The organism is Microbacterium hatanonis (assembly GCF_008017415.1).
Taxonomy (GTDB): domain Bacteria; phylum Actinomycetota; class Actinomycetes; order Actinomycetales; family Microbacteriaceae; genus Microbacterium; species Microbacterium hatanonis.
Genome location: NZ_VRSV01000001.1, coordinates 224,503 through 336,729 on the forward strand (window position 1 = coordinate 224,503; position 112,227 = coordinate 336,729).

Sequence of the window (112,227 nt, forward strand, 5' to 3'; positions counted from 1 at the left end):
TCGTCGACGGCAGCGCAGGCGGCTGGGCGAGTGCGACGTCGGAGGGGGACTCGGGGCGCTGGGGCCGGAATCTCATCGGCGCTCCTTCCGTGCGATGGGCGACGACGGCGACGGTGCCGGCGACGGACACCAGTCAACCGCGGAAGTGTCTCCACGGTGTTACGCGGGTGTCACCGCAGAAAGAAGCTCGGTTCTCAGGCCTCCGGCGTCTCGCCGGAGGCGAGGGAATGCAGGAGCCGGGTGAGATGGCGGATGTCGCCGATCGACCAGTCCTCCAGCACGGTGAACAGGCGTCCCTTCTGGGGAGCGCGAGCGACCGCGAGACGCTCCGCGCCCTCGGGAGTGACGGTGATGAGTCGGGATCGTCGATCACCCGGGTCGAGCGTGCGCGCGACGAGCCCGAGGCCCTCGAGCTCCGAGACGCTGCGACTGACCAGTCCCTTGTCGGAGGTCAGGTGCTCGGTGAGGGCCGAGAGCGTGGTCGACCCCGAGCGGGCGATCAGCGACAGCACCTTGAAGGTGCCGGGGAGCATGCCGGGGTGCACCCGGTCGGCCGCCGCCGCGAGGTGGTGGCGGTAGGCCGTCATCAGCTCGGCGAACGACCCCTCGAGCGCCTCGAGCGCGACGAGCCGGTCGTCCCCCGCCGGCGCGTCGACCGGGATCGTCGCGTCGGCGGGGGAATCGGCGATCGTCATGTCAGTCATTCTCGCCGACGGACGAGCGCGTCGTGCGGGCGTCGGCCTCGGGGACGGTCGTGACCGCTCCGGTTCCGGCGAGCACCGACATGCCCTCGGAGGTCGAGACGGTCGCGAGGTCGGCTTCTCCGGCGTGGATCCGCTCGCTCGTGGTCATGCGGTTCAGCGGGTGGTTCGGCAGGAAGATGATCGCGATCAGGCTGATGACGGCGATCGGAACCGCGATGAGGAACGAGCTCGCGATCGACTGGGCGTAGATGTCCTCGACGATCACCCGCACGGCCTCCGGGAGCGCCGACACCTGCGGGATCGTCCCGGACTGCAGCTGCGCCGCCACTGCGGCGCCGTCGGCGCCGAGGCCGGCGATCGCCGTCGCGATGTCGGCTCCGCGGTCGACGAAGAGGCCGGCGGCCGTCGTCGCGAGGGCCGCGCCCATGACCGAGACGCCGACGGTGCCGCCGAGGCTGCGGAAGAACGTCACGCCCGAGCTCGCCGCGCCCATGACCTCCGGGCGCGCGGTGTTCTGCACGATCAGCACGAGGTTCTGCATCGTCATGCCCACGCCGGCACCCAGGAGCGCCATGTAGACGGAGACGAGCGCGAAGTTCGTGTCGTAGTGGATGGTCGACAGGAGGAACGACCCGGCGATCAGCAGCACGCCGCCGACGATGAGGTAGGGCTTCCAGTGGCCGTAGCGCGAGATGAGCGAACCGACGATCACGGACGCGAGGAGCAGACCCGCGATCATCGGGATCGTCATGACGCCGGCCTCGGTCGGGGTCGCCCCGCGGGCCATCTGCATGTACTGGCTGAGGAACACCGCGGTGCCGAACATCGCCAGGCCGGTCGCGATCGAGGCGATCGTGGCGAGCGTGAACGTGCGGTTGCGGAAGAGCGTGAGGGGAACGAGGGGTTCGGACACGCGCAGCTCGACGACGATGAACAGGACGGCCGAGACGATCGCTCCGCCCACCATGAGCACGGTCTCGGTGCTCCACCAGTCGTAGTTCTTACCGGCGTTGGTGACCCAGATGAGGATCAGCGAGACGGCGGTCGCGAGCAGCACGATGCCGAAGTAGTCGATCTTCACCGCGCGCTTCGGTCGGGCCGGGAGGTGCAGGGTGCGCTGCTGGATGAGCAGCGCCGCGACCGCGAAGGGGAGCGCGACGAAGAAGTTGAAGCGCCAGCCGAACGAGTCGGTGATCACGCCGCCGAGGAGCGGACCGCCGACGGTGGCGACGGCCATGACGGCGCCGAACAGACCCATGTAACGGCCGCGCTCGCGGGGGCTGATGATGTCGGCCATGATGACCTGGCTCAGTGCGGCGAGGCCGCCGGCGCCGAGTCCCTGCACCGCGCGGAACGCGATGAGCATCTCGGTGTTCTGCGAGAAGCCCGCGGCCGCCGTCGCGAGCACGAAGATGGCGATGGCGATCTGGATCAGCAGCTTGCGGTTGAACAGATCGGCGAGCTTGCCCCAGATCGGCGTCGAGATCGCGGTCGTCAGCAGGGTCGAGGTGATGACCCAGGTGAAGGCGGCCTGGTCGCCGTTGAGGTCGTGGACGATGACGGGCAGCGACGTCGAGACGACGGTCGATGCGAGCATCGACACGAACATCCCGAGGAGGAGTCCGATGAGCGCGGGCAGCACGCGGCGCGGCGCGGTGCCCGGCTCGGAAGCAGTGGTGGCCATGAGAACCTTTGCGAACGAGGAAGAAGAGTCGCGACACCGTCGACGCGATAGTTGACTTTCATCAACATTACTCCGATTGTTTGACTTTCGTCAACTATCCCCGAACGGGTCGTCGTGCGGCTCAGCCGTCGGCCAGCGCGAGTGCGCGGAACCTCTCCCGTGGGGGTTCGGCGCGCGGGGCCGGCGCTCTCGCCGCCATGGTGCGGCGGTGCAGCTCGTCGATCAGCGCCGTCGCCAGTCGCACCAGGTTGTCGATCTCGCGTTCGTCGCGGTCGACCCACTGGCACTGCGGCTCGTCCCCGACGGGCACGAAGCCGTCGTGCTCCTCCCAGGTGACGAGCGTGCGTTCGGCGCCGAGCACGTGCTGCTGCCACCAGACCTGTCGAAGATAGGTACGCGGGATGCTGCGCCACTTCTTGTTCGTCGTCTTGATCTCGGCGAGGATGACCCGCCCCGCAGCATCCACCGTCACACCGTCGGGCGTCGCGAGGTGCCGCTTCTCGACGACCGCGTGGAACAGTGCCGACGAGGGCTGGATCCCGTGCGTCGCAGCGACCCACGCCGCGATCTCGGGCTCGCGCGCCTTGCCGTGCGCCGTGTAGGCGTTGCCGGAGAACCCCGATCCCAGCAGCTTCGCGTCGGCTGCGCGGGGGATGACCCGGTCGCTCGTCAACGCGGCGACGTCGGTGGCCGTGATGCCCCGCGAGCGCGCGCGCACCCACGCGACGCGGTCGCGCGAGTCGGCCACGATCCGCGCCGCCAGCTCGGGGCTGCGCGCGGACAGTTCGGGGGACATGCGTTCGACCCTAACCCCGCTCCCCACCCTCTCCCACTCGACCCGCCGCCCGCTCGCCATGCGCGTCGAGAGCACGGCATCTCGCCGAGACGACACGTTCTTGGCGCCGGATGCATGGCCGGTCGGCGAGACGGTGGCGGGTCGACGGCTCCTCCCCAACGATCCCGGGGAGCGAGGTTTACACCGTGGTGGTCCAGGCGCTGCGACGAGGGAGGTGCGGGCGCGACGATCGACGCGTGAAAAAGGCGATCCTTGTCGATGATGCGAGGCGGATGCTGCGTTCCCGCGCCGACCTGGTCGATCGGGGATGGTCCGACCGCCGGTTGGGAGTCGCTGTGGACGGCGGTCAGCTGGTCCGCGTCAGAAAAGGATGGTTCGTCCCAGCGGCGGCGTGGCGCGACCTCTGGCCGGAGGGCCGCCACCTGCTCGAAGTCGTGGCCGCGTCGAACGATCTGGCGGGTGGTACCCATGTCTTCTCCCACGTCTCGGCGGCGGTGCTGTGGAAGCTCCCGCTGTTTCGCATCGTTCCTCTGCGTGTGCACGAGACCGGCACGACGCGAAGGCACGCATCGAGTACCCCGGGTGTGCAGCGCCATGAGGACCATCTCACCGAGGCCGACGTCGCCGTCGTGGACGGGATCAGGTGCACCTCGCTGGAGCGGACGGTGCTCGACGTCGGGCGCGTTGCAACGCCGGAGGCGGCGGTCGCCGTCGCGGACGCGGCCCTCACTCTCGGCACAGGTATGGACCATCGCGCCTATGACGAGCGGGCGGCGGAAGAGTGGCGCGTATCGATGAGCGAACGGGTGGCGGGCGCAGGGGCGATCCGAGGCGTCCGTCAGGTGCGGTGGGTGATCGAGTTCGCTGATGGGAGGGCGCAGCTGCCCGGGGAGAGCGTGAGTCGGCTGCAGCTGTCGAGGCTCGGGTTCCGGAAGCTGTCTCTGCAGGTGCCGGTCCCCGCCCCCGACGGCTCGATCTACTGGGTCGACATCGGGATGGACGACGTGCTCTCCTTCGGGGAGTTCGACGGCAAGACGAAGTATCTGGACGCGGCTACGAGACAAGGCCTCAGCGTCGAAGAGATCGTGCTCCGCGAGAAACAGCGGGAGGACTGGATCCGCGGTACGACCCATCGCAGGTTCGCACGATGGGGTGATGAGCACATCGGAACTCCGGAGCTTCTGGGCGCTCGACTGGCATCGTTCGGTATCCGGCCTCGCGGGTGACCCGACCGTCGACTCGACATCCTCTCGCCGACCTCACACCCTTCTGGTGCCGGCCGGATGGCCGCTCGGCGAGACGACATCGTTTCGGCGGGGGAGCGCGGGGGTGTGCTCGGGGATTTGGCGGGGGCGGGGCGGGGGCGTAGCATGGGGGACAAGCCAAAGACCGCCGGTCATCGGGGTGCGCGAAAGCGCAGCACGATCGAAGCAGCTGACGCGAATCCCGAAAGGGATCGTGAACGCAGACCTGCGCAGGTGTACGAACGAATTCCCGATCGGGAACCACGCTCCGTGCCTTGCGCCGGAGCGTTTTTTCATTGCTGGGGAAAGACCGGATGCTGCGGCCCGACGCCCGCTCCCGCGGCGCGTCTCGTACACACAAGGAGTGGCCATGGCGCAGAAGGACGCATCGGTTGCCGAGCTCACGAAGCACTTCGAGGACTCGACCGCCGTTCTGCTGACCGAGTACCGCGGTCTGACGGTTGCCCAGCTCAAGGAGCTGCGCAACAACATCCGTCAGGACGCGGAGTACGCCGTGGTGAAGAACACGCTGACCAAGATCGCCGCGTCCAACGCCGGCGTGACGGGTCTGGACGACGAACTCAAGGGTCCGTCGGCCATCGCCTTCGTGCACGGTGACCCGGTCGCCGTCGCGAAGGGGCTGCGCGCCTTCGCCAAGGCTAATCCTCTTCTCGTGATCAAGGGCGGGTACTTCGACGGTGCCGCCCTGACCGCGGATGAGGTCAACAAGCTCGCCGACCTCGAGAGCCGTGAAGTCCTGCTGGCGAAGCTCGCCGGTGCGATGAAGGCCTCGCTGTTCGGCGCCGCATATCTGTTCAACGCACCGCTGTCGAAGGCCGTTCGCACGGTCGATGCGCTGCGCGACAAGCAGGAGTCCGCAGCCTGACACTGTCAGGCGCGGTACGAATAACCCCGATCAAGGAGAATCATCATGGCAAAGCTCACCACTGACGAGCTGCTCGACGCCTTCAAGGAGCTCACGCTCATCGAGCTCAGCGAGTTCGTCAAGAAGTTCGAGGAGACCTTCGAGGTCACCGCTGCGGCTCCGGTCGCCGTCGCCGCTGCCGGTGCCCCCGCCGGTGGCGCCCCCGCCGAAGAGGAAGAGGTCAAGGACTCCTTCGACGTCATCCTCGACTCGGTCGGCGACAAGAAGATCCAGGTCATCAAGGTCGTCCGCGAGCTCACCTCGCTCGGCCTCGGCGAGGCCAAGGCCGTCGTCGACGGTGCCCCCAAGGCCGTGCTCGAGGGCGCGACCAAGGACGCCGCTGACAAGGCGAAGGCCGCTCTCGAAGAGGCCGGCGCCAGCGTTACCCTCAAGTAACCCTGTGCACGAAGGGCCTCGGATGCTGCGAAGCATCCGGGGCCCTTCGTCGTTCCGGGCCGCCGGTCAGCGGGGTGCTGCCGTGGAGGCCCGCACGACGAGCTGCACCGGGATCGTCGACCGGGCCGGGGCGTCCGCGTTGTCGACCATCCCCAGCAGGATGTCGACCGCCTGCTCGCCCTGTGCGGCGGGGCGCTGCTCCACGGTCGTCAACGCGAACATCTCCGCGTAGTCGTGGCCGTCGACGCCGACCACGCTGAGCTGGGAGGGGACGGCGATCCCCAGCCGGCGGGCGGCCACGATCGCGCCGATCGCGATCTCGTCGCAGGCCGCGACGATCGCGGTGGGCCGGCTCTCGACATCGGCGAGCAGAGCGGCGGCAGCGGCGTAGCCGTCGGTGATCGTGAGTGTCGATTCGTAGACGCCGGTCCGGTCCGACAGCCCCGCGCCCGACATGGCCTGGCGGTAGCCGGCGATGCGGTCGATCACGTCGTGGGCGGTGGGCTCGCCCTTCGGCGTCGCGCCGAGGAACACGATGGCCCGATGGCCGAGCGCGAGCAGGTGCTGGGTGATCATGCGCCCGATGGCGGTGTTGTCGATGCCGAGCGTGGCGATCTCGGCCAGCTCGTTGCCGATGCACACGGTCGGCTTGCCGAACGAGAGCAGCCGGGCGATGTCGGCGTCGTCGGGCTCGAGGGCGACCGCGATGACGCCGTCGAACCTCTTGCGCGCCAGGAAGTGGCTGTACAGGCTCGCCCGGTCCCGGGAGTCGGGCTCTGCGACGTACAGCGTGAGGTCGTAGCCGCGCGGGATGAGCGTGCGCTCGACCCCCTCGATGATCGAACCGAAGTACCAGCGGTTGACGCGCGGCACGATGAGGGCGACCGTGTTCGTGCGGCCGGTCGCGAGGCTGACGGCGCTCGTCGTGGGCACGTAGCCGAGCGACCCCGCAGCATCCTGAACCCGTCGACGGGTCTCGTCGGAGACGTACCCGCCCCCCGTGAGGGCGCGGCTCGCCGTCGACTTCGATACGCCCGCCAGGCGCGCGACGTCGGCGATTCCGCTCACTGGTAGCCCTTCCTGCATCGCGGCATCTCTGCACACGGACGGCGGCCTCGCCGGTCCGGATCACAGAAACCATAATGCAGAGCGCGAAAAAAGAGAACCGGTTCCACACATACGCGGATGCGGCGACCAACGCTTTCACGCGTGGTTATCGATTCGTGATGATTCGCCGTTGTATCCGGTGGGCATCTCGCTTACCTTTGTGTGGAATCGGTTCCCGACGGAACCTGAGCGCAGGTGCAAGTCGCGCCCGCGCCCTCGAAGAGGAGGAATCACATGATCAGTTCGCAGCGACGCCGCGTGATCGCACCGATCGCGTTCATCGGCATCGCGGGGCTTGCTCTTGCAGGCTGCGCAGAGGGTGGCACCTCGGAGGACACGGGCTCCGTGGAGGGCCAGACCGTCCAGATCGCCGGTGGCATCACGGGTGTCGAGGCAGACGACCTGAACGCGTCGTTCGAGCAGTTCACCGCGGACACCGGCATCGAGGTCGTCTACACCGGCGACAAGAGCTTCGAGGGCAACATCGTCACGAAGGTCACGGGCGGCTCCGCCCCCGACATCGCGATCGTGCCCCAGCCCGGTCTCGTCAAGGCGCTCGTCGACACCGGCGAGGTCCAGCCGGCGCCCGAGGCCGTCGAGGCGAACGTCGACGCGAACTGGTCGCCCGACTGGAAGACCTACGGCACCGTCGACGACGTGTTCTACGCCGCTCCCATGCTCGGCAACGTCAAGGGCTACGTCTGGTACTCGCCGAAGCAGTTCGCCGAGTGGGGCGTCGAGATCCCGACGACCTACGACGAGCTCCTCACCCTGACCCAGACCATCCGCGACAAGACGGGTGCCGCGCCCTGGTGCGCCGGCTTCGCCTCCGACGCCGCGTCCGGCTGGCCCGGAACCGACTGGATCGAAGACCTCGTGCTCCGCCAGTCCGGCGCTGACGTCTACGACCAGTGGGTCGCGAACGAGGTCGAGTTCACCGACCCGAAGATCAAGGACGCGTTCGACGCGGTGGGTGAGATCCTCCTCAACCCCGACTACGTCAACGCCGGCTACGGCGACGTGAAGAGCATCAACTCCACGGCGTTCGCCGACGTGGCCGCTGCCGTCTCCGATGGTCGCTGCGCGATGACCCACCAGGCCTCGTTCCTCTCGGCGAACTTCCTCGAGGCGAAGACCGCCGCGGGCGCGACGCCGGAGATCGGCCCCGAGGGCGACGTCTACGCGTTCCTGCTCCCGGGCGTCGAAGCCGACGGTGAGACGTTCGTGGAAGCCGGTGGCGAGTTCGTCACGGCGTTCTCCGACTCCGAGGCCACGCAGAAGGTGCTCGAGTTCATGTCGACGCCCGAGTTCGCCAACGCCCGTGTGGAGCTGGGCGGCGTCATCTCGGCCAACAAGAACGCCGACCCGTCGCTGGCGTCCAGCCAGTTCCTCACCGAAGCCATGGAGCTTCTGCAGGACCCCGCGACCGTCGTCCGCTTCGACGCGTCGGACCTCATGCCGGCCACGGTGGGCAACGGATCCTTCTGGAAGGGCATGGTCAACTGGATCGACGGCCGCCCGACCGACCAGGTCCTGAGCGACATCCAGGCCGGATACGACAACTGATCTCGTAACGAGAGCGCGCCGCGGGGATCCGATGATCCCCGCGGCGCGTACTCTTCTCCGCACTACGCGAAAGGTATGACAATGTCGCATACGCTCACCGCGCCACCTGAAGCTCCGCCGGAACAGCCGCGTGCTGTCGCGTCGCAGCCGGGTCGGCGCGCCGCCACCATCGGCGTGATCATCGCCGCCGTGGTGCTCCTCGTCGCCCTGGTGGCGCTGTTCGCCGCTCCGGCGGTCGAGGATGCGCCCAAGACGACGCTCGGGTTCTCGCTCAACAGCTTCTTCGTCTGGATCGGCAATCTGAACCCGCTCGTGCAGATCCCGATCGCCGTCGTCGCCTTCGGCGCCGTGGTCGCGCTGATCCTGCTCGTCATCGAGTTCGCTCCGCGGGCAGGCCGCGGGTACTTCTGGATGCGACTCGTGATCTGCTTCGCCGTTCCGGTGCTGGCCTTCATGCTCCTGCGGCCCTACCAGAACGCCGTCCTCTACGTCGTGGGGATCGCGCTCGCACTCGGCGCGCTGCTGTTCTTCTTCGACTACCGCTCGCGCGCTGGTGCCGGGTACTTCTTCCAGCTCGTGGTGTTCCTGCTGCCCGCGGCCATCCTGCTGCTGCTCGGCCTCATCTACCCCGCGATCTCGACGATCTACCAGTCGTTCTTCGACAAGAGCGGCGAGACGTTCGTGGGGCTGGAGAACTACATCTGGACCTTCACCAACCCCGAGGGGTTCTGGTCGGTCATCAACACGGTCATCTGGGCGATCTTCGCCCCCACCCTGTCGACGGCGATCGGGCTGGCGTATGCGGCGTTCATCGACCGGGCACGCGGTGAGAAGATCCTGAAGCTCTTCGTCTTCATGCCGTTCGCCATCTCGTTCGTCGGTGCGGGCATCATCTGGAAGTTCGTGTACGACTACCGGCAGGGCGAGCAGATCGGCATCCTGAACGCGATCGTCACGCTGTTCGGGGGTCAGCCCATCGGGTGGCTCGACCAGACGCCGCTCGTGAACACCTTCGCCCTGCTGGCGGTGTTCATCTGGACCCAGACCGGTTTCGCCATGGTGATCCTGTCGGTGGCGATCAAGGCAGTGCCGACCGAGCAGCTCGAAGCCGCGCAGCTCGACGGCACGACGCCGTGGCAGCGATTCATCAACGTGACCGTGCCGGGCATCCGCGCCTCGCTCATCGTGGTGCTGACCACGATCACCATCGCCTCGCTGAAGGTGTACGACATCGTCGCGGTCATGACCGGCGGGCGCGCGAACTCCAGCGTGCTCGGCTTCGAGATGGTCAACCAGCAGCAGCGGTTCCAGAGCTTCGGGCACTCGTCGGCGCTGGCCGTCGTGCTGTTCCTGTTCGTGCTGCCGCTGATCATCTACAACGCGCGTCAGATGCGCAAGCAGAAGGAGATCCGATAATGGCCACGGTGCAGGAGGCCCCCGCCTACGGTGCGCGCGCCGCCCGGAAGACGGCTCGTGAGACCCGTCGCAACGAGGCGCAGGCGCACAAGCGGCTCACCTCGCGGACCGCGACGATCATCGCGATCGTCATCGCGATCTTCTGGACGATCCCGACGTTCGGTCTGTTCGTCACCTCGTTCCGGCCGGGCGCCGACTCGCAGACGTCGGGGTGGTGGACCGTCTTCGTGAACCCCGGTTTCACGCTCGACAACTACTCCGAGGCGCTGACGTCCGGGGGCACGGCACTGACGCTGGGCGACTCGTTCCTCAACTCGCTCGCGATCTCGATCCCGGCGACGATCATCCCGATCTCGATCGCGGCGCTCGCCGCGTACGCGTTCGCGTGGATCGACTTCAAGGGCAAGAACCTGCTGTTCGTCTTCGTCTTCGCCCTGCAGATCGTGCCGATCCAGATGGCGCTGGTGCCCCTGCTGTCGCTGTTCTCGCGCGGCCTCGAGATCAACGGCACGGCCGTCTTCCCGGGCTTCGAGCTGCGAGACGTCGACCACAGCTTCGCCACCGTCTGGATCGCGCACGCGATCTTCGCCCTCCCGCTCGCGATCTTCCTGCTGCACAACTTCATCTCGGAGATCCCGACCGAGGTGATCGAGGCGGCCCGCGTCGACGGTGCCGGCCACGGTCAGATCTTCTTCCGGATGATCCTGCCGCTGGCCATGCCGGCCATCGCCTCGTTCGCGATCTTCCAGTTCCTCTGGGTCTGGAACGATCTGCTCGTGGCGACGATCTTCGCGCCGACGTCGTCTCTCCCTCTGACGCAGACGTTGAACTCGCTCTCCGGTTCGTGGGGTGATCGCTGGTACCTGCAGTCCGCGGGTGCGTTCATCTCGATCATCGTTCCGCTGATCGTGTTCTTCTCGCTGCAGCGCTTCTTCGTCCGGGGCCTCCTCGCCGGCGCGACGAAGGGCTGATCGCTCCCGAGGCGGGAGCATCCATCGACGCCGTCCGGATGGATACAGTGTGCGAATGGATGCTTCCGCCTCCCCTTCTTCTCTCGTCGAGGTCGACGTCGAGACCGGTCTGACGACGGCGCAGGTCGCCGAGAGGGTGTCGGCGGGAAAGACCAACGCCTATCGCGCCGACTCCAGTCGGAGCGTCGGGAGCATCGTCCGCGCGAACGTCCTGACCCTCTTCAACGCCATCGTCGGCGGGTGCTTCCTCGTGCTGCTGCTGCTCGGGCGCTGGCAGGACGCCCTCTTCGGGCTGAGCGCGCTGGCGAACGCGGTGATCGGCTGCGTGCAGGAGTTCCGGGCGAAGGCCGCGCTCGACCGCCTCGCCCTGTTGAACGCGCCGCTCGCCCGGGTGCGTCGTGATGGCGAGGACGCGGAGATCTCGCCCGACGGGATCGTGCTCGACGACGTGCTGGTGCTCCGCGCCGGCGACCAGGTGCCCGCCGATGCCGAGGTGCTCTCCGGGCGAGCCCTGCAGATCGACGAGTCGATGCTCACCGGTGAGTCCGACGCGGTCGACAAGCGCCCCGGCGACGAGGCCCTGTCGGGTTCGATCGTCGTGGCGGGGGAGGGCGCCGCACGCGTCGTGCGCGTCGGCGCGGACTCGTACGCCAACTCGTTCGCCGCCGAGGCCAAGCGCTTCTCCATGGTCTCGAGCGAACTGCGCACGTCGATCAACCGGGTGCTGACCTGGGTCGGCTGGGGGATCGGGCCGATCGGCCTGCTCGTGCTGAACGCGCAGATGGTCGCGGCCGGCGGGTGGGTGCAGGCCTGGGAGAGCGGAGCGTGGACGCAGGCGGTGGTCAACGTGATCGCCGCGTTGACCGCGATGATCCCGCTCGGCCTCGTGCTCATGACGTCGATCGCCTTCGCGGTGGGCGCCGCCAAGCTCGCCGCTCGTCAGGTGCTCGTGAACGAGCTTCCCGCCGTGGAGGGCCTGGCTCGCGTCGACATCATCTGCCTCGACAAGACGGGCACCCTCACGGCGGGCGAGATCCGCTTCGACGGCGCCCATCCCGTGGCCGAGGTCGCCGGATGGCGCGACGCGCTCGCCTGGTACGGCGCCGCACCCGATGCGAACGCGACGGCGAAATGCCTGCGCGACCCGTTCCCCGCGCCTCGACCGCGCGAGGTTCTGGGCACCGTCCCGTTCTCGTCGGCGCGCAAGTGGAGCGCGGTCACGCTCGACGGCGCCGCGGACGAGGGCGGCGGAACATGGGTGCTGGGCGCCCCGGAGATGGTGTTCCCGGATGCGGCGACCGACACCGCGACGCCGCTGGGCTCCCTCGCGGTGCAGCTCTCGTCGTCGGGGATGCGCACGCTCGTGCTCGCCCACTCCCCGGCGGCGCTGTCGGGCGACGACATGGAGGCCGAGCGCCTCCCCGGCGCGGTCGAGCCCGTCGCGGTGCTGACCTTCCGCGAGGAGGTGAGGCCCGATGCCGCCCAGACGCTGGCCTACTTCCGGCGTCAGGGCGTCAGCATCCGGATCATCTCGGGAGACAATCCGCGCACGGTCGCTGCCATCGCGCGCGAGCTGGGTGTCGAGGCCGGCGACGGCGTGGACGCCCGTACGCTTCCCGACGACGAGGCGGCGCTGGGCGACGTGCTGGAGAAGAACATCGTCTTCGGCCGAGTGACCCCCGATCAGAAGAAGCGGATCGTGCTGGCCCTCCAGGCCCGCGGACACACGGTGGCGATGACCGGAGACGGTGTGAACGACGCCCTCGCGATCAAGACCGCCGACATCGGCATCGCGATGAACTCCGGAGCGGCGGCGACGAAGGCCGTCGCCCGCCTCGTGCTGCTGGACAGCCAGTTCTCCCACCTCCCCGACGTCGTCGCCGAGGGGCGGCAGGTGATCGCCAACATCGAGCGCGTATCGATGCTGTTCCTGACGAAGACGGCCTATGCCACGACGCTGGCGATCCTCTGCGGGGCGCTCGTGATGGAGTTCCCGTTCCTCCCGCGTCAGCTGTCGATCACCGACGGACTGACGATCGGCATCCCCGCCTTCTTCCTCGCCCTCATGCCGAACGCGCAGCGCTACGTCCCCGGCTTCCTTCGGCGCTCGCTGACGTTCGCGATCCCCTCCGGTGTGATCATCGCCGTGGCGTTGACCGCCTATGCCCGGCTCGCAGCCGGGATGGGCGTGGCCCAGCCCGAGCTGCGCACCGGCGCGACGATCATCCTCGCGGTGATCGGCATCTGGGTGCTGGCCGTTCTCGCGCGCCCCATCGACCGCTGGAAGGGGCTCGTCATCGGGGCGATGTTCGTCGCGCTCCTCGGGATCTTCACGATCCCGCTGTCGACCGGCTTCTTCCAGTTGATCGATCCGGGCGAGGATGCGGCGTACCTGGTCGCCGGCATCACGGTGCTGACGATCGGCGGGATCGAGATCGTGCGGGCCGTGCACCGCCGGTTCGTGGTGCGGGCGCTGGGCGAGAACCCCTTCGCCGAGCTCAGCGGCGGAACCAGCGACTTCCCGGCGGCGCCCAGAGCGCCGCGACGATGAACACGTCGACCAGGATCTGGACGAGTGTCACCGGATCCCACGACGTCGTCGCGACCGTGACGACGTGCAGCACGAACTGCACCACGAGGTAGACCGACACGGCCAGACGCGCGAGACGTCGCCCCCGGCCCACGGCCGACGCGACGGCCAGCGTCAGCAGGCCGAAGAGGATGATCCCGGCTCCGAGGAGGGAGACGACGAGCACCTCGTCGTCGGGCACCTGGTAACGGCTGAGGAGCACGAGGAGGCCGAGGGCGGCGTTGGACAGTCCGCTGAGGTAGACCAGCACGAGGACGATCGTCACCAGGACGGGACGCCGCGTGCGCGCGGGGGTCGCAGCATCCGTCGTCATGCGATCACTGTAGCGTCGGGCGGACCGATCGCCTCGGACCGGTCAGGCGGTGCAGCCCAGGCGCGTCTGCATCGAGCGCATGGCATCGATCTCGGCGGACTGCCCGGTGATGATCGACTGCGCGACGGTGAGCACCCTCGGCTCCTGCCCCAGTTCGACCACGGCCTGGGCCATCGGGATCGCTCCCTGGTGGTGGCGGATCATCAGCTCGAGGAAGAGGCAGTCGGCCTGGGGGCCGGTGGCCGCTTCGAGCTCGGAGAGCTGCGCGTCGGTCGCCATGCCCATCTCGTCGCGGAGCTCCTGCTCGGTGGCCGTGGCGGGGTCGTGCTGATGCGCCGACGAGTCGGACATCCACGACATGAGGGGGCCGCCCGTCTGCGAGAGGCCCCACTCCACGAGCCACCCGTACATCTCGCCGCGCTGCCCCGCCTGCGCGGTGGCGATGTCGTGCGAGAGGATGCGCAGCTCGTCGTCGGAGGTCTTGCGGTAGATCTCCATCGCCATGCGCACCGCCTGCTCGTGGTGCACCTGCATGTCGCGGGCGAAGCCGGCTTCGGCAGACACCGTCGAGGGGCGTGCGGGCGCGGCGGTCGCCCCGAACGCGGTGAACCGGCCGAGCGCGAAGGCGACGGCCACGATCGCCAGCACCGCGACCGCGACGAGGATCCACCGCGTCGCGGGGCGGGGGATCCTCGCCTCGTCGGTCACGTCAGAGCTTGCCGGGGCCGTCGATCGCGCCCGAGCACACGGCGTTCGGTTCGGGGGCGTTCTGGCTGCGCCAGTACTCGGTGAAGAACTGCTCGATGCGCGGGTCGTCGGCCGAGTCGATCTTGAGCTGGTGGTCCCAGGCGCTCAGGACGATCGGGGAGTCGAGACCCTCGTAGGGGGAGAGGAGCATGTAGGTGGCCGGGAGCTTCGACTTGAGGGTCGTGAGCTCCTCGTCGCTCACCGCGTTGGCGTCGTAGGTCACCCAGACGGCGCCGTGCTCCATCGAGTGGACGGCGTTCTCGTTCGCCTGGGGCTCGGTGTAGACGCCGCAGTTGAGCCAGACGGCGTTGTGCGGGCCGCCGGCGGGCGGGGTCTGCTCGTAGGTGACGGCGCCCTCGACGTGGTTGTTCGGGAGGTCGAAGGTCTCGACGCCGTCGATCTCGGTACCCGTCGCGTTGGCACCCGGGTAGGTCGGGGCGGCCTGCGGGGCGAAGATGAACGACGCGGCGACGAGGGCGATGATCGCAAGGCCAGCGGTGCCGCCGACGACCCACCACAGCAGCTTGCTGCGGCGGCGCTTGGCGAGCTGGCGCTGGTACTCGGCGAGCTTCTCCTGGCGCTTCTGCTCGCGCTGCTGTTTGACCGTCTGGTTGATCTGCGACTGCGTGGCGGGGTTGCCGCTGGTGCGGCGATTCTCGGAAGACATGTGCGTGGTGTGGGCGCTTCTGCTCGGGGGCGAGGACCGTCGGCGGAACTCCGACGGTTTCACCCTATGCGGGAGAATGCGTTCGAGCCTGAGAATGCACTCGAACGGTCATGAATGACACGGTGCGAAGACCGGATCGGTTCGATATCATCGATATCACACGACCGAATCGATTCGATCCTGCGAGATCGAATGCCGTGGTCGCACCGATCCCCCCTCCTTCGCCCGGCGCGTCCGGGTGTTCGCCGACGTCCTGAAACGAAGACTTCTTGCTCGACACCGCCTCCACCCCCGTCGTCCCCGATCGCGCACCGACGGGTGCGCCCGCCACGACCGGCGCCATCCGCACCCTCGGGTCGAATCCGGCGACCGCGCCGATCATGCTGCACCCGGGCGATGCGATCCCGGCGCGCCGACGCATCGTGTTCATCGTGCTGCTCGGGGCGCTGACGGCCCTCGGCCCGTTCACGATCGACATGTACCTGCCGGCCTTCCCGATCCTGCGGGAGGACTTCCAGACGACGGAGGCGGCGATCCAGTTGACGCTGGCCGGGACGATGATCGGCTTCGCCCTGGGCCAGCTGATCGTCGGCCCCCTCAGCGACAAGGTGGGGCGCCGCATCCCGCTCCTCATCGTGACCGGCCTGCACGTCGTCGCGAGCGTGCTCGCCGCCTTCGCCCCGAGCCTCGAGCTGCTGGGTGCCGCGCGGGTGCTGATGGGCATGGGGGCCGCCGCCGGCGGCGTGGTCGCGATGGCCATCGTCCGCGACCTCTTCGGAGGCAAACGGCTCGTGGTCGTGCTCTCGCGCCTCGCGCTCATCACGGGCGTCGCGCCCGTGATCGCGCCGCTGGTCGGCTCGGCCCTGCTCGAGATCATGCCCTGGCGCGGTCTGTTCATCGTTCTCGCCGCGTACGGCGCGCTCATGCTGGTGTGCGCCCTGTTCCTCATCTTCGAGACGCTTCCGCCCGCCCGTCGTCAGGACCGCGGTGCGACCACGGTGATGCAGCGCTACCGGAGCGTCTTCAGCGACCGTGTCTTCGTCGGCGTGCTCGTGATCGGCGGGATGAGCTTCAGCGGGTTGTTCTCGTACCTGTCGGCGTCGTCGTTCCTCTTCCAGGGCACGTACGGGTTCAACGCGCAGATGTACGGCGTGCTCTTCGCGGTCAACTCCGTCGGTCTCGTCATCGGCAATCAGATCGCCGCCCGCCTCGCCGCGCGCTTCGGCCCGCAGTGGGTGCTCGCCTTCTCGACGTCGGTGCTCATCGTGGCCGCGGGGGCGATCATCGTGGCCGACCAGCTGGGCCTCGGACTCTGGGGCACGGTCATCCCGCTGTTCGTCTTCATGACCGCGTGCGGCTTCACCTTCCCGTGCGTGCAGGTGCTCGCGCTCGACCGGCACGGGAAGGCTGCCGGCACCGCCGCATCCGTGCTCGGAGCCGTCAACTTCGGTGTCGCCGGCCTCGTCTCGCCGCTCGTGGGCTGGCTCTCGGGTTCGGCGGGGATCACGGCGACGTCGATGGCGGTCGTGATGTTCGGCTGCGCCCTCATCGGCGCCGCGTCGCTCTGGTTCATCGTGCGACCGAGGAGCGTCGCGCAGCTGACGCCCTGATCCGTCAGCCGAGCGCGTCCGCGCCGGCGAGCTCGGACGCCGCCTCGCGGAGCACCGACAGGTGCCGAGCGGCGACCGAGATGCCCGCGAGGGTCGTGGCGAGCGCCACCGCGCCGAGCGGCTGGTCGCCGGCGCCCTTCACCGGCACCGCGAGGCACCCGGTTCCCGACGACAGGAGCCCGGCCTGCTCGGCGTACCCGCGGGCGGCCACCGCAGCGGTGATGGCCGCGAGGTCGTCGGCGTCGGCGTGCACGCGCCACCGGGTGGCCGACGGCGAGCGAGGGGGACGCCCGGCGAGCCAGAGATGGCCGGCGGCGGAGCGCGTGGGGTCGGACAGGAGCAGCGCACGATCGGTGAGCGGCCGACGAGGATCCTCGTCGATCACCGACATCCCCGTGTCGTGGAACGCGAGCAGGTGCACGGCCTCGCCCAGACTCGCCCGTGCACGGGCGAGGATCTGCTGTCGTGGTGAGATCTTCCGCGCATCGACGATCGCCGCCAGCTCGATGACGCGCGCACCGAGCATGAACCCGGTGAAGTCGGGACGGCGGACGAGGTACTCGTCCTGGACGAGCGCGTTCAGCGTGCGGTAGACGGTCGCCCGGGGGGCGCCCACGAGGCGGGCGATATCGGCTGCGCTCGCGCCGGAGGGGTGGCGAGCGATCTGTTCGAGGAGCTCCAGGGCGAGGCCGACGCCGCCGCCCGACACGCGCGGCGTGCGAGGGAGCTCCGTCGCGCTCACGCGTCGCGCCCGGAGGAGCTCGCGATCGTGTCGCTCGCGACCGCCCAGTCGTGCATCCCCACCCTCTCGGCCAGGCCTGGCCGTCGCAGCAGGCGCACGCCGCCTGCCACGACGAGAGCGCCGAGCACGCCCAGCGCGGTCGCCAGGCCCGGGAGGGCGGCGGCGTCGGTGCCGAGGATGTAGGCGACGAGGATCGTGCTCAGGGCGAGGAGGGGAGCCAGGGCCAGCACCGCCGACCGCAGGGTCAGCTCGCCGATGCGGGCGAGGAAGACGGGAGCGGCGAGGCAGACCAGACCGTAGGCGATGAGGAACCCGACGGTCGATCCGGCGGTGGTGAACAGGCGCAGATCGCCCCGGGTCCCCCCGAGGGCGAGGACGCCGATCGGCACGACGGTGACGACCGCGGTGAGGATCAGGGCGCCCGCGGCCGGCACGCCCTTCGCGGTCGTGCGACCGAAGGCGCGCGGGATGATCCCCTCCCGGCTCAGCGCGAAGGCGACCCGGGTCGCGGCGTTCGTCATCGCCAACGCGCACGCGAGGAACGACACCCCCACGATGAGGTCGGCGAAACCGGCGAGGCCATCGGCTCCCGCGATGCTGCTGGCGCGCGGGTCTTCGGCGACCAGCGACAGCTGCGCGGCGGTGCCCACGAGCATCACGGCCGCGGCCGCGCCGACGCTGAGCAGGACGCCACGGGGCACGGCGGCGAAAGGGCGTCGCGTCTCGGGTCCGAGCCCGGCGCCGCTCTCGAAGCCGACGAAACCGATGAGGGCGAAGGTCACCCCCGCGGTGATCGCCTGGAGGGAGAAGTGCTCGGGGCGCGGTACGAGGAGGCTCAGGTCCCACCCCGTCACGCTCAGGGCGGCGATCGACAGCCCGATGACGGTCACGACGGCGACGGTCTCCAGCACCAGGAGGATGCGGGTCGACACCCGCAGCCCGAGGGCCAGCACGGCCGCGATCACGGTGCCCGCCGCGGCCACGACGGCGATCCTGCTCCACGTGGGGGCGGAGTCCGCGCCGCTGATCAGCCCGGCGATGCGCTCGGATCCGGAGAACAGGGTGCTCAACGCCACCGAGAGGTAGCCGATCGCCAGTGCGCTGCCTCCGACCAGCCCCCAGGCCGGCCCGAGCCCGCGTGCCGTGTACGTGTACAGCGAGCCGGTGCTGGAGACGCGGCGCCCGAAGACGCCGATGACCCCGCCGATGGCCAGCACGATCGCGATGGTCAGCACGATGTCGAGGAAGGCGAACGAGCCGCTTCGCGCGTACAGGGCCGACGGGTGCACAAGGAGGACGCCGGCCGGGGCGATCGCCGCGACGGACTGGGCGACGACGTCGATGGTGCGCGCGTGGCGACGACGGAGCCCTCCGAACGGCGACGTCGTGCCGAGGTCGGTGCGCGGTCGCGCCGACCGGATCGCGTCTGCGAGTGCACTCATGGCGACCCCCTTCGACTCGCGAACGTATCGCGGGTGCTTTTCGTGCAGGAACGCGGGGTGTTTCCGGCTCGTGACACGGGGTGGGAACAGTCGGGGTGCGACGGGCCCGCGCGTCTCAGCCGCGTTCTCAGAGGTGTTCGACGGCACACATCGTCGGGAAACGGCGCGCGGTCAGACTCGCCGACGACGCCGCTTGCGTCCTCGTCCCGCATCCGTCGAAAGGACCTCCGTGACAGAGTCACCGCTTCCCCCTGGGGGAGACCCGCCCCAGCCGCTCCGGCGCCGGTTCCTCACACCGCGCTCGCTCGGCATCGCCTCGGCGGTGTCCGCGGGGGCGGCCGCCGTCGCGCTCGTCTTCGCCACGCAGATGGCCGTGCAGGCCACGGCACCCGAGCCGGGGCCGTCGTCGACCCCCATCGCCGCCGACAGCACCGACGAGAACGCGCCGGAGAAGGCCGAGACCGTGGCCCCGCCGGCGGTCGTGGCCGCCGCCTACGACCAGTTGAGCGGCGCGGAGGTCGAGTACGTCCGCCACCTCGGGGCGCAGGCGCCGGAGTTCGCAGCCGGCGTCGACGTCTTCGGCGAGCCCGGTCTGCAGTTCCTCTCCACCGACGTCGCCGACCCGCAGGCGTACACGGACGGTCAACGCCGGCTGCTGTCGCTCTACTACGACTACGGCACCGACGAGACCGTCAGCATGATCGTCAACGCATCGACGGGCGCGGTCGAGTCCGTCGACCGTGCGAGCGGATCGCAGCCGGCCCCCACCGACGCCGAGACGGAGCTCGCCTGGCGTCTGCTTCTCGAGTCGGATGCCGCATCCGCCCTCTCCGAGCAGTTCGCCACCCTCACGGCGGGGTCGAGTCTCACCCCCGGATCGGCAGAGGTGGAGCTCACCGCCCACTCGTTCGTCTCGGACGCCGCGGCGTTCGGCGCCGAGAGCTGCGGCGCGCAGCGCTGCGTGCAACTGCTGGCTCAGGTGGACGGCGGCTCGTTCCTCACGACCAGCACCTACGTCGTCAACCTGTCCACTCGAACGATCCTGACCGTCGCATGACCGCCCACCGGCCCATCCACAGGGAGAAGAAGAAACCGATGATCACACGTGCACTCAGCACGGTCACCAGCGCGGCCTTGCTCGCGGGAGGACTGCTGTTCCTCGCGCCCGCCGCCGCGTCGGCCCAGACCGTCACCGAGGCCTCCTGCTCGGGGGACTCCCTCGTCTCGGAGGAGCTCGCCTCCGGCTCGTCGTGGCAGATGTGCTGGCGCATCGACACCTACCGGGGGCTCGTCCTCGACAAGGTCGCCTACCAGCCCCGAGACGACGAGGCCCCGATGCTCGTCCTCGACTCCATCGCCCTGGCTCAGCTCAACGTGCCGTACGACTCCGGTGTCACCGAGTACAACGACGTCACCACCTACCAAGTGGGCGGACGCCGCCTCCAGGCGATCACCGCCGTCGACTGCCCGGTCGGCGAGGTGCGTACCTCGTGGGTGGACGCCAATCGCGGTGAGATCCCCGCGCTGTGCGTCGGCGAGGAGGACTCGGGAATCGCGTACCGCTCGAACATCACCAACGACGCCCTGTACGCCGCCCAGGGCACCGATCTCGTGCTGCACACGGTCTCGCGCATCGGCTGGTACGAGTACCAGACCGAGTACCGCTTCCACGACGACGGCGAGATCTCGGTGAACCTCGGCGCCACCGGCGACCTGTCGCCGAACGACTACGTCAACGTGGTCAACCAGGGGTGGCCTCTCGCCCCCGGCCAGGAGGACTTCGCGGTCAACCACTACCACTCCGCGTTCTGGCGCGTGGACTTCGGCATCGACAGCGGCGAGAGCCTCGCCGTCGAGAAGTTCGCGACCACTCCGACGGGCGAGTACGGCACGACCGGCGACACCGGGCGCACCGCGATCCTGAACACGGAGATCACGCCCGTCACGAACGAGACCAAGACCCTCGGGGCGAATCGCGAGGCCTACCGCGTGGTCAACCCCGAGAGCCTCAACGCGGACGGGCACGCCCGGTCGTACGAGATCATCGTTCCGCGCGATCAGGCGTACAACCTCAACCCCGAGACCGACTACGACATCGCGTTCACCAACGCGAAGTCCGACGAGGTGCACGCGAGCTACAACCTGATCCCGAGCAAGTCGGGCCAGATGGTCACCGACTACATTGCCGACGGCGAGACCCTCGACGACCCGGTCGCCTGGGTGAACGTGGGCTTCCACCACATCAACCGCGACGAGGACCAGAGCCCGATGCCGATCCACTGGCAGGGCTTCACTCTCTACCCGCGCGACTTCGCAGCTCAGGCCCCGAACATCCCCGAGGGGCGCAAATGGGTGAACGGCGACATGCGCGGCGTTCCGAACCCCAACATCACGCCCACCCCGACCGCGACGCCGACCCCGACGGCGAGCCCGACCACCGGTCCGACGACGGAGCCCACCACGGCGCCGACGACAGGCCCGACCACGGCGCCGACGACGGGCCCGACGCCCGGGGAGTCCGGAACCCCGACCACCGCGCCGACGGTCGGATCGATCGTCTTCGGAGCTCCGCAGGTCGCACCCGGTGGGCGTCAGACCGCGACGGCCTCGGGGTTCGCCCCGGGTGAGACGGTGAGCGCGGTGCTCCACTCCGAGCCGGTCGACGTCGGCACGTACGTCGCCGACGACTCGGGAACCGTGACGGCCTCGTTCACGGTGCCGTCGGGCACCTCGACGGGCGAGCACCGTCTCGTCCTGACCGGGCAGACCTCGTCGGCGTCGGCGGAGGGCACCTTCACGGTCACCGCGGCCGCGACGGCGTCGATCCTGGGGTCGCTCGCCGACACCGGTTCCGACGCGAACAAGTGGGCGCTCTCGGGGCTTCTCCTCCTCCTCGCCGGTGCGGGGCTGGCGGCGATGTCGCTCCGCCTGCGTCGCTCGACCCACCAGGTCGTGTGACGGTCGCGGGTGGTCCGGACGTGCTCCGGGCCACCCGCCTCCGCTCCGCCCAAGACAGCCCGCACAGAGAGCAGACCCATGACACGCAGCAGGATGGCCGTCGTCGGCGTCACGGTGGCCTCGCTCACCGCCGCCGCCATCGTCGCGGTGAGCGTGCTCGGAATGGCCCCGCCGCTCGAGGGCGCGACCGTCGCGGCCGCGCGCGCGGCGGTCGTGGAGTTCCCCACGGAGGTCGACTACTGCTACGTGGAGGGCATGCGACCCCATCACGAGCAGGCGCTCGAGATGAGCGAGCTGGTGCTCGCCGCCGACGGGGTGAGCGACCGGGTGCGCGCGCTCGCCGAGTTCATCGTCGTCGATCAGACACGCGAGATCGAGCAGATGTCGGCGTGGCGGAAGGCATGGGCCGACGCCCTGGCCGAGTCGTCGGGCGACAGCCCCGCGGCGCACGCGCACGACGCGCCCGCCGAGACGTCACCCGACGACGTGGCGACGGGGTGCGGTCACTCCTCCCACAGCGAGATGGCGGGGATGGCGACCCCCGACCAGCTCGCGGCCCTCGGCGCCGCATCGGGGAGCGACGCGGAGCGTCTGTTCCTCCAGCTCATGATCGTTCATCACGAGGGCGCACTCGTCATGGCCGAGAAGGCCGTGAAGGAGGGGAGGAACGCGTTCATCCGCTCGTCGGGGAAGCATGTGATCGTCGAGCAGAAACGAGAGATCGACGCCATGACGGCGCTTCTGGCGGAGTCGTGACCCCGGTCGCCGTGCGCCGCGTGCGCGCCGGCATCGCGGTCTCGGTGCCGCTGGTCGTCGCCGGTCTCGTGGTGGCGTCGTTCGGATCCGCCCGGGTGGTCAACGACTCCATGACCCCCACGCTCGCGGCGGGCTCCGTCGTGGTCTACGACCGGCTCCTGCCTCCGGCGCGAGGGGACATCGTGCTCTTCGCCGACCCGGGCGGGTGGGCCGATGAGCCCGGCGCGGTGCTCGTGAAGAGGGTGATCGGGATCGCCGGCGACACCGTCGCGTGCTGCGAGGCGGGCACCGGGAACCTGGTCGTGAACGGGCAGCCCCTCGCCGAGACCTACATCGACGCCGCCCGCCCGGGCGGCAGCATCCGCTTCGCCGTCACCGTGTCGCCCGACGGACTCTGGGTCATGGGCGACAACCGCTCGGTGTCGCGCGACTCGCGCTCCGCGCTCGGCGACGACGATCACGGCACCGTGCCGGCCTCGGCCGTTCGCGGGGTCGTGCGCGGCGCTCTCTGACGCGCCTCTCGCGGGGCTACGCTGACCGCATGAGCGACCCGACGGCGGAGGCGGAACTGGCGCGACTGCGGGCGGAGGCGGAGCTCGCGGAGGCACGGTTGCAGGCGGCGCAGGCGCGCGCCGCGCTCGCCGCGGCGGAGGCGGCGCACGCGGTCTCGGCGCCGACACCGGATGCAGCGCCGATCCCCGACGCGGCACCCGCACCGGATGCGGCGCCGACACCGGATGCAGGGACCTCGGGGCCGTCCGCTCCCGCCGCCCCGTCGTCCGGACCGCTGAGCGTCGACGAGGTCGCCGCGCTCACCGATGCCTATGCGTTCGCCGGTCCCGCGCTCGATCTCGGTGCGCTCGTCAACGGCGAGGCGGTCGCGTCGGCGCAGGTGCGCATCCCGCTGGCCATGACGAACCGTCACGGTCTCGTCGCGGGGGCGACCGGCACCGGCAAGACCCGCACGCTGCAGCTGCTCGCCGAGCAGCTCTCGGCGCACGGGGTCGCGGTGTTCGCCGCCGACATCAAGGGCGACCTGTCGGGCGTGGCGACGCCGGGCGAGCCGAACGAGAAGCTCCTCGCTCGCACCGCCGCGATCGGGCAGGACTGGACCGCCGCGGCTTCGCCGACGGAGTACTTCGCCCTCGGCGGGTCGACGGCCGGGTCGGGTGCGAGCCGGGGTGTGCCCATCCGCGCGACCGTGTCGGGCTTCGGGCCGCTGCTCCTGGCGAAGGTGCTCGGACTCAACGCGACGCAGGAGTCGAGCCTCGGTCTGGTCTTCCACTACGCCGACCGCGAGGGACTCGCGCTCGTCGATCTGTCGGACCTCCGCGCGGTGCTGAGCTTTCTCACGAGCGACGAAGGCAAGGCCGAGCTCAAGGAGCTGGGCGGACTCTCGGCGGCGACGGCGGGCGTGATCCTGCGCGAACTCATCACCTTCGCCGACGCCGGGGCCGACGTCTTCTTCGGCGAGCCGGAGTTCGACGTCTCCGATCTCCTGCGCACCGCGCCGGACGGACGCGGAATCATCAGCCTGCTCGAGGTGCCGGGGGTGGCCGATCAGCCGACGCTGTTCTCGACGTTCCTCATGTACCTCCTCGCCGAGCTCTTCGAGGTGCTGCCCGAGGTCGGCGACCTCGACAAGCCGAAGCTCGTCTTCTTCTTCGACGAGGCGCATCTGCTCTTCCGCGACGCCTCGAAGGACTTCATCGCCGCGATCACCCAGACCGTGCGGCTGATCCGCTCCAAGGGCGTCGGCGTGTTCTTCGTCACCCAGACGCCGAAGGACGTGCCGGGCGACGTGCTCGCGCAGCTGGGCTCGCGCGTGCAGCACGCGCTCCGCGCCTTCACGCCCGACGACGCCCGGGCGCTGCGCTCATCGGTCCGCACCTACCCCACGTCGGGCTACGACCTCGAACGGGTGCTGCAGGAGCTCGGAACCGGCGAGGCGATCGTCACGGTCATGGGCGAGAAGGGGGCACCGACCCCCGTCGCCTGGACGCGGCTGCGCGCGCCGCGCGGACTCATGTCGCCGACACCCGCGGCCGCCATCGACGCGGCGGTCGCCGCATCCGTCCTGCTGCCGGCCTACGGCACCTCGATCGATCGGGAGTCGGCCCGAGAGATCCTCACCGCGCGCATGAACGCCGCGCACGAGGCCTTCGCCGCCGAGGAGGCAGCGAAGGAGAAGGCCAAGCTCGACGCGGAGTACGCGAAGCAGCAGGCGGCGATCGACAAGGCCCGCGCGGCGGCCGACAGGAAGGCGCAGCAGGAGTACGACCGGTTGCTGCGGCGGACGGCGGGGTCGACCCGCACGACGTCGCGCCGGGCGCCCAAGACACCGATGGAGCAGATCCTCGGCTCGAAATCGGCCGACACCCTGCTCACGGGGGTCATCCGCGGGCTGTTCGGCACCGGCCGGCGGTAGCGGCTCCCTCGCGCCGAACTCGTCAAGCCCCCGACCGGGAGCGGATGCTGCGGCGTAACGTCCAGGTATGAGCGAGCTGACCGCGCCCACCGGGCGCGAACCCGAACTGCGAGCCGAACCCCGAGACGACGGGACGCCGCCGCGTGCGCTCGTGATCGGCGCCACCGGATACCTGGGCGGGCGCCTGGTGCCCCGCCTGCTCGAGGCGGGCTACACCGTGCGCGTGCTCGCTCGGCATGCGCCGCGCGTGGCCGCGTTCGAGTGGGGCTCGCGTGTCGAGGTCGTCGAAGGCGATGCCGGGGAGACCGAGGCGGTGGCCCGTGCGGTCGCCGACGTCGACGTGCTCTACTACCTGGTCCACTCGATGGCGGCCGGCAAGGACTTCGAGAACACCGACCGCATCGCCGCTCAGACCGTCGCCGATGCGGCGGCGGCAGCATCCGTCGCGCGCATCGTGTACCTCGGCGGACTCCACCCCGACGACGCGCCTCTGTCGGCGCACCTGCGCTCGCGCGTCGAGGTGGGCGAGATCCTGCTCGCCAGTGGCGTGCCGACGCTCGTGCTGCAGGCCGGCGTCGTCATCGGCTCGGGGTCGGCGTCGTTCGAGATGGTGCGTCACCTCACCGACGTGCTGCCCTACATGCCCGCCCCGAAGTGGGTGCGCAACCACATTCAGCCGATCGCGGTGCGCGACGTGCTGCACTACCTCCTGGGTGCCGCCCGGGTCGACGCGACCGTCAACCGCGCCGTCGACATCGGCGGGCCCGACGTGCTGCGCTACGGCCAGATGATGAACGGCTACGCGGTCGAGGCGGGGCTTCACCAGCGCGCGATCGCGGCGCTTCCCGTGCTGACACCGCGGCTGGCCTCGCACTGGGTGAACCTCGTCACGCCGATCCCGAGGGCGACCGCGAGGCCGCTCGTGGAGTCCCTTCAGAACGAGTGCGTCATGAAGGACCACGACGTCGACGCGCTCATCCCGCCGCCCGCCGGGGGACTCACGCCGTACCGCCGAGCGGTCGCGCTCGCGCTCGGGCGCGTGCAGGACGACACGATCGAGACGAGTTGGCAGGACGCGGAGGTCTCGGGAGTGCCGAGCGACCCGCTTCCCAGCGACCCCGAGTGGGCGGGGCGGATGGTGTTCGTCGACGCCCGATCGGTGACGACATCGGCATCGCCCGAGCAGGTCTGGGCCGTGATCGCGGGGATCGGCGGGGCCAACGGCTGGTACTCCTCGAGGCTGCTGTGGTCGATCCGCGGCCTCATGGACCGGGTCGTCGGCGGTGTCGGGCTCGCGCGCGGGCGCCGCAGCCGCGCGGTGCTCACGGCCGGCGACGCGCTGGACTTCTGGCGCGTGGAGGCGATCGAGCCGGGGCACCTCCTGCGCCTGCGCGCCGAGATGAAGGTGCCGGGCCTGGCGTGGCTCGAGATGCGCGTGAGCCCCGACGGCGACGGCGCCCGCTACGAGCAGCGCGCGGTGTTCTTCCCGAAGGGCCTCGCCGGACGCCTCTACTGGCTCGGGGTGCTGCCCTTCCACGGGCTGATCTTCCCCGGGATGGCGGCGCGCATCACCGCCGCCGCGGTGGCGTCGGCCCCGCAGCCCGAGCCCGTCGCGTCATAGGGTGAGCAGCATGCAATGCACCGCCGCCGTGATCACCGTGTCCGACCGATCCGCGGCGGGGGAGCGCGACGACGCCAGCGGACCGGTCGCCGTCGACGCCCTCCGCGCGGCGGGCTTCGCCTGCGACGATGCGGCGATCGTCGCCGACGGCGCGGACAGCGTCGAGGCGGGCCTGCGCGCCGCGCTCGCGGCCGGAGCACGTCTGATCGTCACCACCGGCGGCACCGGCGTCGGGCCGCGCGACCTCACCCCCGAGGGCACGCGCCGGGTCGTGACGCGGGAACTCGCCGGGATCGCCGAGGAACTGCGTCGGCGCAGCACGGCCGAGAAGCCCGCGGGAATGCTCTCGCGCGGCGTCGCCGGTGTCGTCGACGGATCGGGGGCGCTCGTGGTGAACCTTCCGGGCTCGCCCCGCGCCGTGGCCTCCGGCATCCCGGTCATCGTGTCGATCGCGGGGCACGTCATCGACCAGCTCGGCGGATCGGATCACTCGTGAGCGCCGTGCGCCTGGCCGCCCTCTCGGAAGAACCCCTCGACCTCGATGCGCACCTCGCGGCCGTCGACGATGCGACCGCGGGGGCGGTGACGACGTTCATCGGCCGCGTGCGCGATCACGACCCCGATGCCTCGACCGAGGTCGTCGCGCTGGAGTACTCCGCTCACCCCGACGCCGAGGCGACCCTGCACGGCATCGCCGAGCGCGCCGCGGCAGGCACCGACGCGATCGTCGCGGTCAGCCACCGCACCGGCAGGCTCGGCGTGGGCGACGCGGCCGTCGTCATCGCGGTGGCCTCGGGGCACCGCGCCGAGGCGTTCGAGGTGTGCCGCGCGGTGATCGAGGCCATCAAGCTCGAGCTGCCGGTCTGGAAGCGCCAGGTGGAGGCCGACGGCACCACGGCGTGGAAGGGCCTCGGGGGGTAGCCCGCTCGCCGGGCTCAGCCGCCGGCGAACGGCGGCAGCACGTCGACGAGCGTCGCGTCGACGAGCGTCGCGTCGGTGTCGGTGCGCACGCCGTCGACGAGCACCGCGCACCGCGGCAGGATCTCGCCGAGGTCGGGGTGCTCTCCCACGATCGCCGCGCGGAGGGCGGCGAGGGATGCCTCGAAGCGCTCCTCCTCGTCGACGCCCGCGCGCTCGGCGGCCGCGGCGAAGTAACGCACGCGGACGCTCATTCGGGGCGCGTCCAGTCTCCCGAGCGACCGCCGGCCTTCGCCGTGATGCGCACGTTCTCGATGACGGTGGCGCGGTCCATGCCCTTGATCATGTCGACGATCGCGAGGGCCGCGACCGAGACCGCGGTCAGCGCCTCCATCTCGATGCCGGTCCGGTCGGCGGTGCCGACGGTGGCCTCGATCTCGACGCCGTCGTCGGTGACGACGAGATCGACGGATGCCGCGTGCACCCCGATGACGTGGGCGAGGGGCAGGAGGGCGGGAGTCGACTTGGCGGCCTGGATGCCCGCGATGCGGGCCACGGCGAGCACGTCCCCCTTCGGAGCGGATCCGTCGCGGAGCGCGGCGATCACCTCGGGGGAGCAGCGGACGAATCCCCGCGCGGTGGCCGACCGGACGGTCGGCTGCTTCGCGGTGACGTCGACCATGCGGGCGTGGCCGGCGTCGTCGAGGTGGGTGAAGCTCATCCCACCAGTATGACGTCGAGCGGATCGCCCTCGGCGACCTCGGCGACCTCGGCCGGCACGATCGCGAACGCCTGGGCGTGCGCGAGACCCCCCGCCAGATGCGATCCGGAGCCCCCGGCGGTGGCCGGGCGCACGGTGCCCGCGGCGAGGTCGACGACGGCCGGGAGATACTGCCGCCGCGCCGGCGGCGTGCGCCAGCTCTCCGCCGCCCGCAGCCGCACCGAGGGACGGGTGATGTCGGCGCGTCCCTGCAGGTGCAGGAGCGCGGGACGGACGAAGACCTCGAACGACACCGCGACGCTGACGGGGTTGCCGGGCAGGCCGAAGACGAGGGTGCCGCTCGGGAGCGTGCCGAAGGCCTGCGGCTTGCCCGGCTGCATCGCGACCGCGGCGAACTCGATGCCGCCCCGCCCCGCGTCCTCTCCCGCGAAGGCTCCGCGCACGGGCTCGTAGGCGCCGGCACTCACCCCGCCGGTGAACACGATGACATCGGCGCCCGCTGCCTCGGCCTCGCGCGTGACCCGGGTCACCTCGGCCGGATCGTCGCCCACCCGGTGGAGCCCGACGAGCTCGGCGTCGGCCCCGACGAGGAGGGCGGCCAGGAGCGGACCGTTGGAGTCGGGGATGCTGCCGCGTCGCCCGCCCGCGCCGGGGGCGGTCAGTTCGCTGCCCGTCGAGACGACGACGACGCGCGGTGATCGCGAGACACGCACCTCGCCGACGCCGGCGGCGACGGCGGCCGCGATCTGGAAGGCTCCCAGCCGCACTCCCGGGGCCATGACCTCGTCGCCGGTGCGGAGATCGCCGCCGCGGCGTCGGACGAAGAGCCCGGCTTCCCGGGGTGCGCGCTCGATCACCACGTCGTCGAGCCCCGCGGGGAGGCCCCCCGCCGTGTCCTCGAACGGCACGATGACGTCCGCGTCGCCGGGGACCGGCGAGCCCGTCATGATCCGCGCGGCTTCGCCGGGGGCGAGAGAGGGGTCGAGGGACGTGCCGGCGGGGAGGTCGGCGACCACCCGCAGCGTCACCGGCGCGTCGGCCGCCGCATCCGCCACGTCGTCGAAGCGCACGGCGAACCCGTCCATCGCGGAGTTGTCGAAGAGGGGGATGTCGCCCGCGGCGATGACGGGGTCGGCGAGCGTGCGTCCGAACGCCGAGGTGACGGGGAGCACCTCGACCGGAAGGGGACGGACGGCGGCGAGGATGCGGCCCAGCTGCTCCTCGACGCTGCGCAGTCCCGGGCGTGCGCCGCTCACGCCGGCACCGCCGATGCGCGCGCAAGGAGAGGCACTTCTCTCTGGCGTCCTCGGAGCGCGTCGATCACGACGACGCGGCCGAGGAGCGGGTCGCCCGCCCCGGTGATCAGTTTCACGGCCTCGGTGGCGAGGATGCCGCCGATCTGGAGGCAGAGCGACCCCAGCACCCCGACCTGCTCGCACGTGGGCGGCTCGCCCGTGCTGTCGGCCGGGTAGAGGTCGTGCAGCGAGATCGGCGAGACGCCGGCTGGTGGTCGCGACCAGAACACGGTCGCCTGACCGGCGAACTCCTGTACCGCGCCCCAGACGACGGGGATGCCGAGGGCGTCCGCCCCGGAGGCGACCGCCTCGCGCGTGCCGAAGGTGTCGCTCCCGTCGACGACGAGGTGCGCGCCCTCCATCAGGCGCACGGCGTTGTCGGCGTCGAGCCGCTCGGCGCGGGGGATCACGCGGGTCGTCGGTGAGAGGTCGGCCGCGGCGCGGACGGCGGAGTCGACCTTCGGTCGGTCGAGATCGCCCAGCCGGTGCAGCACCTGGCGCTGCAGGTTCGAGCCGTCGACCACGTCGTCGTCGATCACGACGATCTCGCCGACGCCCGCTGCGGCCAGGGCGAGGATCACGGGCGACCCGAGCCCACCGGCGCCGATCACCGCGACACGGGCGGCGGCGAGGCGGCGCTGGCCCTCGTTGCCGATACCCGCGAGCACCGCGTGACGGGCCGTGCGGATGAGTTCGGTGGGGGCGAGGGCGTCGATCGGCTCGACCAGCGGTTGCATGCCCTCAGGCTACGCGGCGTGCGGGACGATCCGCCCGTTCTCTATCCGAAGGGTGCGGTCCACGAGTGAGGGGGGCACGTCGACGTGCGAGATGAGCACGACAGCGCGGTCGGCGGGGACCGCGCTGAGGAGGTCGGCGAGCAGGGCGTCGGATGCGGCGGGGTCGACCCCCGCGGTCGGCTCGTCGAGCACCAGCACGGGGAAGTCGTGGAGGAGCGCGCGCGCGAGTGCGATGCGCTGCGCCTGTCCGCCGGAGACGAGGGAGCCGCGCTCGCCGACCGCGACGTCGAGACCGCCGCGGGCGGCCGACCAGTCGGCGAGTCCGACGCGCTCGAGGACGGCCTCGAGCTCGTCGTCGGTCGCGGTGTCGCGGGCGAAGAGCAGGTTCTGCCTCAGCGACTCGTCGAAGAGGAACGGTTGCTGCTCGACCAGCCCGACGGTCAGGCGCAGATCGTCGCCCGAGAGGTCGCGCGCCTCGACGCCCCCGACACGGTACGAGCCCGTGTAGTCGAGGAAGCGCACCAGCACGTGCGCGAGCGTCGTCTTGCCCGCCCCGCTCGGCCCGGTCACCATGACGCGCTCGCCCGCCTCGACCCGCAGCGTCACGTCGTCGAGGCGGCCGGGGTCGTCGACGCCGGCTCCGCGACGCGGCCACGAGGCGCCGAGGCCGCGCAGTTCGATCCCGCTCCCGTGGGGGCCGACGAGAGGCGCCGGCCGGCCGGTGGCGGCGGGTTCGTCGTGGGGGAGTCCGGCGGGGACCTCGGCGGGAACGGTGTCGGCGATCCGGACGGCCGCCGAACGCACCTGGCGCCAGGACGCCAGGGCGAGGGGCACGGGCCCGAAGACCTCGAACACGGCCATCGGCAGCAGCACGACGATCGCCAGCGCCGGGCCGGTGAGGGTGCCGTCGACCACGCCCGGGGCAGCCACCGCGAGGGCGAGCAGCGATGCGGCACCGGCGAGCAGCGACACCGCGCCGGCGGTGAGGCCCTGCGCGACACCGCGACGCACCACGGCGCGACGCAGGCGCTCGTCGGCCCGTCGCACGCGGTCGTGCGCCGCATCCATCGCTCCGAAGGCGGTGAGCACGTCGATCGAGGTCAGCAGGTCGAGCAGGGCGTCGGAGACCTCCGACCGCAAGGGCGAGATCGCGCGCTCGGCGCGTCCGCCGGCCGCCCATCCGAGCCACACGGCGAGGGCGAACGCCGCGGCGAGGCTCAGCGCGACCACGAGGGCGGCGCTCCACGAGACGAAGGCGAGGAAGACGACGCTGCCGAGGGCGGCGAGCCCCGCGACGGCGAGCGGCTGCACCACGCGCAGCGGAAGGTTCTGCAGCTCGTCGACGTCGTCGACGAGGTTCGACAGCAGCGCACCGCGGCGCGCACGGCCGAGCCCGTCGGGGGCGAGCGGCACGATCTCGCGCACCAGCCCCGCCCGCACGGTGGCGAGCTGATCGAGCGCGGCGTCGTGCCCGGCGAGCCGTTCGAGATAGCGGAAGACGCCCCGCCCGACGGCGAACGCGCGCACGGCGACGACCGCCGCCGAGAGGTAGAGGAGTGCGGGCTGCTCGGCGGCGCGGGCGATCAGCCACGCGCTCGCCGCGAGCAGCGCGATGGCGCTGACGGCGGTGCCGACACCGGCGAGCACGCCCGGGGCGAAACGGCGGGCCGACGGCTGCGCCGCGCGCAGCACGGCTTTCACGCGCCCGTTCACGAGCGCGCCTCCGGCGGCACGTGTTCCGCGGATGCGGCGGGAAGGGCAGCCGTGAGGGTGACCACGTCGTCGGCGATGCGGCGAGCGGAGGTGCGGTGCGAGACCAGCACGACGGCGGTGCCGTCATCGGCGAGGGAACGCAGCCTCGTCCACAGGGCGGTCTCCGTGTCGGAGTCGAGGGCGCTCGAGGGCTCGTCGAGCACGAGAACGCCGACCCCCTGCGTGCGCCGCAACCGGTAGAGAGCACGGGCGACGGCGACGCGCTGGGCCTGGCCGCCGGACAGACCGCCGCCCTGGGAACCCAGCTCGAGGTCGGGGTCGACGTCGTCCGCCTGGGCGTCGGCGAGGCTCGCGCGGACGACCGCCGCGTCGGGCGCCGGATCGCCGAGCGCGACGTTCTGCCCCACGGAGCCGGCGATGAGACCGGGTCGCTGACCCGCCCAGGCGATCGCTCCCCGTGCGTCGGCTGCGGCGACGCCGTCGATCTCGATCGCGCCGTCGTACTCCGCGAACCCCAGGAGGGCGGCGACGAGACTCGACTTGCCCGCGCCGCTCGGTCCGTCGATCAGCACGACGCGTCCGGGGGCGGCGATGAGATCGACCGGCGGCAGCATCCGTTCCCCTCGTCTGACCCGCAGCCCGCGCACCGCGAGGCTCCGCCCGCCGGCATCGGGGCGGGCGGAGCCTTCCCGAGGCGCCTCCTGCTGCGCGCTGTCGAGCACGTCGAAGATCTCGTCGGTCGCGGCCACTCCCTCGGCGGCCGCGTGGAACTGCACGCCGACCTGGCGCAACGGCAGGTACGCCTCGGGGGCGAGCAGCAGCACGAACAGCCCGACCAGGAGGTCCATCTCGCCCGCGAGCAAGCGGAAGCCGATGGTCACCGCGACGATCGCGACCGAGATGGAGGCGAGGAACTCGAGGGCGAACCCGGAGACGAACGAGACCCGCAGCACCGACATCGTCTCGCGCTTGTAGCGGCGTGTGACGGTCTCGATCGTGTCGGCGGCCCGGTGCTGGCGCCCGAAGGCCTTGAGGGTGCCGAGCCCGTTCACGGTGTCGGCGAAGCGGGCGGCGAGGCGCTGGAGCGTGTCGAACTGGCGCCGTTGCACGGCGCGGGTGGCGAGTCCGATCAGCACCATGAAGATCGGGATGAGGGGGATCGTCAGCACGACGATGAGCGCCGAGAGGGGGTCGGCGAGCAGGATCGCGCCGATGACGATCGGCATCGTGAGGGCGGTCGCGACCAGCTGCGGCAGGTAGCGACCGAAGTACGCGTCGAGCGACTCGAGCCCGTGGCCGGCCACGACGGCGAGCGAGGCGGCGTTGCGCGTTCCGAGCCACCGCGGCCCCAGCCTGCCGACGGCCGTCACGAGCGCGTCGCGCAGCTGCAGCGATGCGCGGGCGGCGCCCATCGCCGACACCCGTTCCGAGGCGACGATGAGCAGCGAGCGCACCACGACGAATGCGGCGGCCGCGCCCACCAGCGGCCAGAGCTCGTCGAGAGGACGACCGGCGATGGCGCCGACGAGGGCCGAGGTCAGCGTCCACGCGAAGCCGACGATCACGCCCGTCTGGGCGAGAACGATCGCAGCCGTCACACCGAGGAACGCCCTCGACGCCGTCGCGTAGCGCACGAGCCGGGGGTCGACCGGGCCGCGCACCCGGTCCGCCCGTTTCTCGCTCACCCGGTCCATCCTTCCACCCGAGCGACCGGGGTCGCGGGTCAGTGGGCGGATGCTGCGGCCGTCTCGATCCGCGCCCGCGTCACCCGCTTGCGGAAGATCCAGTAGGTCCAGGCCTGGTATGCGAGAACCAGGGGGACGAAGATGAGCGCGGCCCAGCTCATGATCGTGAGCGTGTAGTCGGTGCTCGAGGCGTTCTCGATCGTGAGGTTGAACGCGGGGTCGGTCGAGGAGGGCATCACGTTCGGGAACAGCGCGAAGAAGAGCATCGCGACGGCGGCGACGATCGTCACCGCGCCGAAGGCGAATGCGCGCCCCTCGCGGTCGCGGGCGTTCGCGAGCACCGACGCGATGAGGCAGACCGCGGCGACCGCGCCGAGGGCGAGCACGGGCAGCGAGAAGTGCGCGCTCACCGTCCAGAGCACGAAGACCGCTGCCACCGCGACGGCGAGCACTCCGGCCCGTGTCGCCAGGCGGCGCGCCTTCTCGTGCACCGGTCCGTCGGTCTTCAGCGCCACGAACGTCACACCGTGCACGAAGAACAGCAGCAGGGTGGTCGCACCTCCCAGGAGCCCGTACGGGTTGAGGAGTGTCAGCAGCGAGCCGGTGAACTCCATGTCGGCGTCGATCGGCACGCCCTGCACGATGTTCGCGAAGGCGACGCCCCAGAGGAAGGCCGGCACGGCCGAGCCGACGACGATCATGGTGTCGAAGCTGCGCTTCCACCGCAGCCCGTCGCGTTGGTGGCGGTACTCGAACGAGACGCCGCGCGCGATGAGCGCGAGCAGGATCAGCAGCAGCGGCAGGTAGAACCCGCTGAACAGGGTCGCGTACCACTCGGGGAATGCTGCGAACAAGCACGCTCCGGCGACGATCAGCCAGGTCTCGTTGAGGTCCCACACCGGGCCGATGGTGTTGATGATCTGCCGGCGGCCGACGTCGTCCTTCGCCAGGAACGGCAACGACATGCCGACACCGAAGTCGAAGCCGTCGAGCACGAAGTACCCGATGAAGAAGAATCCGATGATCCAGAACCAGAGGAATGCGAGGTCCATGTCAGCTCCTAGTAGACCGTCGTCGGGGTGTTCTCGACGGAGTCGGGTTCACGGGGGGCGTTCGGGTCGGGGAGGGGGTCTGGTCCCTTCTGGGCGTACGTGATGATCAGCCCGACCTCGACCACCGCCAGCACGGCGTAGATCGTCGTGAAGGCCACCAGCGAGATGAGGACGTTCCAGCCCGGCACGCTGGGCGAGACGCCGTCCTCGGTCAGCATCAGACCGAACACGATCCAGGGCTGGCGGCCCATCTCGGTGAAGATCCAGCCGACGAGGCTGCCGATCAGCGGGAGCGGAGCGCTCCACACGAGCACGCGCCACATCCAGGGCTTCATCGTGAAGCGCGACTTCTTGCGCGTCAGCCACAGGCCGGCGACGGAGAGCAGCGCTGCCGCACCGCCCAGGCCCATCATCCAGCGGAACGCCCAGTAGGTCACCCAGATGACGGGCGTGTAGTCGCCGGGGCCGAACTGGGCGGTGTACTGCGCCTGCAGATCGTTGATGCCCTCGACGCAGCCGTCGAACGAGTGCGTCGACAGGAGCGACAGCAGCCACGGCACGCGCAGCGACCACACCTCGGCCGAGCCGTCGGGGGTGCCGAGCGAGAAGATCGAGAACGAGGCGTCGGCCCCGCAGGCGGTGTTGTACATCGCCTCGGCGGCGGCCATCTTCATGGGCTGCGTCTGCACCATGACGAGACTCAGCTGGTCGCCCGAGAGAGCGACCCCGGCGAAGGAGATCACCAGGAACCACATGCCGAATCGCAGCGAGGGCCGCATCATCTCCACGTTGCGACCGCGGGCGAGATGCCAGGCGGAGACCGCGATGACGACGGCGCCGGCGAACATCCACGCCGAGGTGATCGTGTGGGGGAAGGCGGCGAGGGCTACGGGATTCGTCAGCATCGCCCAGAAGTCCACGAGTTCGGCACGCGAACCGTCCGCGGCCATCTCGTAGCCGACCGGGTTCTGCATGAACGCGTTCGCGGCGAGGATGAAGTAGGCCGACAGGGTGGCGCCCAGCACCGCCATCCAGATGCTCGCGAGGTGAGCGAGACGCGGAAGCTTGTCCCACCCGAAGATCCACAACCCGATGAACGTGGCTTCGAGGAAGAAGGCCAGCAGTCCCTCGAAGGCGAGGGGGGCGCCGAAGACGTCGCCGACGAAGCGCGAGTACGCCGACCAGTTCATGCCGAACTGGAACTCCTGCACGATGCCGGTCACCACTCCCATGGCGAAGTTGATGAGGAAGATCTTGCCGAAGAAGCGCGTCAGGTGAAGCCATTTCACGGATCCGGTGCGGTACCAGACCGTCTGGAAGATCGCGACCACGAGTCCCATGCCGAGCGTCAGGGGCACGAAGAGGTAGTGGTAGAGCGTCGTCAGGCCGAACTGCCAGCGAGCGAGAAGCAGAGGGTCGAGCCACTCCACGGTTGCCTCCTAGTGAGCACTCATATGTGGTCTGACCACAGAGTATCGCGCGGGATTCCGCGGCTTGCGGAGTTGTCTCGCCGTCGAGCGATCAGCCCGCCCGGCGTGAGCACGGAGCCCCGTGTCGATTCCGCGGGTAGCCTCGGAAGATGACCCCGCAGGAGCCGCGCTCGTGACCGCCGTACCGGTGGCGCTGCGACGTCGCTCCGACGTCCAGGCGGCGGACGCCGCATCCGGGCCGCTCGTCGACACGCACGGACGCGTGCACCGCGACCTGCGCATCTCGCTCACCGACCGCTGCTCGCTGCGCTGCACGTACTGCATGCCCGAGCAGGGCAACGAGTGGTTGGCCCGCAACAGCATCCTCACCCTCGACGAGATCGTCGAGATCGCGGAGGTCGCCGCGGCCGCCGGCGTGCACACCTTCCGGCTCACGGGCGGTGAGCCGCTGCTGCGCCGCGACATCGTCGAGATCGTGCGGCGCCTCGCCGTGATCGAAGGTCCGGAAGGGCCCGTCGAGATCGCCATGACGACGAACGGCATCCGGCTCCCCGACGTGCTCGACGACCTGGTCGATGCGGGCCTCGCGCGGCTCAACATCAGCATCGACACCATTCAGCGCGAGAAGTTCGCCTCACTCACGCGACGCGATCGTCTCCCCGAGGTGCTCGAGGGGATCGCGGCGGCCGCAGCATCCCCCCTCCGCCCCCTCAAGCTCAACGCGGTGGCGATGCGCGGGGTCAACGACGACGAGATCATCGACCTCGTGCAGTTCGCGGTGGACTCCGGTGCGCAGATGCGGTTCATCGAGCAGATGCCGCTCGACGCCGGCCACACGTGGGACCGCGAACAGATGGTCACGCGCGAAGAGATCGTCGCGACCCTCTCGTCGCGCTGGGACCTCACGCCTGTGCCGGGGCGCGGGGGTGCGCCCGCCGAGAAGTGGGTGCTCGAGGGCGTCGAGAACGGCGGCGGTCCCCATGAGGTCGGCGTGATCGCGTCGGTGACCGCGCCCTTCTGCGGCGACTGCGACCGCCTGCGGCTCACCGCCGACGGCCAGGTGCGCAACTGCCTCTTCTCCATCGCCGAGTACGACCTCGTTCCGGTGCTGCGCGGGGGAGCGCCCGACCGCGCCGCGGCGATCGATGCCGTCCTGCGAGCGAGCGTGCGCGGCAAGCTCCCGGGGCACGCGATCAACGATCCGTCGTTCCTGCAGCCGCCGCGCGGGATGAACGCCATCGGCGGCTGAGTCGGCTTTCGTATACTCGGTACGTACATACCCGATATACCGTTCGGAGGCCGCATGTCGGTGCGTCACGCGCTGCTCGCGATCCTCGATCAGGGGCCCTGCTACGGCTATCAGCTGAGAGCGGAGTACTCGCGCCGCGCCGGGGCCGCGGTGAACGTCGGGCAGATCTACACGACCCTCGAGCGTCTCGAGCGCGACGGCTTCGTCGACCACCGCGGCGCCGACGAACGCGGACACGTCTACTGGGGTATCACCGATGCCGGCCGGGCGCTCGCCGCGCGGTGGGTGGCCGAGCCGGATGAGCCGGGCGGCCGCGGCGAGCTCGCGCGCAAGATCGCCCTTGTCGCGACCTTGCCCGGCATCGACGCGGCCGCGGCGATCGCGGCACAGCGCGACGCCGCGGTGCTGCGCCTGGCCGAGGTCGAGTCGGCACCGAGCGACAGTGGTGCGTCGTCGGACGACGGGGTCTCGTCCGTCATCCTGCGGGCCGCGGAGTCGGCTCACGCGCGTGCCGAGATCGAGTGGCTGGATGCGGCGGCCGCGGCGGTCGCGAAGGATCCGGTCGGACGCACCTTCCCGCTGTCGGTGGAGCGACCCCGGAGAGGGCGTCCGCGCACCGGTACCTAGGCACGGTGGACGGGTAGGACAAAGTCGCGATTTCGTCAAGCCCGACCGCCCCGTGGGCCCCGAGAGGCACAGTGGGATCAGCGGATGGAAGAAGGAGCTGCCATGGTCATGGAAGCGCGGCATATCGACCAGGAAGAGGCTCACGCCCAGTCCGAGGTTCCCTGGAACCGCATCGATCTCGAGCTGTACGAGATCGCCCGCGACGGCGTCGTCGTCGGGTTCATCGAGGTGGCGGGACCGGTGTTCGTCGCCCTCTGCGGCGCCCGGTACGACCGTGCGGTCGAGGTGAGCCAGGAGCTCACGTTCCACGCGGCCGTGGCGGCCGTCCAGCGCTGGCGCTGACCGCGCCGGCCCAGAGAGGCGTCAGACGAGCCGGTATCCGGCTTCGTCGATCGCGGCACGCACTGTGTCGTCGGTGACGGGCGCCGAGGTGCGGATGCGCACGCGCGACGATCCGCCCGCGACGAGGTCGACCTCCACGCCGTCCACGCCGTCGAGGGCGCTGAGCTCTTCGGTCACCGCGCGCACGCAGTGATCGCATGTCATCCCCTCGACGAGGAGTTCGCTCTCATCGCGCGTCGCCGGTTCGGGCGTCGGCGCGGAAGCGACGCCGCAGCTGCCACCGCCGCAGCACGAGCCGGACGGTGCGATCGTCGCCGCATCGCCGATCGAGGTGAGGGAAATCGGCTGGATCGTCACGGGAATCTCCTGTCGGAACGGGACGAGCGTGTCATGAACGGACGAGACGAGCGATTGCCTCGTTTGCTTCGCGGATCTTCTCCTGAGCGACCGGACCGCCCTGAGCCGTCGCCTCCGCCACGCAGTGGCCGAGGTGATCGCTCAGCAGCGACAGCGCCACGGTTTCGAGCGCCTTCGTGGCCGCCGAGACCTGGGTGAGGATGTCGATGCAGTACTTATCGTCTTCGACCATACGCGCGATTCCGCGCACCTGGCCCTCCGCCCGGCGCAGACGCTTCAGCAGGTCGTCTTTGTTGTCCTCGTATCCGTGCACGCCTCGATGATACCCCCGGGAGGTATCGGCGGGGCTCTCAGACCGACGTTCGCAGGTCGGTCGGTCCGTCGTCGTCGAGACCCGCTCCGACCTCGTCCTCGGCGGCGAGATCGCCCTGTCCGTCCTCGCCGAGGGCTGCCTCCACTGGCGAGTCGCCCTGCGTGACCGGCTGGTCGGCGTCGGTGAGGTGGAGGTCGGACGCGGGCACGTCCTCGCGGCGCTCGGGAACCGACTCGTCGTCGACCTCATCGCTGTCGAAGGCCGCGGCGCGCACGGCCGCGTCGTTCATCGTCGGGTCATCCAGGGTGGTGTCGTCCTGCGTCGCGGCGAGGGCTGCGTCGTCGCCCGTGGTCGTGTCGAGGGAGTCGGATTCGTCGAAGGGGATGCTCATGGCGGGTCCTGTCTGTCGTGTTCTTCCACGGTGCCTGTCGTCGCGGCGCGGCGCCCCCGGGTTGACGGCGTCGGCGGGGCGCGTTATCCGGGTCTGCGCAACCCCCGCGCCGACGGGCGTCTCGGACGGTCGGAGGCATTACGGTCGTCGTATGGCTTCCGCGGACCGCGACGACGAGGTGGACCTCCTCATCGACGCCTGGTCGCGTCGGCTCCCCGACGTCGACCTCACCCCTCTCGACGTCATGTCGAGACTGCGGCGCGTCTCGCACCGGCTCACCCGACTGCGGGCCAGCGCCTTCAACGGCGCCGGGCTCGCGAGCTGGGAGTTCGACGTGCTGGCGGCTCTGCGACGCACCGAGCCGCCCCACGAGCTGAGTCCTGCGCAGCTGATCGGCGCGACGATGATCGGCTCGGCGGCCATGTCGAACCGCCTCGACAAGCTCTCCGGCCGAGGTCTCATCCAACGCCGTCCCAATGACATCGACCGTCGTAGCGTGATCGTGCAGTTGACCGACGACGGCGCTGCACGTGTCGACGCGGCGATGAGCGAGCTCGTTCGTCGCGAGGCGATCGAGCTGCGCGAGGTGAGTGTCGCCGACCAGGCGCACCTGGCCCGCATCCTTCGTCAGATGCTCGACACCGAGAACTGACGCCCCGACGAGGAGACCGAATGATCCGGATCGCGACGATCGGTTCCGGCGCCATCGCGACCCTGTTCGCCGAGGCCGTCGCACGCACGGCCGGCATCCGCATCGAGGCGGTGTTCTCGCGCGACATCGCGAAGGCCCATGACATCGCGGAGGGCTGGGGCGCGTCGGCGGCGTATTCCGACCTCGACGAGATGCTCGCGTCGCCCGACGTCGACGCGGTCTACATCGCCAGCCCGAACAGCGTCCACGCCGAGCAGGTGCGGGCGGCTCTGCGAGCCGGACGTCACGTGCTCGTGGAGAAGCCCGCCGTCCTCAGCGCCGATGAATGGGTCGAGCTCGTCGGCGAGGCGGATGCCGCGGGAGTGGTGCTCCTCGAAGCCTTCCGCACCGATTACGATCCCGGCTTCGCCGCCCTCGTCGACCTGCTCCCCGAACTGGGTACGCTCCGTCGGGCGTCGCTGCGCTTCGAGGGTCTGTCGTCGCGTTACGCGAAGGTGCTCGCCGGCGAGCGCGTGAACATCTTCGACCCCGCGATGGGCGGAGGCGCGCTGCTCGACCTGGGCGTCTACGGGCTGCACACGATGGTGACCCTGTTCGGCGCGCCGGATCGGGTCGTGGGCGAGGCCGTGACCATTCCCACGGGAGTGGAGGGGGCAGGCGCGGTCATCGCGGCCTATCCCGGCCTGGTCGTCGACGTCTCGTACTCGAAGATCACCCGCTCGTCGCTCCCGAGCGAGATCCAGGGCGAGCACGCGTCGGTCGAGATCGATCACATCGCCAGCCCCCGTCGCCTCACGGTCACCGGAGCCGACGGCACCCGCACCGTGACGGTCGAGGGCGAGCAGCACGCGCTCGACGGCGAGGTGGCGCGGTTCGTCGAGCTGGTGACCGCCGCAGCATCCGCCACCGCCGATCACGAGCGCACGACCGAGACGCTCCGCATCCTCGACGCCCTGCGCGCCCGGTAGGGCCGCGTGACCGCACCGGCACGGGTACCGCACGACCTCTGCCTCAGCCGTCGCGCCGGGGAGATCTGCACGCGGGAGCGCGGGCACCGCGGTCTGCACCACCGGCGCGGCACCGGGCTCCTGTGGACCGAGCTCGACGCCGACCCGCCGACCTGCCCGGGCGGGGGTCTCGCCGCGACCGCGGCGCCCGCGCTCGCCGACGGTTTTCCCGACGGCCGTGCGCTGTGCCCGGTGTGCACGAGATTCGTCGCCGTGCGTCGCGACGGCACGCTGCCCCGGCACCGCAGCTGGCGCGGGGCCGCGTCGCGGGGCGAAGAGGCGCGACGCCGGGAGTGGTTCAACGCCTTCGGCTGGTGAGCGAGCCATAGAATCGGCCCCGTGAACGCCGACCGTCCGAGCCGCGGGCGCCGCATCGCGGTCGCGGGCTTCGTCATCAGCACGGTGCTGCAGGCCGTGCTGGTCGTGCTGGGTCTCGCGTACATCCTGACCCCGGGCCGCACGACGTCGCTGACGCTGCTGCTCACGTGGTGCGGCATCGGCACGGCGTATGCGATCGGGATACTGCTGGTGCTGCGGACCGCGAGTCGGTCGGCGGAGTCGGACGAGCCGCCCATGCTGCTCGAACTCGGCCTCGTGCCCCGCGCCATCTCGCTCGTCGCGACGATCCTCGTCAGCTTCGTCGGCGTCACGGCCACGGTCCAGCACATCCTCCTCGAGCCCCGCGACGAGGTCGACGTCGCGCTCGACGTCATCGGCATCTGGGCGATGATCCTCGCATGGGTGCTGTTCCACTGGGGGTTCGCACAGCTCTACCTGCAGCTGTACTACCGGGAGACCGATCCGCCGCTGCGCTTCCCCTCGGCGGCGGCTCCCGGCATCCTCGAGTTCGCATACTTCTCGTACACGCTGGCCGTGAGTCTCGCCGTCTCCGACGTGGATGTGCTCGATCGACGGATGCGATGGCGCGTGCTCGTGCACTCGGTGCTGAGCTTCTTCTTCAACGGTCTGATCATCGTCACCGCGCTCGGGGCGATCTCCGAGATCGGCAACGGCGTGCTGTGAGCCCGATCACGTGCGCGGCGCCGGGTAGATGCGGCGCAGCACGAGGCGCTGCCCGAGGGTCCACGTCACCGTGACGACGAGGTAGAGCCCCGCCGCGAGCGGCACGAACGCGGCGACGACGGCGGTGACGAACTGCAGTGCTCCGATGAGTCCTCCGGCAGCGGCGGGCAACGCGACGTCGCCCGCGACGGGGCTCACCCGGAACGCGCGACGGGTGATCTCGCCCACGAGGGCGATGATGACGACGATCGCCGCGCACACCAGAACCCCGGCCGTGTCGCCGCGCGACAGCGAGGCGAGGAGCGTGGAGCCGAGCGGCACGCCGAGCAGCGTCTCGTCGAGGAGCGCGTTCGGGTGGCCGGCGATCGTGGTGTGGAGGAACAGGGTGTAGAGCACGCCGACGACGGGCGCCTGGATGAGCACGGGCAGACACCCGGCGAGCGGCGAGGTGTTCTCGTCGCGGTACAGCTGCATGGTCTCGCGCTGCAGGCGCTCGCGGTCGTTCTTGTGCCGCTTCTGCAGCTCGCGCAGGCGTGGTGCGAGCCGTGCCCGCGTCTGTTCGGCCTTCGCCTGGGCGATACCGGTCGGGATGAGGGCGGCGCGCACGAGCAGGGTCACGAGCACGACGGCGAGGGCGGCGGATGCGGCGGTGAGCGGTGCGAGCGTCGTGCTGAGCAGCATGAGCCCGGCGTAGGCGGCGTCGAGGAGGGCGGCGAGGGGAGGGAAGGCGAAAAGGTCCACGGAGAGGTCCGTTCTTCGAGAGCGATCGATGGCGGGTTCGATCGGCCGCGAAGGGACGCCGGTGCGCCACGACGTCGACGGACGTGCGGGCGCGGCGGTCTACGCGGCCGAGGCCGCGGACTGCGGTGCTCTCGGGCGCGGGTGGCCCGAAGCATCCGGATCGCTCTGTGCGAGCGGGGTGGAGATATCGATCGCGCGCCGCGGATGCGGGGCGCTGACGTCGCCGGAATCGGGCAGGGCGACCGCGACGGCCGCGAGCACGAGGAGGCCGATCGCGGCGACCGCGACGGCGACGCCGATCGCGGCGGGGTCGGGGGTGGCGACGAGGCCCAGCACGGTCGCCAGCAGGTGGAAGGCGGCGACGACGGAGGCGAACATGCGCGCCTCCTTCCGGTTTCGTGGCGACACGATCACGCTAACACCGTGCGGGAGGCTGCGTGGGCTCGGCCCTGTCAAGCCCCGGGGCGGCGTGCGCGGACGGGCCTACCGTCGTACATATGTCTGATACATCGAACACGCTCGGATCGTCGGAGCCCACGGGCGACAGTGCCGAGAAGAACCCCGAGGAATGGGTCACCGGTGACGAACCGATGACCGGCCCGCAGCGGTCGTACCTCGACACCCTCGCGCGGGAGGCCGGCGAGGAGCTCTCGGCCGACCTCACCAAGGCCGAGGCGTCGGAGCACATCGACCGTCTGCAGCAGAAGACGGGCCGCGGCGCGAGCTGACGGGGGTTCGGGCGGGTTCCCTCGAGTAGGCGCGGTCTAATCGGGGGTGCCGTCCATGACGACGACCGACGAGCCCTCGAGCTCGAAGCGCAGGGCGGTCCCGTCGGGGAAGTGGTCTCGAAACTCGGACGGGACTCCGTAGTCGTCCGACACGATGAACTGCACGCTCGATGAGAACGAACCCGCCTCGCAATTCATGCCTCCGACGCTGGACCATCCGTTGGCGACGGTGTCGAGCCCCGCGGTCGGTGTGAGTACCAGGCACCGCCCCGGCGCCTCGCCCCACCCGGGGATGACGATCGGGGTGAGCCCGAAGAAGTCGTCGTACGCCACGCTGGCCACCGTCGAATCGCTGAACCCGCCGAAAGCCTGGCCCAATTCGGTCGACGGGTCCACCCGGAGAGTGGCGATGTTTCGTGGATCGGCCTGCACCTTGCGCACGACGGCTGCGGTGACGGCGGCCGTCACGACGACCGCGACCACCAGGCACGCCGCGGCCACGGTGACCCAGCCGCGTCGCGTCGCCGGCACGAACCGGCGCCACCCCGACGGCCGTTCAGCGATCGCAGACTCGGGTTCGTCCGCGTCCGGCTCTTCACCCTCCCGCTCGGTCTCCGCGGCGACGGTCGTCGGCTCGGCTGTCTCGACCTCGGGGGCGTCGGGCTCGTCGGCGATGAACGCCCGCTCCTCCAACTCGCGCAGTCGATCGAGTGCGGCGGCATCGTCGTGGATGTCGGCGTCCGGCCCGTAGGCCCTCGCACGCAGCATCCGCAGTTCGTCGGCCTGCATCGCGCCCCCGCTGCTCACCATGCTTCGAGCGTACGGGGCGCCCCGATCCCGGCCGAGTCGCGCGCGTGAAAGGGTAGAGCGTGCCTGAATCCCTGCTCGAACGCGTGCCCCGCGGTGCCGACTCGGATGCCGCCTACACCGGCTTCGTCGAATGGGCGACCGATCGCGGCCTCTCGCTGTACCCCGCGCAGGACGAGGCGGTCATCGAGCTGGTCTCGGGCGCGAACGTGGTGCTGTCGACGCCGACGGGTACGGGCAAGTCGCTCGTCGCCATCGCCGCCCACGCCGCGTGCCTCGCGGCCGGTGGGCGCACCTACTACACGGCGCCGATCAAAGCGCTGGTCAGCGAGAAGTTCTTCGCCCTCGTCGACATCTTCGGCGCGGAGAACGTCGGCATGGTCACGGGCGACTCCTCGGTCAACCCCGACGCCCCGATCATCTGCTGCACCGCAGAGATCCTCGCGAACCTCGCGCTGCGGCAGGGGCCCGACGCCGTCGTCGACCAGGTCGTGATGGACGAGTTCCACTACTACGGCGACCCCGATCGCGGATGGGCATGGCAGGTGCCCCTCCTACTGCTGCCGCGCGCGCAGTTTCTGCTGATGTCGGCCACCCTCGGCGACGTCACCGATCTCGCCGCCGATCTCACCCGGCGCACCGGACGCCCGACCGCGCTCGTCACGGGCGTGGAGCGCCCCGTGCCCCTGCACTTCTCGTACGCCCGCACGCCCGTGCACGAGACGGTGCAGGAACTGCTCGACACGCGCCAGGCGCCGGTCTACATCGTCCATTTCTCGCAGGCCGCCGCGATGGAGCGGGCGCAGGCCCTGTCGAGCATCAAGATCATCACGCGCGAGCAGCGCGACGAGATCGCCGAGGAGATCGGCGGCTTCCGCTTCAACACCGCCTTCGGACGCATGCTGTCGCGGTTCGTGCGCGCGGGGATCGGTGTGCACCACGCCGGGATGCTGCCGCGCTACCGCCGGCTCGTGGAGACCCTCGCCCAGCGCGGACTCCTCCGGGTCATCTGCGGCACCGACACGCTCGGGGTCGGGATCAACGTGCCGATCCGCACGGTGCTGATCACCGCGCTGACGAAGTACGACGGCCAGAAGATGAGGCAGCTGAGCGCCCGCGAGTTCCACCAGATCGCCGGTCGCGCCGGTCGCGCGGGATACGACACGGCCGGGACCGTGGTGGTCATGGCGCCCGACCACGAGATCGAGAACGCGGCGCAGATCATCAGGGCGGGCGACGACCTAAAGAAGCAGAAGAAGATCGTGCGCAAGAAGGCGCCGCAGGGGTTCGTCAACTGGACAGAGCAGAGCTACGACCGCCTGGTCGCCGCCGAGCCCGAGCCGCTGGTCGCCCAGATGCAGCTCACGGCCGCGATGCTCATCAACGTCATCGCCCGCGGCGGCGACGTCTTCGCGAACGTTCGCTCGCTCGTCTTCGACAATCACGAGCCACGATCGAGGAAGTACGAGCTCGCCCGTCGGGCCATCGACATCTTCCGCACGCTCCGCGCCGCGGGCGTCGTCGAGGTGGTCGACGGCAGCATCCGCCTCACCGTCGATCTGCAGCCGAACTTCGCCCTGAACCAGCCCCTCTCGCCCTTCGCGCTCGCCGCGATCGAGCTGCTGGACCCCGCAGACCCCCGCGATGTCCCGAACGCGCCGGAAAAGGATGCGGCATTCCCGGCGCAATCGGGACACGGCGGCGTCGGCACCGGGCACTACGCCCTCGACGTGGTGAGCATCATCGAGGCGACCCTCGACGATCCGCGCCCGGTGCTCTCCCAGCAGCAGTTCCTCGCCCGCGGAGAGGCGGTCGCGCAGATGAAGCGCGACGGCATCGAGTACGACGAGCGCATGGAGGCCCTCGAGCAGGTGACATGGCCGAAGCCGCTGGAAGAGCTGCTCGCGCAGTCGTTCGAGGTGTTCGCGACCAGTCAGCCCTGGATCCGCGATTTCGAGCTCTCGCCGAAATCGGTGGTGCGCGACATGTTCGAACGGGCGCTCTCGTTCGGCGAACTCATCTCGGTGTACCAGCTCGCCCGCAGCGAGGGACTCGTGCTGCGCTACCTCAGCGACGCCTATCGCGCGATCCGGCAGACGGTGCCGTCGGAGGCGCAGACGCCCGACCTCCTCGATCTCATCGCCTGGCTCGGCGAGCTCGTGCGGCAGGTGGACTCCAGCCTCGTCGACGAATGGGAGGCGATGACGAACCCGCAGGACCTCGATCCCGCCGCTCCCGTCGTTCCGCCGGCTCCGCCGTCGGTGCTGACGAACCGGCGTGCGTTCAACGTGCTGGTTCGCAACGAGCTCTTCCGTCGCGTGCAGCTCGCGGCGCTGCAGCGCGACGACGAACTCGAGACGCTCGACCCGGAGGTCGACTGGCCCGGCGTGCTCGACCGTTACTTCGCGGAGCACGACGAGATCCTCACCGGGGGCGCGGCGAGATCGTCGGCGCTCGTGAGCATCGACGAGGCGGATGCTGCCGCAACCGGCGTCTGGAAGGTCGAGCAGACCATCGACGACCCGGCGGGCGATCACGACTGGCGCATTCGCGGCGAGATCGACCTCGCCGCGTCCGAGGAGGCCGGCACCGCGGTGCTGCGCATCACCGAGGTGCTGCGGCTCTGACGGTCAAGCTCCGCCCCACCGGCGTCGTGCGTCCCTAGACTCGCGATGTAGGGGCGAGACCGCCGTGGTCTCGGTCGCGGGGAGAGGGAGTTCGATATGCAGATGGCCATGGTGGGTCTCGGACGCATGGGCGGCAACATCGTCCGACGGCTGATGAACGACGGGCACGACGCCGTCGTCTACGACGTGAACCCCGACACGGTGACGGCGCTCGCCGAGGAGGGCGCGACCGGTGCGTCGTCGTACGCCGACCTGGCGGCGAAGCTGCAGGCCCCGCGCGTCGTGTGGCTCATGATCCCCGCCGGCCTCACCGGGCAGGTCGTCGACCAGATCGCCGAGGTGCTCGAGCCCGGCGACATCATCATCGACGGCGGCAACTCGAACTACAGAGACGACGTTCGTCGCGCAGCCGCTCTCACCGACAAGGGCATCCGGTACGTCGACGTGGGAACGAGCGGCGGTGTCTTCGGCCTCGAGCGCGGGTACTGCCTCATGGTGGGCGGGCCCGACGACGCCGTCGCCACGATCGAGCCCATCCTCCGCACGATCGCCCCCGGCGTCGGCGACATCGAACGCACCCCCGGCCGCACGGGAGAGATCGCACCCGAGGAGCAGGGCTGGCTGCACTGCGGGCCGTCGGGCGCCGGGCACTTCGTGAAGATGGTGCACAACGGCATCGAGTACGGCATCATGGCCGCGCTCGCCGAGGGCCTCAACATCCTCCACAACGCCGATGCGGGCAAGCGCGAGGCCGAGCATTCGGCCGAGATCGCGCCGCTCGAAGAGCCCGAGTTCTACCAGTTCACGATCGACACCCCGAAGGTCGCCGAGCTGTGGCGTCGTGGGTCGGTCATCTCGTCGTGGCTGCTCGATCTCACCGCGGCCGCGCTGGAGCAGAACCCCACCCTCGACGGTCTCGCGGGCCGCGTCTCCGACTCGGGCGAGGGCCGGTGGACCGTGAAGGCCGCGGTCGACACCGGCGTTCCTGCTCCCGTGCTCGCCGCATCGCTGTTCGAGCGTTTCGCCTCGCGCGGCGAGGACCACTACGCGAACCAGATCCTCTCGGCGATGCGTCTGCAGTTCGGCGGGCACCAGGAGCTCCCCGCCGGCGACGTGTTCGAGGCGGGCGCACGCAAGGCCGATCAGGGATGACGTTCGTCAACGCGGGCACCCTCGGCGCCGAGCCGGGCAAGCGCGACGAGCTCGTCGCGCACCTGACACGGCGCAGTCCCGCGCTCGCCGACGTCGGATGCCTCGCCTATGAGGTGGGCGTCAACGACGACGAGCCCGACACGGTGTTCGTCGTCGAGATCTGGACGGATGCTGCGGCGCACCGCGCCTCGCTGGAGCTGCCCGACGTGCAGGCCTCGATCGCCGCGGCCCGGCCGTTGCTGTCGGGGGAGTTCGGCGGGTTCCGGTTCGACGCGGTCGGGTCGCCCCTGCGCGACTGACCGAGGTGGACGAGGGATCATGGACGATCGGACGAACGCGGAGCTGACGTCGCTGCGCGCGCGGGCGTATGGTCCGGGTGCCGGTCTCGTCGACGATCGCGAGGCGCTCGACCGGTTGGCCGAGCTGGAGGAGCTCTCGCTCGCCGAGCGGGCACCCACGCCGCCCCGAAGCGAGGAGACGTCCGCGCCCGACGCGGCGGGGGAACCCGTGCGTGGCACCGATCCGGAGGTGTCGATCGACGGCGTTCTCCTCGGCGTCGACGCGGAGGAGGACCCGCCCGAGCCTCGGGCGCCCCTCATCTGGTGGACGCGTCGGCGGATCGCTGCCGTCGGGGCCTTCGGGCTGATCGCTGTCATCGTCGCGGTCGCGGCCATCTCGGCGGCCTTCACGTACCGGCTCCAGGCCGACCCCCGCGAGATCGCGGTGCTGCAGATCGACCCGGGCGTCGAGTGGCCGGAGATGATGGGGAACCGTCCGGAGGGGAGCGAGATCTTCGAGGAGTTCTACGGCCTCCGCGCGCTGGTACAGACCCAGACGCCGGGGTTCTCCGCCGTCGACGCGTGCATTTCGGTCATCAGAGCATCGGTGGTCACGGGGAGGAGCTCCTACAGCAACTTCTACCTGGGTTCGTGCGGGGTGGGGGAGTTCCCCGCGACGGTCTCGATGGTCGTGAACGCCGTGGCCCCCGATGAGCTCAAGGAACGCTTCCCGGTCGGGACGTCGCTGCAGTTCACGCTGCGTGGCGACGAGGTGGTGGTGCTGAGCGCCCCGCCCGCGCCCGACTCCGTCGACGAGGCCGTCGACGAGGGCTGAGTCCGTCAGGCCACGTAGGCGACGACGTTCTCGGAGAGGCGGACGGGGTCGCCGACGGCGGTGCCCTGCACGTCGCCCACGTAGACGGTCAAGCCTCCCACCCCGCTGAAACCGACGCTTCCGCGGCCCGTGGGGTTCTCCGAGCAGCCCGCACCAGAGAGCACGTCGGAGCCCGCGACCCGCACGAAGACGCAGACGCCGGCCACGTCGGCCGGTCGCGCGAGGAAGACGTCGTATCCGTTCAGTCGGGCGATGAACCGGGTGGACGACAGATCGATCGAGTCGGCCACGGAATCCTCGGGCGCCGCGGTGATGACGTCCTCCTCGGTCTGCGGCAGCAGGAGCTCGGAGAAGTCGTCGGGGGCGGCGGGAGTGGCGACGACGAGGCCGGCGGCGAAGGCGGCGCCGCCCACCACCGCGGCTGCGACCGTGGCCGAGACCACGGTGCGCCAGCGCGAGCGGTGCGGTGAGTGCTCGGCCGACGCCGGGGGTGTCGGCTCGGAGCCGGACGTGTCGTAGACGTGCTCGTCGCGCACGCCCCGAGTCGTCCGGCTGGACTGGCTGGACTCCGGGTCGGCGGGAACGGATGCGGCGTCGCTCAGCTCCCCCGGGTGGCCCTGGAATGCCGCTTCGAGCTCGTGCAGGCGTGCGATGTCGGCGTCGCTCGGGTGACCGCCGGTGCCGTAGACGCGCTCCCGCAGCCGTTGGAGTTCGTCGTCAGGCGTCATGCGACCAGTCTCGCGCAGCATCCGCTCTCGCGACCACACGGGTTCGGCACCAGCGCACGGCCTGCGCACGGGCCGCGGCCGTGTGCTCGGGCACAAGCCGTGTGCTGGACGATGGGCGCCCGACCACCGCGATCCCCACCCCGCGACCGCGACTACGCTGGTGCAGTGACCCGAGCGATCGTCGTGCTGCCGTGGCGCCCCGCGCCCTCCCGCATCCCCGCCTACGAGCGCGTGCGCGACTGGTACGCGATGCAGCTGCCGGAGCTCGAGGTCACCACGATCGACACCGACGACCATCCGTTCGTGCTCGCCGCCTGCCGCAACAAGGCGATGCGCGACGCAGCCGACGACACCGTCGTCGTCATCGGCGACGCCGACACCCTGCCCGAACCCGCCCCGCTGCGCGCCGCGATCGCGGCCGCACGGCACAGCGACCGCGTGCACCTGCCCTACGACGAGTACCGCTGGCTGGGCCGCCCGGGCTCCGCGCAGTTCGACGCCGGGGTGCCGCTCATCGACTGCGAGTACGAGCTGGTCCTCGGTGCCTGCTCGGGCGTCTACGTCGCGACCCCGCGCACGTGGGCCGCGCACGGCGGGCAGGACGAGAACTTCCGCGGGTGGGGATTCGAGGACGCCGCATGGTTCCTCGCGCACGAGACACTCCTCGGCGGTCCCCCCGTGCGGCACTCGGGCCGTGTCTACGCCCTCCACCACACCGGCGAGGTGCGCGCCGGGGCGCAGTACGACCTGAACGCCGCCCGCATGGAGCGATACCGCCAGGCGGCGGGCGACCCGACGGCGATGGCTCAGCTGGTCGCCGAGGTGCCGGTCAGCGCCGCATAGGCGATCGCAGGACCCGGCTGCTCGCGCTGCGCGCGTGCGATGTCGGCGAGGCTCGAAGATCCCGACCGCAGCACAGCGTCGATCGCCGCCGCGAGGTCGGCGGCATCCGCCCGGTTCGGGTCGAGGGCACGCCCGAGGCCGGTGCGCTCGATCGCCGCGGCGCCGGCGAACTGGTCGGTCGAGAAGGGCAGCACCACGAGCGGCACGCCCTGCCCGACGGCTTCGGTCACGGAGTTGTTGCCGCCGTGCGTGACTGCTGCCGCAGCGCGCCCCAGCAATCGCACCTGGGGGAGGAACCCGCGCACGAGCCAGTCCGAGGGGATCGGGCCCAGTGCCGCCGGCTCGGTGGCGCCCGTCGCGATCGCCGCGCGCAGCCCGAGGGTGCGCAGCGCCTCGGCCACCCGCGCGAGCACGTCGTCGCGCACCGACAGGAAGCTGCCGAAACTCACGTAGACGAACGGCTCGTCGTCGGCGAGCCAGCGCTCGACCTCGGGGTCGGCGGCTTCGTCGCGCCGCGTCGAGCCGAGGAAGGCGTGGGCCGGCAGCGCGCGTCCGTCGCCGTCCGCGAGCTCGGCGGGGTAGTTGTAGAGCACGAGGTCGCCGTGCGAGGCGAAGGCGTCGGGGATGTCGGATGCTGAGGGGTCGAGCTCTCTCGCCGCGGCATTCCACTGGTCGGTGAAGCGCCGCGAGACCTCGGTGCACAGCATCCGCAGGTCTTCGAGCTCGGAGGCGTCCGGCGCGAACGCGGTCGGCCAGGCGGGCGGGAAGCCGTAGACCTCGCCCGCGACCGGGAGGGCGCTCGGGTGCCCCAGCACCACGTCGGCGTACGCGATTCCCGCCGTCTGCAGCGCGAGACGCGCGCTGAAGGCCAGATGGTCGACGACGATCGCATCGGGGGCGACCTCGTCGATGACCTCGAGCGTGCGACGGGCGCGCCCGACGGGGTCCCACATCAGGTCGGTCAACCGCTCGCGGGCCTGGTAGGCGAGGGTGGGGACCATCCCGCGCCGGGTCGCGTCGAAGAATCCCTGGAGCGAGGCCGCTTCGTCCTTGGGCTGCTCGCCGGGGCGCATCACTCCGGCGTTCGAGCCGCGTCCGAGCGGCAGGTCGACGCGGCGCAGTCCGAACTCGTGCACGATCGGCTCGGTCGCGGGGCCGGTCGCCACGACCACGTCGTCGCCGGCGTCGCGCCAGGCCGTGCCGATCGTCGCGAGCGGCAGCAGGTGCGAGGCGTAGTCGGGCGTGATGACCAGAAGCGTCATGCGACCGGACCCGCGGCGCGCAGCAGCTCCGCCTCGGAGGCGGCGACGCTCCGGTAGACGGGGCCGAGGGCGGCGGCCATGCCCTGGATCGTGAAGCGCGCGGCGACCATGTCGTGGGCGCGCCGGGCGAGGCCGCCGTCGCCGCGGGCGGCGAGGTCGAGCGCGGCGGAGATCGCCGCGGTCAGCATCGCCGGATCCCAGGTCGCCGTGAGCACCCCGGTGAGCCCGTCCTCGACGTAGGTGGCGGGCCCGCCGGCGTCGGGGGCCACGACCGTGAGTCCGGTCGCCATGGCCTCCAGCAGCGCGATGCCGAACTCCTCCTTGAGGCTCGCGCAGACGTACACCCCGCGCGGCGCGATGATCTCGGGGATGCCGAACCGCACGGCCGCCAGCCAGCGGGCGGCGACGTCGTTCGGCTGGTGGCCGGCGAGCAGCAGGCCGGCCTCGGCGCGACGGTCGGGAGAGACGACGGCGTCGATGCGCTCGAGCTGCTCCCGCTCGTCGAGCGAGGGGTGCTCGAGGTCGCCGCCGATCACCAGCAGGTTCGCGCGCTCGGCCAGGGCGCTCGTCGCCCACGCCTCGACGAGCGTGGCCATGCCCTTCACGCGATGCAGACGCCCCACGGTCGCGATGATCGGCAGCCCCCGACGGTGCGCGGGGAGGGCCTCGATCAGGGCGTGCAGGTCGGCGAACCGATCGTCGCCCGCCGGGGCGACGGCGTGAGCGGATGCGTCGACCACCGCGCGATCGACGACCTCCAGGTCGACGCCCTCGGCGACGATGGTGTGCCGCTCCGGGTAGGAGGAGATGTCGATCCCGACGAGTTCGCGCATGTCGCGGGCGAGCTCGGGCCGGGGGAAGAGCACCGTGTGGGCGGCGTTCGCGGCGAGGTTCTGCACCAACCGGGTGCGGAACCAGAAGTGCTCGCGCAGATCTGTCCGACCGAACGTCGTGCGGGTGAGGTCACCCGAACGGTCGAGCGCCTGGATGATCGAGTGCGGGTCGGGCGCGACGGTGAACACCACCGGGATGCCGAGCTCGCGGGCGACGTCGACCGCGGCGAGGCTGCCGACATCGGCCATGCGCAGGTGCAGCACGTCGACGCGACCGGCGGCGCGCAGGAGTCGCCGGATGCCGCGACGCGCGGTGACCCGCAGCGGCCAGGCGGCGGCCGACGGAACCGCCGACGGTGCCAGCGGCACGTGCCCGTAGACATGGCCGGTGTCGCCGCCGACGGAGAGCAGGTCGGCCGCCGCGCGCGGCACGGCGCCGCGAGAGAGCGTGAGCACGCGATCGACGTGCGCGGCGGGATCGGCCACCAGCGCATCGCCGAGACGGACGAGCAGGGTGGCGATGCCGCCGTTGTCTCCGGCGCCGGCCGACGACAGGGTCGGGTCGATGTCGGCGTGGAGGAAGAGCTGCGCGACGGTGAGCGCGCCCTCCGTCTCGATGTTGCGCTGAGGCACCACCTGCAGGTCGATCACGGAGAGCCGTGCGACCTCGGCGAGGCGCCCCTCGCGCTCGATGAGATGCTCCAGGCGGTCGGCGATGTACCGAGCCCCTGTGCGCTGACCGAGGGCGGCCACCGCCGCGACACGGACGTCTTCGTGCTCGGCCTCGTCGAGTGCGATCTCGAGCAGTTGGCGCTCGGCGATCGACTGGCGGACGAGGCCGAGCGTCTCGACGAGACGCGTGCGCGCGGGGACGTCGGCCACGCCGAGGAGGGCGCTCTCGATCGCGACGGCGAGGGTCTCGCCGATGGCGCCCGACCAGTTCTCGAGCGTGGTCTGCGCGAGCATGCCGGTGAATCCGCCGTCGGCCACGAGCCCGAGAAGGCGCCCGACCGCGTCATAGCGGGGCAGGGTCTCGGCCAGGGCCCACGCGGCGTGCTCGCGGATGAACGGACGGTCGTCGGAGAGGAGGTTGCTCAGGCTCTTCGACGCCTGCTCGTCGAAGACGGCCGCCAGTGCATGGACGGCGGCGATCGCGACGACCTGGTCGTCGCCGGCCACGGCCCCGAGCAGGATGCGAAGCGTGCGCACTCCCGGATCTCGGCGCGCCTCGAAAGCGAGATCGTCGGCGAGGCGAATCGCGTCGATGATGCGAGGAGCGCCGGCGACGGCGTCGAGCGTGGTCTGGATGCCCATGTGCGGCTTCTTCTGTAGAGAGTGCCGCGATCGCGGTCGTTCGAATGGTAACCGGCGAACCTGACGCGCAAGTAGCGTGGAGAGGTTCTTCACATAGACCCGGAGGTTGTTGTATGTCCGTCATCGTCATCGGAGACATCGGCGTGATCGATGGGATGATGCACATCGGCGACGAGGCGATGTTCGAGGCTGCTGCGGCCGAGCTCGCCGCCCGGGGCGTCGACGTCGTCGGAGTGTCGTCCGTGCCCGACGAATCGGCCGAGCGGTACGGGGTGGGCACCGTTCCCCGCCTGGGCTTCGCCGGTCTCGATCGCGACGCTGCCGCCGCACGGTCGGAGCTGCTGGTGGCCGCCGCATCCGGTCGCGCCGCCCTGGCGGCCGACGACCCGGCGACCGCCGTCGTCGAGGCCGTGAGGGCGGCCAGCGGCGTGCTCGTGGCCGGCGGGGGCAACCTCGCCTCGCGGTGGCCGGTGCACATCCACGAGCGCGGCACCCTCGCCGCGATGGCGCGGAGCCTCGGTCTGCCGGTGGTCGTGAGCGGCCAGACGCTCGGCCCCGATCTCATCGAGACCGACGCCGCGGCGGTGCGCGAACTCTTGGGCACCGCGGCGCTCGCCGCCGTGCGCGAGCCGACCTCGGCCGCGCTGGCCGCGTCGTGGGGCGTGCCGGTGCGCCTGGGTGTCGACGATGCGTCGTTCCTCGGCGGCGACGGACCCGACGAGCGGTCGGGCATCGTGGTGAGCGTCTCGGGCTGGTTCGACCATCGTCCGCCGGCCGAGGTCGAAGCATCCCTCGCCCGTCTCATCGACCACGCCGCGGGCGTCGTCGGGGGTCCCGTGCGCTTCCACGCCCACTTCGGTCCGCTCGATCCGGCCGCCGAGCCGCGCGGCGACGCAGCCCTGCACGAGCGCATCCGCGCGCACCTCACTGTGCCGAGCGAGGTGGTGCCGACCGGCGACTCGCTGCACTCCGCCGCGCTCGCCCGCAGCGCCGCGCTCGTGATCACGAGCCGGTACCACCCGGCCGTCTTCGCCGCGCCGGCCGGCGTGCCGACGCTCGGTCTCGTCGCCGACGCCTACACGCAGATCAAGCTCAGCGGTGTGCTGGGCCACTGGGGCGAGCCCGCCACGGCCACGCTCGACGAACTCGACGCCCGCGCGCGCACCCTCGTCGACGATCTGGATGCTGCGCGTTCACGCATCCGCGACGAGACGGATGCACGGCGCCCCGCCCACCGCGCCGCGTACACGGCCTGGTGGGACGACGTCGCCGCCGTGCTCGCCCGCTGACTCCGTGGCGCCCTGAGCCCGAGCGCCCCACCCCTGGCGAACGGTCGTACGATGGCTGACAATCGCAGTTCGAGCGCGACGGGAGGCACCATGGTTCAGGTCAGGGTGATCGGCGTCGCGCGCGACACCGAGCAGCAGCACGTGATCCTGCTCAAACCCGTCGACGAAGCCGCCGCGGAGGGCCGCATGCTTCCGGTCTGGATCGGCGAGCAGGAGGCCACCGCGATCCTCGTGGCCGTGCAGGGTTCGATCACCCCCCGCCCCCTCGCGCACGATCTGATGGCGAGCATGCTGCATGAGCTCGAGGCCGAGGTCGAGCGCGTGGAGGTCACTCGCATCGAAGACGGCACGTACTTCGCCGAGATCACGCTGTTCACCCCTCACGGGCTCCGGGTGATCGACGCCCGGCCGTCCGATGCGATCGCGCTCGCGTCGCGCACGCACACGTCCATCTGGGTGGCCGACGAGGTGCTCGACGTCGCGGGCGTCGAAGACACGGTGTCGGAGCCGGCTGCCGACGAGCACGAGGTCGACGAGTTCCGCCGGTTCCTCGAGGGCGTCGACCCGGAGGACTTCAGCGACTGACGCGCTGTTCGTGCGGTGACGAGTCGGCCCGGAGAGGTGCGACGAGCCCCGCCTCGGGTTTCATCGCGCCGAGGCGCGGCGAAGGAAGGCGTACTGGCCGGCGACCGCCAATGCGATGGCGACGACCGCGGCCACCGCGAGCCACCACGGCTGGAACGCGTCGAAGACGGGTACGACCACGATGGCGACGATCCCCAGGGCGATGACGGCGGCGGCGGCGAGCACGGTGGGTCCGAGAGCGCCGAAACGCACCCAGGCGGCCGCCATGGCGCCGCCGACGGAGAGCACCAGCAGCGTGCCGAGGAACGCGGTGACGCTCAGCTGGAACGGGTCGCCCGAGCCGAGCACCACCACATCGGTCACGTAGATGTGGAAGAACCAGTGGCCCGTCGCCAGCTCCAGGCCCAGCAGCAGGAGCAGCAGCACCGTGACGTAGAGCGAGAGAGCGATGTGAGTCAGCACCGTCCCGGCGACGAAGGCCCGTCGCGTGCTGCCGAGGGACAGCGCGAGCGGGAAGGTCAGCGAGACGGTCTGCACGCCGATCCAGCCGAAGAATCCCGGGAGCGCCCAGATGGCGGCGGGGTTGTTGCGGCTGTTCGCGACCCATTCGGCGCTGCCGGGCTCGGAGCCGAGACGCCAGAAGACGACCGCGATGATCGCGGTGATCACGAAGACCACGAGCATGATGCCCGGAGGGGTGAGCAACAGCATGGCCCGCTGGACGAAGTGCAGTCGGAACACGTCGACAGGGCCGGAAGCGCGGGAGGGGGCGAGGGCGGTGGCGGTCATGCGTGCGTTCCTTCCAGGGATTCGGCCTCGACGCCGTAGGCCGCGACGAGGTCTTGCAGGGTCGCGGGGGAGACCTGCGCACCAGCGCGGGTCGCACGTTCCGTGATGGTGTCGGCGTCGGTCGCCTCGATGACCACCGAGCTGAGTCCGCCGACGGTCCGGCGCTGCAGCACACGATGCCCGGTGGCGAGGTCGTCGACGGCGGCGGTCAACCCGCTCAGGGTGATCGCGCTGCCGCGGAGCTCATCGGCGGCGGCTTCGCGCACCAGCCGGCCGCCGTCGACGATCACGACGTGCTCGAGCAGCGGTTCCATCTCATCGATCAGGTGGGTCGACACGATGATCGTGCGGGGGTGGTCGATGTAGTCCTGCATGAGGGCGTCGTAGAAGAAGCGGCGGGCCGTGGCATCCAACCCCAGGTACGGTTCGTCGAAGATCGTCACCGGGGCGCGGGACGCGAGCCCGAGCACGATGCCGAGCGACGACGTCTGACCTCGTGACATCTTCTTGACGGTGGTCTTGCGAGACAACCGGAACCCCGCGACGAGCTTCTCGGCGACGTCGGCGTCCCAGCCGGCGTGGAAGAGGGGCGCTACCTCGAGCAGGTGACGGAGCGTGAAGTCCTCCGGGTAGCGCTGGTTGTCGCGAACGAAGCTGATCGACGACATGATCGGGGCGCGCTCGAAGGGATCGGCGCCGAGCACCCTGACCGAGCCGGAGTCGGCGCGGTCGTGCCCCGCGATGATCGACATGAGCGTGGTCTTCCCCGCTCCGTTGCGACCGAGAAGTCCCGTGATGGCGTTGTGGGGGATGTCGACGGTGACGGAGTCGAGGGCTCGGACGCGGCCGAAGTGCCGGGAGACCTCCGACAAGCGGATGGCGGGCTGTGTCATGACGCGGACCCTTCGTGATCGATGATGCGGTGGACGTCTTCGAGGTCGAGGCCGAGCGAACGCGCCTCGGTGAGCAGGGGCGCGACGAACGCCGCCCGGAACGCCGCGGTGCGCTCGTCGCGCACTCGCTGGCGAGCGCCGGCGCTGACGAACATGCCGAGGCCGCGGCGCTTGTGCAGCACGTCGCGGTCGACGAGCACCCCGAGGCCCTTTCCCACCGTGGCGGGATTGATGCGGTGGAACGCCGCGAGCTCGTTCGTCGAGGGCACCTGCGTGCCCTCGGGGTACGTGCCGGCCAGGACGCCGTCGGCGATGCTCTCGGCGATCTGCTGGAAGATCGGCTTACCGTCGTCGAGCATGCCACCCCTTTGGTTCGTTACTTGAGTAATGAACCTACGAGGGTGGGCAGGCGATGTCAACTCCCGGCGGTGGGAGTGGAGCTGCCGGGGCAGAGCGGTCCGCGTTGTGCGGTCCTACGTCAGGGGTCGGCGAGGTACCCGGTGGCGGGGTCTATGCCGGCCAGGAAGTCGCGAATGGCGCGCGTGTGCCACTCCTCGCCGACCGGCGCGCCACCGCCCGACACGCTGAAGCCGTAGCCGTCGTTCGGTCCCGAAATCCAGTCGTAGTGGTGCGACCCGTCGCTGTCGCGTCGGCGCACGCCGAACGTCTCGCCGCCCACGACGACCGCGCCGAGATCGGTGTAGATGTCGGGGTCGGGTGACGCCGATGACGGGACGTACATCCGGACGTCGTCGGGAGGGCCTGCGTCGCTCGCCATGCGCCCGACCCTACCGACGGGTCGGGGTGCCGGCGGGAGACGTTCCTGCGCTGGGGGCTCGAACGGACGGTCGCGGCGTGTGGTCTATCGTCGGCCGGGCGAGACCCGTTACCTTCGTCGAACGCCAGATGCGCGGGCGCTCGGAGGTGCCTCATGATCGATCACGCCGGCCAGTCGGCCTGGACCCGTTTCTGGAACCGTGGTCGCTGGTGGAAGGCCGTCGTCCTCGCCGTCGCCTACCTCGTCCTCTACGAACTCGCGTCTCTCGCCTTCATCCCGCTCGTGCCGCTCGCGGGCGATTCGGGTTCCGCATCGTTCGTTCTCATCCTCTACGTCTTGCCGATCCTCGTCGGCGCACTCATCCTGGTCGTCTTCGGGGCGACGACCGGTTGGTTGCGTGGGCTCTTCGCACGACAGCCCCTCGGTGGGCGCGGATGGATGTGGATCGCGATCGCCGTGGTGCTCGTGTTCAACGTGCTTCACCTGCTGAGCATCGACTACAGCGCAGCCGGCATCGACTACGTGATGACCTGGCTTCTCGCCGGGCTGTTCATCGGATTCGCCGAGGAGGTGCTGACGCGCGGTTACGTCGTGCGGATCATGCGCGACGCGGGGCATCGTGAGATCGTCGTGGCACTCGTCTCGGCGGGGCTGTTCGCGCTTCTGCACTCGACCAACCTCCTCGGTGGTCAGGCTCTCGTTTCGACGCTCGTGCAGATCGTCTACACGTTCTTCTTCGGCATCCTGATGTACCTCGCCATGCGCGTCACGCGCACCCTGCTCGCGCCGGTGCTGTTGCATGCCAGCACCGATCCGAGCATATTCATGCACGCCCAGTACCCCGTCGAAGGCGCACTTGGATCGGTCGCCAACCTCGGCAACATCGTCGTGATCGTCGTCGGGCTCGTGCTCGTCTTCTTCATCCGCGGTCAGGTCGGCCGGAAGACGGACCCGACGTTCGGCGGTCCTGCCCGGTGACGAGGCCTGCTGCCGGGGCCCCGATCAGCTGACGGCCGCGGCCGCCTTCTCGGTGGTCGATGTCCAGCCGAGGGCGGGTGCGACGTACTTCGCGAACGACTCGACGATGCGGAGGTTGAACTCCACGCCCAGCTGCGAAGGGATCGTGAGCATGAGGGTGTCGGCGGTGCGGATCGCGGCGTCGTCCAGCAGCTGCTCGACGAGCACATCGGGCTCGGCCGCGTAGGTCTTGCCGAACGTCGAGCGGGTGCCGTCGATGATGCCCACCTGATCGCCGTCCTGGCGGCCGCCGAAGTACATGTGGTCCTCGGCCGTCGTGAGGGGGAAGATGCTGCGGCTCACCGACGTGCGGGGGGTGCCTGCGTGCCCGGCGTCGCGCCAGGCGGCGCGGAAAGCGTCGATCTGCTGCGCCTGCAGCTCATCGAAGGGCAGGCCGCGGTCCTCGGTCAGCAGGGTCGACGACATGAGGTTGACACCCATGCGCCCGGCCCATTCGGCGCTGTCGCGGTTGCCCGCACCCCACCAGACGCGCGACCTCAGGCCCGGCGACTGCGGCTCGATGGCCTGACGGCCCACGCCGCCCCCGAACGGGGAGTGCGGGTCGCGGTCGGCCAAGCCCTCGCCGTCGATCGCGCGAAGGAACGTGTCGAAGTGCTCGCGCGCGATGTCGGCGCCGCGCGGGTCGGTCGATCCGGTGTAGCCGAACGCCTCGTAACCGCGCACGACCGACTCGGGTGACCCACGGCTCACGCCGAGCGCGAGCCGTCCGTCGCTGATGAGGTCGACCGCGGCCGCCTCTTCGGCGAGGTACAGCGGGTTCTCGTAGCGCATGTCGATCACGCCGGTGCCCAGTTCGATGCGCTTCGTCTTGGCGGCGATCGCGGCGAGCAGCGGCATGGGAGACGCTTGCTGACGCGCGAAGTGGTGCACCCGGAAGTAGATGCCGTCGGCACCGAGCTCGTCCATGCCCTGGGCGAGGTCGATCGCCTGGTGCATCGAGTCACGGGCGGTGAGCTGGTGGCCCCCGCCGAGCGGGCCGTAGTGACCGAACGAGAGTGTGCCGAAACGTTCCATACCCGCGACAACAGTCGCCGTCGTCGGAGTATTCCGATGAATGGATGCTGGAATAGCCGCGCGTCCCGCGCGTTGACCCACACATGTCACGAATCGGTAACAGCGACCTCGACGTCCTTCCCCTCTCCCTCGGCGGCAACGTGTTCGGCTGGACGGCCGACCGCGACACCTCCTTCGCCGTCCTCGACGCGTTCCACGCGGGCGGCGGCGACTTCATCGACACCGCCGACGCGTACAGCGCGTGGGTGCCCGGCAACTCGGGTGGCGAGAGCGAGACCCTCATCGGCGAGTGGCTGGCCTCGCGCCGACCCGAGAACGTCGTCGTCGCCACGAAGGTCAGCCAGCACCCGCAGTTCCAGGGTCTGTCCGCGGCGAACGTCCGCGCCGCCGCCGAAGCCTCGCTCAAGCGCCTCGGCGTCGACACGATCGACCTTTACTACGCCCACTTCGACGACGAGAGCGTGCCGCTGGAGGAGACCGTCGCCGCGTTCGGCGACCTCGTGAAGGACGGGCTCGTGCGGTACACGGCCGTGTCGAACTACACCGGCCCCCGTATCCGAGAGTGGATCGGCTACGCGCAGGCCGCAGGGAGCGCCCTTCCCGTCGCGGTGCAGCCGCACTACAACCTCGTGCACCGCAACGAGGTCGAGGAGGGCGTGGTGCCCGTCGCAGAGGAGTTCGGCCTCGGACTCGTGCCGTACTCGGCGCTGGCGAGCGGCTTCCTCACCGGCAAGTACCGCTCGACCGACGCGACGGGCCAGTCGTCGCCCCGCGCTCAGGGCGCGGCGAAGTACGCCACCGCGCAGGGACTGAAGATCATCGATGCCCTCGAGGGCATCGGCAAGGCCCACGGCGTCTCGATCGCGTCGACCGCGCTCGCGTGGCTGCGCGCCCAGCCGACCGTCGTTGCGCCGATCGCCAGCGCCAGCCGCGTCGACCAGGTCGGCGGCCTCCTCGACAGCGCCCGCGTCGACCTGACCGCCGATGAGATCGGCGAACTCACCCGCCTGTCGGAGTGGAACCCCGACCAGGGTTGACCCCGCCGGGCCCGACCCCGCTAGCGCAGGTGGTCGGGCCCGCCCCAGCCGCCGACGTACGGCTCCACGCGCGGATGCGCCCGGAGTGCGAAGGCCTCGTCGATCGTGATCGAGCCGACGCGCACCGCCGCCTCGTCGCCCCACCGGGCGCGCCGCTCGCGCGAGCGGCGACTCACCGCGCGGGCGAGCACGTCGCCCTCGACCGAGACGATCTCCAGCTCGTCCTCGTCGGCGGTGCCGAGCGCGCGCAGACGTCCGGCCAGCCCGTCGTCGGCCGAGAGCACGATCGGACGCACCAGATCGACCTCGACGCGGGCGGCGGGTGAGGCGGGGTCGATCGACACGACGCGGGGGTCGGCGGCGTAGACCGGTGCCTCCGCCCCGTGCTCGAGCTCGACCCTGGCGCGCGGGAATGCCGCCAACAGCGCATCGACGCAGACGAACACGGCGGCGTCGTCGAAGCGTCCGCGGAGGCGGAACGCGATGTCGGCGACGGGGGAGAGCACTCCCGTTCCCCGCGAGCCGTCGACGGGGATCTTCTCGGCCAGCAGCAGCGTCTGCACGTTGCCCCGGCGCACGCGTTCCTCGTGGTCGGCCATCCGCCCCGCCCACTCCGGGCCGTCGTGCCACGCCACCGCGTCGGGCACGTGCGCGAAGATCGCCCCGATCTGCCATGCCCGGTGAGCCCACTCCCAGTCTTCACCGCCGTACTCGTCGAAGCTCTCGTCGAGCCCGCCGATCTCGTCGAAGAACCATCGGGTGCAGGCGAAGGCCGCCCCGATGACGTAGCGGTAGGAACGGTCGTCGGCGTCGAGCAGGTCGCGCGAGCGCTCGTATGCCTCGGCGAGCCAGGCGGGTTCCGGTAGACCGTTGGCCGGTCCGACCGTCTCGATCGGGGCATCGACGGGCTGCTCGGCGAGTTCGGCGTGGCGGCGTCGGCCCACCGTGACGGTCTCGGGGAGCAGAGCCGGAAGGCGCGTCATCCGCCGCACGTAGCCCGGCTCGGGCGACGTGTCGGCGTCGAGGAAGCACAGCACGTCGCCGGTGGCCCGCGTCACGCCGAGGTTGCGGACGGCCGCCGCGCGGAAGCCGCGATCCTCCTGACGGACGAGTTCCACGCCGGCGGGCACGTCGGGCGCCACCGCGGAGCCGTCGTCGGCGACGACCACCTGCATCCGATCGGCGGGATAGTCCTGGCGCGCGAGCGCGGAGAGCGTTCGGGCGAGCTCGCCGGGCTGCTCGAAGTACGTGACGACGACCGTGACCGTCGGCAACGGGTCGGGCGCCGCATCCGACATCAGGTCCCACCGATTGCCGGGCACCGTCGTGCCGAACGGCGGCCTCACCACGGGAGCCTCGCCCACCAGTCGAGGTAGGCCTCGGCCACGTCGCGGCGCCCGTGCGGCACCGTCGCCGTCGACAGCCAGGTGGATTCCGGATACTGCGCAGCACGGCCGACCGCCGAGGTCAGCGCGTCGGGGTCGGCGACCGTCACCGTGCCGGGACGCAACGCCGCCATCTCCGCGATGTAGCGGTTCGCGCTCGCCACGGGGCGGCGCCCGGCCGCGATCCACGAACCGAGCGAGCCCGAGGCCGAGACGTGGCGGTGGGCCACGACGGGAACGCCGGTCGTGCGGCAGCGCCGCAGCAGCTCGCCGTCGTCGAGATAGCCCGTCACCTCGACCGCGACTCCCTGGGACGCCGCTCCCCGCACGAAGGCCTCGAGGTCGGCGGCGTGGCCGTCCGAGGCGCGACCGAGGATCGACAGCGATGCGATCCCGGCACCGGCGGCCGCCCGCAGTGCTTCGTCGTGGCCCTTGCCCGGGTAGAAGAACCCGAGCACGCCGACGCTCGCATCGGTCGCGATGCGCTCTCCGCCGGCGGCGAGGTCGACCGGCAGCGGGATCACTCCCACGCGCTCCGGACGCACACCGTGCTCGCGGAGCAGCTCGGCCTCGTGCCGGCTGTTGACCACGACCCCCACCGCGCTCGCCGCCACGGCGCGGTAGCACGCGAGACGACGCGGCAAATTCCGCTCGCCGTCGGACGGTTGCGGCACGTCGTGCAACGTGACCGAGAGCGGATGCTGCGCGGCCAGCCGCGTCACGGTCGTCGCCGCGTCTTCGGGGGAGCCGGCCCACAGCCGATCGGTGAACTGCAGGTGCAGGGGAGCACCGACGGCGAGAGCCGCCAGCTCTCCGCGGAGCACCGACGGATCGGAGTACCCCGCTTCGGCGATCGCGTCGGCGACGTCGCGTGCGTAGGTTGCGACGCCGTGCTGATCGACGTCGTGCACCACGACCCGGGGGAGCGTCGTCGTCATCCGCGCCATCTCCGCAGCAACGGTGCGAGGCGGCCCACGGCGCGCTCGACGTAGATCGGGTGGTCGCGATACCAGGCGCCCTGCGCCTCGCGCACCTCGGCCGCCGCCACCCGCTCTCCCGCGGTCAGCCAGAAGTCGGTGGGCTCGTCGGCGAGGTCCCAGGCATCGGCGACCCACGCCTCCCGCGGTGCCTGCACGCCCGCCAGCAGCGGCCGACCGGGGTCGGTCGGCGAATCGCGGGAACCGAGCGCCTCGAGCACGCGCGCCCCGAGTCCGAGCCAGATCGGGTTGCCGGGGTGGTTGACCGTGCGCATGTGATCGAAGGTCGGTCGGGAGAACAGGTCGGATGCGACGACGTCGAGGTCGCTCTCGCGGCGGCGCAGCTCGGCCAGCGCGTCGTCGGCGACCGCGCGCACCGTGACGCGATCAAGCCGCTGCGCCAGCGGAAGACCGGCGGCGAGCGCCAGTTCACGCACGTCGAGGTAGTCGACGTAGGGCGGGAGCTCGGGCACCTCCGGCACGCGGAGCACCCACTGGAAGGGCTGCAGTCCGGTGTAACGGATGATGGGCACCGTTACCGCGCGTGCGCCGGCCGGCAGGAGCGCGCGGAGCTGCCGGGTGCCGAGGGGCAGATCGTGGTAGTCGTCGCGCACCGGCTGAGCGACGAGGAAGGACGCCCGCGCGATCAGACGGTGCAGGAGCGGCACGTCGCTCGGGGCGATCTCGTGCACGGGCGGTACCCGCACCGTGGGGGTGCCGGGCCCGTCGACGACGATCCGCAGCGACTCCGCCTGGCAGTTTCCGACGACGACTCCGGCGCCGTCCGGAGCGTCTCGGAGGCCGTAGAACTCGCCGTAATGGAGTCGCCGCCCCTCGTCATCGGAGGCTTGTACCACCGGGGTCGCCGATACCGCAACCGCCGGATGGGGAAGTGACGCCGGACTCATAGTGAGAAACGTATATCGTCGGAGTCGTCGCCTCCCTCGCCGAGGGATTGCGTTGCGAGGACTCCGCCCGTGCGGTAAGTCGCACGCGAGAGCTTCACAGCGAGGAGGACGACCATCGGTTCCCAGGCTCAGCCGTTCGTCCGCGTCGCCGCGGTTCCCGCGCAGCATCCGTACTCCCGGGCGATCATCGACACCGATCGGGTCGCCGTCCTCGCCGACCCGCCTCCGCCGGGCGCGAGTGCCGGGCAGTGGTGGCCCCCGCAGATCCTCGACGCCGGGTGGATTCGTCGGCACCGCGACGACTTCGACGTGCTGCACCTGCACTTCGGGGCGGAGTCGTACACGCCCGATCACGTGCTCGCCGCCGTCCGCGCCGCCCAGCAGGCCGGGAAGCCCGTGGTCTACACGGTGCACGACCTCGAGAACCCGCAGCTGACCGATCAGTCGGCGCACGTCCGCATGCTCGATGCGATCATCCCGGCCGTCGACGTCCTGGTGACCCTGACGCCCTCGGCCCGAGATGAGATCGCCGAGCGATGGGGACGCGAGGCCGTGGTCATCGCCCACCCCACGCTGTTGGAGACGGGCGCCGCCGCGACCGGGCGCCCGCGCCACGGTCGACGGATCGGCGTGCACCTGCGCGACCTGCGTCCGAACATCGACGCCGTCGGAGTGGTCACGACCCTGGTCCGCGCCGTGGCCGAGCTGCGCGCGGCCGGAGGCGACGTCGTCGGGATCGTTCGGCTCAACGAGAGCGTGCGCGACGAGGACACCGCCCGCATCCTCGAACACCTCGCCGGCGACGGCGTCGAGATCGTCCGCGCCGCGCGGCTCTCCGACGACGACCTCGCCGCGGCGCTCGCCGATCTCGACGCGTGCGTGCTCCCCTACGCCCACGGCACCCATTCGGGGTGGCTCGAGCTGTGCTACGACCTGGCCGTACCCGTGATCGGGCCGCGCGGCGGGCATTTCCGCGATCAGCATCCGTCCGACTACACCCGTTACGACATCGGCGACCCGCTCTCTCTCGCCGCCGCGATCGAGCACGCCACGCTTCCGGCATGGTCGGCTCCGGGTTCGACGGCACGCGCCGCCGAGGTGGCGGCGCGTGCTCTCGACCGGGCGGTGCAACGCATCGAGGTACGGGCGGCGCACACCGACCTGTACCGAGAACTGACGACGCACAGGTCCGCCGCGTGATGGGGCGGGCGCTCCGCGTCGCCGTCATCGCCCCGTCGCGGCATCCCATCCGCCAACCGCACCCCGGGGGCCTCGAGGCGTGCGTGTGGGAGCGCGTGCGGGGTCTGCGCGCGCGGGGCCACGACGTCACGCTCTGCGGGCCCGACGGGTCGGACTTCCTCGACGGTCCGCCCGAGTTCGTGCTGCCGCGTCCGCACTGGGCGAGCGACGAGGAGCCCTCCGACACCGCCTACCCGCGGGGCTATCTCGGTCGGATCGACGACGCGATGGAACGGGCCATGGGCCACCTCGCGCGCCACAGCGACCGGTTCGACGTGATCGACAACCACAGCCTCCACGGCGCGCCGATCGCGTGGCGCGATCGGGTGGGCATCCCGATGGTCACGACCCTCCACACGCCTCCGCTTCCCGACATGATCGCCGCGGCGCGATCGACGACCGGCGCCGAGCACCGGTTCCTCGCCGTCAGCCGGCACACCGCCCGGGAGTGGGACGCCGCCGGGGTCGAGTCGATGGTCTTCCCCAACGGCGTCGACACCGATCGGTGGACGGCGGGACCCGGCGGCGACCGATGGGTGTGGTTCGGGCGCATCGTGCCCGAGAAGGCGCCCCACCTCGCGATCGACGCTGCTCTCCTCGCCGGCAAACGCATCGTACTGGCCGGCCGTGTCGGCGACGCAGAGTACTTCGAGACGGAGGTGCGGCCCCGCCTGGGTGCGCAGGCCCGCTACGTCGGGGCTCTCCGGCAGAGCGCCCTCGCCCGGCTCGTCGGCCGAAGCGCCGTCGCGCTCGTCACCCCGATGTGGGACGAACCGTTCGGCCTCGTGCTCGCCGAGACCCTCGCCACCGGCACTCCGCTGGCCGCGTTCGACGCCGGCGGCGTGCGCGAGGTGGTCGCCGCGGCACCCGGGGCGATGGTCGTCTCACGGGGAGACATCGACTCGCTCGCGCTGGCCGCTGCGGAGCTCGCCGAGCGGTCGGCCCTCGAACCGGGCCTGCGGGTGCAGATCCGGGCGGCCGCGGTCGCGCAGTTCTCCCTCGAACGGCGCCATGCCCAGCTCGAGGGGCTGCTCGCCTCGGTGGCCGTGGGCGCCCAGCGTCTCGAGGTCGCGTGAGCGGAGTCGGCTGGTACGTGCACCATCACGGGCGCGGCCACCTCACGAGATTCGAGGCCGTGCGTCCGCACCTCCCCGGTCCGGTCGTCGCGTTCTCCTCGCTCGACGCGCCGTCCGACCTCGCGCCCGACACGCGGTGGGTCGTCCTGCCCCGCGACGACGCCTCCTACGTCCGCGACGGCGTGAGCGTCGAACCTCGGTCGTCCGACCCGACGGCGGGGGGCCTGCTGCACTGGGCGCCGCTCGGCCACCCGGGGCACCGGCAGAGGCTCGCGGCGATCGCCGCAGCATCCGTCGATCTCGACGCGTTCGTGGTCGACGTCTCGGTCGAGGTGGCGCTGTTCGTCCGGCTGCTGGGTCTTCCGACCGTCGTCGTGACGCAGCCCGGAGACCGCACGGACGGGGTGCATTCCCTCGCGTATCGCGTGGCGGACCGCATCCTCGCGCCGTGGCCCGAGGGGGCGGTGCCGTCGGTCGCCCTCGACGAGGCGCGCGACCGCGTCGCGTGGGTGGGCGGTGTTTCACGGTTCGCCGGGCGCCCCCGCACCGTCGCGCGCGAGCCGCGGTCGGTGCTGGTGCTCGGTGCCGCGCTCGTCGGCGGGGCGCTCGAGCAGGCGCGCGCCGAGGCCACGGAGGCCGGGTGGACGTTCCGCACCGTCGGAGCGGATGCTGCGCAGTGGAGCGCCGACCCCTGGGACGCCCTGTGTGCGGCCGAGGTCGTCGTCAGTGCGGCAGGTCAGAACAGCGTGGCCGACCTGGCTGCCGCCCGCGCACGCGCCGTGGTCATCGCGCAGGAGCGCCCGTTCGACGAGCAGGCGGCGACCGCCGCGGAGCTCGACCGCACGGGACTCGCCGTGGTGTCGCACGTGCCGGAGCCCGGCGGATTCGTCGCGCTGCTCGACCGGGCGTGCACGCTCGAGCCGCGGTGGGAACGGTGGCGCACCGATGGCGCGCCCGAGCGCGCCGCGGCCGTGATCGCGTCGGTGATGCGGTGACCACCGCGGTGCTGACCGTGGCCTCGCGAGCGAGGGCGGCGCACGTCGACCGCCAGCGCGCGTTCCTCGCGCAGCTCGAGCGCCCCGACGTGCTGCGGGCGGAGGCCTGGCTCGACCCCGAACCCCCGACCGGCGACGGCATCCTCGTGCACGTCCCGCCGGGGGAGTTCGGTCTGCGCGTGGGCGAGGGGCGCAACGCCGCCGCCGCCGCGGCGATCGCCGGCGGTGCCGACCTGCTGATCTTCCTCGACGCCGACTGCCTCCCCGGCCCCGGTCTGATCGAGCGCTACGAAGCGGTGGCTCGCGAGTCCGGCCTCTACGCCGGACCCGTGACGTACCTGGCCGAGGGCAGCATGCCCGAAGACCTCCGCTCGCTCGAAGCTCTGACGCGGCCGCACGCGGCGCGACCGTGGCCGGCCGATGCTGAGGTGCTCCGCGCAGACCCGGCGGCCTACGACCTGTTCTGGTCGCTGTCGTTCGCCGTGTCGGTGTCGACCTGGGAGGAGATCGGAGGCTTCTCCGAGGCGTTCCAGGGATACGGCGCCGAAGACACCGACTTCGCCTGGCGCGCGCGCGAGATGAACGTGCCGCTGCTCTGGGTGGGGGGCGCGCACGCCTACCACCAGTGGCATCCGACCTCCGATCCGCCCTGGCAGCACCTCGACGACATCCTGCGAAACGGCGCCGCCTTCGCCCGCCGCTGGGGTCGGTGGCCGATGAGCGGCTGGCTGGAGAAGTTCGAGCGCGCCGGCGCGATCACCCGCGACGGCGAGGGTTGGCGCCGCGTCTGACGAGCGGTCGCGGGCTGAGCCGCAGCATCCGATCAACACTGTCGCGTGCGAATCACCGCACCGATGCGGCGCGGATGGTGACTCGGGCGGTTGCGTGGTGATTCAGCACTCGATCGCCGTGCGCCCGCCTCACGACATGTCGGTGACGGTGGCGGATGCGGCGTCCCATCGCCGGAGCGACAGCCCGGATCCGACGTGGGGCCCGCCGAGCAGGGCGAGCGCCTCGGGAAGCGTCTCGAGCCGCAGCCGGCGCGCGAGGGTGACGTGCGGGGTCCATTCGCCGGGCGCGGTGTGCGCCGCATCCGTTCCCGGTCCTGCCGCGGCATGGACGGCGGTGTGGAGGGCGACGAGCTCATCGCTGGGCTCGACCCGCCACGCGAGGACTCCGCGGTCGCCGTGGCCGAAGACCACCGGTTCGGCGAGGGCTAGAGCGACGGGCAGCCGGGCGATGGCGTCGGGGAAGGCGGACGCCGCGAGCTCGGGGCGCACGAGCAGCGTGACGTGCGGGCGGTTCGTGGGGGAGCGGTAGGCGCCGAGGCTCGACATGCCCGCCGCGGCGAGGCTCTGCCAGTCGGCGCGCACCCGAGCCTCGGTGTCGGGGTCGAGGAGCAGCTCGATGCTGACGACGTCGCTCATGTCTTCAGCGACAGTACCGCCGCCCGGCTGCGCCCGCGCTCCGCGCCGATCACCGACACACGCGGATCGGCCGAGACACCGCGCCTGGCGTGATGTCTCGGCCGAAAATGGTGTCTCGGGCCCGACCGGCGGAAGGCGCAGCGGCTACTGCTGGATGAACGCGAGGATGTCGGGGTTGATGACGTCGGCGTGGACCGTGAGCATCCCGTGCGGGTAGCCCTCGTAGATCTTCAGGGTGGAGTTGCTGAGGAGCTCGTGCTGCTTCAGCGATGCGTCCTTGTAGGGCACGACCTGGTCGTCGTCGCCCTGCGTCACCAGGACGGGGACGGAGATCGCCTTCAGATCCTCGGTCTGGTCGGTCTCGGAGAACGCCTTGATGCCTTCGTAGTGCGCGAGCGCGCTGCCCATCATGCCCTGGCGCCACCAGTTGGCGACGACGGGCTCGGAGACATCGACGCCGGGACGGTTGAAACCGTAGAACGGACCGGAGGCGACCGCCTGGTAGAACTCGGCGCGGTTGGCGGCCAGCGCGCTGCGGAACCCGTCGAAGACCGACACGGGCGTGCCCTCCGGGTTGGCGTCGGTCTGCACCATGAGCGGGGGGACCGACGAGACGAGGACGGCCTTCGCGACGCGTCCCTGCGGCTCCCCGTACTGCGCGACGTAGCGGGCGACCTGGCCGCCCCCGGTCGAGTGTCCGATGTGGACGGCGTTGCGCAGATCGAGGTGCTCGACGACGGCATTCGCGTCGCTGGCGTAGTGATCCATGTCGTGACCCGTACCGATCTGGGACGACCGTCCGTGGCCCCGTCGGTCGCTGGCGACGACCCGGAAACCCTTGCCCAGGAAGAAGAGCATCTGAGCGTCCCAGTCATCCGCCGACAGCGGCCAGCCGTGGTGGAACATGATGGGCTGGGCATCACGAGGGCCCCAGTCCTTGTAGTAGATCTCCGCGCCATCTTCCGTGGTCACAAACGACATGGTCAATCCTCCAGGTTCGTTACATTCCGAGCGTCTCTCGGGACGACTGTGGGACGATCCCGGCCGCTGATCCAGCCGGAAGCGCGTTCACGATAACGCCCGGTGCTCCCGGCGCCGCTCCTACTTTTGTTCAGACTCCCGCGGCCGTTTCCGGCGACGCCGCCCGATGCTGCACGTCTGCGGAGTTTCCGACATCTGTCCTGTGCCCGGGCGAGCGCCGGCCCGTAGCGTCTGGCCCACGAGTGCCGCAGCGAACCGAGGAGGAGCACGCGTGAACGGCTACGTCGAACACCACCCGAAGGACATCCTCGGCGCGGGCGCGACGGCCCCGGACTTCGCCCTGCACCGCTCTCCGGAGGAGACGATCCGTTTGTCGACGCTCCGCGGCAAGCCGGTGGTTCTTGTGTTCTACCCGGCCGACTGGAGCGCCGTGTGCGGTGACGAGCTCAACGTCTTCAACGAAGCCGAATCGCTCCTGGCGGCCGCCGACGCGGAGGTCCTCGGGATCTCCGTCGACGGCGTCTGGTGCCACCGGGCATTCGTCGCCGATCGCGGATTCCGCTTCGCTCTCCTCAGCGATTTCGAGCCGAAAGGTGAGGTCTCCGCGCGCTACGGCGCATACGACTTCCACGCCGGTACGAGCAGGCGAGCGCTGTTCGTCATCGACGAGTCAGGCCTCATCGCGTGGAGTCATCTGTCGCCCGTCGACGTGAACCCCGGGGTGGACGGCGTCCTCGACGCGCTCGATGCCCTGAAATCCCCTGCCGTTTCCCGCGATTGAGAGTGGATCTGCCATGTCACACCTTCGAATACCGGTCTCCGACCAGGACCACAGCATCGGCCCGGTGGACGCACCGGTGACGCTCGTCGAGTACGGCGACTACCAGTGCCCCTATTGCGGCGAGGCATTCCCCGTCGTGAAGCAGATCCTGGAGCGGTACGACGGCGAGATCCGCTTCGTCTTCCGCAACTTCCCCATCCAGGAGATCCACCCCGAGGCGGTCGACGCCGCTTTCGTCGCCGAGTTCGCAGCGGATCACGGCGATTTCTGGCGAGCCCATGACCTGCTCTACGAGAACCAGTCCGAGCTCGGCCCTCAGCTCTACCAGCAGATCTGCGACACGCTCGGCCTCAGCGTCGCCGATCTCCAGAAGGCTGCGAAGGAGAGCACTTACTCCGCTCGGATCCGGGCGGACGAGGAGGGCGGCATCCGCAGCGGGGTGAACGGCACGCCCACCTTCTTCCTCAACGGTGCCATCGTCGAAGCCGGAACGGGCGGACTCGCGGACGCGGTGCGGTCCGCGCTCGCCGACCCGAGACGGAGATCCTGACCCGTGGCGCAGCGCGTCACCCCCCTCGGGCTACCGCAGATCTCCCACGGGGCGGGGTTCTGGGTCGTCGCGACCGCATTCCTCGCGGTGATGGCCTACGCGACCGTCCCGACCCCGCTCTACCCGCTGTACCAGGAGCTCGACGGCTTCCCCGTCGCCGTCATCACCCTGATCTTCGCCGCGTTCGCAGTCGGCGTGGTGATCAGCCTGTTCCTCCTCGGCCACGTCAGCGACTGGATGGGGCGACGAAGGATGCTGAGCGTCGCCATCCTGGTCGCGGCCCTCTCGGCCGTCCTGTTCCTGCTCTGGACGGAGGTCCCCGGGCTTCTCGTCGCCCGCCTTGTCAATGGAGCGAGCGTGGGGATCCTCACCGCCACGGCCACCGCGCATCTCGGGGAACTGCGCGCACGGGCTCGACCCACGGAGAGCGTCATCGTGGCCGCATCCGTGGCCGGCGCCGCCAACCTCGGCGGCCTCGCGCTCGGGCCGCTCATCGGCGGAATGTTCGCGGAGTTCCTCCCCGACCCTCTGGTTCTGCCGCACGCCGTGTTCCTCGTCGTGCTGATCGCCGCCGCCATCGCGGTCACGTGCGTGCCGGAGACCGTGTCGCCGCCGGAGGAGCCGCGGCCCTACCGACCGCAGCGGATAGCCGCCCCGCCGCACTCGAGAATCGCATTCGTCGCCGCCGGGTTCGGTGCGTTCGCGGGGTTCGCCCTGTTCGGTCTGTTCACCTCTCTGGCCCCGACGATCCTCATCGGCACGTTCGACGAACGCGACCACCTTCTCGCCGGAGTGACGGCGTTCTCGGTCTTCGGGGCCGCGGCCGCAGGACAGGTGGTCCTGGCCCGGGTGCCGCTGCGCATCCAGCTCTCGATCGCGGCCGTCTGCTGCGCGGTAGGCCTCGCCGCCGTCGCCGCCGGCGCCTTCGCGCCCTCGCTCGCCGTCTTCCTCGGGGGTGGGATCGTCTCCGGCGTGGGTGTCGGCGTCCTGTTCAAGGCCGCCGTCACCACCGCCTCGGGGCTGGCCGAACCCGGTCGTCGCGGCGAGACGCTGGCGCTCATCTTTTTGATCGCCTACTGCGGGCTGGCTGTTCCCGTCCTGGCCATCGGAGCGATCCTCACCGTCGTTCCTCAGAGCACCGTGCTCCTCGTCTTCGCCACCATCGTGCTGGTGGCCACCGTCTCCGCGGCGCTGGTGATGCGCCGTGCGCCCGTCGCAGCGGCTCCGAGCCGTTCGGTGTGAGACGTCGAGTGAGCGACGGCATGAACCTGCCAGACTGACCGCATCGAAAGGGGACGCCGTGACCGAGCCGTCACCGTTCGGGTTGCTCCTCCGGTCGCTCCGGGTGGGGCAGAACCTGACGCTTGAATCGCTCTCGGCGCGTTCCGGTGTCAGCGTGCGAACGATCGGCGACCTCGAGCGAGGCGCGAGCACATCGCCGCAGCGGCGCACCGTCGACGCCCTGGCGGACGGGCTGGGACTGGACGTCGCCGCTCAGCACGCGTTCCTGCGAGCCGCGCGCGCACGGGTGCGCACCGCGGATCCGTCCGAAGCTCCCGGCGCGGTGCCACCCCATCGGGTGTTCGACTTCTCCGGCCGTGACCGTGAGATCAGCGAAGCCCTCGACATCCTCGAGGGGGAGCTGGAACCCGGGCAGCAACGCCCGGCGCTCGTCATCAGCGGCGCTCCCGGCATCGGCAAGACGACCGGCGCCGTTGAGATCCTCGCTCGAGGCCGCTCCGCCGAGCGCCCCACCGTGTTCGTCGGATTGGACGGGTTCAACGCGTCTCCGCTGACGCCCTTGCAGATCATGACCGCGATGCTCCGGCAGCTCCCCGGCACGGAGCAGAAGCCGCCGGCCGACCTCGGGACCGCTGCGGATCAATGGCGAGCCGCCGTCGAGATCGCTCCTGTCCGCGTCCTGCTCGACAACGCGGCGAACGAGAGTCAGGTCCGCCCCATCCTCTCGATCTGCAGCGGTGACGTCATCGTGGTGACGTCGCGTCGCAGCCTCGCCGGGCTCGAGGGGGTACGCCGACTGCGGTTGGGACCGCTGCAGCGTGATGAGAGCATCGCCCTGCTTCGTCGTCTCATCCCCCAGGCAGACGCCGATCTCGATGCCCTGGACGAAGTCGCCGGCCTCTGCGACGACGTTCCTCTCGCTCTCCGCGTGGTCGGCAGCCGTGTCGCCAGCCGCCCCGCGTGGAACGTCGACGACCTGCTGCGTCGACTGCGGAAGACCGAGGATCGACTGCGCGTGCTGGTCGCTGGAGATCTGGCGGTGGAAGCCGCGATATCCCTCTCGTACGAAGAACTCGACCCGCGCACCGCCGCGCTGTTCCGATGGATCTCCCTCATCGGCGGCAAGACGTTCGACGCCCACCTGGCGGCCGCGGCGGTGCGCTCCACGGAGCACGGCGAAGTGGAGTTCCGCCTGGACGACCTGACGGATCTCGGACTGCTCGAAGCACGCGGCGGTGACCGCTACCGCCTCCACGACCTGATGCGCCTGTTCGGGGGGAACAAGCTTCGAGAGACCGTCGGCCCGGACGAGCTCGAGAGGCGCCGGGCACACATCCGTTCGTGGCTCCTCGGGAGCCTGGAGCGAGCCGGCGCCTGGTACGAGCCGGGCAGGGACGCGCAGTCCGCGGGCCGCGCGGGGCGCGGGTTCGTCAGCGCGGATGCCGCGGCGCTGTGGATTCGCGCCGAGGCCGAGCACTGGTGGCTCGCGTATGCGGAGGCGGCCGGACTGGGCGAGGACGAGACGGTCGTCGACGTCGCGGATGCGTTGCACTGGTACTCCGACGTCTGGCTCTCCTGGGGCAATTGGCATCGGTTCTTCTCTCTCGCTGTCACCGCCGCAACGAACCTCGGCGACCCGAAGATGGAGGCGACACACCTCGGATACCTCGCGTGGGCCGAGATCGTCGAGACCGGCGACCGCGAACGCGCCGTGCTGACCGCTCGAGCGGCACGGGATGCTGCGCGACGGGCAGACGACCCCGCCCAGGAGGGGTGGGCGAACTATTACGTCGGTTGGGCGTGCTGGTTGCTCAGCCGCGTCGTGGAGGCCGCGGCGGCAGCCGCAGACGCGATCGACGCGTTCTCTCGAGCGGGCGAAACGGTCGGGGTGGAGAACGCGCGCCTTCTGTCGACGATGATCAGGAACACTCGAGGCGAGCACCTCGCCGCGATCGACCAGATGGAAGCCACCCTCGCGCGTGTCCAAGGCGCCCCCGACGCCGACAGCTTTCTCAACCTCATCACCCAGTACGCCGCGTACCTCGACCTCGTCGACGCGTACCTCGCCGTCGGTCGCAATCTCGATGCGATCCGAGCCGGCGCGGTCGGCATCCGCGTCGCCCGCTTGCTGAACGATGACATGAGGGTCGCCCTGATGATGCGCCGCCACATTCGTGCGCTCATCGAAGCGGGAGATTCGGAAGCGGCGATGGTCGAGGTCGATGAAGCGTTGCGGCTCCTCGGTCCGGGCAGCAGCGAGGCCTTCATCTTCGCCCGGTTCCGGGCGGAGATCGCAGAAGTCCGTGCGGGCACGAGGTTGCGCCCGAACCCCGACCCCCGGCATGCGGTGGGTCACAGCGGAAGCGCGTCGCCCAGCTGACGCCCGTATCGGGCGATGGATCGTGCCACGGGGAGGCGATCCCGGTTGTACGTGGCCAGCGCGTCCCTCAGGGAGGGCTCCGTGTGGAGAAGGTCCGCCAGCGCCATCGCATCACCGGCGGCTTTGGCGGCCCCCATGGCGGTGCGGCCGGACGACCGCGGCGGCGTCGCCGACGAGTGCGACGGACTCCGTCGACATCTGCGGGGCGACGTAGTCGTAGATCGCTTGGAGGAACGGCCGCGATTCCGCGGCGATCGCCTGCGCGAACTCGCGCGGCAGTTCCGTCGCCGCATTCCGCACGAGCGATTCCCGGAGGTCGGCGGGGAGGTCCCCGGGCGCGAGCGAACTGTCCGTCGGCCCGTGCCCGCACTCGACCATGAGACTCGCCAGGTCGGGAAGCGGCATCGACCGGTACCAGACCCAGTTGTATCGCCGGAGCCCGCGGGTCGTCTGTCCATCGCCACCCGGGACGAGGTATCCCAGCATGTGGGCGCGCGGTGCGGTGTAGAAGGCGAACCGGTCGAGGAGGACACCCGCCGCCGGCTCCGGGAGCGCACCCTCCGGGATGAGGCCCCGCCACGTCACGTACCCCACGTAGCGGTTGGCCGACCGGCCCGGCGCGACATGCGTGCGGACGACGGAGTTCAGGCCGTCGGCACCGACGACCAGATCGAACGCGAGCTCCTCACCGTCTTCGATCTGCACCACGGCTCCGCCGCCCTCCGCTCGCACGGCCGTGACCGCGCTTCCCAGGCGGTACTGCCCGCTCGGAATGAGCGCGCGCAGCCCCTCATAGAGGTAGTCCCATGAGAGTTGGGTCTGCGGTGTGGGGTCGCGGTAGACGATGTCGCCTCGGCGGTCGAGCGTGATCCGTTCTCGGGCCTCCACGCCGGATCGCGTGACGGCGTTCAGACCCAACCGCGCCATGACGTCGAACAGGTCCTGCTGGCCGACGAGTCCCGCGCCGCGCCGCGCCAAGCCCGCCCGCGATCGTTCGAGGACTGTCACGTCATGCCCTGCCCGGTGCAGCAGTGCGGCGCTGAACAGGCCGGCGAGGGACCCTCCGGCGACTCCCACGCGAAGAAGTGAACCGGTCATGGAGTGACTCCTGTCGAATGCATGGGGTGACGGTATCGGCGCGGCCACCGGCGGCGCTCCGACGTTCGCCGAACGTTCGCTTCGTGCGAGGTCAGATGCGGCCCGTGGCCTCCCAGAGCCGGACGAGCTTCAGCGCGACGTGAAGAGTGCTGCGCTTGATCCCGTCGTCGAGAGCCTCGCGGACGACCTCGGGCATGCGCTCGAGGCGGTAGTAGAGGGTCGTCCGGTGGACGAAGAGGATCGCGCATGCCGCCACGACGTTGGCGCCGACGTCGAGGTACGTCTCGATGGTCCGGCGTTGGCTTCCGTCGCCGTCGGAGTAGAGAGCGTGCGCGGCCGGGGAGATGACGTGGAGGTGAGCCGGGTCGGCCGACGCCGAGGCCAGCAGGAGCCATCCCCCGAGCTCGCTCGCGTCCGCCGCCGGGTGGAACTGCGGCAGTGCGGCGGCGAGGGAGGCGGCGATGATCGCCTCGTCCGCGGCGCTGCGGATGTCTTCCGTTCCTCGCGCAGGCGATGCCGTGCCGATTCCGAGAATCCGGATGTTCCGCTTCGCGCCTTCCCGGAGGATGGCGTCCTCCATTCCGCGATCGGAGGGGTGGCCGACCAGCACCACCATGCCGGCGCGCACTGCCACGAAGTGCGAGGGAACGGGACGCAGGTGCGCGAGGTGACGCGCGAACGAGATGCGCTGGGCATCGCTCACCGCTGCATCGATGAGGAGGGCGCGAACGACCGTGCCGTGCTCACGATGCAGCCACCGTTGCCGGAGCGCACGGGCGTACGCGGTGCGCCTGACCGACTCGTCATCGTCCAACAGGTCCTTCAACACCGCTTCCCGGTCGGGTAGGGAAGCCGCGAGCGGGGTCGCGGTGCCCTGCAGAGCCGAGTGCACAGGGGACGAGGTCGTTTCCATTGTTCTCATGAGCGCTCTCCTATCCGGGCCGGGCTCCTCATGTGGCGTCCTGCCGGCGAGAGCGGACACGCAGCCACACCGAAGTCGAGTCGCCCTCATACGACCGCTTTCGCGGCGGCAGCACCAGGAAGAACACAGGCAGAACTTCGGCCCTGTCCGCACGGACGCAAGGGAGAGGGGCATCGCCGCTTCGACGTCTCCGACTCTTGTCGGAAGGTTGTGGGCGCCCCCGTTCCTAGATTCGTCTCAGCATCAACGGAACGACCGTGAGGTATCCCATGACAGAACGCGCCACGGTCGTCCTCGTCCATGGCGCATTCGTGGATGCGTCGAGCTGGTGGCCGGTGGTGCTGCGCCTCCTCGGCAGCGGACACCGTGTTCTCGCTCCTGCCGTCGGAGGCCGCAGTCTGGATGGCGACGGCAGGTACATCCGCAATTTCGCAGAACGCGTGGGCGGCCCGGTCCTCCTGGTCGGTCACGGCTACGGTGCAGCGGTCGTCACCGTCGCCGGAGGTGCGCGAAACGTGGTCGGGCTGCTCTTCATCGCCGGCTACGCACTCGAACAGGGGGAGAGCATCGCGCAGATACGCGACGCGTTCGCCCCGACCGCGATCTCCCAGCACCTCGTCCCCGCCATGTTCTACGGCGATGACGGCGAACCCGGCACCGAGATCACCGTCGCCGTCGACGAGTTCCCTCGCCTCCTGGCCGAGGGGCTTCCCGAGGATGAGGCGTCGGTGCTCGCTGTCTCGCAACGGCCCATGTCCGTGTCCGTGCTCACCGAACGCGCCAGCGGAGAGGCCTGGCGGACCATACCGAGCTGGGGAGTCGTCTCGACCGAGGATCTGACGATCAGTCCCGACCTGCAGCGCTTCGGGTACCGACGAGCACGATGCCGTGACATCGCGGCCTTCGAGGCGCCGCACCTCGTCATTCAGACCCACGCCGCCGAGATCGTGAGATTCATCGACGACATCCTCGGGGAGATCGCCGCCGATGGCTGACCAGCAGCTCGAGCCTCCCCCCGCAGCGAAGCATCGCGAGTGGGCGTCGGGATTCGCCCCCCTGACCGTTCCCATCTTCCGGCTGGTGTGGCTCGCATCCATCATCAGCAACATCGGCAGCTGGATGCAGACCGTCGGGGCCCAGTGGCTGCTCGTCGAAGCCGACAGCTCCGCCCTGCTCGTAGCCCTCGTTCAGACGGCGTCTGCAGCACCGGTGCTGATGTTCGCCATCCCGTCCGGCGTCATCGGCGAGTTCCTCAATCGGCGCCTCGTGCTGCTGTACTCGCAGGCGATCCAGTTCATCGTCGTCCTCGTGCTGACCTACCTGACCTGGGCAGGCCAGACGACCACGACGATCCTCCTGGCGTCCACGTTCGTGCTCGGAACCATCTCCGCCATCCAGCTCCCCGCCTTCCAGGCTCTCGTGCCCGACATCGTCCCGCGGAACATGCTGGTCGACGCAGCCAGCCTCTCCTCCATCGGGGTGAACATCGCGCGGGCCGTGGGCCCCGCGATCGCGGGTCTCGTCGTCGCGCAGTTCGGGGTCGCCGCGGTCTTCCTCCTCAACGCGGCCTCCTTCGTGGTGTTCCTCGGCGTCCTGCTCTTCTGGAAGACCTACAGGCCACCCGTCGCACGGCACGAACCCTTCGTCGATGCGACCCGGGCCGGTACGCGATATGTGCTGCATTCCCGGATCGTGCGGCTCATCCTGCTTCGCCTGGCGATCTTCCTGGTGCCCGCCAACGCGCTCTGGGCGCTCCTCCCGATCATCGCCGGAGGGTCCCTCGGGCTCTCCGCGAGCGGCTACGGACTCCTGTTGGCCGCGCTGGGCGCAGGCTCCATCGTGGGGGCGTTCGTGCTCCCGTGGGCCCGGCGGGTCGCCGCCTTCAACGGGGTCGTGCTCGCCTCGTCGGCCGTCTTCGGCGCGGGGCTCGTCGTCCTCGTCGTCTCACCGACGCTGTGGGTGACGTTCCCGGTTCTCGTGGCCACGGGCCTGGCGTGGATCGGGGTGATCGCGACCATCAACGGCACCATCCAGGCGTTCCTCCCGGTCTGGGTGCGCACTCGAGGTCTGTCGTTCTACCAGCTCGTGCTCTTCGGCGGCACAGCCGTCGGATCCGCCCTCGCGGGGACACTCGCCGCCGTATGGGACCCCGGGGTCGTCGTCATCGGAGCGGGGATCCTCTGCGGGCTGGGTGCGCTCTCCCTGCTCGTCTGGCCCCTGCCGAAGACCGAGGGCATCGGGCGCGACATCGTCGAGGTCCCGGGGGTCGACGACGAGCCTCGCGCAGACGGTCGCGACGACGCGGCCGTGCTCGTCCTCATCCGCTATACCGTTCCGGAGGACCGGAGAGCGGAGTTCCTGACGGTCATGTCGCAGGTCAGACAGACCCGGCTGCGCACGGGAGGCCGCGACTGGCAGCTCTACGCCGACGCGGGTGACGCCGACCTCGTCGTGGAGGCATTCACCGTGGGGTCGTGGCGGGAGCACGTGAGCCAGCACGAGGGCCGCGTCACCGAGTTCGACGGCGAGCTGATCTCCCGCGCCTGGGCGATGAGCGCCACCACCCCCGTCGCGACGCACCTTCTCGCGCTTCCACATGCGGGACGTCCGCCGAACCGGCGCCACGGCGGGGGATGAACCCGGGTATCACCGGACGGCACGGCGCCCGGCGGACGGGTCTCGGCGACGTCGCGACGGAAGTCGAAGAGCGGTCGCTCGCCTCCTCGCTACATTCGGCCTCACCCACCTCGAGGAGCAGCCGTGCATGAGAACGAACCCCCGACGCCGTCCAGCACTCCGCTCCGGTTGGCGGCCGAGTTCACCGGGACGTTCCTCCTGGTGCTCGGAGTCGTCGGGGCTGCCGTCTTCGGCTCGTCCTTCGAGGGCGGCGACGGCGGCCTGGACATCGGCTTCCTCGGCGTCGCCCTCGCCCTCGGACTGACCGTCGTGGGTGGCGCATACGCGTGGGGCCCCGTCTCCGGCGCTCATTTCAACCCCGCCGTGACCCTCGGTCTCGCCGTGGCTCGGAGGTTCGGCTGGCGACTCGTCGGCGGCTACATCGTCGCGCAGATCCTCGGGGGCATCGCCGCATCCTCGCTCATCGTCGCCGTCGCCTCCGGCGGCCCCGACTCATTCCTCGGCACGGCCCTGGCCGGAGGGTTCGCGTCGACGGGATGGGGCGATCTCTCCCCGGGAGGCTTCTCGCTCGGGTCCGCCTTCCTCATCGAGGTCGTCACCACCGGAGTGTTCGTCGGAGTCATCCTCGGCGTCACGGGCTCCCGCGGAGACCGGGCCACCGGCCCGCTGGCCATCGGCCTGACGCTGACGCTCATGGCCCTCATCGCCATCCCCGTCTCCAACGGCTCGTTCAATCCGGCCCGCTCTCTCGCCACCGCCATCTATGGGGGACCGGTCGCCATCGGACAGGTGTGGATGTCGGTCGTCGCCCCGACCCTGGGCGCCGTCCTCGCCGGCGCCGTCGCGCTCGTCGTCTCCAGGCCACCCTCCCGGGTCGCCGACCATTCGGCCACCGGCGGAGCGGATCCGTCACGCGCGGTTCCGCGACCGGCGGGCCCCGTCTCCGAATCCGCCGCATGACCACGTGAGACGGCATCGGACATGGATGAGATCTCACGCGCCGCGAACTCCGCCATCGAGCAGCTCGAGCTCGAACTGATCGTGCGCGACTTCATCACCGTCCTCAACGAGGGCTCGACGCGCGAACTGCACGCGTTCCTGGCTGATGACATCCGCTATCAGCCTTCGGCCGAGCGCACGATCTGCGGACGCTCTGCGGTGGTCTCGATGATCGAAGACATCAAGCACACCTTCGAGGAGTGGCGCACCTCCATGGTGAGCGTGGCTGTCACGGGCGACGTCGTCCTCGCCGAGCAGTCGTTGGTCCTTCGGCTCCCCGGCTGCCGACCCCACCTCGTCATGGGCTTCGCGAGCTTCCGCCTGGAGAGCTCGCGTATCGCCGCCTGGCACCAGATCCACGCCTAGTACCCCACCCGCACCGCTCGCAGAGGAGACCCCATGACCGACCAGCCGCCGCTCGCACACCTGTCCGAGAACCACCGCAACACGCTCTACCACCTGGAGCGCCACCCCACCTCGCACAACCTCGAGTGGCCGGACGTCCTAGCGCTGCTGAAGGAGGTCGCCGACGTGACGGAGCAGCACAACGGCACGTTCCGTGTGCGGCTGGGAGAGTCCGAGCTCTTCCTCTCCAGGCCGCACGACAAGGACGTCGATGAGCAGACGGTCATGGACGTGCGCCGGCTTCTCCGCGAGAACGGGACCGCCACGGGGCGGAAATAGCCGGCCGTGGCGTCGGCGCGTCGTTCCCCGCCGAAATCTTCTGCATCTGTCTGAGACCTCGAGTGTTCCGTGAGGGTGTGCTGGGAACGCGAGCCCACGCTCGCACGACGGTCGCGAGCACGAACGGAGCCTCCACCATGGAAGACAACGACAGTCCCACCCCGCACCACGAGTCGCCGAGGTTCGGCAACCCCGACCTCCCGCCGGAGGGCGAGTCGAACACCGTCGACGACCCGGCGAGCCTCACGATGACCGGGCCTCAGAACCCGGTCGTGGAAAGCCAGTTCCCCAATCAGATCGACGCCCCGGGCACCGACATCTCCACGCAGGCGCTCTTCTGGTCATCGTTCAACATCTCCCCGAGACGCGTGCAGCGCGGCGGGTGGGCCCGCGAGCTCACCAAGCAGGACTTCGCGATCTCGGAAGAGATCGCCGGCGTCAACATGTACCTCGAGCCCGGGGGCATCCGAGAGCTGCACTGGCATCAGACGGCGGAGTGGGCCGTCATGACCCGGGGCCGTTGCCGCGTGACGACGATCAGCCGGTCCGGGCGTCCGAGCGTCGAGGACGTCGAGGAAGGCGATCTGTGGTTCTTCCCCGGTGGAACGCCTCACTCGCTGCAGGGGCTCGGACCCGACGGCGCCGAGTTCGTGCTGGCGTTCGACGACGGAGCGCAGTCCGAGTCGAACACGCTCCTTCTCACGGACTGGTTCGCCCACACCCCGCCCGACGTGCTCGCGAAGAACTTCGGCGTCGCGCAGGAGGTCTTCGCCGACATCCCGCTGCACAATCTCTGGATCTTCCCCGGGGAGGAGCCCGGCGATCTCGCCACGGACCAGGCCGACGCGGGCGTCGAGTGGGGGGCGGCGGAACCCATCATCTTCCGACTGTCGCGCTCGCAGCCGCTGCACAAGAACTCGGGCGGCAGCATCCAGATCGCGGACAGCACGAACTTCCCGCTGTCCGACACCGTCGCTGCCGCCCTCGTCACCATCGAGCCCGGGTCGATGCGCGAGCTGCACTGGCACCCCAACGCCGATGAGTGGCAGTACTACCTCCGCGGGTCGGCTCGGATGACCGTGTTCAACACCGGCCCCCACGCGAACACCACGGACTTCCGCGCGGGGGACGTCGGCGTCGTGAAGAAGAACTCCGGCCATTACGTCGAGAACACCGGCGACGACGTTCTTCAGTTCCTCGAAGTGTTCAAGGCGCCCAAGTACGAGGAGATCTCGCTGGCGAACTGGCTGGCCCACGTCCCGCCGTCGCTGCTGTCGGCGCACCTGAACATCGATGAAGAGACTCTCGCCACGTTCCCGCGGGGCGCGCAGGGAATCACCCCCGTCCGCACGCGGACGTCGTGATGCGCACCGGAGGGTAGTCCTCGCAGGGCCACGCGCCACGCCCGCCTCCGCTCGTAGCTTGGGGGCACGCCAGCTACGAGCGGAGGCCCCGTGAACGTCAGCCTGAGTACCTTCGACCCCGATGAACCTCGCCCCGACGACGTCGACCCCAGAGCGTCCCTCGTCGCGCAGCTCGTCGGACCCGACCCGGGCGTGCGCCGGGAGGCGCTGCGCGCGGCTCGTAACCGCCGGTGGGTGGACGCATACGGCGAGGTGGTCGTCCGGGCGGTCGCCGTCGAGGGGAGCGCGGCGGCGCGTCGAGAGTTCCAGCACGCGTTGACCGTGTCGGGGCGCGGGCACACGCTCGTTGTCGACGACGGCGTCGTGGTCCTCTTGGTCACCTCCGCTCATCGGAGCGAACTCGACATCGACGAATGGGCGCGGAGCGCAGCCCTTCGCGCCGGCGTGCGGGTGGTCGGCCCGATCGGTTCCGCCGACGTGCGCGCCGACGAGGACGACCTGCGACGAGCCGCCGACGACGCACGCGCCACCACCGAACTCCTCCTGCTGCTGGGCGGAGACGCCATCGGGACCACGCGGTCGGAGGACCTCGGCATGTGGCGGCTCCTCCACGGCATGACCGGTTCGCCCGAGCTGGTCGCCGCGGCCTCGCCCGCCGCGGACGAGCTGTGGCGCTCGTCAGATCAGATGCGGCGGGCCACGGTGGAGGCCTACCTGGACGCGGGATGCAGCGTGGCCGTCGCCTGCCGCGCGCTCTTCATCCATCGGACCACGCTGTACTACCGGCTCGAGAGCATGTCGGGCACGGTGCGCGACGCGCTGGCCGACGGACTCCAGCGCAGCACGCTCCACCTCGGATTGAAGTTCCTCCGGCTCTGGGACAGCAGGAACCGCGCCGACAGCGCATCGTGGTCGTCGCCCGGCGGCGCAGGCGCCACCATCACCCCGATCGGCTCTCGACAGACGTCGAAGCGCCCATCGCTCACGGCGCCCTAGGTTCGGGATCGTGAGCAACTCCTTCTCCCGCCGCGTCCCCATCGAGGCGCAGAAAGTCGATGCGCCCCTGACCTCGAGCGCGACCTTCCTCGTGGTGACGGTGGCAGAGGGGGCGGATGCTGCGGACACGGTCCGGGACGTCATCAGCGGGATCGACGACATCACCAAGAACGTCGGCTTCCGCGACCTCGACGCCCAGCTTTCCTGCACCGTCGGCATCGGCTCGCGCGTCTGGCCGCGGCTCACCTCGCGACCCGCTCCTGTCGGGCTCCACCCGTTCACCGAGTTCGCCGGCGCGAAGCACACCGCCCGCAGCACGCCGGGCGACCTGCTCTTCCACATCCGTGCCAACCGCCACGACCTCGCGTTCGAGTTCGAACGCCAACTCCTCGACGCCTTCGGGGGCGCGGTGACCGTCGTCGACGAGACGACCGGCTTCCGCTACTTCGATGTCAGAGACCTGCTCGGATTCGTCGACGGCACCGCGAACCCCGTCGGCAACGCCGTCGCCGAGTCGACGCTCGTCGGCGACGAGGACCACGACAACGCCGGCGGCAGCTACGTCGTCGTGCAGAAGTACCTCCACGACCTCGACCAGTGGCAGGCGCTGACGACCGAGCAGCAGGAGAGCATCATCGGCCGGAAGAAGGCCGACAACGTCGAGTTGGACGACGCCGATACCGGCCAGAAATCGCACAAGACCCTGTCGACCATCGTGGTCGACGGGGTGGAGCATGACATCCTCCGCGACAATATGCCCTTCGGGAGCCCCGGAACGTCTCTGTTCGGCACCTATTTCATCGGCTATTCGCGACACCTGTGGGTCACCGAGAAGATGCTCGAGCGGATGTTCGTCGGCGACCCGCCCGGGCTGTACGACCGGATCCTGGACTTCTCCGAGGCGGTGTTGGGGTGCACGTTCTTCGCTCCGTCCGCAGATTTCCTCGGCGGGCTCGCAGACGATCCGACGCCGGCGCCGCCGACTGGTCCGATGTCGCTCGACGACTACCTGGGAGTGGGCGACGCGGGGTCGTCGCCGTCGTAGCGAGGGCTATGCCGCGCGCATCCGCGACGCCAGATCGCGGGTGGCGGCGACGACGTCTTCCAAACGGGCCAAGGACGCACCCGTCCTGCTCACGTGGATGATCCCCTGCGAGACGAGCAGGATGTGCGCCGCGAGGGGCCGGACGCCGTCTGCGGCCAGGAGGATCTCTCCGGACCCCGCGCTTTCGGCGATCCTCGCGGCGAGGATCTCCTCCATGCGCGCATTCGCATGGTCGCCGATGGCGAGCACCTCCGGAAAACGTGATCCGAGCTCGGCGATGCTGTTGAGCATCAAGCAGCCGCGCCGGTCGGGGTGGCCGGTGCAGTCGCGCACGATCTCTGCGAGATAGTTCTCGACCGCATCCTCGAACGTGCCGTCGTGACTCGCGACGATCTCGTCGACCACGGCCACGCGGGCGTCGCAGTACCTCGCGAACACGGCGACGAACAGGCCGAGCTTGCTCCTGTATGCGCCGTAGATGCTGCCGTTTCCGACACCCGCAGCCGTCGCGATGTCCTCGATGGAGGTGCGTTCGTACCCGTTCCTCCAGAACAGGTCCTGAGCGGCATCGAGCAACGCCTGCTGGTCGAAGCTGCGGGGGCGCGGCATGGCACCAAATGTAGCCGCACGCCCGGCGGCGGGGAGCGGAAGATCCATCGTGGCCAGATTCAGCTCATGTATGGCCAGACGGCGGCTCACCGTTGCGGTAACGACGCCTCCAGAATGTGTGCATCGTGACCTGCGTGGCGATTCGGGGGTGGGGCTATGACCGGCAACGGGCCGCTCGCTGAGTTCCTCGCATCGCGGCGCGGGCAGCTCCAGCCGGAGGACGTCGGCATCGCGCGGGAACGGGGTCGGCGGGTCGCGGGACTCCGGAGGTCCGAGGTGGCCGACCTGGCGGGTATCAGCGTCGACTACTACCTCCGCCTGGAGCAGGGGCGGGACCGCCAGCCGTCCGCGCAGGTACTGACGGCCCTGAGCCGTGCTCTGCGGCTCGACCGCGTCGCGGACACCTACCTGCACCGCGTGGTCCAGTCATCGGGCGGGCGGCGGCGCGCTCCGCGACCCGCGCTCCTCGAGAACGCGGAGGAGATCCTGCGGACGTGGGGCGAAGCTCCCGCGTACATCACGGACGCGCACCACGACATCGTCGCCGTGAACCGCGCGGCGACGGCCGTGGCTCCCGGCTACCTGCGGCCCGGTCGCAATCTCCTCCTGGACGTCTTCGCCGCCTCGGACAGCATCCACGATGACGACAGCTGGAACGACACGGCCAGACGGCTCGTGGCGGCGTTGCGGTTCCAGTCGGACCCGTCCAGTCCGCGACTGCACGAGATCCTCGGGACGCTCTCCGTCGAGCATCGCCGATTCCGCCAGCTGTGGTCGCTGCACGAGGCGTTCCCGCAGACCACGGGGGTCACGATGAGCCACATCGAAGGTCACGGGTGGGTGGATCTCCGATGGCTGACGCTCGACGTGCCGGGCGAGGTGGGGTACTTCGTGACGACGTTCTACGCCGATGCCGGCTCCCCGGGCGAGGCCGCGCTGGCCGGCATCAGCGGCGGGGGCCGCGATCACTCGGTGATGCGGCCGTTGCCCACGATGGACGCGAGCGTCGTCAGTTTGGCCTCGGCCTCCGAGTCCGCACCGAACAGCAGCATGAGAGCCTCTGCATGAGTGTCGTCCACCCACTCCTCGTGGTACACCAGCCGGAGCTCTCCGACCGCGGTGCCCAGGAACGTGGCTTCGCCCTGGCGCGCGGGAGCGGCTTCCGCGGCCCACGCCTCTGAGAACGAGGCGCTCATCGCCGACAGCTCGCCGACGATGCGACGAAACGGGCCGTCCTCCCTGTGCCGGTCGAGCGATTCGCGCAGCATCGCCGCGATCTGAGTCGTCGCCGCATCCCACCCGTCGTTACCGGCGTGGCCGGCCGCATCGACGAACGCATACCGCGCCAGGTTGACTCCTACGGCGAATGCCGGCGAGATCGCGCGAGCCAGGGGGTTCGATGCGAGGACGGTGAGGTGCCGGTCCCTCACCAGAACCGGCGCGCCGGCGAAGGACGAGACGTGCGCGCGCAGCGACTCGGAATCATGACGGTCACCACTCATGCAGCGAAACTACTTTCCCGGCAGGCGGTGAAGGTGGCCCCCGCGAGAACACCCAGCGCGCTGACGGCCGGTCAGATCTTCGGCGGCTCGGCGATGCCGTCACCGGTGGTCTGGAAGCGCTTCTGATAGTCGGACGGAGTCGTGCCGTAGCGGGCGGCGAAGGCGCGACGGAAGGCGACGGTGCTCGGGTAGCCGGCGACGCTCGCCGTCTCGGACACCGCCCGACCCTCCTCGAGCAGCCCGAGGGCGAGATCCAGGCGCATCGACCCGGCGTACTCGATCGGCGTCATGCCCAGCTCGTCGCGGATGACTCGGTTCAAGTGGCGAATGCTGACGTTGGCGTGTGCGGCGAGATCACGCAGCGACGTGGGCCGGGCGGGATCGCTCGCGACGTAGTCGGCGACGGCGCGCGCGACGCTCGTGCGCGGGGGACTCACGCGGACGGAGGCGGAGAACTGCGATTGTCCGCCCGAGCGGCGCATGTAGACGAGCAGGAGCTGGGCCACGGATCGGGCGACGTCGGCACCGAAGTCGTCCTCGACGATGGCGAGGGCGAGGTCTATGCCGGCGGCGACGCCTGCCGAAGAGTAGACGTCGCCATCCCGCACGAAGATCGAGTCGGGGCGCACGTTGACGGCGGGATAGGTGTCGGCGAGCGCGTCGGTGAACTTCCAGTGGGTGGTCGCGGTCTTACCGTCCAGCAGGCCCGTGCGTGCCAGGGCGAATGCGCCGCTGCAGATCGAGGCGACCTTCGTGGCGCGGGCGGCGAGCGCGAGGATCGCGTCGCTGACGGCCGGATCGTCGTAGACGGCGGGTGCATATTCGCTCCCCGGGATGATGATGAGATCCAGGGGATCATCGCCGGCCGCCGGTCCGTCGACACCGACCCGCAGGCCCATCGACGTCGTCACGTCGTTGCCGTCCGGTGAGAAGAAAAGCGTCTCGTAGCCGTCGACGCGCTGGTTGGCCTCGGTGAAGACCTCGGCCGGGCCGATGAAGTCGAGAGCTTTGACCCTGTCGAACACCAGGATTCCGACTCGTTTCCGTCCGCTCATCAGCGCGAGCGGATGTCGGGTCGCGAGGCACGCGTCGTCATGGGCTCATCCTCTCCGATAGGCGCCCCGGAGCATAGCCTCGAGGTCGCGGGACCTCAGTAGTCCGAGCGGGTCTCCACCTCGATGTCGACCTCGGTCTCATCCTCCGCCCATGCCTCCAGGGCGGCTCGGAGCTGGCGGTGCAGCCATTCCGCGGGCAGGTGCTCGCCATCCGTCTCGAGAGCGGTGAGCCGGGCGATGCGCTCGTCGACCGTTCCGCTCAGGTCCGTCGGGGCCGCGTCGTTCGTCTCGGTCATGTCACTCCTCGATTCCGGGTCGCCCCGGTCGCCGTAACGGCGTATTCCGCAGGGCGGACGTGCGGTCAGGATACGTGCGCGTGCCGGGTGACGTCTTCGGCGAATGTCGAACGAATCCGGGAGCTTCGAATCCCTCCGCGCCGATCGCCGACACACGCGGATCGGCCGAGACACCGCGCCTGGCGTGATGTCTCGGCCGAAAACAGTGTCTCGGCGGAAAGAGAAGAAGACGCCGCCCCTTCGGGACGACGTCTTCTTCTCGGCGGCGGAGGATAGGGGATTCGAACCCCTGAGAGCTTTCACTCAACACGCTTTCCAAGCGTGCGCCATAGGCCACTAGGCGAATCCTCCATGGCCGCGAAGGGCCGACGAACATCCTACCCCGGGTGCGGGACCGACCCGTGCCGAGCCCGGTGGATGCTCACGCCGTCGTCTCGCGCGGGGGCCGTGCCCTCCCGCCGGCGAAGGCGCTGCCCGGCCGGATCACGAGCGAGCGTGGCAGCACGCGCGCGAACGACCGGCGGAGGGGAGAGGCGGCGCCGAGCAGGCTCGCGCGGGTCGACTCGACGGCATCCGCCCATCGTCCGCCGTCCGCCGTCCGCCCATCGCCGGCGTAGCTCGCGCGCTCGATGGCCCCGACCAGCGTCGCCACCGCCGCCGGATCGGCCCCCTCGCCGGCGAGGCGCGCGCCGAACGCGCGCGGCGACTCCGACGCGGGCGCGGGGATCCCCAGGTCGATCGCGAGCTCCTGGATCGACAGCCACGCCGCCGCCGCCTCGCCGCGGCCCGCGGCGGCCAGCAGCCGCCGGCGCCGCACCTCGCGCGTCGCCCCGGGCGCCGCCAGCACGAGCAGCAGGGCGAGCGACGCGGCGAGGGGCCAGAGGGCGATGGATGCGGCGGAGCCGCCCCGACCCGCCGACATGCCGTCCTGGTCGTCGAGCGGGTCGAGGCCGGCCGAGGAGGTCGGAGTCGGGGTGGCCGTCGGCGCCTGTGCGCTCGGCGCCGTCGTCGGGGTCGAACCGGGTGCGCCGGTCGTGCCGGAGGCGAAGTTCGTCGGGCTTCCGAGGCTGTTGGTCGGCTCGAAGGGAATCCAGCCGATCCCCTCGAAGTGCACCTCCGGCCAGGCGTGCAGCTGCGTGCTCTCGACCGAGTAGATCGTCTCGCCGTCGTCCTGGGTTCCCGCGCTGGTTCCCGGGAGGTACCCGACGACGATGCGCGAGGGCATCCCGAGGGTGCGCGCCATCACCGCGAACGCCGAGGCGAAGTGCACGCAGTACCCTCGACGGGCATCGAGGAAGTCGGCGATCGCGTCGACGCCCGTGCCGTCGAAGCCGTCCGAGACGGGGGCGTCGAGCGAGTAACCGAACAGCGGACCGCGGAACCACGACTGCAGTGCCACGAGGGCGTCGTAGTCGCTCCGGGTGTCGGCGGTCACCTCCTGTGCGGTCTCGGCGATCACCGACGGGATCTCATCGGGGAGGTCGTAGAGCGTGAGGTCTCCGGTGCCGCCGGCCGACCGCGCGCGGATCTGCTCGAGGGTCGGCTGCGGGAGCGAGGTCGAGATGTCGTAGGACTGCCCCTGCACCGACCCGGACGACGTGTCCACCGTGCGGTTGTCGGTCTGGATCGACCATTCGCCGTCGAGCCCCGACACGTCCGTCGCCGGATACGGGACCGGCGCCCACCGGCTGTTGAGGTTCACGATGTCGACCGTCGTCGAGGAATCGACGATCTCGATCCCTTCGTCGAGGGCGACGGCTGCGAGATCGGACGCGGCGTCATCGAGCCCGACGGCGTCGCCCCCGTCGGGCTGCCACACCGCGCCGTCGAACTCCGACAGCGTCGCCACCCGGAGGTAGGGCGCTCGTGCCTCGGTCGTGCTCAGCTGCAGCACCTCGACGGCGCCCGGCTGCCGCAGGTCGTCGCCGAGCTCGAGCGTGGGGTCGATGGTGGCGCCGCCGATGTTGCCGCCCGATCCGCCCGCGCGGGCGACCGGCGAGGGGAGGAGGGGGGCAGCGACCATCGCGACGATGACGGCGACCGCACCGATGCCGAGCGCGGCGCCCGGCGCCACCGGCGATCGACGGGTCGGGGCGGCGGCCCCGGGCGTGGCGGCCGCAGCGGCGGCACGCTGCCGCGCGCGCGTGTCGACGGCGAGGAGGAAGAGGATGCTGCCGGCGAGGAACACGAACGCGATGATGTCGACGTCGCCGGGTACGGCGATCGACGGGATGATCGACACGGCGATCACGCCCACGGCGGCCAGGAGCGGCATCCGGGCGGTCACCACGACGTGATCGAGGGCGACCGCGAGCAGCCCGATAGAGGCGACGATGAGGAACGACAGTGCCGCTCCGGCCTCGAGGGGAGCGGCCCCGAGGGTCACGTCGTCGACGGCCGTGCGCACCAGCACGTTCACGAGCGAGAACGTGTCGGGCGTCGGAACGATGCCGAGCAAGCCCGTGCCGCGGCCGAAGACCGCCGTGACGACGGCCATCCAGACCAGGAGTTCGACGACGCTGACCACCACCGCCGGGAGGCGCAGACGTCGCAGCGCGAAACCGACGCCCAGGACGGCGCCGATGAGGCCGACGCCCCCCGCCACCCACGCCCCAGGATCGACGACCCGCAGGAGCGGCATCATGGCCGCCGCGAGCGCGAGCCACAGCCCGAGGGCCAGGGCGAGGTCGACCGTCGCCGGCCTCGGTGCGGCGGGCGTGCGCCGCTCAGCCCCCGACATGCGTCGCCCCCCGCTCCATCGCCGTCTCCCAGGCGTCGCCGAGCTCGGCCTCGGAGAACGCTGCGCCCGTGTGCCAGCCGCGGTCGCGCAGTCGGGCCAGCGCATCGGACGACGGGGCGGCGGCGATCACGACGGGCATCGACGAGTGGTGCGCGAGAGGAGCCAGGGCGAGGGCGTCCTCGACCCGCAGGCGACCCGTGACGACGATCACCGGGCCCGTCTGATGGCCGGCGAACATCCCCGCGGTGCGGGCGATGCCGTCGCCGCGCCGAGCGGTGAGGGTCGCGAACTGCGTGGCGAGAGCGTCGATCTCGTGCAGATCTCCGCCGGGCACGGGCTCGGCGAGGGCGGCGCCGTCGGTGTCGAGCACCTCGACCGTGTACCCGTCGCGCACGAGCCGGGCGACGATGGCGACGGCGGCGGCCACCGCGGTCTCGAAGGAGTCGTCGGCGCCCGGCGCCCGAAGGGCCTCGGGACTCCACTGGGCGGCGCCGCGGTCGAGGATGACAGTGGCCTCGGGGCTCGTCTCCTCTTCTTCCTGGCGCACCATGAGGGTGTCGCGATGCGCCGTGGCACGCCAGTGGATGCGCCGCATCGAATCACCGGGTGCGTACGGACGGGCGACGAGGTTGTCGGCGCCCTGCCCCAGCTGGGTGCTGGCGGTCTCGCGAGTGCCGCCCGTCTCGCCCGACGACCCCCGGAACACCGGCAGCTCGATGACGCGCGGGGCGACGGTGACCTGCGTCTTCCCCCCCAGCCTCATGCGGCGGCGCGCGAGACCGAACGGGTCGGTGACGGTGAGCCCGAACGGGCCGAGATGATGGATGCCGCGGATGCGCCCCTCGACGGTGTAGCGCAGCTCGACGGCGCGCTCCCCGCCGCGCATCGCCGACCCGACCGCGGGGAAGACGCCGCGGGCGCGGGCGACGAGTCCCGCCGGCACGGTGTCGTCCCAGGTCCCGGGCGAGGTCGGCAGGGCGTTGCGCACGCCGACCCGCACGGTCACCACGCTCTCGCGCCCGACGGTGGCGACCTCGGGGGAGAGCGAGCGGGAGACCGCATCGATGCGGCGCGTGAACCACAGCGAGATCACGCTGAGAACCAGCACCGCCGCCAGTAGCGCGGCGAAGTAGACGAGTTCGATGAGACCGGCTTCGTGCGCGACGACGAAGCCTGCGACGCAGAGCGCGAGCGCGCCGGTCCCTCGCAGTGTGAGCGGCCAGACGCGGCGCACGAACCCCATCATGTCCGGACGGCGAGTGGCACCCGGACGCTCGCGGCGACCTGGGCGAGGACGGCGGCGACGGCCTCCGCGCCGGAACGTCCGCCGGCGGCCGCGCGGGTGGGGATGAGGCGGTGGGCGAACACGGGGGCGAGGAGCGCGGTGAGGTCGTCGGGGATCACGAATCCGCGCCCGTCGAGAGCGGCCCGCACCTTCGCGGCGCGGATCAGCTGCAGCGTGGCCCGCGGGCTCGCGCCCAGGCGCAGATCCGGGTGGGTGCGGGTGGCGTGTGCGAGGGCCACCGTGTACTCCTCGAGCGAGGGGGCGACGTGCACGGCGCGCGCCCAGGCGATGAGGTCGCGCACGCGCGACGCGGTGACCACCGGCTCGACGCTCTCGAGGGGGTTGATCGTGTCTCGCTGGCGGAGCATGAGCGCTTCGGCCGCAGCATCCGGATACCCCATCGAGATGCGCATCATGAAACGATCCCGCTGAGCCTCGGGGAGCGCGTACGTGCCCTCCATCTCGAGCGGATTCTGCGTCGCGACGACGAGGAACGGATCGGGCAGCGCGTGGGTGCTGCCGTCGACGGTGACCTGGTGCTCCTCCATCGCCTCGAGGAGGGCCGACTGCGTCTTGGGGGAGGAGCGGTTGATCTCGTCGGCGATGACGATGTTCGCGAACACCGCCCCGCGCTTGAACTCGAACTCGCGGGCGACGGGGTTGAACACCGAGACCCCGGTGATGTCGCCGGGCAGGAGATCGGGGGTGAATTGGATGCGGTGCACACTCGCGTCGACGGAGGCCGCCAGGGCACGGGCGAGCACGGTCTTGCCGACGCCCGGCACGTCCTCGATGAGGAGGTGCCCCTCGGCGAGCAGGGTGATCAGCGCGGTGCGGACGGCTTCGGGCTTGCCGTCGATGACCCGCTCGACGGACCGCGTGATCCCGCGGGTGAGGGCTTCGAACGAATCGGCCGTGATCGGCTGGCCGTCCGACTCGTCGCGGGTGATTCGGCGTCGAGTGGCTGAGACGGTCTGGTCCATGCGTCTTCCCCCGGGTGCGGACGGCGGGGCCGTTCCCACCGTTACGCAAGCGTAACCTCTGGCCGCGGGCCTGGGCCGGGAGGTGCCTGTGTGCGATGTCGGCTAGACTCGTCGTCGGCTCTCCGCGTGGCGGCATCCAGGCCAACTCCCCCAGGACGGAAACGTAGCAAGGGTAACCAGGCTCTACCGGGTGCGCGGAGAGTCTTTTCTTTGCCCGTCAGCCGGTCGTCGAGCCCGTCGGTGCGTGCGGTCGGAACGGGCCGTCGAGCACCGCCCACTGCAGCAGCATGATCGTCTTCGCATCCTGGATGCGGCCATCGCGGATGCGGGCGAGAGCCTCGTCGATGTCGAGCTCGATCAGCTCGATGTCCTCGCCCTCTTCGGCCAGGCCCCCGCGGTCGCCGTCGCGCGACCCGCCGTCGTACGCGGCCGCGTAGAAGTGCAACCGCTCGGTGACCGAGCCCGGGCTCATGTAGACGTCGAAGACGTGCGCGATCCCGCCGATCGCTACCCCCGTCTCCTCCTCCGCCTCGCGTCGGATCGCCGTCTCGGGATCGTCGTCGTCGAGGAGTCCGGCGGCCGTCTCCACCAGCATCCCGTCGGGGTGGTCGTTGACGTAGACGGGATAGCGGAACTGCCGGGTCAGCAGAACCGTGCGCCGGCCGGCGTCGTAGAGCAGCACGGTCGCGCCGTTGCCGCGGTCGTAGGTCTCGCGCTGCTGCGTCGCCCATTCGCCGTCGGAGTCCTGGTAATCGAGGGTCGTCTTGCGCAGCACGTGCCAGCTCGACGCCAGCAGCTCGACGTCGCGCACCCGCACCCGGGGGTTGCGGTCGAGGTCGAGGCCCGTGCGGTGCAGGCCCGTGCGTCCGCGCCCGTCGGGGACGTCGGCGCCGGGGAGGTGCGCGCTCATCCGGCGGTTCCCGCCTCGTCGGACGTGCGCGATCTCTGCGGGTACGGCACGGATGCCGCCGGCCACCCGTTCTCCCGGAGTCCCGCGAGGTTCGCCCGCAGGTTCTCGACCGCCTCCAGGGAGTTCGAGCGGAACGCCGTGGCGAGCACGAGCGCGTTCGCGTAGTCGTCGTAGTCGTCGTAGCGGTCGAAGGCCTTGGCGGCGACCTGAGCGAGCAGCTCCCACGCGCGGTCGGCCGTCAGGTAACCCGCCATGTAGGCGTAGCGGATGCCGCCGATGGTGCGCTCCACGTCGCCGGCGAGCATCAGCTCCGGTTCGCGTCCGTCGGCGGGCTGCGAGAGCTCCAGCACGTCGAACACCGTCACCCCCGCGATCGTCGCCACGCGCGAGGTCATGATCTCGGCGTCGGGGGAGGCGGCGACCTCGGCGAATCCTGCGGAGAGGCGTCCTTCGGCGAGGAAGTCGGCGACGAACACCTCCACGTCGGTGGTCGAGGCGATCTTGTAGTTGTCGTCGAGCGACGTGCGCAGTCTGGCCAGCGTCGTGTGCGGCAGCGCGGGCCACGGCGTGCCCTTCTGGCCGTCGGCCCACTTGGCGCGGATCGCCGCCGGCAGTTCGACCCAGGCGAAGGAGAAGGCGAGCGAGGAGTTCCAGCCGCCGAACGAGTAGTCGCTCGCCGCATCCAGCGCGAGGATCTGCTGCTGCTCCTGCGTGATCGGGGTCGCACCTGTCGCCGCCAGGTAGGCGGTCTGCGCGCGACGCATGGCCCCCGCATCCCATCGCGAGAGCACGGCGGAGGCCACGATCAGCGCGACGACGAAACCGGCGACTCCGCCGAAGAACGGATCGACGATCCCCGTCTCGAGGGCCACGGCGAAGGCGATCGAGCCGACCGTGAGGCCGATGGCCGTCGTCACCAGGGCTCTGGTCGCCTGGCGTCGGGGCGTTCGGCGGCGATCCGCCTCGACGATCTTGGCGTAGCGCGATCGGGCCCGCACGGGGAACTCGGAGTCGCCGATGTGGTTCTGCAGAGACATGGTGACCGCCTTCGAGGATGAGCGACTCCACGCTACCGAGTGTTCTCACGAGGTCGAGAGATCCCCAGGTTCGCGCGGCCGGTCGCCGCCTACGCTGGAGTCGTGGCGCAGAGCATCTACATCACCTCGGCCGAAGGACACTCCGGCAAGTCCAGCGTCGCGCTGGGCGTGCTCGACGCGCTCAGCCGCGCGACCCCCCGGGTGGGGGTGTTCCGGCCGATCGCGAGATCCACGGTGGAGCGCGACTACGTGCTCGAGATGCTGCTCGCCCACGACGGCGTCGACCTCGACTACGACGAGTGCGTCGGCGTCACCTACGACGACGTGCGCGCCGATGCCGATGCCGCTCTCGCCCGCATCGTCGAGCGGTACAAGGCCGTCGAGGCCCAGTGCGATGCGGTCGTCATCATCGGCTCGGACTTCACCGACGTCGGCAGCCCGGCCGAGCTCGCCTACAACGCGCGGATCGCGGCCAACCTCGGGGCGCCCGTGCTCCTGGTCGTCGGCGGCCGCGCACACCAGGGGCTCAGCGAGCACCTGGGTGCGAGCCTTCCCCGCACGCCCGACGAGATGGGGCAGATCGCGTCGCTCGCCCTCGTCGAGGTCGTGCACGAGCGGGCCGAGATCTTCGCGGTGATCGCCAACCGCGTCGACCCCGACGCGCTGGACGAGACCGTCGCCGCCGTGAAGGCCGTCGCCGACGCTCAGCCGCTGCGCACCGCCGCTCCCGGAACGGGGATCCCCGTGTGGGCCCTCCCCGAGGACCGCTTCCTCATCGCCCCCTCGGTGCGCGGCGTGTTGCGCTCCGTCGACGGCGAGCTGCTCAAGGGCGACCCCGAACTGCTCACCCGCGAGGTGCTCGGCGTCGTCGTCGCCGGCATGTCGATGGTGAACGTGCTCCCGCGCCTGACCGAGTCGGCGATCGTCGTCATCCCCGCCGACCGCACCGAGGTGGTGCTCGCCACTCTGCTCGCGAACGCATCGGGCACGTTCCCCTCGCTCGCCGGGATCGTGCTGAACGGCGGATTCCCACTGCCCGAGACGATCGACACCCTTATCGACGGGCTCGGCTCATCGCTCCCGATCATCGCCACCGACCTCGGCACGTACGAGACCGCCGTGCGCATCATGAACACGCGCGGCCGGTTGGCGGCCGACTCGCAGCGGCGCTACGACACGGCGCTCGCGATCTTCGAGAAGCACGTCGACATCTCCGAGCTGACCCGCACGCTCGGGGTCGCGCGTCCCTCGGTCGTCACCCCGCTGATGTTCGAATACGCGCTGGTCGAGCGCGCGCGCTCCGACAAGCGGCGCATCGTGCTGCCCGAGGGCGACGATGATCGTGTGCTCCGCGCGGCAGCGACCGTGCTCGCACGGGGTATCGCCGATCTCACGATCCTGGGCGAGGAGATCGAGGTGCGCAACCGCGCGATCGAGCTCGGGATCGACATCCGCGACGCGGAGGTGCTCAGCCCCTTCGATGCGGTGCACGTCGCGAAGTTCGCCACCGAGTACGAGCGCCTGCGCGCCCATAAGGGCGTGACGTACTCGCAGGCGGCCGACACGGTGACCGATGCGTCGTACTTCGGCACGCTGATGGTGCATCTGGGCATGGCCGACGGGATGGTCTCGGGTGCGGCGCACACCACGGCGCACACCATCCGGCCCGCGTTCGAGATCATCAAGACCCGACCCGGCGTCTCGGTCGTCTCGAGCGTTTTCCTCATGGCGCTCGCCGACCGCGTGCTCGTCTACGGCGACTGCGCGGTGATCCCCGATCCGACGAGCGAGCAGCTCGCCGACATCGCGATCTCGTCGGCCGAGACCGCCGAGCAGTTCGGCATCGAGCCTCGGGTGGCCATGCTGTCGTACTCGACGGGCGAGTCCGGCACCGGCGCCGACGTCGAGAAGGTGCGCGCGGCGACGTCGCTCGTCCGCGAGCGCGCCCCCGAGCTGCTCGTGGAGGGCCCCATCCAATACGACGCGGCCGCCGACGCCGCGGTGGCCAAGGCCAAGATGCCCGACTCCGACGTCGCGGGACGCGCGACGGTGTTCGTCTTCCCCGACCTCAACACCGGCAACAACACGTACAAGGCCGTGCAGCGCTCGGCCGGCGCCGTGGCGATCGGCCCGATCCTGCAGGGTCTGAACAAGCCGATCAACGACCTCTCGCGCGGCGCCCTCGTCGACGACATCGTCAACACGATCGCGATCACCGCGATCCAGGCCCAGAGCGAGAAGGGGGATGCTGCGTGAGCGCGGTCCTCGTCGTCAACAGCGGTTCCTCCTCGCTGAAGTACCAGCTCCTCGATGCCGACACCGAGGAAGTGCTCGCCTCCGGTCTGATCGAACGCATCGGCTCGTCGACGGGCTCGAGCGACGATCGGGGCATCGCCACGCACACGGTCACCTCCGCCGCGTTCCGGCGCGCCGGCTCGGCGCTCGCCGACGGACCGGCGGCGGCCCCGACGGTGCTCGACGCCACATCGACCATCGAGCGCGCGATCCCCGACCATTCGGCTGCGTTCGGGGTCATGCTCGACGCCTTCGCCGAGTACGGCCCCACCCTCGACGAGTACCCGCCGGTGGCGGTGGGGCACCGGGTCGTGCACGGCGGAGCCCGCTTCTTCGAACCCACCCTCATCACCCCCCTCGTCGAGATCAACATCGATGAGCTCTCGGTGCTCGCACCGCTGCACAACCCCGCCAACCTCGCGGGCATCCGCGCCGCCCGGAAGGCCTTCCCCGACGTCCCGCACGTCGCGGTCTTCGACACCGCCTTCCACCAGACCCTCGCCCCGGCCGCCTACACCTACGCCATCGACGCCGCGTTGGCCGAGGCCCACCGCATCCGGCGCTACGGGTTCCACGGCACCTCGCACAAGTTCGTCAGCGAGGCCGCCGCCGCCTTCCTCGACCGCCCTCTCGACGAGCTGAAGCAGATCGTGTTCCACCTCGGCAACGGGGCATCGGCGGCCGCGATCGACGGGGGCCGCTCGGTCGACACCTCGATGGGCCTCACACCCCTCGAGGGCCTCGTGATGGGAACGCGTTCGGGCGACCTCGATCCGGCCGTGCTCTTCCACCTCGCCCGCCGGGCGGACATGTCCACGGGCGACCTCGACGACCTCCTGAACAAGAGGTCGGGCATGCTGGGTCTCGCCGGTGTCAGCGACATGCGCGACATCCAGGCGGGGGTCGCGCGCGGCGAGGACGCCGCCACCCTGGCCTGGAACGTCTACATCCACCGCCTGCGTGCGTACGCCGGCGCCTACCTCGCCCAGCTCGGCGGCGTCGACGTCATCTCCTTCACCGCCGGCGTCGGTGAGAACGCGCCCGACGTGCGCGCCGGGGCGCTCGCGACCCTGGGGTTCGCCGGGATCGAGATCGATCACGAACGCAACGCGGCCCGCGGCCGGGGCATCCGCGTCATCTCCACCGATGCGTCGCCCGTGACGGTGCTGGTCGTACCCACGAACGAGGAGCTCGAGATCGCCCGTCAGACCCTGGCCGTGGCCCGCACCTGACCGGTCGCCTCGGGCCGCTACGCTGTACGCACGGCACGACGGAGAGCCGCCGCATCCGTTCCCCCAGGAGGTCCCGTGCCCGACGAGCTTTCTGCGCTGCCCGACCTCACCGCCTACGAGGCCGTGCTGTTCGATCTCGACGGCGTGCTCACGCCGACCGCCGAGGTGCACATGCACGCGTGGCGCGTGATGTTCGAGAAGCTGTTCGCCGACTGGAACATCTCGCGGCCCTACACCGACGCCGACTACTTCGAGCATCTCGACGGCAAGCGCCGCTACGACGGCGTCGCGAGCCTGCTGCGCAGCCGCGACGTCGAGGTGCCGTGGGGCGAGCCGAGCGACCCGCCCTCCGCAGACACCGTGAGCGGCATCGGAAACCGGAAGAACGACGTCTTCCGCCAGGTGCTCGAGAACGACGGCATCGCCCCGTATCCGGGCTCCCTCGCCCTCGTCGAGAGACTGCGCGCCGCCGGGGTTCCCGTCGCGGTGGTGTCGAGCTCGAAGAACGCCGAGGACGTGCTGACGGCCGCGGGCATCCGCGATCTCTTCCCCGTGGTGATGGACGGTCTGATCGCCGAGCGCGACGACCTCGCCTCCAAGCCCGCGCCCGACGTCTTCCTCGAGGCGGCACGGATGCTGGGGGTCGACCCCGCCCGTTCCGCCGCCGTCGAGGACGCGATCAGCGGCGTGCAGTCCGCAGCGTCCGGCGGCTTCGCCCTCGTGGTGGGCGTCGACCGCGGTACCGGCGCCGAGGCGCTTCGCGACGCCGGGGCGACGGTCGTCGTCGACGACCTCAGCGCGTTCGTAGACTGACCCACCGAGGAAACCCGAATCTCCCTCACCGGAAGGCATTCCATGATCGATCGCGGTCGCTTCCCCGTCGACGAGTGGCGTCTCGTCGAGACCGAGGGGTCGCTCGACGACGCCGGGGTCACCGAGACACTGTTCTCGGTCGGCAACGGCTATCTCGGGCTGCGCGGCAACCACCCCGAGGGGCGGTTCGCGCACGAGTCGGGAACCTTCATCAACGGGTTGCACGAGACCTTCCCCATCCGTCACGCCGAGCAGGCCTACGGATTCGCCGAGGTCGGCCAGACGATCGTCAACGCGCCCGACGCGAAGGTCATGCGCGTCTACGTCGACGACGAACCGTTGTCGTTCGACGTCGCCGACGTCCGCGAGTACGAGCGGGTGCTCGACATGCGCGAGGGAGTGCTCCGTCGCCGACTGCAGTGGTGCACGCCGTCGGGCAAGCTCGTCGAGCTCGAGGACGAGCGCATGGTGTCGTTCGACGAGAAGCACCTCGCTGTCCTGCGCATGACGGTGACGGTGCTCAACTCCGACGCCCCCGTCACGATCAGCTGCCAGCTCATCAACCGTCAGGACGGCGAGGGCATCTACGGAGGTCGCCCGCCCGGCAAGGCCAAGGCCGGCTTCGACCCCCGCAAGCAGGACAAGCTCGAAGACCGCGTGCTGCAGCCCCTCGAGTACTGGCAGGACGGCGACCGCACGGCGCTGAGCTATCGCGTCGCGGAGTCGGGCATGACGCTGGCCGTCGTCGCCGACCACGTCATCGACACCGAGAACGAGTACACCGCGCGTCGGCTCATCGAACCCGACATCGCCAAGAACGTCTTCCGCGTGCAGGCCAAGGCCGGCGTGCCGACGACGGTCACGAAACTCGTGAGCTATCACACGTCGCGCGGCGTGCCCGCCGGCGAGATCATCGATCGCTGCCGCCGCACCCTCGATCGCGCGCAGACCCAGGGCGTGGGTGCGGTCTTCGCGCGGCAGCGCTCGTGGCTCGACGCGTTCTGGGAGCGCTCCGACGTCAAGATCGGCGGCCACCCCGATCTGCAGCAGGCCACGCGCTGGTGCCTGTTCCAGCTCGCGCAGGCCGCCGCCCGTGCCGATGGGCAGGGTGTGCCGGCGAAGGGCGTCACCGGGTCGGGATACAGCGGACACTACTTCTGGGACACCGAGATCTACGTGCTCCCCTTCCTGGCGTACACGACCCCGCTCTGGGCGCGAAACGCCCTGCGCATGCGCTACCTGATGCTGCCGGCGGCCCGTAAGCGCGCCCACCAGCTGAACGAGGCGGGCGCGCTCTTCCCGTGGCGCACGATCAACGGCGAAGAGGCCTCTGCCTACTACGCCGCCGGCACCGCGCAGTATCACATCAACGCCGACGTTGCCTTCGCGCTGGCGAAGTACGTGCGCGCGACGGGCGACGTCGACTTCCTCGATTCCGAGGGCGTGGACATCGCGGTCGACACCGCTCGGCTGTGGGCGACCCTGGGCTTCTGGCGCTCGAGCGACGGCGTCCACGACGGCGACGGCGACTCGTTCCACATCCACGGGGTCACCGGTCCCGACGAGTACACGACGGTCGTCAACGACAACCTGTTCACGAACGTCATGGCGCGCTTCAACCTCCGCTTCGCCGCGCGCACCGTGCGCGAGATGGAGGAGGCCGACTTCGACGCGTACACGCGGATGGTCGATCGTCTGAACCTCGATCCGTCCGAGCCCGAGCTGTGGGACCGCGCCGCGGACGCGATGCACATCCCGCACAGCGACGCCCTCGGCATCCACCCCCAGGACTCCGTGTTCCTCGAGCGCGAGATCTGGGATCTGGAGCACACTCCCGCCGACCAGCGGCCGCTGCTCCTCCACTTCCACCCCCTGGTGATCTACCGCTACCAGGTGCTCAAGCAGGCCGATGTGGTGCTGGCGCTGTTCCTGCAGGGCAACCACTTCACGGCGGGGGAGAAGCTCGCCGACTTCGAGTACTACGACCCGCTGACGACCGGCGACTCGACCCTGTCGGCGGTCGTGCAGGCGATCCTCGCGGCCGAGGTCGGCTACCAGGACCTCGCGCTGGAGTACTTCCGGGAGTCGATCTTCGTCGACCTCGCAGACCTCCATAACAACGCGGCCGACGGTGTGCACGTGGCCTCGGCGGGCGGGGTGTGGACCGCACTGGTGTCGGGATTCGGGGGCATGCGCGACCACTTCGGCGACCTCACCTTCGACCCGCGCCTCCCGGCCGACTGGCCGTCGCTGTCGTACGTGCTGCACTGGCACGGCACGCGGCTGAACATCACGTTGACGGCCGACGCCATGACGGTCGAAGCGGGAGATGGCGACCCGGTGGACTTCTCGGTGCGCGGCGTCGGTTACTCGGTGCACGGCGGCTCCACCGTCGTGGCACCGCTCGACGGTCAGGGGCCGATCATCCCCGGAAAGCCCTCGATCCGGCAGTTCGCCGACGCTCGGCGCGAGGACGGGTCGCTCCTGTCGGCGTCCGTGCCCACCGTCACCGCGTCGATCCCGATCATCACCGACGAGACCGAGATCGTGGGGGAGTCGTCGCTCGGCGTGGACGCCTGATCGCGCCCGAAACGTTTCCGCGGTTTTACGCCAGGCTGTGAGATCGCCTGCGATCTATGGATTTGCTGAGTATTTGACGAGCCCCCCGCTAACGTGATAGGTGGCCCAGCTCGGGCCATTGTTCCCTCGCATTTCACGGGGGCTGATAAGGCGGTTCCCATGGGGACCCATACATCCGTACGTCGTCAATCCGTGGGTTCCGTGCGCGTCGCGCAATCGGCGGCCGTCGCGCTCATCGTGAGCGGTCTGGTGCTCGTGGGTCTCACGGTCGGCGGCTCGAGCGCTGTGGCCGCAACGAGCGTCGGACTCGGCACCGCCGAGCCCTACGTCGTCCTCGGCGGACAATCGGTGACCAACACCGGAAACAGCACGCTCGACGGAGACCTCGGCGTCTACCCCGGCACGTCGATCACCGGCTTCCCGCCCGGGCAGGTCATCGGCGGGGGTGTCATCCATCAGACCGACGAGAACGCCGAGCAGGCCCAGATCGACCTCGTCACCGCCTACAACGCCGCAGCATCCCAGGCCCCCGACGCCACCATCACCGCTGACCTCGGTGGGCAGACCCTGGTCGACGGAGTCTATTTCTCCGCCTCGACGGTCGGACTCACCGGCACCCTGCGCCTCGACGGCCAGGGCGACTCCGGATCGGTCTGGGTGTTCCAGGTCGGGTCCGCTCTCACCACCGCGACCGGCAGCGTGGTGGAGCTCATCAACGGCGCCCAGGCGTGCAACGTGTTCTGGCAGGTGGGCTCGTCGGCCACCCTCGGCACCGACTCGACGTTCGTCGGAACCATCCTCGCGCTGACCTCCATCACCCTTGAGAACGGCACGACCGTCGACGGCAGGGCTCTCGCCCGCAACGGCACGGTGTCCCTCGACGACAACACCTTCGTCGATCCCGGGTGCGACGCCGGCCCGAGCCCGTCTCCGTCGGCGACCCCGACGGATACTCCGACGGCCACGCCGACCGTGACTCCGACGGCGACTCCGACGGCCACGCCGACCGTGACCCCGACGATCACGCCGACGGCGACTCCGACGATCACTCCGACGGTCACGCCGACGGTCACGCCGACGGCGACTCCGACGATCACGCCGACGGCGACTCCGACGATCACTCCGACGGTCACGCCGACCGTGACCCCGACGATCACGCCGACGGCGACTCCCACGATCACGCCGACGGCGACTCCGACGATCACGCCGACGGCGACTCCGACGATCACGCCGACGGCGACTCCGACGGTCACGCCGACGGCGACTCCGACGGTCACGCCGACCGTGACCCCGACGGCCACGCCGACCGTGACGCCGACGGCCACGCCGACCGTGACGCCGACGGCCACACCGACCGCCACGGCCACGGCTGGGATACCGCTGCTGCCCACGTCCGGCCCGACGACAGGTGCCCCCACCGGACCGGTGGTCAACGGCGGCGGCATGCTCCCGGCCACCGGTAGCGACGGCAGCAGGGCGTGGATGCTCCTGGGCGCCGCGGCTGCCTTCCTGCTGGGCGGCTCGATCCTCTTCACGTCACGTCGCTTCACCTCTCGTCGAGGCTGAGGCGACGCACCCTCCGGGCGGTATGTCGGCGGCAGGTCGTAGGCTGGGTACGTGACCACAGCCCTCTACCGCCGCTACCGCCCGGAGGCGTTCGGCGAGATGATCGGGCAGTCCCAGGTCACCGATCCGCTCATGACGGCGCTCCGCGGTGACAGGGTCGGCCATGCCTATCTGTTCTCGGGCCCGCGGGGGTGCGGCAAGACGACGTCCGCCCGCATCCTCGCCCGGTGCCTCAACTGCGCCGCAGGACCCACCGACACTCCGTGCGGCACCTGCGACAGCTGCGTCGAGCTCGGGCGTGGCGGTGGCGGTTCGCTCGACGTGGTCGAGATCGACGCGGCCAGCCACAACGGCGTCGACGACGCGCGCGACCTGCGCGAGCGGGCCATCTTCGCTCCTGCGCGTGACCGGTTCAAGATCTTCATCCTCGACGAGGCCCACATGGTCACCCAGCAGGGTTTCAACGCCCTGCTGAAGCTGGTCGAAGAGCCGCCCGACCACGTGAAATTCATCTTCGCGACCACCGAGCCCGAGAAGGTGCTCGGCACGATCCGCTCCCGTACGCACCACTACCCGTTCCGGCTCGTGCCACCGGCGGCGATGCTCGAGTACGTGCAAGAGCTCTCCGAGACCGAGGGCGTCTCCGTCCAGGCCGGTGTCCTCCCTCTCGTGGTGCGCGCCGGCGGGGGCTCGCCGCGCGACACCCTCTCGCTGCTCGACCAGCTCATCGCCGGTTCCGACGTCGGCCCCGACGGCGCCGTCGAGGTCGCCTACGAGCGTGCCGTGGCACTGCTCGGATACACCCACGCCGAACTCCTCGACGAGGTCGTCGACGCCTTCGGCGCGCGCGATGCGGCCGCCGCGTTCGCCGCCGTCGATCGCGTCATCCAGACAGGGCAAGATCCGCGGCGCTTCGTCGACGATCTGCTCGAGCGCCTCCGCGACCTCATCGTCGTCGCGGCGACCGGGCAGAGCGCCGGGTCGGTGCTGCGCGGCATATCCGCCGAAGAACTCGAGCGCATGACCCGTCAGTCGGGTCTGTTCGGCACGCAGCGGCTCTCGCGCACGGCCGATCTCGTCGTCACCGCGCTCGATGAGATGACCGGCGCGACGTCGCCGCGTCTGCACCTCGAACTCCTCGTGGCCCGCGTGCTCGCCGACGCGGGTGCCGCGCCCGCGTCGGCCCCCGCGCCCGGCGTGGCCCCGGCGACGGCCGCGGCCGCCGCACCCGTCGCTGCACCGCAGACCCCGCGAGCGCCCGCACCGGCGCCCGCGCGCGCGGAGGCCGCTCCTGCAGTTGCGGCGCCCGAGCCGGTGGCGCCCCCCGAGCCGTTCAGCGAACCCGAGCCGCCCGCCGATCGGGAGCCCCCGGCCGATTCCGACGAAACGCCGCCCGAGCCCGAGGGCGAGTTCGCCCCTCCCGCCGCGGCGGGCCCGCTCACGGTGCAGCGCCTGCGCGACGCCTGGCCCGAGGTGCTCGCCCGACTCGAGTCGATCAGTCGCACGTCGTGGTTGATCGCGTCCGGCGCACGGGTCGCCGCCCTCGACGACGACGTGCTCACCCTCGCGTTCGCCAGCGCGAACGACATCGCCGCGTTCAAGAAGCGCACCGCCGGTGCCGGTCCGAGCGAAGACCTCCGCCAGGCGATCATGGGGGTCCTCGGCATCCGCGTGAAGTACATCGCGAAGCACGACGGCGATGCCGGCGGTTCCGGCGATGCCGGTGCTCCGGCCTCGACGCCGCCCGCGCCCGACCATCAGGTACGCGAATCGCCGGTCGCGCCCCCCGCCCAACGATCGAGCCCGGTCTCCGCGCCGTCGGCGGCCGCGCCCGTGACGGACTGGGCGGTCGCGCCTATCCCCACGACCCCCGAGGTCGATCCCGGAACGGCGTCGCCGTCCGCGTTATCCGGCCCGCGCCCGTCCGCCGCGTCCGCCGCGCGGGCGGTCGGTCAGTTCCCGGTCGACGACGAGCCCGAAGAGGCATCGTCGGTGCGGGTGGCCACGCTCGATCCCGTGCGCGACGGCTCGGTCCTCCCGGATCGCGAGGTCGAAGCATCCGTCGTCGTCGACGACGACCCCGAAGACGAGCTCCCGCCCCCCGACGACACCGTCGACGCTCCGGTGCCGCCGGTCGTCGCACCGCGCATCGCCCCGGTCGTCACCACGCGCGGGGGCGTTCAGCGAGTCGGAGAGGCCGTCGTGCGCCAGGTGCTGGGTGCGACCTTCGTGCGTGAAGAGCCGTTCGAATCGCCCACGAGGTTCGTCTGACCATGTACGACGGCATCGTTCAAGACCTCATCGACGAATTCGGGCGTCTCCCCGGCATCGGGCCCAAGTCGGCGCAGCGGATCACGTTCCACATCCTCCAGTCGCCGTCCTTCGACGTCTCGCGCCTGTCGATCCTGCTCGGCGAGGTGCGCGACAAAGTGCGCTTCTGCGAGATCTGCGGCAACGTCTCCGAGCAGGACCGCTGCGGCATCTGTCGCGACCCTCGACGCAATCCGACGCTCATCTGCGTCGTCGAAGACGCCAAAGACGTCGCGGCCATCGAGCGCACGCGCGAGTTCCGCGGTCTGTACCACGTGCTCGGCGGGGCGATCAGCCCGATCGCCGGCATCGGGCCCGACGACCTGCGCATCACCTCGCTGATGCAGCGCCTCGCCGACGGAACGGTGCAAGAGGTCATCCTCGCGACGAACCCCAACCTCGAGGGCGAGGCGACCGCCACCTACCTCAGCCGGCTGCTGCACACGCTCGAGATCCAGGTGACCCGACTCGCGTCGGGGCTCCCCGTCGGCGGCGACCTCGAGTACGCCGACGAGGTCACCCTCGGTCGGGCGTTCGAGGGGCGACGCACGCTGTGACGCCGGCGCCGGTGGCCGGGTTCCCGACCCGATTCACCGCTCGTGCCTGGTTGCTGTTCATCGCGATGGCAGTGCTCTGGGGCATGCCCTACCTCTTCATCAAAGAGGCCGTCGACTCGTTGTCGCCGCCGGCGGTGGTGTGCATCCGCACGCTCGGGGCGGCGCTGCTGCTCTTACCGTTCGCGCTGCGTCGCGGCGTGCTGGGTCCTGCTCTGCGGAAGTGGAGGTGGGTGCTGGTGTTCGCCCTCCTCGAGATGGCGGGTCCCTTCGTGCTGCTGGCGCACGCCGAGCAGACGCTCCCGTCGGGGATCACCGGGCTTCTCGTGGCGACCGTCCCCCTGTTCGCCGCTCTCGTCGCGTTCACCCGCGGGGATCGCACCGCCGTGCGCCCCGTTCGGCTGGTCGGACTCGGCCTCGGCTTCGTGGGCGTCGCGGTGGTCGTAGCCGGCCCGGGGCTGTCTCTCGGCGACGGACCGCTCGGCGTCGTCGCCGTCGGCGAGGTGCTGCTGGTCGCCGTCTGCTACGCGATCGCGCCGTTCGTGGTCGCGAAGCACCTCCGCGATGTGCCCGCGCTCGGGTCGATCACCCTCTCGCTTCTCATGGTCGGAGTCGGCTACCTCCCGATCGCGCTCCTCACCACCCACGGCATCCCCACGACGCGGAGCATCGCGGCGGTCGTCGCTCTCACGGTGCTGTGCACAGCGGTCGCCTTCCTCGCGTTCTTCGCGCTCATCCGCGAGGTCGGGCCCGCTCGCGCCCCACTCTTCACCTACGTCAACCCGATCGTCGCCATCCTCCTCGGGGTGGTCGTGCTCGGCGAGTCTCTCGGTATCGGGCTGCTCGCGGGCTTCCCGTTGATCATCGTCGGATGCTGGCTCGCCGCCACCGGAGGATCGCTGCGCGTCCGACGCCGGAGCGACGAGATGCCGCCCGTCGCACCCGGCTGAGCACGCAGCATCCGATCGTCAGCGGAGCACCTCGACCAGCGCCACCCACGACACGATGATCGCCGACACGATCGCGATGATGCAGCCGACGGCGGCGAGTACCAGGGCGGTGGGCGGGTCGAAGAAGACCACGACGCCGGAGGCCGCGTACGCTGCGATCGGCACGAAGCCCAATGCCGACTTCGGGAGACGGGCATGGTCGGCCGGGTCCGGATCCCGCATGATCACCCACGCCGCGTGCACCTGGAAGGCGCCTGCGCCCGCGGTAGCGACGAGGACGACCGCCCCGTACGCGGGGGCGGGGATGCCGGGGATGAGCGCCGCGCCCGCGACGACGATCGCGAGGACGAGGCCGGCGATCGCGGCGGCGAGACGGGAGGTGATCGTGGTGGCCTTCACGATCTGGGCGATGTTCACACTCGAGGCGACGATCACGAGACCCGCGAGGGCGGCGGTGGCACCGACCATCGCGACGTGGAAGTCGGTCCACCCCTCGAGCGCGTCCATGGTCGGATGCTAGCGCCGACCCCGATCCACCGCGACGCACGAGACGATCACCCTTCGTATACCGGTCGGCCATCTTTCGATGTGCCGCCGTACATGACGTGCGGCCACCTTCGAGCATCGACGGTTCTTGAGATTCTCATGGGGAGTTCTCAGAAGGACCGCGCGATAGGACGACTGTGAGCGAGGCGCTCCCACGACGAACGAGCCATGCGGGCCGGATCGTCTTCGACACGTTCCGCTCGGCGTACGACCCGATGCTGAACTCGTGGCTCGTCTTCCGCGCGCAGATCCTCCACGACGTGCTCACCGTGCCGGCCGACGTCGCGGCGGCGGACGTCGACGAGCGCGAGCGCGCTCGGACCGGTCGGTTCGGAGTGTGGCGCATCCTCGCCACCAACAACCGGGAGCTCGGTCGTGGATCGGGGTTGTTCCCGACGCCGGCGGAGGCCGTGGCGACCGTCGAGGTGCTCCAGCGCGAGGCGCTGTCGCTCACGGCCTCCGTCGTGCGCGGGGCGACGCCGATGACGCACGGGTGGGTGCTGCGCCGCGACGGGGAGGCGGTCATGACGTCGTCGCGGTGGTACGAGTCGGCCTCGGAGGCGGCGGCGGCGGCCCGCGCCGCCCGCACGGTGCTCGCGACGGCGACCATCGCGACGGGCGTGAACATCGGCACGCAGTCGGGGCGACGCCTTCGGCGGGCCATCGCGCCCGTGAACCAGATTGTCTGACGCGGGCGACGGCGCCATGACCGACGGGCTCGTCGCCGGACGCTTCCGGGTGCTCGGCCTCCTCGGCTCGGGCGCCACGGCGTCTGTCTACGACGCGCTCGACACCCGTGACGGCGGGCGGGTCGCCGTCAAGGTGCTGCACCCGCACCTCGCCGCGCACCCACAGATGCGGGCGGCGTTCCTCCGCGAGGCCGAGGCGGTCGCCGCGCTCTCGCACCCGGGGCTGTGCGGGGTCGTCGGGTCGGGGATCCACGATCCCGAGGGGGAGGCGGAGACCTGGACCGCGTGGCAGATCGCGCCCGGGCTCACGCTGGGGGAGCACGTGCGGGAGCGGGGGACGCTGTCGGCGCGCACCGCCGCGGACATCGGCACGAGAGTGCTCGACGCTCTGGCGGTGCTCCACGCCGCCGGGCTCGTGCACCGCGACATCTCGCCGTCGAACGTCGTGATCGACGTGGATGCGGCGGGCCGCCTCCGCGACGCGCGCATCATCGACTTCGGGCTGGTGGATGCGGCCGGCTCGACCACCCGCGGGGGCGACGTGCTCCGCAGCGCGGAGGGCGACGGCGTCGTCGGCAACCTGCAGTACGCGGCACCCGAGCTCCTCCGCGGCGAGGGCGTGGGTCCGTCCGCGGACCTCTACCAGCTCGCCGGGGTGCTCTACTTCGCCCTCGTCGGATCGGCCCCGTTCCCGCGCGACTCGCCGGAGGCGACCGTCCGCGCCCACCAGAGCGCGGCTCCGCCGACGGCATCCGTCCGCGTCGGGGGAGTGCCGGTGGCACTGGACCGCGTGATCGTGCGAGCGATGCTGAAAGACCCGGCCGCGCGGTTCGCGTCGGCCGCGGACATGCGCGACGCTCTCGCGTCGGCGGTCGCACCGCGCGCGACCACGGTCGCGGTGCCGGTCGACGCGACGACTCGCACGCGGGTGTTCGCCCCCGCGCTGAGCCCGGCGGTCGACGCCGCCGACCACGCGGCGGCCGAACCCGAGGGGCGGGGCGGATCGCCGTGGCTCTGGGGGCTCGGGCTCGTCGCGGCCGGACTCGTGGTCGCCGTCGTGGTGGCGCTGTCGTCGGGGAGCCAGCCGACCACGGCGCGGGAGACACCCGCCGCCGTCGTGTCGAGCCCGGTGCCGACCCCCGCGCCGTCCGCGTCGGAGACACCGGTGGCGACGCCCCCGCCACCCGTGATGGCACAGGTGCCGGCGCTCGAAGGACTCGGCTCGGATGCGGCGCGCCGAGCGCTCGCGGCGGCCGGACTCGCGGTGGGCGAGGTCGCGAGTGTCGATTCCGCGCGTCCGCTCGGCACCGTGCTCGCCAGCGAGCCGCCCGTGGGCGCCTCCCTGCAGGCGGGCGGATACGTCGCGCTGACCGTGGCCGGCGGGTCGAACGCCGTGCCCGATGTGGTCGGCGCCGTCGAGCAGTCGGCGATCGATGCCGTCGCCGCCGCCGGCTTCGTCCCCGTCGTCACCCGGCGCACGAGCAGCGCACCCACCGGCACGGTGATCGCCGTCCAACCCGCCGGGGCGACCAGCATCCCGCTCGGGACGAGCGTCGCTCTCGAGGTCGCCGCGCCCCTCCCCGCTCCCACCCCGACCGCCCCTCCGATCACGCCGACACCCACGCCGACCCGCACACCGACACCGGGGGCCACGCCATGACGTCCCGCGCTCACGACCGCGACAGCCGTCCTTCTCCGATCCGTCGCGGATCGTTCACCTTCGACGCCCACGATGGCGAGGATCCGGCCGGAACCCGCCGCCGGTCGCTCTGCTCAGGAAGCCCCATGAGACGCGCTTTCCGCCTGCCCTCGCGCACCTCCGAGGCGTACGCATGACGAATGTCGGCTCCGACGACCTCACGCAGCTGCTGACGCCCTCCGAGCCCGAGCGATCGCCCGAGGCGGATGCTGCGGAGCAGAAGCCGAAGATCGCGGCGCGCTCGCTGAAGGCCGCGCCCTCGGTCTCGGACTCCGTCTTCCGCTCCGCGTCGTTCGCGGCCGGCGGCATCACCGTGGCGATCATGCTCGCGGTCGGGTTCTTCCTCGCCCTCCGCGGCGGGGAGGCGCTCGGGGTCGCTGGTCCCTCCTTCTTCACCACGCAGGAGTGGTCGCCCGAGACGCAGCAGTTCGGCATCGCCGCCGTCCTCGCCGGGACGTTCACGATCGCGCTCATCGCGACCTTCTTCTCGGTTCCGCTCGCCCTGGGCACGGCCCTTCTCATCTCCGAGATCGTGCCGCCGCGGGCAAAGTCGCTCCTCGTGACGCTGGTGGACCTGATGGCGGCCGTCCCCAGCGTCGTCTACGGGCTCTGGGGGGTGTTCTTCCTGCAGGCGAGTGTGATCCCCGTGGCGCAGTGGATCTCCACCTACTTCGGCTGGATCCCGGTGTTCGCCGTGACCGGGCCGGACGGCGCGCGGCTCACCGATGCGAGCGCCTTCACATCGTCGGCCTTCATCGCCGGCATCGTCGTGGCGCTCATGGTGGCTCCCACTCAGACCTCAGTGATGCGCGAGGCCTTCTCGCAGGCTCCGGTGGGGGAGCGCGAGGGGTCCCTCGCCCTCGGATCGACGCGGTGGGGGATGATCCGCACCGTGGTGCTGCCCTTCGGTCGCGGCGGCATCATCGGCGGCACCATGCTCGGGCTCGGGCGGGCGCTCGGGGAGACGATCGCCGTCTACATGATCATCTCGCCGATCTTCACGATCAACTGGGAGGTGCTGAAGACCGGCAGCAACTCGATCTCCGCCCTCATCGCGCTGCGCTACGGCGAGGCCAGCCAGTTCGGGCTGTCGGCGCTCATGGCGGCCGGGCTGGCACTGTTCC

Annotated in this window: 110 protein-coding genes, 1 tRNA gene and 1 other RNA gene (2 of these 112 cut by a window edge); 62 read left to right on the forward strand and 50 right to left on the reverse strand. The window is 70.7% G+C overall.

Features of this window, described 5'->3' with window-relative positions:
- From FVP77_RS01080 to FVP77_RS01095, 4 genes are all read right to left on the reverse strand, one after another.
- Positions 1–76, reverse strand: partial view of an NADP-dependent oxidoreductase gene (locus tag FVP77_RS01080; RefSeq protein WP_147892861.1) — the 5' portion only. Its footprint begins 956 nt before the window's first position; 76 of the gene's 1,032 nt are visible here — the first part of the coding sequence; its start codon is at positions 74–76; its stop codon lies off the left edge, out of view.
- A gap of 118 nt (positions 77–194) precedes the next feature.
- Positions 195–695, reverse strand: a complete 501-nt coding sequence (locus tag FVP77_RS01085) for a MarR family winged helix-turn-helix transcriptional regulator (protein ID WP_281290301.1) — start codon at positions 693–695, stop codon at positions 195–197.
- A gap of 1 nt (position 696) precedes the next feature.
- Positions 697–2,388, reverse strand: a complete 1,692-nt coding sequence (locus FVP77_RS01090) for an MDR family MFS transporter (RefSeq protein ID WP_147892862.1) — start codon at positions 2,386–2,388, stop codon at positions 697–699.
- A 121-nt stretch (positions 2,389–2,509) separates the two neighbouring features.
- Positions 2,510–3,184 carry a YqaJ viral recombinase family protein gene (locus tag FVP77_RS01095; protein ID WP_147892863.1) on the reverse strand — a complete coding sequence of 225 codons (675 nt, stop codon included), beginning with the start codon at positions 3,182–3,184 and terminating at the stop codon, positions 2,510–2,512.
- Between the two features lie 272 nt (positions 3,185–3,456).
- Here FVP77_RS01095 and FVP77_RS01100 point away from each other — a divergent pair, with 272 nt between their 5' ends.
- From FVP77_RS01100 to rplL, 3 genes are all read left to right on the forward strand, one after another.
- Entirely contained in the window at positions 3,457–4,410 is a 954-nt protein-coding gene (locus tag FVP77_RS01100) for a hypothetical protein (RefSeq protein ID WP_187266764.1), read from the forward strand.
- Between the two features lie 388 nt (positions 4,411–4,798).
- Positions 4,799–5,314 carry a 50S ribosomal protein L10 gene (rplJ, locus tag FVP77_RS01105; RefSeq protein WP_116647812.1) on the forward strand — a complete coding sequence of 172 codons (516 nt, stop codon included), beginning with the start codon at positions 4,799–4,801 and terminating at the stop codon, positions 5,312–5,314.
- Between the two features lie 45 nt (positions 5,315–5,359).
- A complete protein-coding gene (gene rplL, locus FVP77_RS01110) occupies positions 5,360–5,749 on the forward strand; it encodes a 50S ribosomal protein L7/L12 (protein ID WP_116647813.1) in 390 nt (129 codons plus the stop codon).
- Positions 5,750–5,815: 66 nt separating this feature from the next.
- On the opposite strand, the gene FVP77_RS01115 is transcribed toward rplL, so the two are convergent.
- Positions 5,816–6,817: a LacI family DNA-binding transcriptional regulator gene (locus FVP77_RS01115; protein ID WP_147892865.1), complete on the reverse strand. Its 1,002-nt coding sequence runs from the start codon at positions 6,815–6,817 to the stop codon at positions 5,816–5,818.
- Between the two features lie 273 nt (positions 6,818–7,090).
- Between FVP77_RS01115 and FVP77_RS01120 the strand changes: the two genes are divergently transcribed.
- The 4 genes from FVP77_RS01120 (at position 7,091) to FVP77_RS01135 (ending at position 13,360) form a co-directional block, all read left to right on the forward strand.
- On the forward strand, positions 7,091–8,422 hold the full coding sequence (locus FVP77_RS01120; RefSeq protein WP_147892866.1) for an ABC transporter substrate-binding protein: 1,332 nt from the start codon (positions 7,091–7,093) through the stop codon (positions 8,420–8,422).
- Positions 8,423–8,503: 81 nt separating this feature from the next.
- The gene (locus tag FVP77_RS01125) at positions 8,504–9,838 is read left to right on the forward strand and encodes a carbohydrate ABC transporter permease (protein WP_147892867.1); all 1,335 of its coding nucleotides are present in this window, start codon (positions 8,504–8,506) and stop codon (positions 9,836–9,838) included.
- The gene (locus FVP77_RS01130; RefSeq protein WP_147892868.1) at positions 9,838–10,809 is read left to right on the forward strand and encodes a carbohydrate ABC transporter permease; all 972 of its coding nucleotides are present in this window, start codon (positions 9,838–9,840) and stop codon (positions 10,807–10,809) included. The genes FVP77_RS01125 and FVP77_RS01130 overlap by 1 nt, the downstream gene beginning before the upstream one ends.
- A 55-nt stretch (positions 10,810–10,864) precedes the next feature.
- Positions 10,865–13,360, forward strand: coding sequence for an HAD-IC family P-type ATPase (locus tag FVP77_RS01135; RefSeq protein ID WP_187266765.1), 2,496 nt, complete (start codon positions 10,865–10,867; stop codon positions 13,358–13,360).
- Here the strand turns inward: FVP77_RS01135 and FVP77_RS01140 are convergent.
- The 3 genes from FVP77_RS01140 to FVP77_RS01150 are packed head-to-tail and all read right to left on the reverse strand — an operon-like array spanning position 13,308 to position 15,126.
- Entirely contained in the window at positions 13,308–13,712 is a 405-nt protein-coding gene (locus tag FVP77_RS01140) for a hypothetical protein (RefSeq protein ID WP_147892870.1), read from the reverse strand. The two genes, FVP77_RS01135 and FVP77_RS01140, sit on opposite strands and share 53 nt — an antisense overlap.
- A 42-nt stretch (positions 13,713–13,754) precedes the next feature.
- Positions 13,755–14,420, reverse strand: coding sequence for a DUF305 domain-containing protein (locus tag FVP77_RS01145; protein ID WP_147892871.1), 666 nt, complete (start codon positions 14,418–14,420; stop codon positions 13,755–13,757).
- A 1-nt stretch (position 14,421) separates the two neighbouring features.
- Positions 14,422–15,126, reverse strand: a complete 705-nt coding sequence (locus FVP77_RS01150) for a thioredoxin-like domain-containing protein (RefSeq protein WP_147892872.1) — start codon at positions 15,124–15,126, stop codon at positions 14,422–14,424.
- A gap of 269 nt (positions 15,127–15,395) precedes the next feature.
- Here FVP77_RS01150 and FVP77_RS01155 point away from each other — a divergent pair, with 269 nt between their 5' ends.
- Entirely contained in the window at positions 15,396–16,736 is a 1,341-nt protein-coding gene (locus FVP77_RS01155; RefSeq protein WP_425463118.1) for a multidrug effflux MFS transporter, read from the forward strand.
- Positions 16,737–16,740: 4 nt separating this feature from the next.
- Here FVP77_RS01155 and FVP77_RS16675 read toward each other — a convergent pair whose 3' ends face one another.
- Positions 16,741–17,478, reverse strand: coding sequence for a helix-turn-helix domain-containing protein (locus FVP77_RS16675; protein WP_187266766.1), 738 nt, complete (start codon positions 17,476–17,478; stop codon positions 16,741–16,743).
- Positions 17,475–18,920, reverse strand: coding sequence for an APC family permease (locus FVP77_RS01165; RefSeq protein WP_147892874.1), 1,446 nt, complete (start codon positions 18,918–18,920; stop codon positions 17,475–17,477). The genes FVP77_RS16675 and FVP77_RS01165 overlap by 4 nt, the downstream gene beginning before the upstream one ends.
- A 229-nt stretch (positions 18,921–19,149) precedes the next feature.
- Here FVP77_RS01165 and FVP77_RS01170 point away from each other — a divergent pair, with 229 nt between their 5' ends.
- From FVP77_RS01170 to FVP77_RS01205, 8 genes are all read left to right on the forward strand, one after another.
- Positions 19,150–19,977, forward strand: coding sequence for a hypothetical protein (locus FVP77_RS01170; RefSeq protein WP_147892875.1), 828 nt, complete (start codon positions 19,150–19,152; stop codon positions 19,975–19,977).
- Between the two features lie 38 nt (positions 19,978–20,015).
- The gene (locus FVP77_RS01175) at positions 20,016–21,878 is read left to right on the forward strand and encodes a copper amine oxidase (protein ID WP_187266767.1); all 1,863 of its coding nucleotides are present in this window, start codon (positions 20,016–20,018) and stop codon (positions 21,876–21,878) included.
- A gap of 78 nt (positions 21,879–21,956) precedes the next feature.
- Entirely contained in the window at positions 21,957–22,634 is a 678-nt protein-coding gene (locus FVP77_RS01180; RefSeq protein ID WP_147892877.1) for a DUF305 domain-containing protein, read from the forward strand.
- A complete protein-coding gene (gene lepB, locus FVP77_RS01185; protein WP_147892878.1) occupies positions 22,631–23,146 on the forward strand; it encodes a signal peptidase I in 516 nt (171 codons plus the stop codon). The genes FVP77_RS01180 and lepB overlap by 4 nt, the downstream gene beginning before the upstream one ends.
- A gap of 29 nt (positions 23,147–23,175) precedes the next feature.
- A complete protein-coding gene (locus tag FVP77_RS01190) occupies positions 23,176–25,062 on the forward strand; it encodes a helicase HerA-like domain-containing protein (protein ID WP_147892879.1) in 1,887 nt (628 codons plus the stop codon).
- A gap of 67 nt (positions 25,063–25,129) precedes the next feature.
- Entirely contained in the window at positions 25,130–26,683 is a 1,554-nt protein-coding gene (locus tag FVP77_RS01195) for an SDR family oxidoreductase (RefSeq protein WP_147892880.1), read from the forward strand.
- A gap of 10 nt (positions 26,684–26,693) precedes the next feature.
- On the forward strand, positions 26,694–27,179 hold the full coding sequence (locus FVP77_RS01200) for a MogA/MoaB family molybdenum cofactor biosynthesis protein (protein WP_147892881.1): 486 nt from the start codon (positions 26,694–26,696) through the stop codon (positions 27,177–27,179).
- Positions 27,176–27,604, forward strand: a complete 429-nt coding sequence (locus FVP77_RS01205; protein ID WP_147892882.1) for a molybdenum cofactor biosynthesis protein MoaE — start codon at positions 27,176–27,178, stop codon at positions 27,602–27,604. Before FVP77_RS01200 ends, FVP77_RS01205 begins: the two co-directional genes overlap by 4 nt.
- A gap of 14 nt (positions 27,605–27,618) precedes the next feature.
- On the opposite strand, the gene FVP77_RS01210 is transcribed toward FVP77_RS01205, so the two are convergent.
- From FVP77_RS01210 to FVP77_RS01245, 8 genes are read right to left on the reverse strand one after another with little or no spacing between them, the layout of a single operon-like run.
- Positions 27,619–27,855, reverse strand: a complete 237-nt coding sequence (locus FVP77_RS01210; RefSeq protein WP_147892883.1) for a MoaD/ThiS family protein — start codon at positions 27,853–27,855, stop codon at positions 27,619–27,621.
- Entirely contained in the window at positions 27,852–28,322 is a 471-nt protein-coding gene (gene moaC / locus FVP77_RS01215) for a cyclic pyranopterin monophosphate synthase MoaC (RefSeq protein WP_147892884.1), read from the reverse strand. Before moaC ends, FVP77_RS01210 begins: the two co-directional genes overlap by 4 nt.
- Positions 28,319–29,578, reverse strand: coding sequence for a molybdopterin molybdotransferase MoeA (locus FVP77_RS01220; protein WP_147892885.1), 1,260 nt, complete (start codon positions 29,576–29,578; stop codon positions 28,319–28,321). The genes moaC and FVP77_RS01220 overlap by 4 nt, the downstream gene beginning before the upstream one ends.
- Complete coding sequence (locus FVP77_RS01225; protein WP_147892886.1) at positions 29,575–30,354, reverse strand: HesA/MoeB/ThiF family protein; 780 nt, start codon at positions 30,352–30,354, stop codon at positions 29,575–29,577. Before FVP77_RS01225 ends, FVP77_RS01220 begins: the two co-directional genes overlap by 4 nt.
- 9 nt (positions 30,355–30,363) lie before the next feature.
- Positions 30,364–32,067 (reverse strand): thiol reductant ABC exporter subunit CydC, encoded by a 1,704-nt coding sequence (cydC, locus tag FVP77_RS01230; RefSeq protein ID WP_147892887.1) that lies wholly within the window; start codon positions 32,065–32,067, stop codon positions 30,364–30,366.
- A complete protein-coding gene (gene cydD, locus FVP77_RS01235) occupies positions 32,064–33,752 on the reverse strand; it encodes a thiol reductant ABC exporter subunit CydD (RefSeq protein ID WP_425463119.1) in 1,689 nt (562 codons plus the stop codon). Before cydD ends, cydC begins: the two co-directional genes overlap by 4 nt.
- A gap of 38 nt (positions 33,753–33,790) precedes the next feature.
- Complete coding sequence (gene cydB / locus FVP77_RS01240; protein WP_147892889.1) at positions 33,791–34,804, reverse strand: cytochrome d ubiquinol oxidase subunit II; 1,014 nt, start codon at positions 34,802–34,804, stop codon at positions 33,791–33,793.
- An 8-nt stretch (positions 34,805–34,812) separates the two neighbouring features.
- A complete protein-coding gene (locus FVP77_RS01245; protein WP_147892890.1) occupies positions 34,813–36,234 on the reverse strand; it encodes a cytochrome ubiquinol oxidase subunit I in 1,422 nt (473 codons plus the stop codon).
- A 172-nt stretch (positions 36,235–36,406) separates the two neighbouring features.
- Here FVP77_RS01245 and moaA point away from each other — a divergent pair, with 172 nt between their 5' ends.
- The 3 genes from moaA (at position 36,407) to FVP77_RS01260 (ending at position 38,452) form a co-directional block, all read left to right on the forward strand.
- Complete coding sequence (gene moaA / locus FVP77_RS01250) at positions 36,407–37,483, forward strand: GTP 3',8-cyclase MoaA (RefSeq protein WP_147892891.1); 1,077 nt, start codon at positions 36,407–36,409, stop codon at positions 37,481–37,483.
- 54 nt (positions 37,484–37,537) lie between these two features.
- Positions 37,538–38,110 carry a PadR family transcriptional regulator gene (locus tag FVP77_RS01255; RefSeq protein WP_147892892.1) on the forward strand — a complete coding sequence of 191 codons (573 nt, stop codon included), beginning with the start codon at positions 37,538–37,540 and terminating at the stop codon, positions 38,108–38,110.
- A gap of 84 nt (positions 38,111–38,194) precedes the next feature.
- Positions 38,195–38,452 carry a hypothetical protein gene (locus tag FVP77_RS01260; RefSeq protein WP_147892893.1) on the forward strand — a complete coding sequence of 86 codons (258 nt, stop codon included), beginning with the start codon at positions 38,195–38,197 and terminating at the stop codon, positions 38,450–38,452.
- Between the two features lie 21 nt (positions 38,453–38,473).
- Here FVP77_RS01260 and FVP77_RS16980 read toward each other — a convergent pair whose 3' ends face one another.
- The 3 genes from FVP77_RS16980 to FVP77_RS01275 are packed head-to-tail and all read right to left on the reverse strand — an operon-like array spanning position 38,474 to position 39,513.
- Positions 38,474–38,809, reverse strand: coding sequence for a heavy-metal-associated domain-containing protein (locus FVP77_RS16980; RefSeq protein ID WP_246133924.1), 336 nt, complete (start codon positions 38,807–38,809; stop codon positions 38,474–38,476).
- 31 nt (positions 38,810–38,840) lie between these two features.
- On the reverse strand, positions 38,841–39,122 hold the full coding sequence (locus tag FVP77_RS01270; protein WP_121149970.1) for a metal-sensitive transcriptional regulator: 282 nt from the start codon (positions 39,120–39,122) through the stop codon (positions 38,841–38,843).
- Between the two features lie 37 nt (positions 39,123–39,159).
- A complete protein-coding gene (locus FVP77_RS01275) occupies positions 39,160–39,513 on the reverse strand; it encodes a hypothetical protein (protein WP_147892894.1) in 354 nt (117 codons plus the stop codon).
- 151 nt (positions 39,514–39,664) lie between these two features.
- On the opposite strand from FVP77_RS01275, the gene FVP77_RS01280 reads away from it, so the two are divergent.
- Genes FVP77_RS01280 through FVP77_RS01295 form a run of 4 tightly spaced genes read left to right on the forward strand, consistent with a single transcriptional unit; the run spans position 39,665 to position 42,195 of the window.
- On the forward strand, positions 39,665–40,165 hold the full coding sequence (locus tag FVP77_RS01280) for a MarR family winged helix-turn-helix transcriptional regulator (protein WP_147892895.1): 501 nt from the start codon (positions 39,665–39,667) through the stop codon (positions 40,163–40,165).
- Positions 40,166–40,185: 20 nt separating this feature from the next.
- Positions 40,186–41,133 (forward strand): Gfo/Idh/MocA family protein, encoded by a 948-nt coding sequence (locus tag FVP77_RS01285; protein WP_147892896.1) that lies wholly within the window; start codon positions 40,186–40,188, stop codon positions 41,131–41,133.
- 6 nt (positions 41,134–41,139) lie between these two features.
- On the forward strand, positions 41,140–41,490 hold the full coding sequence (locus FVP77_RS01290; RefSeq protein WP_246133925.1) for a hypothetical protein: 351 nt from the start codon (positions 41,140–41,142) through the stop codon (positions 41,488–41,490).
- A 21-nt stretch (positions 41,491–41,511) separates the two neighbouring features.
- The gene (locus tag FVP77_RS01295; RefSeq protein ID WP_187266768.1) at positions 41,512–42,195 is read left to right on the forward strand and encodes a DUF1345 domain-containing protein; all 684 of its coding nucleotides are present in this window, start codon (positions 41,512–41,514) and stop codon (positions 42,193–42,195) included.
- A 6-nt stretch (positions 42,196–42,201) separates the two neighbouring features.
- Here FVP77_RS01295 and FVP77_RS01300 read toward each other — a convergent pair whose 3' ends face one another.
- Complete coding sequence (locus FVP77_RS01300) at positions 42,202–42,936, reverse strand: YidC/Oxa1 family membrane protein insertase (protein ID WP_147892898.1); 735 nt, start codon at positions 42,934–42,936, stop codon at positions 42,202–42,204.
- Positions 42,937–43,035: 99 nt separating this feature from the next.
- Entirely contained in the window at positions 43,036–43,314 is a 279-nt protein-coding gene (locus FVP77_RS01305; protein WP_147892899.1) for a DUF6412 domain-containing protein, read from the reverse strand.
- Between the two features lie 119 nt (positions 43,315–43,433).
- On the opposite strand from FVP77_RS01305, the gene FVP77_RS01310 reads away from it, so the two are divergent.
- Complete coding sequence (locus FVP77_RS01310) at positions 43,434–43,664, forward strand: DUF3072 domain-containing protein (protein WP_147892900.1); 231 nt, start codon at positions 43,434–43,436, stop codon at positions 43,662–43,664.
- Positions 43,665–43,700: 36 nt separating this feature from the next.
- Here the strand turns inward: FVP77_RS01310 and FVP77_RS01315 are convergent, their stop codons facing one another.
- Complete coding sequence (locus FVP77_RS01315; protein WP_147892901.1) at positions 43,701–44,474, reverse strand: hypothetical protein; 774 nt, start codon at positions 44,472–44,474, stop codon at positions 43,701–43,703.
- Positions 44,475–44,533: 59 nt separating this feature from the next.
- Here FVP77_RS01315 and FVP77_RS01320 point away from each other — a divergent pair, with 59 nt between their 5' ends.
- The 4 genes from FVP77_RS01320 (at position 44,534) to FVP77_RS01335 (ending at position 49,363) form a co-directional block, all read left to right on the forward strand.
- A complete protein-coding gene (locus FVP77_RS01320) occupies positions 44,534–47,098 on the forward strand; it encodes a DEAD/DEAH box helicase (RefSeq protein ID WP_147892902.1) in 2,565 nt (854 codons plus the stop codon).
- A 102-nt stretch (positions 47,099–47,200) separates the two neighbouring features.
- Positions 47,201–48,250 carry a phosphogluconate dehydrogenase (NAD(+)-dependent, decarboxylating) gene (gene gnd, locus FVP77_RS01325; RefSeq protein ID WP_246133926.1) on the forward strand — a complete coding sequence of 350 codons (1,050 nt, stop codon included), beginning with the start codon at positions 47,201–47,203 and terminating at the stop codon, positions 48,248–48,250.
- Positions 48,247–48,549, forward strand: a complete 303-nt coding sequence (locus FVP77_RS01330; RefSeq protein WP_147892904.1) for a putative quinol monooxygenase — start codon at positions 48,247–48,249, stop codon at positions 48,547–48,549. The genes gnd and FVP77_RS01330 overlap by 4 nt, the downstream gene beginning before the upstream one ends.
- Positions 48,550–48,568: 19 nt before the next feature.
- The gene (locus tag FVP77_RS01335; protein ID WP_147892905.1) at positions 48,569–49,363 is read left to right on the forward strand and encodes a hypothetical protein; all 795 of its coding nucleotides are present in this window, start codon (positions 48,569–48,571) and stop codon (positions 49,361–49,363) included.
- A gap of 5 nt (positions 49,364–49,368) precedes the next feature.
- Here FVP77_RS01335 and FVP77_RS01340 read toward each other — a convergent pair whose 3' ends face one another.
- Positions 49,369–50,091, reverse strand: coding sequence for a hypothetical protein (locus FVP77_RS01340; protein ID WP_147892906.1), 723 nt, complete (start codon positions 50,089–50,091; stop codon positions 49,369–49,371).
- 165 nt (positions 50,092–50,256) lie between these two features.
- Here FVP77_RS01340 and FVP77_RS01345 point away from each other — a divergent pair, with 165 nt between their 5' ends.
- Complete coding sequence (locus FVP77_RS01345) at positions 50,257–50,934, forward strand: hypothetical protein (protein ID WP_147892907.1); 678 nt, start codon at positions 50,257–50,259, stop codon at positions 50,932–50,934.
- Here FVP77_RS01345 and FVP77_RS01350 read toward each other — a convergent pair.
- Both FVP77_RS01350 and FVP77_RS01355 read right to left on the reverse strand, forming a co-directional pair.
- Complete coding sequence (locus FVP77_RS01350; RefSeq protein WP_147892908.1) at positions 50,898–52,196, reverse strand: nucleotide disphospho-sugar-binding domain-containing protein; 1,299 nt, start codon at positions 52,194–52,196, stop codon at positions 50,898–50,900. The two genes, FVP77_RS01345 and FVP77_RS01350, sit on opposite strands and share 37 nt — an antisense overlap.
- The gene (locus FVP77_RS01355; RefSeq protein ID WP_147892909.1) at positions 52,193–54,343 is read right to left on the reverse strand and encodes a glycosyltransferase; all 2,151 of its coding nucleotides are present in this window, start codon (positions 54,341–54,343) and stop codon (positions 52,193–52,195) included. Before FVP77_RS01355 ends, FVP77_RS01350 begins: the two co-directional genes overlap by 4 nt.
- Before the next feature lie 113 nt (positions 54,344–54,456).
- On the opposite strand from FVP77_RS01355, the gene FVP77_RS01360 reads away from it, so the two are divergent.
- Together FVP77_RS01360 and FVP77_RS01365 are read left to right on the forward strand one after the other, a co-directional pair.
- Positions 54,457–55,632, forward strand: coding sequence for a polysaccharide pyruvyl transferase family protein (locus tag FVP77_RS01360; RefSeq protein WP_187266769.1), 1,176 nt, complete (start codon positions 54,457–54,459; stop codon positions 55,630–55,632).
- A gap of 51 nt (positions 55,633–55,683) precedes the next feature.
- Positions 55,684–56,217: a bifunctional nuclease family protein gene (locus tag FVP77_RS01365; protein ID WP_246133927.1), complete on the forward strand. Its 534-nt coding sequence runs from the start codon at positions 55,684–55,686 to the stop codon at positions 56,215–56,217.
- 60 nt (positions 56,218–56,277) lie between these two features.
- Here FVP77_RS01365 and FVP77_RS01370 read toward each other — a convergent pair whose 3' ends face one another.
- The 4 genes from FVP77_RS01370 to FVP77_RS01385 form a co-directional block, all read right to left on the reverse strand.
- On the reverse strand, positions 56,278–57,006 hold the full coding sequence (locus tag FVP77_RS01370; protein WP_147892911.1) for a hypothetical protein: 729 nt from the start codon (positions 57,004–57,006) through the stop codon (positions 56,278–56,280).
- Positions 57,003–57,899, reverse strand: a complete 897-nt coding sequence (locus tag FVP77_RS01375) for an ABC transporter ATP-binding protein (RefSeq protein ID WP_147892912.1) — start codon at positions 57,897–57,899, stop codon at positions 57,003–57,005. The genes FVP77_RS01370 and FVP77_RS01375 overlap by 4 nt, the downstream gene beginning before the upstream one ends.
- Positions 57,896–58,258: a GntR family transcriptional regulator gene (locus FVP77_RS01380; RefSeq protein ID WP_147892913.1), complete on the reverse strand. Its 363-nt coding sequence runs from the start codon at positions 58,256–58,258 to the stop codon at positions 57,896–57,898. The genes FVP77_RS01375 and FVP77_RS01380 overlap by 4 nt, the downstream gene beginning before the upstream one ends.
- Positions 58,259–58,377: 119 nt before the next feature.
- Positions 58,378–58,677, reverse strand: a complete 300-nt coding sequence (locus tag FVP77_RS01385; protein WP_147892914.1) for a hypothetical protein — start codon at positions 58,675–58,677, stop codon at positions 58,378–58,380.
- A gap of 153 nt (positions 58,678–58,830) precedes the next feature.
- Between FVP77_RS01385 and FVP77_RS01390 the strand changes: the two genes are divergently transcribed.
- A complete protein-coding gene (locus FVP77_RS01390) occupies positions 58,831–59,655 on the forward strand; it encodes a CPBP family intramembrane glutamic endopeptidase (protein ID WP_147892915.1) in 825 nt (274 codons plus the stop codon).
- A gap of 24 nt (positions 59,656–59,679) precedes the next feature.
- Here FVP77_RS01390 and FVP77_RS01395 read toward each other — a convergent pair whose 3' ends face one another.
- Positions 59,680–60,729, reverse strand: coding sequence for an LLM class flavin-dependent oxidoreductase (locus tag FVP77_RS01395; protein ID WP_147892916.1), 1,050 nt, complete (start codon positions 60,727–60,729; stop codon positions 59,680–59,682).
- An 83-nt stretch (positions 60,730–60,812) separates the two neighbouring features.
- Here FVP77_RS01395 and FVP77_RS01400 point away from each other — a divergent pair, with 83 nt between their 5' ends.
- Positions 60,813–61,766 (forward strand): aldo/keto reductase, encoded by a 954-nt coding sequence (locus tag FVP77_RS01400; protein ID WP_147892917.1) that lies wholly within the window; start codon positions 60,813–60,815, stop codon positions 61,764–61,766.
- A 20-nt stretch (positions 61,767–61,786) separates the two neighbouring features.
- On the opposite strand, the gene FVP77_RS01405 is transcribed toward FVP77_RS01400, so the two are convergent.
- Genes FVP77_RS01405 through FVP77_RS01415 form a run of 3 tightly spaced genes read right to left on the reverse strand, consistent with a single transcriptional unit; the run spans position 61,787 to position 64,985 of the window.
- The gene (locus FVP77_RS01405) at positions 61,787–63,112 is read right to left on the reverse strand and encodes a glycosyltransferase family 2 protein (protein ID WP_222707685.1); all 1,326 of its coding nucleotides are present in this window, start codon (positions 63,110–63,112) and stop codon (positions 61,787–61,789) included.
- The gene (locus FVP77_RS01410; RefSeq protein ID WP_187266770.1) at positions 63,109–64,089 is read right to left on the reverse strand and encodes a glycosyltransferase; all 981 of its coding nucleotides are present in this window, start codon (positions 64,087–64,089) and stop codon (positions 63,109–63,111) included. The genes FVP77_RS01405 and FVP77_RS01410 overlap by 4 nt, the downstream gene beginning before the upstream one ends.
- Positions 64,086–64,985 (reverse strand): WcbI family polysaccharide biosynthesis putative acetyltransferase, encoded by a 900-nt coding sequence (locus FVP77_RS01415; protein ID WP_147892919.1) that lies wholly within the window; start codon positions 64,983–64,985, stop codon positions 64,086–64,088. The genes FVP77_RS01410 and FVP77_RS01415 overlap by 4 nt, the downstream gene beginning before the upstream one ends.
- A gap of 237 nt (positions 64,986–65,222) precedes the next feature.
- Between FVP77_RS01415 and FVP77_RS16915 the strand changes: the two genes are divergently transcribed.
- From FVP77_RS16915 to FVP77_RS01435, 4 genes are read left to right on the forward strand one after another with little or no spacing between them, the layout of a single operon-like run.
- A complete protein-coding gene (locus FVP77_RS16915; protein WP_246134043.1) occupies positions 65,223–66,236 on the forward strand; it encodes a glycosyltransferase in 1,014 nt (337 codons plus the stop codon).
- Positions 66,236–67,351 carry a glycosyltransferase gene (locus FVP77_RS01425; protein WP_246134044.1) on the forward strand — a complete coding sequence of 372 codons (1,116 nt, stop codon included), beginning with the start codon at positions 66,236–66,238 and terminating at the stop codon, positions 67,349–67,351. Before FVP77_RS16915 ends, FVP77_RS01425 begins: the two co-directional genes overlap by 1 nt.
- Positions 67,348–68,346, forward strand: a complete 999-nt coding sequence (locus FVP77_RS01430) for a hypothetical protein (protein WP_147892922.1) — start codon at positions 67,348–67,350, stop codon at positions 68,344–68,346. Before FVP77_RS01425 ends, FVP77_RS01430 begins: the two co-directional genes overlap by 4 nt.
- Complete coding sequence (locus FVP77_RS01435) at positions 68,343–69,137, forward strand: glycosyltransferase family 2 protein (protein ID WP_147892923.1); 795 nt, start codon at positions 68,343–68,345, stop codon at positions 69,135–69,137. The genes FVP77_RS01430 and FVP77_RS01435 overlap by 4 nt, the downstream gene beginning before the upstream one ends.
- A gap of 129 nt (positions 69,138–69,266) precedes the next feature.
- Here the strand turns inward: FVP77_RS01435 and FVP77_RS01440 are convergent, their stop codons facing one another.
- Together FVP77_RS01440 and FVP77_RS01445 are read right to left on the reverse strand one after the other, a co-directional pair.
- A complete protein-coding gene (locus FVP77_RS01440) occupies positions 69,267–69,773 on the reverse strand; it encodes a 2'-5' RNA ligase family protein (RefSeq protein ID WP_147892924.1) in 507 nt (168 codons plus the stop codon).
- 144 nt (positions 69,774–69,917) lie between these two features.
- Positions 69,918–70,754: an alpha/beta fold hydrolase gene (locus FVP77_RS01445; protein WP_147892925.1), complete on the reverse strand. Its 837-nt coding sequence runs from the start codon at positions 70,752–70,754 to the stop codon at positions 69,918–69,920.
- A gap of 271 nt (positions 70,755–71,025) precedes the next feature.
- Between FVP77_RS01445 and FVP77_RS01450 the strand changes: the two genes are divergently transcribed.
- Genes FVP77_RS01450 through FVP77_RS01465 form a run of 4 tightly spaced genes read left to right on the forward strand, consistent with a single transcriptional unit; the run spans position 71,026 to position 75,707 of the window.
- Positions 71,026–71,535, forward strand: a complete 510-nt coding sequence (locus FVP77_RS01450; protein ID WP_222707686.1) for a redoxin domain-containing protein — start codon at positions 71,026–71,028, stop codon at positions 71,533–71,535.
- Between the two features lie 13 nt (positions 71,536–71,548).
- Entirely contained in the window at positions 71,549–72,085 is a 537-nt protein-coding gene (locus tag FVP77_RS01455; protein ID WP_147892927.1) for a DsbA family protein, read from the forward strand.
- A gap of 3 nt (positions 72,086–72,088) precedes the next feature.
- Positions 72,089–73,327: an MFS transporter gene (locus tag FVP77_RS01460; RefSeq protein ID WP_246133928.1), complete on the forward strand. Its 1,239-nt coding sequence runs from the start codon at positions 72,089–72,091 to the stop codon at positions 73,325–73,327.
- 58 nt (positions 73,328–73,385) lie between these two features.
- Positions 73,386–75,707 (forward strand): helix-turn-helix domain-containing protein, encoded by a 2,322-nt coding sequence (locus tag FVP77_RS01465; RefSeq protein ID WP_187266772.1) that lies wholly within the window; start codon positions 73,386–73,388, stop codon positions 75,705–75,707.
- A gap of 111 nt (positions 75,708–75,818) precedes the next feature.
- Here FVP77_RS01465 and FVP77_RS01470 read toward each other — a convergent pair whose 3' ends face one another.
- Positions 75,819–76,805 (reverse strand): FAD binding domain-containing protein, encoded by a 987-nt coding sequence (locus FVP77_RS01470; protein WP_222707687.1) that lies wholly within the window; start codon positions 76,803–76,805, stop codon positions 75,819–75,821.
- A 91-nt stretch (positions 76,806–76,896) separates the two neighbouring features.
- Positions 76,897–77,727, reverse strand: coding sequence for a PucR family transcriptional regulator (locus FVP77_RS01475; protein ID WP_147892929.1), 831 nt, complete (start codon positions 77,725–77,727; stop codon positions 76,897–76,899).
- Between the two features lie 269 nt (positions 77,728–77,996).
- Here FVP77_RS01475 and FVP77_RS01480 point away from each other — a divergent pair, with 269 nt between their 5' ends.
- The 8 genes from FVP77_RS01480 to FVP77_RS01515 all read left to right on the forward strand — a co-directional run bounded on the left by FVP77_RS01480 (position 77,997) and on the right by FVP77_RS01515 (position 85,452).
- Complete coding sequence (locus FVP77_RS01480) at positions 77,997–78,722, forward strand: alpha/beta fold hydrolase (RefSeq protein WP_147892930.1); 726 nt, start codon at positions 77,997–77,999, stop codon at positions 78,720–78,722.
- Positions 78,715–80,364 carry an MFS transporter gene (locus tag FVP77_RS01485; RefSeq protein WP_147892931.1) on the forward strand — a complete coding sequence of 550 codons (1,650 nt, stop codon included), beginning with the start codon at positions 78,715–78,717 and terminating at the stop codon, positions 80,362–80,364. The genes FVP77_RS01480 and FVP77_RS01485 overlap by 8 nt, the downstream gene beginning before the upstream one ends.
- Positions 80,365–80,487: 123 nt before the next feature.
- Positions 80,488–81,324, forward strand: a complete 837-nt coding sequence (locus FVP77_RS01490) for an aquaporin (protein ID WP_147892932.1) — start codon at positions 80,488–80,490, stop codon at positions 81,322–81,324.
- Positions 81,325–81,345: 21 nt separating this feature from the next.
- Positions 81,346–81,729 carry a nuclear transport factor 2 family protein gene (locus tag FVP77_RS01495; RefSeq protein ID WP_147892933.1) on the forward strand — a complete coding sequence of 128 codons (384 nt, stop codon included), beginning with the start codon at positions 81,346–81,348 and terminating at the stop codon, positions 81,727–81,729.
- A gap of 33 nt (positions 81,730–81,762) precedes the next feature.
- Positions 81,763–82,047 carry a hypothetical protein gene (locus tag FVP77_RS01500; protein ID WP_147892934.1) on the forward strand — a complete coding sequence of 95 codons (285 nt, stop codon included), beginning with the start codon at positions 81,763–81,765 and terminating at the stop codon, positions 82,045–82,047.
- Positions 82,048–82,184: 137 nt separating this feature from the next.
- Positions 82,185–83,411: a cupin domain-containing protein gene (locus FVP77_RS01505; RefSeq protein WP_147892935.1), complete on the forward strand. Its 1,227-nt coding sequence runs from the start codon at positions 82,185–82,187 to the stop codon at positions 83,409–83,411.
- A 90-nt stretch (positions 83,412–83,501) separates the two neighbouring features.
- On the forward strand, positions 83,502–84,407 hold the full coding sequence (locus FVP77_RS01510) for a helix-turn-helix domain-containing protein (RefSeq protein WP_147892936.1): 906 nt from the start codon (positions 83,502–83,504) through the stop codon (positions 84,405–84,407).
- A gap of 10 nt (positions 84,408–84,417) precedes the next feature.
- Positions 84,418–85,452: a Dyp-type peroxidase gene (locus FVP77_RS01515; protein ID WP_147892937.1), complete on the forward strand. Its 1,035-nt coding sequence runs from the start codon at positions 84,418–84,420 to the stop codon at positions 85,450–85,452.
- Between the two features lie 6 nt (positions 85,453–85,458).
- On the opposite strand, the gene FVP77_RS01520 is transcribed toward FVP77_RS01515, so the two are convergent.
- Positions 85,459–86,061 carry a TetR/AcrR family transcriptional regulator gene (locus FVP77_RS01520; RefSeq protein ID WP_187266773.1) on the reverse strand — a complete coding sequence of 201 codons (603 nt, stop codon included), beginning with the start codon at positions 86,059–86,061 and terminating at the stop codon, positions 85,459–85,461.
- A 156-nt stretch (positions 86,062–86,217) separates the two neighbouring features.
- Between FVP77_RS01520 and FVP77_RS01525 the strand changes: the two genes are divergently transcribed.
- Positions 86,218–87,129: a helix-turn-helix domain-containing protein gene (locus tag FVP77_RS01525; protein WP_147892939.1), complete on the forward strand. Its 912-nt coding sequence runs from the start codon at positions 86,218–86,220 to the stop codon at positions 87,127–87,129.
- Here the strand turns inward: FVP77_RS01525 and FVP77_RS01530 are convergent.
- The 7 genes from FVP77_RS01530 to FVP77_RS01560 all read right to left on the reverse strand — a co-directional run bounded on the left by FVP77_RS01530 (position 87,027) and on the right by FVP77_RS01560 (position 93,922).
- Positions 87,027–87,563, reverse strand: coding sequence for an MmyB family transcriptional regulator (locus FVP77_RS01530; protein ID WP_147892940.1), 537 nt, complete (start codon positions 87,561–87,563; stop codon positions 87,027–87,029). The two genes, FVP77_RS01525 and FVP77_RS01530, sit on opposite strands and share 103 nt — an antisense overlap.
- Positions 87,564–87,634: 71 nt before the next feature.
- Complete coding sequence (locus FVP77_RS01535; RefSeq protein WP_147892941.1) at positions 87,635–88,618, reverse strand: GlxA family transcriptional regulator; 984 nt, start codon at positions 88,616–88,618, stop codon at positions 87,635–87,637.
- A gap of 95 nt (positions 88,619–88,713) precedes the next feature.
- Positions 88,714–88,914 carry a hypothetical protein gene (locus tag FVP77_RS01540; RefSeq protein WP_147892942.1) on the reverse strand — a complete coding sequence of 67 codons (201 nt, stop codon included), beginning with the start codon at positions 88,912–88,914 and terminating at the stop codon, positions 88,714–88,716.
- Between the two features lie 266 nt (positions 88,915–89,180).
- Positions 89,181–89,265, reverse strand: a tRNA-Ser gene (locus tag FVP77_RS01545).
- A gap of 70 nt (positions 89,266–89,335) precedes the next feature.
- Positions 89,336–91,654, reverse strand: coding sequence for a transglutaminase TgpA family protein (locus tag FVP77_RS01550; RefSeq protein ID WP_147892943.1), 2,319 nt, complete (start codon positions 91,652–91,654; stop codon positions 89,336–89,338).
- Positions 91,641–92,900 (reverse strand): DUF58 domain-containing protein, encoded by a 1,260-nt coding sequence (locus FVP77_RS01555; RefSeq protein ID WP_246133929.1) that lies wholly within the window; start codon positions 92,898–92,900, stop codon positions 91,641–91,643. The genes FVP77_RS01550 and FVP77_RS01555 overlap by 14 nt, the downstream gene beginning before the upstream one ends.
- Positions 92,897–93,922: an AAA family ATPase gene (locus tag FVP77_RS01560; RefSeq protein ID WP_147892944.1), complete on the reverse strand. Its 1,026-nt coding sequence runs from the start codon at positions 93,920–93,922 to the stop codon at positions 92,897–92,899. Before FVP77_RS01560 ends, FVP77_RS01555 begins: the two co-directional genes overlap by 4 nt.
- 113 nt (positions 93,923–94,035) lie before the next feature.
- Here FVP77_RS01560 and ffs point away from each other — a divergent pair.
- Positions 94,036–94,132: signal recognition particle sRNA small type (gene ffs / locus FVP77_RS01565), an RNA gene on the forward strand.
- Positions 94,133–94,139: 7 nt separating this feature from the next.
- Here ffs and FVP77_RS01570 read toward each other — a convergent pair.
- Positions 94,140–94,832, reverse strand: coding sequence for an NUDIX domain-containing protein (locus FVP77_RS01570; RefSeq protein WP_147892945.1), 693 nt, complete (start codon positions 94,830–94,832; stop codon positions 94,140–94,142).
- On the reverse strand, positions 94,829–95,869 hold the full coding sequence (locus FVP77_RS01575; RefSeq protein WP_147892946.1) for a DUF1266 domain-containing protein: 1,041 nt from the start codon (positions 95,867–95,869) through the stop codon (positions 94,829–94,831). Before FVP77_RS01575 ends, FVP77_RS01570 begins: the two co-directional genes overlap by 4 nt.
- A 102-nt stretch (positions 95,870–95,971) precedes the next feature.
- Here FVP77_RS01575 and pta point away from each other — a divergent pair, with 102 nt between their 5' ends.
- The 8 genes from pta (at position 95,972) to FVP77_RS01615 (ending at position 108,169) form a co-directional block, all read left to right on the forward strand.
- Positions 95,972–98,125, forward strand: coding sequence for a phosphate acetyltransferase (gene pta / locus FVP77_RS01580; protein WP_147892947.1), 2,154 nt, complete (start codon positions 95,972–95,974; stop codon positions 98,123–98,125).
- Positions 98,122–99,396: an acetate/propionate family kinase gene (locus FVP77_RS01585; protein ID WP_147892948.1), complete on the forward strand. Its 1,275-nt coding sequence runs from the start codon at positions 98,122–98,124 to the stop codon at positions 99,394–99,396. Before pta ends, FVP77_RS01585 begins: the two co-directional genes overlap by 4 nt.
- Positions 99,397–99,471: 75 nt before the next feature.
- Complete coding sequence (locus tag FVP77_RS01590) at positions 99,472–100,209, forward strand: HAD family hydrolase (RefSeq protein ID WP_147892949.1); 738 nt, start codon at positions 99,472–99,474, stop codon at positions 100,207–100,209.
- Between the two features lie 42 nt (positions 100,210–100,251).
- A complete protein-coding gene (locus FVP77_RS01595) occupies positions 100,252–102,789 on the forward strand; it encodes a glycoside hydrolase family 65 protein (RefSeq protein WP_147892950.1) in 2,538 nt (845 codons plus the stop codon).
- 159 nt (positions 102,790–102,948) lie between these two features.
- Positions 102,949–104,355, forward strand: coding sequence for an ice-binding family protein (locus FVP77_RS01600; protein ID WP_147892951.1), 1,407 nt, complete (start codon positions 102,949–102,951; stop codon positions 104,353–104,355).
- Between the two features lie 51 nt (positions 104,356–104,406).
- A complete protein-coding gene (locus FVP77_RS01605; RefSeq protein WP_147892952.1) occupies positions 104,407–106,626 on the forward strand; it encodes a DNA polymerase III subunit gamma and tau in 2,220 nt (739 codons plus the stop codon).
- Between the two features lie 2 nt (positions 106,627–106,628).
- Positions 106,629–107,222 carry a recombination mediator RecR gene (gene recR / locus FVP77_RS01610; RefSeq protein ID WP_116647877.1) on the forward strand — a complete coding sequence of 198 codons (594 nt, stop codon included), beginning with the start codon at positions 106,629–106,631 and terminating at the stop codon, positions 107,220–107,222.
- The gene (locus tag FVP77_RS01615; protein ID WP_246133930.1) at positions 107,219–108,169 is read left to right on the forward strand and encodes a DMT family transporter; all 951 of its coding nucleotides are present in this window, start codon (positions 107,219–107,221) and stop codon (positions 108,167–108,169) included. Before recR ends, FVP77_RS01615 begins: the two co-directional genes overlap by 4 nt.
- 18 nt (positions 108,170–108,187) lie before the next feature.
- Here the strand turns inward: FVP77_RS01615 and FVP77_RS01620 are convergent, their stop codons facing one another.
- Entirely contained in the window at positions 108,188–108,676 is a 489-nt protein-coding gene (locus FVP77_RS01620; RefSeq protein ID WP_147892953.1) for a hypothetical protein, read from the reverse strand.
- A 176-nt stretch (positions 108,677–108,852) separates the two neighbouring features.
- Between FVP77_RS01620 and FVP77_RS01625 the strand changes: the two genes are divergently transcribed.
- From FVP77_RS01625 to pstC, 3 genes are all read left to right on the forward strand, one after another.
- Positions 108,853–109,404 (forward strand): YegP family protein, encoded by a 552-nt coding sequence (locus FVP77_RS01625; RefSeq protein WP_147892954.1) that lies wholly within the window; start codon positions 108,853–108,855, stop codon positions 109,402–109,404.
- A 16-nt stretch (positions 109,405–109,420) separates the two neighbouring features.
- The gene (locus FVP77_RS01630; protein WP_147892955.1) at positions 109,421–111,064 is read left to right on the forward strand and encodes a serine/threonine protein kinase; all 1,644 of its coding nucleotides are present in this window, start codon (positions 109,421–109,423) and stop codon (positions 111,062–111,064) included.
- A 172-nt stretch (positions 111,065–111,236) separates the two neighbouring features.
- On the forward strand, positions 111,237–112,227 hold the 5' portion of the coding sequence (gene pstC / locus FVP77_RS01635) for a phosphate ABC transporter permease subunit PstC (RefSeq protein ID WP_147892956.1). The gene runs 77 nt beyond the window's last position; 991 of the gene's 1,068 nt are visible here — the first part of the coding sequence; it begins with the start codon at positions 111,237–111,239; the stop codon falls past the right edge of the window.

What these genes read in the sequence shown, in the direction of transcription:
- FVP77_RS01085 (WP_281290301.1), bottom strand. Translation starts at nt 695, where the DNA reads ATGACGATCGCCGATTCCCCCGCCGACGCGACGATCCCGGTCGACGCG.
- FVP77_RS01090 (WP_147892862.1), bottom strand. Translation starts at nt 2,388, where the DNA reads ATGGCCACCACTGCTTCCGAGCCGGGCACCGCGCCGCGCCGCGTGCTG.
- FVP77_RS01095 (WP_147892863.1), bottom strand. Translation starts at nt 3,184, where the DNA reads ATGTCCCCCGAACTGTCCGCGCGCAGCCCCGAGCTGGCGGCGCGGATC.
- FVP77_RS01100 (WP_187266764.1), top strand. Translation starts at nt 3,457, where the DNA reads ATGCTGCGTTCCCGCGCCGACCTGGTCGATCGGGGATGGTCCGACCGC.
- rplJ (WP_116647812.1), top strand. Translation starts at nt 4,799, where the DNA reads ATGGCGCAGAAGGACGCATCGGTTGCCGAGCTCACGAAGCACTTCGAG.
- rplL (WP_116647813.1), top strand. Translation starts at nt 5,360, where the DNA reads ATGGCAAAGCTCACCACTGACGAGCTGCTCGACGCCTTCAAGGAGCTC.
- FVP77_RS01120 (WP_147892866.1), top strand. Translation starts at nt 7,091, where the DNA reads ATGATCAGTTCGCAGCGACGCCGCGTGATCGCACCGATCGCGTTCATC.
- FVP77_RS01125 (WP_147892867.1), top strand. Translation starts at nt 8,504, where the DNA reads ATGTCGCATACGCTCACCGCGCCACCTGAAGCTCCGCCGGAACAGCCG.
- FVP77_RS01130 (WP_147892868.1), top strand. Translation starts at nt 9,838, where the DNA reads ATGGCCACGGTGCAGGAGGCCCCCGCCTACGGTGCGCGCGCCGCCCGG.
- FVP77_RS01135 (WP_187266765.1), top strand. Translation starts at nt 10,865, where the DNA reads ATGGATGCTTCCGCCTCCCCTTCTTCTCTCGTCGAGGTCGACGTCGAG.
- FVP77_RS01140 (WP_147892870.1), bottom strand. Translation starts at nt 13,712, where the DNA reads ATGACGACGGATGCTGCGACCCCCGCGCGCACGCGGCGTCCCGTCCTG.
- FVP77_RS01150 (WP_147892872.1), bottom strand. Translation starts at nt 15,126, where the DNA reads ATGTCTTCCGAGAATCGCCGCACCAGCGGCAACCCCGCCACGCAGTCG.
- FVP77_RS01165 (WP_147892874.1), bottom strand. Translation starts at nt 18,920, where the DNA reads ATGAGTGCACTCGCAGACGCGATCCGGTCGGCGCGACCGCGCACCGAC.
- FVP77_RS01175 (WP_187266767.1), top strand. Translation starts at nt 20,016, where the DNA reads ATGATCACACGTGCACTCAGCACGGTCACCAGCGCGGCCTTGCTCGCG.
- FVP77_RS01180 (WP_147892877.1), top strand. Translation starts at nt 21,957, where the DNA reads ATGACACGCAGCAGGATGGCCGTCGTCGGCGTCACGGTGGCCTCGCTC.
- FVP77_RS01190 (WP_147892879.1), top strand. Translation starts at nt 23,176, where the DNA reads ATGAGCGACCCGACGGCGGAGGCGGAACTGGCGCGACTGCGGGCGGAG.
- FVP77_RS01195 (WP_147892880.1), top strand. Translation starts at nt 25,130, where the DNA reads ATGAGCGAGCTGACCGCGCCCACCGGGCGCGAACCCGAACTGCGAGCC.
- FVP77_RS01200 (WP_147892881.1), top strand. Translation starts at nt 26,694, where the DNA reads ATGCAATGCACCGCCGCCGTGATCACCGTGTCCGACCGATCCGCGGCG.
- FVP77_RS01210 (WP_147892883.1), bottom strand. Translation starts at nt 27,855, where the DNA reads ATGAGCGTCCGCGTGCGTTACTTCGCCGCGGCCGCCGAGCGCGCGGGC.
- moaC (WP_147892884.1), bottom strand. Translation starts at nt 28,322, where the DNA reads ATGAGCTTCACCCACCTCGACGACGCCGGCCACGCCCGCATGGTCGAC.
- FVP77_RS01225 (WP_147892886.1), bottom strand. Translation starts at nt 30,354, where the DNA reads ATGCAACCGCTGGTCGAGCCGATCGACGCCCTCGCCCCCACCGAACTC.
- cydB (WP_147892889.1), bottom strand. Translation starts at nt 34,804, where the DNA reads ATGGACCTCGCATTCCTCTGGTTCTGGATCATCGGATTCTTCTTCATC.
- FVP77_RS01255 (WP_147892892.1), top strand. Translation starts at nt 37,538, where the DNA reads ATGTCGGTGCGTCACGCGCTGCTCGCGATCCTCGATCAGGGGCCCTGC.
- FVP77_RS01260 (WP_147892893.1), top strand. Translation starts at nt 38,195, where the DNA reads ATGGAAGAAGGAGCTGCCATGGTCATGGAAGCGCGGCATATCGACCAG.
- FVP77_RS01275 (WP_147892894.1), bottom strand. Translation starts at nt 39,513, where the DNA reads ATGAGCATCCCCTTCGACGAATCCGACTCCCTCGACACGACCACGGGC.
- FVP77_RS01280 (WP_147892895.1), top strand. Translation starts at nt 39,665, where the DNA reads ATGGCTTCCGCGGACCGCGACGACGAGGTGGACCTCCTCATCGACGCC.
- FVP77_RS01285 (WP_147892896.1), top strand. Translation starts at nt 40,186, where the DNA reads ATGATCCGGATCGCGACGATCGGTTCCGGCGCCATCGCGACCCTGTTC.
- FVP77_RS01305 (WP_147892899.1), bottom strand. Translation starts at nt 43,314, where the DNA reads ATGTTCGCCTCCGTCGTCGCCGCCTTCCACCTGCTGGCGACCGTGCTG.
- FVP77_RS01310 (WP_147892900.1), top strand. Translation starts at nt 43,434, where the DNA reads ATGTCTGATACATCGAACACGCTCGGATCGTCGGAGCCCACGGGCGAC.
- FVP77_RS01315 (WP_147892901.1), bottom strand. Translation starts at nt 44,474, where the DNA reads ATGGTGAGCAGCGGGGGCGCGATGCAGGCCGACGAACTGCGGATGCTG.
- gnd (WP_246133926.1), top strand. Translation starts at nt 47,201, where the DNA reads ATGGCCATGGTGGGTCTCGGACGCATGGGCGGCAACATCGTCCGACGG.
- FVP77_RS01330 (WP_147892904.1), top strand. Translation starts at nt 48,247, where the DNA reads ATGACGTTCGTCAACGCGGGCACCCTCGGCGCCGAGCCGGGCAAGCGC.
- FVP77_RS01335 (WP_147892905.1), top strand. Translation starts at nt 48,569, where the DNA reads ATGGACGATCGGACGAACGCGGAGCTGACGTCGCTGCGCGCGCGGGCG.
- FVP77_RS01340 (WP_147892906.1), bottom strand. Translation starts at nt 50,091, where the DNA reads ATGACGCCTGACGACGAACTCCAACGGCTGCGGGAGCGCGTCTACGGC.
- FVP77_RS01350 (WP_147892908.1), bottom strand. Translation starts at nt 52,196, where the DNA reads ATGACGCTTCTGGTCATCACGCCCGACTACGCCTCGCACCTGCTGCCG.
- FVP77_RS01355 (WP_147892909.1), bottom strand. Translation starts at nt 54,343, where the DNA reads ATGGGCATCCAGACCACGCTCGACGCCGTCGCCGGCGCTCCTCGCATC.
- FVP77_RS01360 (WP_187266769.1), top strand. Translation starts at nt 54,457, where the DNA reads ATGTCCGTCATCGTCATCGGAGACATCGGCGTGATCGATGGGATGATG.
- FVP77_RS01365 (WP_246133927.1), top strand. Translation starts at nt 55,684, where the DNA reads ATGGCTGACAATCGCAGTTCGAGCGCGACGGGAGGCACCATGGTTCAG.
- FVP77_RS01370 (WP_147892911.1), bottom strand. Translation starts at nt 57,006, where the DNA reads ATGACCGCCACCGCCCTCGCCCCCTCCCGCGCTTCCGGCCCTGTCGAC.
- FVP77_RS01375 (WP_147892912.1), bottom strand. Translation starts at nt 57,899, where the DNA reads ATGACACAGCCCGCCATCCGCTTGTCGGAGGTCTCCCGGCACTTCGGC.
- FVP77_RS01380 (WP_147892913.1), bottom strand. Translation starts at nt 58,258, where the DNA reads ATGCTCGACGACGGTAAGCCGATCTTCCAGCAGATCGCCGAGAGCATC.
- FVP77_RS01385 (WP_147892914.1), bottom strand. Translation starts at nt 58,677, where the DNA reads ATGGCGAGCGACGCAGGCCCTCCCGACGACGTCCGGATGTACGTCCCG.
- FVP77_RS01390 (WP_147892915.1), top strand. Translation starts at nt 58,831, where the DNA reads ATGATCGATCACGCCGGCCAGTCGGCCTGGACCCGTTTCTGGAACCGT.
- FVP77_RS01395 (WP_147892916.1), bottom strand. Translation starts at nt 60,729, where the DNA reads ATGGAACGTTTCGGCACACTCTCGTTCGGTCACTACGGCCCGCTCGGC.
- FVP77_RS01400 (WP_147892917.1), top strand. Translation starts at nt 60,813, where the DNA reads ATGTCACGAATCGGTAACAGCGACCTCGACGTCCTTCCCCTCTCCCTC.
- FVP77_RS01410 (WP_187266770.1), bottom strand. Translation starts at nt 64,089, where the DNA reads ATGACGACGACGCTCCCCCGGGTCGTGGTGCACGACGTCGATCAGCAC.
- FVP77_RS01425 (WP_246134044.1), top strand. Translation starts at nt 66,236, where the DNA reads ATGGGGCGGGCGCTCCGCGTCGCCGTCATCGCCCCGTCGCGGCATCCC.
- FVP77_RS01440 (WP_147892924.1), bottom strand. Translation starts at nt 69,773, where the DNA reads ATGAGCGACGTCGTCAGCATCGAGCTGCTCCTCGACCCCGACACCGAG.
- FVP77_RS01445 (WP_147892925.1), bottom strand. Translation starts at nt 70,754, where the DNA reads ATGTCGTTTGTGACCACGGAAGATGGCGCGGAGATCTACTACAAGGAC.
- FVP77_RS01455 (WP_147892927.1), top strand. Translation starts at nt 71,549, where the DNA reads ATGTCACACCTTCGAATACCGGTCTCCGACCAGGACCACAGCATCGGC.
- FVP77_RS01470 (WP_222707687.1), bottom strand. Translation starts at nt 76,805, where the DNA reads ATGACCGGTTCACTTCTTCGCGTGGGAGTCGCCGGAGGGTCCCTCGCC.
- FVP77_RS01475 (WP_147892929.1), bottom strand. Translation starts at nt 77,727, where the DNA reads ATGAGAACAATGGAAACGACCTCGTCCCCTGTGCACTCGGCTCTGCAG.
- FVP77_RS01480 (WP_147892930.1), top strand. Translation starts at nt 77,997, where the DNA reads ATGACAGAACGCGCCACGGTCGTCCTCGTCCATGGCGCATTCGTGGAT.
- FVP77_RS01485 (WP_147892931.1), top strand. Translation starts at nt 78,715, where the DNA reads ATGGCTGACCAGCAGCTCGAGCCTCCCCCCGCAGCGAAGCATCGCGAG.
- FVP77_RS01495 (WP_147892933.1), top strand. Translation starts at nt 81,346, where the DNA reads ATGGATGAGATCTCACGCGCCGCGAACTCCGCCATCGAGCAGCTCGAG.
- FVP77_RS01500 (WP_147892934.1), top strand. Translation starts at nt 81,763, where the DNA reads ATGACCGACCAGCCGCCGCTCGCACACCTGTCCGAGAACCACCGCAAC.
- FVP77_RS01505 (WP_147892935.1), top strand. Translation starts at nt 82,185, where the DNA reads ATGGAAGACAACGACAGTCCCACCCCGCACCACGAGTCGCCGAGGTTC.
- FVP77_RS01520 (WP_187266773.1), bottom strand. Translation starts at nt 86,061, where the DNA reads ATGCCGCGCCCCCGCAGCTTCGACCAGCAGGCGTTGCTCGATGCCGCT.
- FVP77_RS01525 (WP_147892939.1), top strand. Translation starts at nt 86,218, where the DNA reads ATGACCGGCAACGGGCCGCTCGCTGAGTTCCTCGCATCGCGGCGCGGG.
- FVP77_RS01530 (WP_147892940.1), bottom strand. Translation starts at nt 87,563, where the DNA reads ATGAGTGGTGACCGTCATGATTCCGAGTCGCTGCGCGCGCACGTCTCG.
- FVP77_RS01535 (WP_147892941.1), bottom strand. Translation starts at nt 88,618, where the DNA reads ATGAGCGGACGGAAACGAGTCGGAATCCTGGTGTTCGACAGGGTCAAA.
- FVP77_RS01540 (WP_147892942.1), bottom strand. Translation starts at nt 88,914, where the DNA reads ATGACCGAGACGAACGACGCGGCCCCGACGGACCTGAGCGGAACGGTC.
- FVP77_RS01550 (WP_147892943.1), bottom strand. Translation starts at nt 91,654, where the DNA reads ATGTCGGGGGCTGAGCGGCGCACGCCCGCCGCACCGAGGCCGGCGACG.
- FVP77_RS01555 (WP_246133929.1), bottom strand. Translation starts at nt 92,900, where the DNA reads ATGATGGGGTTCGTGCGCCGCGTCTGGCCGCTCACACTGCGAGGGACC.
- FVP77_RS01560 (WP_147892944.1), bottom strand. Translation starts at nt 93,922, where the DNA reads ATGGACCAGACCGTCTCAGCCACTCGACGCCGAATCACCCGCGACGAG.
- FVP77_RS01570 (WP_147892945.1), bottom strand. Translation starts at nt 94,832, where the DNA reads ATGAGCGCGCACCTCCCCGGCGCCGACGTCCCCGACGGGCGCGGACGC.
- FVP77_RS01575 (WP_147892946.1), bottom strand. Translation starts at nt 95,869, where the DNA reads ATGTCTCTGCAGAACCACATCGGCGACTCCGAGTTCCCCGTGCGGGCC.
- FVP77_RS01595 (WP_147892950.1), top strand. Translation starts at nt 100,252, where the DNA reads ATGATCGATCGCGGTCGCTTCCCCGTCGACGAGTGGCGTCTCGTCGAG.
- FVP77_RS01600 (WP_147892951.1), top strand. Translation starts at nt 102,949, where the DNA reads ATGGGGACCCATACATCCGTACGTCGTCAATCCGTGGGTTCCGTGCGC.
- recR (WP_116647877.1), top strand. Translation starts at nt 106,629, where the DNA reads ATGTACGACGGCATCGTTCAAGACCTCATCGACGAATTCGGGCGTCTC.
- FVP77_RS01620 (WP_147892953.1), bottom strand. Translation starts at nt 108,676, where the DNA reads ATGGACGCGCTCGAGGGGTGGACCGACTTCCACGTCGCGATGGTCGGT.
- FVP77_RS01630 (WP_147892955.1), top strand. Translation starts at nt 109,421, where the DNA reads ATGACCGACGGGCTCGTCGCCGGACGCTTCCGGGTGCTCGGCCTCCTC.